At 55.5% G+C, this 114,997-nt stretch carries 106 protein-coding genes, 3 tRNA genes and 1 pseudogene; 46 read left to right on the plus strand and 64 right to left on the minus strand.

Annotated features, from left to right (window positions below; all coding sequences use genetic code 11):
• The first annotated feature begins 294 nt into the window (after positions 1-294).
• Positions 295-1,008 carry a M48 family metallopeptidase gene (locus ACA373_RS19125; RefSeq protein WP_370734971.1) on the plus strand — a complete coding sequence of 238 codons (714 nt, stop codon included), beginning with the start codon at positions 295-297 and terminating at the stop codon, positions 1,006-1,008.
• Positions 1,009-1,069: 61 nt separating this feature from the next.
• Here the strand turns inward: ACA373_RS19125 and ACA373_RS19130 are convergent, their stop codons facing one another.
• The 5 genes and pseudogenes from ACA373_RS19130 to ACA373_RS19150 form a co-directional block, all read right to left on the minus strand.
• Positions 1,070-2,551 carry a type I restriction-modification system subunit M gene (locus ACA373_RS19130; RefSeq protein WP_370734972.1) on the minus strand — a complete coding sequence of 494 codons (1,482 nt, stop codon included), beginning with the start codon at positions 2,549-2,551 and terminating at the stop codon, positions 1,070-1,072.
• Between the two features lie 2 nt (positions 2,552-2,553).
• On the minus strand, positions 2,554-3,144 hold the full coding sequence (locus ACA373_RS19135) for a restriction endonuclease subunit S (protein WP_049855646.1): 591 nt from the start codon (positions 3,142-3,144) through the stop codon (positions 2,554-2,556).
• A gap of 33 nt (positions 3,145-3,177) precedes the next feature.
• Positions 3,178-3,351 carry a hypothetical protein gene (locus ACA373_RS19140; RefSeq protein WP_158698693.1) on the minus strand — a complete coding sequence of 58 codons (174 nt, stop codon included), beginning with the start codon at positions 3,349-3,351 and terminating at the stop codon, positions 3,178-3,180.
• Between the two features lie 205 nt (positions 3,352-3,556).
• Positions 3,557-4,834 (minus strand): annotated as a pseudogene (locus ACA373_RS19145) (tyrosine-type recombinase/integrase).
• A gap of 198 nt (positions 4,835-5,032) precedes the next feature.
• Positions 5,033-5,117, minus strand: a tRNA-Leu gene (locus ACA373_RS19150).
• Between the two features lie 300 nt (positions 5,118-5,417).
• Between ACA373_RS19150 and ACA373_RS19155 the strand changes: the two genes are divergently transcribed.
• Together ACA373_RS19155 and ACA373_RS19160 are read left to right on the plus strand one after the other, a co-directional pair.
• Positions 5,418-5,825, plus strand: a complete 408-nt coding sequence (locus ACA373_RS19155) for a hypothetical protein (RefSeq protein WP_370734973.1) — start codon at positions 5,418-5,420, stop codon at positions 5,823-5,825.
• A 696-nt stretch (positions 5,826-6,521) separates the two neighbouring features.
• Positions 6,522-7,028, plus strand: coding sequence for a DUF2501 domain-containing protein (locus ACA373_RS19160; protein WP_253458044.1), 507 nt, complete (start codon positions 6,522-6,524; stop codon positions 7,026-7,028).
• An 841-nt stretch (positions 7,029-7,869) separates the two neighbouring features.
• Here the strand turns inward: ACA373_RS19160 and ACA373_RS19165 are convergent.
• The gene (locus ACA373_RS19165) at positions 7,870-8,490 is read right to left on the minus strand and encodes a LysE family translocator (protein ID WP_370734974.1); all 621 of its coding nucleotides are present in this window, start codon (positions 8,488-8,490) and stop codon (positions 7,870-7,872) included.
• A gap of 160 nt (positions 8,491-8,650) precedes the next feature.
• On the opposite strand from ACA373_RS19165, the gene ACA373_RS19170 reads away from it, so the two are divergent.
• Both ACA373_RS19170 and ACA373_RS19175 read left to right on the plus strand, forming a co-directional pair.
• Complete coding sequence (locus ACA373_RS19170) at positions 8,651-10,183, plus strand: hypothetical protein (protein WP_370734975.1); 1,533 nt, start codon at positions 8,651-8,653, stop codon at positions 10,181-10,183.
• 62 nt (positions 10,184-10,245) lie between these two features.
• A complete protein-coding gene (locus ACA373_RS19175) occupies positions 10,246-11,523 on the plus strand; it encodes a DUF445 domain-containing protein (RefSeq protein WP_253458035.1) in 1,278 nt (425 codons plus the stop codon).
• Positions 11,524-11,589: 66 nt separating this feature from the next.
• On the opposite strand, the gene ACA373_RS19180 is transcribed toward ACA373_RS19175, so the two are convergent.
• From ACA373_RS19180 to lptF, 4 genes are all read right to left on the minus strand, one after another.
• Positions 11,590-12,630, minus strand: a complete 1,041-nt coding sequence (locus ACA373_RS19180) for a YsnF/AvaK domain-containing protein (RefSeq protein WP_301250696.1) — start codon at positions 12,628-12,630, stop codon at positions 11,590-11,592.
• Positions 12,631-12,652: 22 nt separating this feature from the next.
• A complete protein-coding gene (locus ACA373_RS19185; protein WP_253458017.1) occupies positions 12,653-13,060 on the minus strand; it encodes a YsnF/AvaK domain-containing protein in 408 nt (135 codons plus the stop codon).
• An 850-nt stretch (positions 13,061-13,910) separates the two neighbouring features.
• The gene (lptG, locus tag ACA373_RS19190) at positions 13,911-14,987 is read right to left on the minus strand and encodes an LPS export ABC transporter permease LptG (RefSeq protein ID WP_253458011.1); all 1,077 of its coding nucleotides are present in this window, start codon (positions 14,985-14,987) and stop codon (positions 13,911-13,913) included.
• Positions 14,987-16,087: an LPS export ABC transporter permease LptF gene (gene lptF / locus ACA373_RS19195; RefSeq protein WP_253458008.1), complete on the minus strand. Its 1,101-nt coding sequence runs from the start codon at positions 16,085-16,087 to the stop codon at positions 14,987-14,989. The genes lptG and lptF overlap by 1 nt, the downstream gene beginning before the upstream one ends.
• A 290-nt stretch (positions 16,088-16,377) precedes the next feature.
• Here lptF and pepA point away from each other — a divergent pair, with 290 nt between their 5' ends.
• The 5 genes from pepA to ACA373_RS19220 all read left to right on the plus strand — a co-directional run bounded on the left by pepA (position 16,378) and on the right by ACA373_RS19220 (position 22,567).
• Entirely contained in the window at positions 16,378-17,886 is a 1,509-nt protein-coding gene (gene pepA, locus ACA373_RS19200; RefSeq protein ID WP_253458004.1) for a leucyl aminopeptidase, read from the plus strand.
• A 3-nt stretch (positions 17,887-17,889) separates the two neighbouring features.
• A complete protein-coding gene (locus ACA373_RS19205) occupies positions 17,890-18,348 on the plus strand; it encodes a DNA polymerase III subunit chi (protein WP_253458001.1) in 459 nt (152 codons plus the stop codon).
• A gap of 5 nt (positions 18,349-18,353) precedes the next feature.
• The gene (locus ACA373_RS19210) at positions 18,354-21,209 is read left to right on the plus strand and encodes a valine--tRNA ligase (RefSeq protein ID WP_253457998.1); all 2,856 of its coding nucleotides are present in this window, start codon (positions 18,354-18,356) and stop codon (positions 21,207-21,209) included.
• A gap of 155 nt (positions 21,210-21,364) precedes the next feature.
• Entirely contained in the window at positions 21,365-21,910 is a 546-nt protein-coding gene (cybB, locus tag ACA373_RS19215; RefSeq protein ID WP_253457995.1) for a cytochrome b561, read from the plus strand.
• Between the two features lie 153 nt (positions 21,911-22,063).
• Positions 22,064-22,567 carry a GNAT family N-acetyltransferase gene (locus ACA373_RS19220; RefSeq protein ID WP_369896381.1) on the plus strand — a complete coding sequence of 168 codons (504 nt, stop codon included), beginning with the start codon at positions 22,064-22,066 and terminating at the stop codon, positions 22,565-22,567.
• Positions 22,568-22,695: 128 nt separating this feature from the next.
• Here ACA373_RS19220 and ACA373_RS19225 read toward each other — a convergent pair whose 3' ends face one another.
• The 4 genes from ACA373_RS19225 to rraB form a co-directional block, all read right to left on the minus strand.
• Complete coding sequence (locus tag ACA373_RS19225; RefSeq protein WP_253457989.1) at positions 22,696-23,463, minus strand: histidine phosphatase family protein; 768 nt, start codon at positions 23,461-23,463, stop codon at positions 22,696-22,698.
• A gap of 12 nt (positions 23,464-23,475) precedes the next feature.
• Complete coding sequence (locus ACA373_RS19230) at positions 23,476-24,783, minus strand: hypothetical protein (protein ID WP_301250703.1); 1,308 nt, start codon at positions 24,781-24,783, stop codon at positions 23,476-23,478.
• Between the two features lie 350 nt (positions 24,784-25,133).
• Positions 25,134-25,895 carry a tRNA isopentenyl-2-thiomethyl-A-37 hydroxylase MiaE gene (miaE, locus tag ACA373_RS19235; RefSeq protein WP_253457984.1) on the minus strand — a complete coding sequence of 254 codons (762 nt, stop codon included), beginning with the start codon at positions 25,893-25,895 and terminating at the stop codon, positions 25,134-25,136.
• Between the two features lie 98 nt (positions 25,896-25,993).
• Positions 25,994-26,419: a ribonuclease E inhibitor RraB gene (rraB, locus tag ACA373_RS19240; RefSeq protein WP_253457981.1), complete on the minus strand. Its 426-nt coding sequence runs from the start codon at positions 26,417-26,419 to the stop codon at positions 25,994-25,996.
• Positions 26,420-26,578: 159 nt separating this feature from the next.
• Here rraB and argF point away from each other — a divergent pair, with 159 nt between their 5' ends.
• The 5 genes from argF (at position 26,579) to treC (ending at position 31,574) form a co-directional block, all read left to right on the plus strand.
• Positions 26,579-27,589: an ornithine carbamoyltransferase gene (gene argF, locus ACA373_RS19245; protein ID WP_253457976.1), complete on the plus strand. Its 1,011-nt coding sequence runs from the start codon at positions 26,579-26,581 to the stop codon at positions 27,587-27,589.
• Between the two features lie 239 nt (positions 27,590-27,828).
• On the plus strand, positions 27,829-28,764 hold the full coding sequence (gene pyrB, locus ACA373_RS19250; RefSeq protein ID WP_253457974.1) for an aspartate carbamoyltransferase: 936 nt from the start codon (positions 27,829-27,831) through the stop codon (positions 28,762-28,764).
• Positions 28,765-28,776: 12 nt separating this feature from the next.
• Complete coding sequence (gene pyrI / locus ACA373_RS19255) at positions 28,777-29,241, plus strand: aspartate carbamoyltransferase regulatory subunit (RefSeq protein WP_125287136.1); 465 nt, start codon at positions 28,777-28,779, stop codon at positions 29,239-29,241.
• A 68-nt stretch (positions 29,242-29,309) separates the two neighbouring features.
• Positions 29,310-29,696, plus strand: coding sequence for a 2-iminobutanoate/2-iminopropanoate deaminase (gene ridA / locus ACA373_RS19260; protein ID WP_301729962.1), 387 nt, complete (start codon positions 29,310-29,312; stop codon positions 29,694-29,696).
• Between the two features lie 195 nt (positions 29,697-29,891).
• Complete coding sequence (gene treC / locus ACA373_RS19265; RefSeq protein ID WP_253457968.1) at positions 29,892-31,574, plus strand: alpha,alpha-phosphotrehalase; 1,683 nt, start codon at positions 29,892-29,894, stop codon at positions 31,572-31,574.
• Positions 31,575-31,828: 254 nt separating this feature from the next.
• Here the strand turns inward: treC and ACA373_RS19270 are convergent, their stop codons facing one another.
• Entirely contained in the window at positions 31,829-34,402 is a 2,574-nt protein-coding gene (locus ACA373_RS19270; RefSeq protein ID WP_369896375.1) for a DEAD/DEAH box helicase, read from the minus strand.
• A gap of 320 nt (positions 34,403-34,722) precedes the next feature.
• Between ACA373_RS19270 and nrdD the strand changes: the two genes are divergently transcribed.
• On the plus strand, positions 34,723-36,858 hold the full coding sequence (gene nrdD, locus ACA373_RS19275) for an anaerobic ribonucleoside-triphosphate reductase (protein ID WP_301250709.1): 2,136 nt from the start codon (positions 34,723-34,725) through the stop codon (positions 36,856-36,858).
• Positions 36,855-37,319, plus strand: a complete 465-nt coding sequence (gene nrdG / locus ACA373_RS19280) for an anaerobic ribonucleoside-triphosphate reductase-activating protein (RefSeq protein WP_301250711.1) — start codon at positions 36,855-36,857, stop codon at positions 37,317-37,319. Before nrdD ends, nrdG begins: the two co-directional genes overlap by 4 nt.
• A 173-nt stretch (positions 37,320-37,492) precedes the next feature.
• Here the strand turns inward: nrdG and ACA373_RS19285 are convergent, their stop codons facing one another.
• Positions 37,493-38,122, minus strand: coding sequence for an NAD(P)H-binding protein (locus ACA373_RS19285; protein ID WP_301729959.1), 630 nt, complete (start codon positions 38,120-38,122; stop codon positions 37,493-37,495).
• 166 nt (positions 38,123-38,288) lie between these two features.
• Here ACA373_RS19285 and ACA373_RS19290 point away from each other — a divergent pair, with 166 nt between their 5' ends.
• A complete protein-coding gene (locus ACA373_RS19290) occupies positions 38,289-38,810 on the plus strand; it encodes a type 1 glutamine amidotransferase domain-containing protein (RefSeq protein ID WP_125287129.1) in 522 nt (173 codons plus the stop codon).
• A 31-nt stretch (positions 38,811-38,841) separates the two neighbouring features.
• Here ACA373_RS19290 and ACA373_RS19295 read toward each other — a convergent pair whose 3' ends face one another.
• Entirely contained in the window at positions 38,842-39,270 is a 429-nt protein-coding gene (locus tag ACA373_RS19295; protein ID WP_253457955.1) for a YhbP family protein, read from the minus strand.
• An 89-nt stretch (positions 39,271-39,359) separates the two neighbouring features.
• On the opposite strand from ACA373_RS19295, the gene ACA373_RS19300 reads away from it, so the two are divergent.
• A complete protein-coding gene (locus ACA373_RS19300; RefSeq protein WP_253457952.1) occupies positions 39,360-39,665 on the plus strand; it encodes a GIY-YIG nuclease family protein in 306 nt (101 codons plus the stop codon).
• Here ACA373_RS19300 and ACA373_RS19305 read toward each other — a convergent pair.
• Both ACA373_RS19305 and ACA373_RS19310 read right to left on the minus strand, forming a co-directional pair.
• A complete protein-coding gene (locus ACA373_RS19305; RefSeq protein WP_253457949.1) occupies positions 39,652-40,155 on the minus strand; it encodes a GNAT family N-acetyltransferase in 504 nt (167 codons plus the stop codon). The genes ACA373_RS19300 and ACA373_RS19305 overlap by 14 nt on opposite strands.
• Positions 40,149-40,676, minus strand: a complete 528-nt coding sequence (locus ACA373_RS19310) for an SCP2 domain-containing protein (protein WP_301250714.1) — start codon at positions 40,674-40,676, stop codon at positions 40,149-40,151. The genes ACA373_RS19305 and ACA373_RS19310 overlap by 7 nt, the downstream gene beginning before the upstream one ends.
• A gap of 200 nt (positions 40,677-40,876) precedes the next feature.
• Here ACA373_RS19310 and ACA373_RS19315 point away from each other — a divergent pair, with 200 nt between their 5' ends.
• The 3 genes from ACA373_RS19315 (at position 40,877) to ACA373_RS19325 (ending at position 43,934) form a co-directional block, all read left to right on the plus strand.
• Entirely contained in the window at positions 40,877-41,872 is a 996-nt protein-coding gene (locus tag ACA373_RS19315; RefSeq protein WP_253457943.1) for a peptidase U32 family protein, read from the plus strand.
• An 8-nt stretch (positions 41,873-41,880) separates the two neighbouring features.
• Positions 41,881-42,759: a U32 family peptidase gene (locus ACA373_RS19320; RefSeq protein ID WP_253457941.1), complete on the plus strand. Its 879-nt coding sequence runs from the start codon at positions 41,881-41,883 to the stop codon at positions 42,757-42,759.
• Between the two features lie 167 nt (positions 42,760-42,926).
• Positions 42,927-43,934, plus strand: coding sequence for a luciferase-like monooxygenase (locus ACA373_RS19325; RefSeq protein WP_253457938.1), 1,008 nt, complete (start codon positions 42,927-42,929; stop codon positions 43,932-43,934).
• Between the two features lie 148 nt (positions 43,935-44,082).
• Here ACA373_RS19325 and ACA373_RS19330 read toward each other — a convergent pair whose 3' ends face one another.
• The 17 genes from ACA373_RS19330 to rlmE all read right to left on the minus strand — a co-directional run bounded on the left by ACA373_RS19330 (position 44,083) and on the right by rlmE (position 62,002).
• A complete protein-coding gene (locus tag ACA373_RS19330; RefSeq protein ID WP_253457935.1) occupies positions 44,083-45,987 on the minus strand; it encodes a DEAD/DEAH family ATP-dependent RNA helicase in 1,905 nt (634 codons plus the stop codon).
• A 16-nt stretch (positions 45,988-46,003) separates the two neighbouring features.
• Positions 46,004-46,060, minus strand: coding sequence for a protein YrbN (gene yrbN, locus ACA373_RS19335; RefSeq protein ID WP_106382000.1), 57 nt, complete (start codon positions 46,058-46,060; stop codon positions 46,004-46,006).
• 103 nt (positions 46,061-46,163) lie between these two features.
• Complete coding sequence (nlpI, locus tag ACA373_RS19340; protein ID WP_253457932.1) at positions 46,164-47,048, minus strand: lipoprotein NlpI; 885 nt, start codon at positions 47,046-47,048, stop codon at positions 46,164-46,166.
• Between the two features lie 124 nt (positions 47,049-47,172).
• Complete coding sequence (gene pnp / locus ACA373_RS19345) at positions 47,173-49,299, minus strand: polyribonucleotide nucleotidyltransferase (protein ID WP_253457929.1); 2,127 nt, start codon at positions 49,297-49,299, stop codon at positions 47,173-47,175.
• A gap of 301 nt (positions 49,300-49,600) precedes the next feature.
• A complete protein-coding gene (rpsO, locus tag ACA373_RS19350) occupies positions 49,601-49,870 on the minus strand; it encodes a 30S ribosomal protein S15 (RefSeq protein ID WP_125287118.1) in 270 nt (89 codons plus the stop codon).
• Positions 49,871-49,947: 77 nt separating this feature from the next.
• Positions 49,948-50,922, minus strand: a complete 975-nt coding sequence (gene truB, locus ACA373_RS19355) for a tRNA pseudouridine(55) synthase TruB (RefSeq protein WP_253457926.1) — start codon at positions 50,920-50,922, stop codon at positions 49,948-49,950.
• Entirely contained in the window at positions 50,922-51,323 is a 402-nt protein-coding gene (gene rbfA, locus ACA373_RS19360; RefSeq protein ID WP_125287116.1) for a 30S ribosome-binding factor RbfA, read from the minus strand. The genes truB and rbfA overlap by 1 nt, the downstream gene beginning before the upstream one ends.
• Before the next feature lie 65 nt (positions 51,324-51,388).
• Positions 51,389-54,076: a translation initiation factor IF-2 gene (infB, locus tag ACA373_RS19365; protein ID WP_253457923.1), complete on the minus strand. Its 2,688-nt coding sequence runs from the start codon at positions 54,074-54,076 to the stop codon at positions 51,389-51,391.
• A 24-nt stretch (positions 54,077-54,100) separates the two neighbouring features.
• Positions 54,101-55,606: a transcription termination factor NusA gene (gene nusA, locus ACA373_RS19370; RefSeq protein WP_253457920.1), complete on the minus strand. Its 1,506-nt coding sequence runs from the start codon at positions 55,604-55,606 to the stop codon at positions 54,101-54,103.
• 24 nt (positions 55,607-55,630) lie between these two features.
• Positions 55,631-56,083 (minus strand): ribosome maturation factor RimP, encoded by a 453-nt coding sequence (gene rimP / locus ACA373_RS19375; RefSeq protein WP_148101243.1) that lies wholly within the window; start codon positions 56,081-56,083, stop codon positions 55,631-55,633.
• Positions 56,084-56,291: 208 nt separating this feature from the next.
• Positions 56,292-56,368 (minus strand) — tRNA-Met (locus ACA373_RS19380).
• A gap of 59 nt (positions 56,369-56,427) precedes the next feature.
• Positions 56,428-56,514, minus strand: a tRNA-Leu gene (locus ACA373_RS19385).
• A 48-nt stretch (positions 56,515-56,562) separates the two neighbouring features.
• Positions 56,563-56,892, minus strand: a complete 330-nt coding sequence (gene secG, locus ACA373_RS19390) for a preprotein translocase subunit SecG (protein ID WP_253457917.1) — start codon at positions 56,890-56,892, stop codon at positions 56,563-56,565.
• 260 nt (positions 56,893-57,152) lie between these two features.
• The gene (gene glmM, locus ACA373_RS19395; RefSeq protein ID WP_370734976.1) at positions 57,153-58,487 is read right to left on the minus strand and encodes a phosphoglucosamine mutase; all 1,335 of its coding nucleotides are present in this window, start codon (positions 58,485-58,487) and stop codon (positions 57,153-57,155) included.
• Between the two features lies 1 nt (position 58,488).
• Positions 58,489-59,325: a dihydropteroate synthase gene (gene folP / locus ACA373_RS19400; RefSeq protein ID WP_253457912.1), complete on the minus strand. Its 837-nt coding sequence runs from the start codon at positions 59,323-59,325 to the stop codon at positions 58,489-58,491.
• A gap of 84 nt (positions 59,326-59,409) precedes the next feature.
• On the minus strand, positions 59,410-61,317 hold the full coding sequence (gene ftsH / locus ACA373_RS19405; protein ID WP_253457909.1) for an ATP-dependent zinc metalloprotease FtsH: 1,908 nt from the start codon (positions 61,315-61,317) through the stop codon (positions 59,410-59,412).
• 55 nt (positions 61,318-61,372) lie between these two features.
• On the minus strand, positions 61,373-62,002 hold the full coding sequence (rlmE, locus tag ACA373_RS19410; RefSeq protein WP_125287108.1) for a 23S rRNA (uridine(2552)-2'-O)-methyltransferase RlmE: 630 nt from the start codon (positions 62,000-62,002) through the stop codon (positions 61,373-61,375).
• A gap of 127 nt (positions 62,003-62,129) precedes the next feature.
• On the opposite strand from rlmE, the gene yhbY reads away from it, so the two are divergent.
• Positions 62,130-62,423: a ribosome assembly RNA-binding protein YhbY gene (gene yhbY, locus ACA373_RS19415; RefSeq protein WP_125287107.1), complete on the plus strand. Its 294-nt coding sequence runs from the start codon at positions 62,130-62,132 to the stop codon at positions 62,421-62,423.
• A gap of 106 nt (positions 62,424-62,529) precedes the next feature.
• Here the strand turns inward: yhbY and greA are convergent, their stop codons facing one another.
• Positions 62,530-63,006, minus strand: coding sequence for a transcription elongation factor GreA (gene greA / locus ACA373_RS19420; RefSeq protein ID WP_125287106.1), 477 nt, complete (start codon positions 63,004-63,006; stop codon positions 62,530-62,532).
• 246 nt (positions 63,007-63,252) lie between these two features.
• On the opposite strand from greA, the gene dacB reads away from it, so the two are divergent.
• On the plus strand, positions 63,253-64,686 hold the full coding sequence (gene dacB, locus ACA373_RS19425) for a serine-type D-Ala-D-Ala carboxypeptidase (protein WP_301250762.1): 1,434 nt from the start codon (positions 63,253-63,255) through the stop codon (positions 64,684-64,686).
• 33 nt (positions 64,687-64,719) lie between these two features.
• Here the strand turns inward: dacB and ACA373_RS19430 are convergent, their stop codons facing one another.
• The 5 genes from ACA373_RS19430 to rplU all read right to left on the minus strand — a co-directional run bounded on the left by ACA373_RS19430 (position 64,720) and on the right by rplU (position 70,460).
• Positions 64,720-66,984 (minus strand): TonB-dependent siderophore receptor, encoded by a 2,265-nt coding sequence (locus tag ACA373_RS19430; protein ID WP_370734977.1) that lies wholly within the window; start codon positions 66,982-66,984, stop codon positions 64,720-64,722.
• Positions 66,985-67,240: 256 nt separating this feature from the next.
• Positions 67,241-68,206, minus strand: coding sequence for a Fe2+-enterobactin ABC transporter substrate-binding protein (gene fepB / locus ACA373_RS19435; protein WP_253457903.1), 966 nt, complete (start codon positions 68,204-68,206; stop codon positions 67,241-67,243).
• A 209-nt stretch (positions 68,207-68,415) separates the two neighbouring features.
• Positions 68,416-69,594 (minus strand): Obg family GTPase CgtA, encoded by a 1,179-nt coding sequence (gene cgtA, locus ACA373_RS19440; protein ID WP_301729952.1) that lies wholly within the window; start codon positions 69,592-69,594, stop codon positions 68,416-68,418.
• A gap of 281 nt (positions 69,595-69,875) precedes the next feature.
• Positions 69,876-70,133 (minus strand): 50S ribosomal protein L27, encoded by a 258-nt coding sequence (rpmA, locus tag ACA373_RS19445; RefSeq protein WP_012666719.1) that lies wholly within the window; start codon positions 70,131-70,133, stop codon positions 69,876-69,878.
• A 15-nt stretch (positions 70,134-70,148) separates the two neighbouring features.
• On the minus strand, positions 70,149-70,460 hold the full coding sequence (rplU, locus tag ACA373_RS19450) for a 50S ribosomal protein L21 (RefSeq protein ID WP_125287102.1): 312 nt from the start codon (positions 70,458-70,460) through the stop codon (positions 70,149-70,151).
• A 254-nt stretch (positions 70,461-70,714) separates the two neighbouring features.
• Here rplU and ispB point away from each other — a divergent pair, with 254 nt between their 5' ends.
• Both ispB and ACA373_RS19460 read left to right on the plus strand, forming a co-directional pair.
• Positions 70,715-71,686, plus strand: a complete 972-nt coding sequence (gene ispB, locus ACA373_RS19455; RefSeq protein WP_253457897.1) for an octaprenyl diphosphate synthase — start codon at positions 70,715-70,717, stop codon at positions 71,684-71,686.
• A gap of 295 nt (positions 71,687-71,981) precedes the next feature.
• A complete protein-coding gene (locus ACA373_RS19460) occupies positions 71,982-72,242 on the plus strand; it encodes a helix-turn-helix domain-containing protein (RefSeq protein ID WP_253457894.1) in 261 nt (86 codons plus the stop codon).
• 52 nt (positions 72,243-72,294) lie between these two features.
• On the opposite strand, the gene murA is transcribed toward ACA373_RS19460, so the two are convergent.
• From murA to mlaF, 7 genes are all read right to left on the minus strand, one after another.
• On the minus strand, positions 72,295-73,557 hold the full coding sequence (gene murA / locus ACA373_RS19465) for a UDP-N-acetylglucosamine 1-carboxyvinyltransferase (protein WP_253457891.1): 1,263 nt from the start codon (positions 73,555-73,557) through the stop codon (positions 72,295-72,297).
• 70 nt (positions 73,558-73,627) lie between these two features.
• A complete protein-coding gene (gene ibaG, locus ACA373_RS19470) occupies positions 73,628-73,882 on the minus strand; it encodes a BolA family iron metabolism protein IbaG (RefSeq protein ID WP_125287098.1) in 255 nt (84 codons plus the stop codon).
• A 125-nt stretch (positions 73,883-74,007) separates the two neighbouring features.
• A complete protein-coding gene (gene mlaB, locus ACA373_RS19475) occupies positions 74,008-74,301 on the minus strand; it encodes a lipid asymmetry maintenance protein MlaB (protein WP_253457888.1) in 294 nt (97 codons plus the stop codon).
• Positions 74,301-74,936, minus strand: a complete 636-nt coding sequence (gene mlaC, locus ACA373_RS19480) for a phospholipid-binding protein MlaC (RefSeq protein ID WP_253457885.1) — start codon at positions 74,934-74,936, stop codon at positions 74,301-74,303. The genes mlaB and mlaC overlap by 1 nt, the downstream gene beginning before the upstream one ends.
• Before the next feature lie 11 nt (positions 74,937-74,947).
• Positions 74,948-75,487 carry an outer membrane lipid asymmetry maintenance protein MlaD gene (gene mlaD / locus ACA373_RS19485; RefSeq protein ID WP_301250721.1) on the minus strand — a complete coding sequence of 180 codons (540 nt, stop codon included), beginning with the start codon at positions 75,485-75,487 and terminating at the stop codon, positions 74,948-74,950.
• Between the two features lie 4 nt (positions 75,488-75,491).
• Positions 75,492-76,274 carry a lipid asymmetry maintenance ABC transporter permease subunit MlaE gene (gene mlaE / locus ACA373_RS19490; RefSeq protein WP_253457882.1) on the minus strand — a complete coding sequence of 261 codons (783 nt, stop codon included), beginning with the start codon at positions 76,272-76,274 and terminating at the stop codon, positions 75,492-75,494.
• A gap of 4 nt (positions 76,275-76,278) precedes the next feature.
• Positions 76,279-77,091, minus strand: coding sequence for a phospholipid ABC transporter ATP-binding protein MlaF (gene mlaF, locus ACA373_RS19495; protein WP_125287093.1), 813 nt, complete (start codon positions 77,089-77,091; stop codon positions 76,279-76,281).
• Positions 77,092-77,324: 233 nt separating this feature from the next.
• Here mlaF and ACA373_RS19500 point away from each other — a divergent pair, with 233 nt between their 5' ends.
• The 11 genes from ACA373_RS19500 (at position 77,325) to npr (ending at position 85,376) form a co-directional block, all read left to right on the plus strand.
• On the plus strand, positions 77,325-78,305 hold the full coding sequence (locus ACA373_RS19500) for a calcium/sodium antiporter (protein WP_301250723.1): 981 nt from the start codon (positions 77,325-77,327) through the stop codon (positions 78,303-78,305).
• A 14-nt stretch (positions 78,306-78,319) separates the two neighbouring features.
• A complete protein-coding gene (gene kdsD, locus ACA373_RS19505) occupies positions 78,320-79,306 on the plus strand; it encodes an arabinose-5-phosphate isomerase KdsD (RefSeq protein WP_253457877.1) in 987 nt (328 codons plus the stop codon).
• A gap of 13 nt (positions 79,307-79,319) precedes the next feature.
• A complete protein-coding gene (gene kdsC / locus ACA373_RS19510; protein WP_253457874.1) occupies positions 79,320-79,883 on the plus strand; it encodes a 3-deoxy-manno-octulosonate-8-phosphatase KdsC in 564 nt (187 codons plus the stop codon).
• Complete coding sequence (gene lptC, locus ACA373_RS19515; protein ID WP_253457871.1) at positions 79,880-80,452, plus strand: LPS export ABC transporter periplasmic protein LptC; 573 nt, start codon at positions 79,880-79,882, stop codon at positions 80,450-80,452. Before kdsC ends, lptC begins: the two co-directional genes overlap by 4 nt.
• The gene (gene lptA, locus ACA373_RS19520) at positions 80,424-80,966 is read left to right on the plus strand and encodes a lipopolysaccharide ABC transporter substrate-binding protein LptA (RefSeq protein ID WP_125287088.1); all 543 of its coding nucleotides are present in this window, start codon (positions 80,424-80,426) and stop codon (positions 80,964-80,966) included. Before lptC ends, lptA begins: the two co-directional genes overlap by 29 nt.
• 3 nt (positions 80,967-80,969) lie before the next feature.
• Positions 80,970-81,695: an LPS export ABC transporter ATP-binding protein gene (gene lptB / locus ACA373_RS19525; RefSeq protein ID WP_253457868.1), complete on the plus strand. Its 726-nt coding sequence runs from the start codon at positions 80,970-80,972 to the stop codon at positions 81,693-81,695.
• Positions 81,696-81,743: 48 nt separating this feature from the next.
• A complete protein-coding gene (gene rpoN, locus ACA373_RS19530; protein ID WP_253457865.1) occupies positions 81,744-83,177 on the plus strand; it encodes an RNA polymerase factor sigma-54 in 1,434 nt (477 codons plus the stop codon).
• 22 nt (positions 83,178-83,199) lie between these two features.
• A complete protein-coding gene (gene hpf / locus ACA373_RS19535) occupies positions 83,200-83,487 on the plus strand; it encodes a ribosome hibernation promoting factor (RefSeq protein ID WP_125287085.1) in 288 nt (95 codons plus the stop codon).
• A gap of 193 nt (positions 83,488-83,680) precedes the next feature.
• Positions 83,681-84,163 (plus strand): PTS IIA-like nitrogen regulatory protein PtsN, encoded by a 483-nt coding sequence (gene ptsN, locus ACA373_RS19540; protein ID WP_199746329.1) that lies wholly within the window; start codon positions 83,681-83,683, stop codon positions 84,161-84,163.
• A gap of 89 nt (positions 84,164-84,252) precedes the next feature.
• Complete coding sequence (gene rapZ / locus ACA373_RS19545; protein WP_125287083.1) at positions 84,253-85,107, plus strand: RNase adapter RapZ; 855 nt, start codon at positions 84,253-84,255, stop codon at positions 85,105-85,107.
• Positions 85,104-85,376: a PTS phosphocarrier protein NPr gene (gene npr, locus ACA373_RS19550; RefSeq protein WP_125287082.1), complete on the plus strand. Its 273-nt coding sequence runs from the start codon at positions 85,104-85,106 to the stop codon at positions 85,374-85,376. The genes rapZ and npr overlap by 4 nt, the downstream gene beginning before the upstream one ends.
• A gap of 274 nt (positions 85,377-85,650) precedes the next feature.
• Here npr and mtgA read toward each other — a convergent pair whose 3' ends face one another.
• Positions 85,651-86,370 carry a monofunctional biosynthetic peptidoglycan transglycosylase gene (gene mtgA / locus ACA373_RS19555; protein WP_301729949.1) on the minus strand — a complete coding sequence of 240 codons (720 nt, stop codon included), beginning with the start codon at positions 86,368-86,370 and terminating at the stop codon, positions 85,651-85,653.
• 876 nt (positions 86,371-87,246) lie between these two features.
• Positions 87,247-89,580 (minus strand): aerobic respiration two-component sensor histidine kinase ArcB, encoded by a 2,334-nt coding sequence (gene arcB, locus ACA373_RS19560; protein WP_253457859.1) that lies wholly within the window; start codon positions 89,578-89,580, stop codon positions 87,247-87,249.
• 1,063 nt (positions 89,581-90,643) lie between these two features.
• On the opposite strand from arcB, the gene ACA373_RS19565 reads away from it, so the two are divergent.
• Together ACA373_RS19565 and ACA373_RS19570 are read left to right on the plus strand one after the other, a co-directional pair.
• Entirely contained in the window at positions 90,644-96,169 is a 5,526-nt protein-coding gene (locus ACA373_RS19565) for a glutamate synthase-related protein (protein ID WP_370734978.1), read from the plus strand.
• A gap of 43 nt (positions 96,170-96,212) precedes the next feature.
• Complete coding sequence (locus ACA373_RS19570) at positions 96,213-97,970, plus strand: sulfite reductase subunit alpha (protein WP_253457853.1); 1,758 nt, start codon at positions 96,213-96,215, stop codon at positions 97,968-97,970.
• Between the two features lie 25 nt (positions 97,971-97,995).
• Here ACA373_RS19570 and ACA373_RS19575 read toward each other — a convergent pair whose 3' ends face one another.
• The 7 genes from ACA373_RS19575 to zapE all read right to left on the minus strand — a co-directional run bounded on the left by ACA373_RS19575 (position 97,996) and on the right by zapE (position 103,512).
• On the minus strand, positions 97,996-98,640 hold the full coding sequence (locus ACA373_RS19575; RefSeq protein ID WP_369896362.1) for a DapH/DapD/GlmU-related protein: 645 nt from the start codon (positions 98,638-98,640) through the stop codon (positions 97,996-97,998).
• Complete coding sequence (locus ACA373_RS19580; protein WP_370734979.1) at positions 98,606-99,523, minus strand: glycosyltransferase; 918 nt, start codon at positions 99,521-99,523, stop codon at positions 98,606-98,608. Before ACA373_RS19580 ends, ACA373_RS19575 begins: the two co-directional genes overlap by 35 nt.
• Before the next feature lie 344 nt (positions 99,524-99,867).
• Positions 99,868-100,362, minus strand: coding sequence for a ClpXP protease specificity-enhancing factor (sspB, locus tag ACA373_RS19585; RefSeq protein WP_253457846.1), 495 nt, complete (start codon positions 100,360-100,362; stop codon positions 99,868-99,870).
• 1 nt (position 100,363) lies between these two features.
• Positions 100,364-101,005, minus strand: a complete 642-nt coding sequence (gene sspA / locus ACA373_RS19590; protein WP_125287075.1) for a stringent starvation protein SspA — start codon at positions 101,003-101,005, stop codon at positions 100,364-100,366.
• Positions 101,006-101,302: 297 nt separating this feature from the next.
• Positions 101,303-101,695 carry a 30S ribosomal protein S9 gene (gene rpsI, locus ACA373_RS19595; RefSeq protein ID WP_125287074.1) on the minus strand — a complete coding sequence of 131 codons (393 nt, stop codon included), beginning with the start codon at positions 101,693-101,695 and terminating at the stop codon, positions 101,303-101,305.
• 15 nt (positions 101,696-101,710) lie between these two features.
• Positions 101,711-102,139 (minus strand): 50S ribosomal protein L13, encoded by a 429-nt coding sequence (gene rplM, locus ACA373_RS19600; RefSeq protein WP_125287073.1) that lies wholly within the window; start codon positions 102,137-102,139, stop codon positions 101,711-101,713.
• Positions 102,140-102,384: 245 nt separating this feature from the next.
• Positions 102,385-103,512 carry a cell division protein ZapE gene (gene zapE / locus ACA373_RS19605; protein ID WP_369896361.1) on the minus strand — a complete coding sequence of 376 codons (1,128 nt, stop codon included), beginning with the start codon at positions 103,510-103,512 and terminating at the stop codon, positions 102,385-102,387.
• 185 nt (positions 103,513-103,697) lie between these two features.
• Between zapE and zapG the strand changes: the two genes are divergently transcribed.
• The 3 genes from zapG to degS all read left to right on the plus strand — a co-directional run bounded on the left by zapG (position 103,698) and on the right by degS (position 106,712).
• A complete protein-coding gene (gene zapG / locus ACA373_RS19610; protein WP_125287071.1) occupies positions 103,698-104,102 on the plus strand; it encodes a Z-ring associated protein ZapG in 405 nt (134 codons plus the stop codon).
• A 112-nt stretch (positions 104,103-104,214) separates the two neighbouring features.
• Positions 104,215-105,576: a serine endoprotease DegQ gene (gene degQ / locus ACA373_RS19615; RefSeq protein ID WP_253457839.1), complete on the plus strand. Its 1,362-nt coding sequence runs from the start codon at positions 104,215-104,217 to the stop codon at positions 105,574-105,576.
• Positions 105,577-105,653: 77 nt separating this feature from the next.
• Positions 105,654-106,712, plus strand: a complete 1,059-nt coding sequence (degS, locus tag ACA373_RS19620) for an outer membrane-stress sensor serine endopeptidase DegS (protein ID WP_253457837.1) — start codon at positions 105,654-105,656, stop codon at positions 106,710-106,712.
• Between the two features lie 35 nt (positions 106,713-106,747).
• Here degS and mdh read toward each other — a convergent pair whose 3' ends face one another.
• On the minus strand, positions 106,748-107,683 hold the full coding sequence (gene mdh / locus ACA373_RS19625; RefSeq protein WP_253457834.1) for a malate dehydrogenase: 936 nt from the start codon (positions 107,681-107,683) through the stop codon (positions 106,748-106,750).
• Positions 107,684-108,099: 416 nt separating this feature from the next.
• Here mdh and argR point away from each other — a divergent pair, with 416 nt between their 5' ends.
• The 4 genes from argR to yhcN (ACA373_RS19645) all read left to right on the plus strand — a co-directional run bounded on the left by argR (position 108,100) and on the right by yhcN (ACA373_RS19645) (position 109,948).
• Positions 108,100-108,570: a transcriptional regulator ArgR gene (argR, locus tag ACA373_RS19630; protein WP_125287067.1), complete on the plus strand. Its 471-nt coding sequence runs from the start codon at positions 108,100-108,102 to the stop codon at positions 108,568-108,570.
• 410 nt (positions 108,571-108,980) lie between these two features.
• The gene (yhcN, locus tag ACA373_RS19635; RefSeq protein WP_253457832.1) at positions 108,981-109,244 is read left to right on the plus strand and encodes a peroxide/acid stress response protein YhcN; all 264 of its coding nucleotides are present in this window, start codon (positions 108,981-108,983) and stop codon (positions 109,242-109,244) included.
• An 84-nt stretch (positions 109,245-109,328) separates the two neighbouring features.
• On the plus strand, positions 109,329-109,598 hold the full coding sequence (gene yhcN, locus ACA373_RS19640; RefSeq protein ID WP_253457830.1) for a peroxide/acid stress response protein YhcN: 270 nt from the start codon (positions 109,329-109,331) through the stop codon (positions 109,596-109,598).
• A 92-nt stretch (positions 109,599-109,690) separates the two neighbouring features.
• Entirely contained in the window at positions 109,691-109,948 is a 258-nt protein-coding gene (gene yhcN / locus ACA373_RS19645; protein WP_253457828.1) for a peroxide/acid stress response protein YhcN, read from the plus strand.
• 71 nt (positions 109,949-110,019) lie between these two features.
• Here yhcN (ACA373_RS19645) and ACA373_RS19650 read toward each other — a convergent pair whose 3' ends face one another.
• The 5 genes from ACA373_RS19650 to aaeX form a co-directional block, all read right to left on the minus strand.
• Positions 110,020-110,289: a hypothetical protein gene (locus tag ACA373_RS19650; protein WP_253457826.1), complete on the minus strand. Its 270-nt coding sequence runs from the start codon at positions 110,287-110,289 to the stop codon at positions 110,020-110,022.
• 50 nt (positions 110,290-110,339) lie between these two features.
• Positions 110,340-111,791: an NAD-dependent succinate-semialdehyde dehydrogenase gene (locus tag ACA373_RS19655; protein WP_301250735.1), complete on the minus strand. Its 1,452-nt coding sequence runs from the start codon at positions 111,789-111,791 to the stop codon at positions 110,340-110,342.
• Between the two features lie 91 nt (positions 111,792-111,882).
• Positions 111,883-113,838 (minus strand): p-hydroxybenzoic acid efflux pump subunit AaeB, encoded by a 1,956-nt coding sequence (gene aaeB, locus ACA373_RS19660; RefSeq protein ID WP_253457823.1) that lies wholly within the window; start codon positions 113,836-113,838, stop codon positions 111,883-111,885.
• 5 nt (positions 113,839-113,843) lie between these two features.
• Positions 113,844-114,776, minus strand: a complete 933-nt coding sequence (gene aaeA / locus ACA373_RS19665) for a p-hydroxybenzoic acid efflux pump subunit AaeA (protein WP_253457821.1) — start codon at positions 114,774-114,776, stop codon at positions 113,844-113,846.
• Positions 114,777-114,783: 7 nt separating this feature from the next.
• Positions 114,784-114,987, minus strand: coding sequence for a p-hydroxybenzoic acid efflux pump operon protein AaeX (gene aaeX / locus ACA373_RS19670; RefSeq protein ID WP_034890367.1), 204 nt, complete (start codon positions 114,985-114,987; stop codon positions 114,784-114,786).
• Positions 114,988-114,997 lie beyond the last annotated feature (10 nt).

Consider the following 114,997-nt stretch of genomic DNA (forward strand, 5'->3'; position numbering starts at 1 on the left):
ATTACATCACGGGATATTACAGCCAGCTCAGACCTCATCAATATAACGGGGGTTTGACGCCAAATGAATCAGAGCGATTGTTCTGGAAAAACTCTAAAGCCGTGGCCAGTTTTTGTTGACCACTACAGTTATAAAGATAGATACTGCAGTACGTCACACTAAAAAGGCAGACTGGTACGGAGATCGTTTTAAAGAGCGCGAGATCAGCTTCGCTATCGCGGAAGAAATTAAAGGTTATGCAGTGACGGTCGCGGATGTGATGAAACTGGTGAAGGCGCAGAAGGAGTATCGCTAATGCCTTTGGTTACCATTGGTGAGCTAACTCTGGATTTACAGCGTAAAAAAATTAAAAACCTGCATATCAGCGTACTGCCTCCGGATGGCCGAGTAAGGGTATCGGCCCCAGTCTCACTGTCAGACACAGCTATTAGGATGGCTGTAGTAAGAAGGTTGGTATGGATCCGACAACAGCAAGCACAATTTCAGGCTCAGCCGCGCCAGAGTGAACGAGAAATGTGTAGTGGAGAAACACACTATCTTTGGGGAAGAGGATATCGACTGGATGTAGTTTTAGTGGATAGGCCCGCTGAAGTGAAACTTCAGGGTGGTTGGATACGCATGAAAGTTCCTCCACAGTACGATACGGCCCAGCGGGAAACAGTTCTCAACCAGTGGTATCGTGGTATTTTGAAACAAAGACTGCCTAAGTTAATGGCAAAATGGCAGCCTGAAATGAAGGCTGAAGCCAGTTATGTTGGCATCAAGCGAATGAAGACTAAATGGGGTAGCTGTAATCCTCAGACCGCACGTATCTGGATAAATCTCGAGCTGGTGAAAAAACCTCCTGAATGCCTTGAATTCATTGTGGTCCACGAACTCGTTCATCTTCACGAACGTAAACACAACGAGCGTTTTATCGGCCTGATGAACATGCACCTACCGAACTGGCGCGAACACAGAGCTAAGTTGAATAAAATGCCCTTGGCTTATAATCATTGGTCATATTAAAGCCAATATATTTAATTAATAATATTAAAAAAGCTAGTACCGATAGGTACTAGCCAAACACTTAAAAATGGATATACAATTTCATATTTTTTTCTAAAGAACGAAGTTCTTCTTGTAATTTTTCTTGTTCATAGATTAAAGAGTATAGATCAATATCTTGAGTTTCCTCTTCACGCTTTACATATCTGGTAATATTGAGATTATAGTCATTACCCTTAATTTCACTAAAGCTGACAACGCGTGAAAGATTTTCCACTTCATGTCTTTTATGATAAATATCAGATATTTTTTCAATATTTTCGACGGTTAAATAATTCCGTCCCTTTGATTTTAAGAAAAACATAGTTGAGTCAATAAATAATACATTTGAATCATTTCTATTTTTTTTGAAAATCAAAATCACCGTTGGTATATTAGTTGACAAAAATAAACGTTCAGGAAGACCAATAACAGCATCCAACAGATTCTCTTTAATTAAATTCTCTCTAATCAAAGCTTCACTTGCACCTCGAAATAAAACCCCATGCGGGGCAACAAGTGCCATCCGCCCTGTCTTATCTTTCATAGATGCAATCATATGCAAAATAAATGCATAATCCGCTTTAGATTGTGGCGGAATTCCTAAACCAAACCGACCAAATCTGTCTTTTAATGCCTCTTCATATCCCCAATTGGATACTGAAAATGGTGGGTTTGAAAGTACAACGTCAAACTTTTCTAGTTCGCCTTTAGAGTCATGAAATTTTGGATCCAGCAGGACGTCGCCCCATTTTATGCTACAGGAGTACACACCATGTAAAAACATATTAATACAAGCAACATTCCATGATGACTTCAATATCTCTTGGCCATATAATTTATAATCCTGAAACTGATTACGATATGCTATTTCTTGCATAGCTCTTAATAAAAGTGAGCCAGTGCCGCATGCTGGATCATAAATTGAATCACCTGGAACGGGTGTAACCAACTTAGATAACAATACCGAGACGCCATATGGCGTATAAAAACCACCACCTCTTAGACCTGCATCAGATGCAACTTTCTCAAATAAAAAACCACATATTGCCTTTATTCTATCATGGCCATTATTGTAACTATTAAATTGAAAGACTTTAGAATTGAGGGCATGCATTAACTCACTTAAAAAAGCCTCTCTCTCTTTACGAGGTCCAAGCTTGTCAGATGTAAAGTCTATATCACTAAAGACATCTCTTTCACATTTGTATAATTTCTGAAAAATAGCTTCATCATAATAGCTGAGTGCTGTATTAATCCTTTCACCTATCCCTCTATCATTAACACCTGAATATATATAATTGAAACTCATATCCTCAGGGGTATTAGACAACAGTAACTTTAATTTCAAGTCATCATCAACCACTCTATCTTCATGGATATCACATATTAAATCAGATACATACTTTAGAAATAACAAAGAAAGCATGTAATCAAGAAACTGTATAGAATCCAAACTTCCTCTGTAAACACTGAATATGTCCCAAACGATATTTTTAATTTCTTTATCATCAACTGTTGACATAGTTAATTACCTTCTTTAAGCAGTTTGAAGCAAATATTGAGGTAGAGTAAGTTACCATTATTGATAATCTTCCTATGAATATCCCTTTGCTTTTCCCAGTTATTTTTTATTCTAACAATATTATTTTGAACCTCTATAGGAGGCAATTTAATCTCCATATCAGAAAGGGTTTTCAAGCTAACTTTAGTGATGTTAGTCCCCTCACTCATCCTGTTAAAATAATCCTGACCTAACGGCGAATTAATGTACCATTGTAAATAATCAGGTAAAACATCATTCTCTTTGCATTTAATTATTGCGTTTTGATTACTTGTAACACTAGGTAGTTTTTTTGAACCCGTAAACATTCCAGCTGCAAAAACTGGCCCCCTCAAGCGTAGAAGAATGTCCCCGGCCTGGAGATAGTGTTTTTTAGGGTCAACCGGAGGAGATACTCTGGCAAGTTCATCCATACGCAAAAGCCCTTCTGTATCAATATCTTTTGTCTGTATTAAATAACACTTACCATCATCGCCAAGGTCTTTTATAGCCGTTTTAAACGGCATCCCTAAACGGATGTCTGCAATTTCTTCCAATCTAACGATAACGCTCATAGGCTTTTAGGGGAGAAGCCTCTCCCCTCTCCATTAGTTAGTTTTTAAAGTGATTGATTGCTTGATGTTCGTATCACCCGAGTGAACTTCCAAGTCCATTTGAAATGATAAGGCAGGCACAACGTATAAAAGTATTGCTAAAGGTGCCATACGGAGTCTTTTTGCAGTTGCATTTAACAGAGTAGGCTGGTATTTTTTAGTATTCATATTTTTCATTCCTCTTCGATTAGCGATTTCTATCAGAGTAATGAGAGTGAACTGTAGCCCCACTACATGGACACTCCCCTATCGTCGTAGGTAGCGTACTACCTAGCGATAGGGTAAATATACGTATGTGCACTCAACTTTGCAAGAAGTACATAGCCTACTACGTGAGTAATTGTTCCAGTTACATACCGAAACACAAGTAAAGTCACTGTTTTAATTGAACAATTTTTTTTACTTTTTTTTGAAAATTAAACGGTTCTTCTCTGCTTTCTCGATTGGCATCCAAAAAATCAGCCCACCACTGCAACATCAACCTTCTCTCTCCCAGATGTTCAGCCTTATGGATGTAAGCCGCACGCACAGAGTTACGCTCCTGATGGCTCATCTGCCGCTCCACTGCATCCCTCGACCACAATCCAGATTCAATCAACGAGCTGCATGCCATTGTCCTGAAACCATGTCCACAAACTTCCGTTTTCGTGTCATACCCCATTACGCGTAGCGCCTTGTTCACCGTGTTCTCACTCATAGGCTTACGCGGATCGTGATCGCCCACAAAAATCAGCTCTCGATTCCCACTCATACTTCTGATCTTTTCCAGAATGGCCAGCGCCTGGCGCGACAAGGGAACAAGATGTGGAGTACGCATCTTCGAACCGCGCTGAGAATGCTTGACTCCTTCCAGTGGCTCACGCTCACCGGGGATCGTCCACATGGCCGTTTCAAAATCCACTTCTGACCAGCGGGCAAATCGCAGTTCAATTGAACGGATAAAGACTAACAAGGTAAGTTCGACAGCAAGTCGGGTTAATGGTCTTCCGGAATAGTGATCAATACGGTGAAGCAATTCGGGAATGCGATTAAGTTCCAATGCAGCACGATGCTGTCTTTTCGCCGTAGCAACCGCACCTGCAATTTCTTGCGCGGGGTTATAATCGATTAAGCCGCTCTGAACGGCAAAGCGCATAATTGCGGTAGTACGCTGCTGTAAACGGGCGGCGACTTCGAGTCATCCGGATGATTCCACCGCTTTGATGGGTACAAGCAGATCCCGAGTCTTCAGCTCCGCAATGTTCCGCTTACCGATAGCAGCAAAGAGATTATCTTCAAGGCTTTTCAAAACACGGGCACTGTGCGATGTAGACCACTTCTGATTGCTGGCATGCCAGTCTCTGGCGACCACTTCAAACGTTATTGCCTCTTGCTCCTGCTCTACCTTAACGGCTTTCTTGTTTTCACTTGGATCGACGCCGTTAGCTAACAGCTTACGGGCTTCATCCCGGCGTGTTCGAGCATCCGCCAGCGAGACTTCAGGATATTTCCCCAACGCCAGCATCTTCTCTTTGCCGCCAAAGCGATAACGAAGCCGCCAGTATTTGGAGCCGTTAGGATGAACCAGCAAAACCATGCCTTCACCGTCAGTTAGTTTATAGGCTTTTGCTTCGGGCTTGGCTGTACGAACCTTCACATCACTCAGAGCCATGATGAATATCCTTTCAAGGGTTCTGTGCGGGTACAAACATAATCGAACCGGGATATACCCGCAGTTGTACCCGCATCAGTAAGTTGATGTAGATTGAATCAGGTTGACTTAGGTTGAGTGAAAAAGCGAGGAAAGCCTTGCGGATACTGGATTTCAGGCACAAAAAAAGACGTCCGTTGACGTCTATTGATGTTCCGATGGTGCCGAAGGCCGGAATCGAACCGGCACGCCTTGCGGCGGTTGATTTTGAATCAACTGCGTCTACCGATTTCGCCACTTCGGCACTGAAGGGTATGCGGAAAACGTTGTGGATTATACCTTTACCCCCTGTTTCCGCAACCCCTATCAGCAGGCAAACGCGCAACTGCTTAAAAAAACGTCGCGCTACCCTTTCCTTGCCGTTCAAGCAACGTTCAGGCTATATCACGTATTTTGCCACAACTGCTCATTTACTCACCACGGCACAATAAATACACTCTCCTTATGATTTTAACCGCACGTTCATATAAGGAAACGGGACTACCCGCCCCGCCCTATACGGCGAAGCCCCAGGATCAAACATGGATAAGAGCAGGGATAGACTATGCGAAGCGCACGGGATTTTAAGAAGCGGTATGTTATAGCGGTATTACTACTGGCGATCGTCGCATACGGCATTCTGAAGGTAGAGAATTTTTCGCCTTTCGAAGAGTCGGTTATACAGCGGCAACAGATCAACTCTACTACTACGCTGTACGTAACGGAAGGCAGCGCTGGCGCTACTACAAAAAACGTTTATCAATATTATCTCGTTCCTTCTGAGGTAGCGGAAAGCGATTTCTTAAAACAGGCGGGCGATAAATATAAGTCATTTTTGTCTACCTCTGACGAAAGCGTCAAAATGCAGATAAACAGCAGCGCCATCCATCTCTCTGTTAAGGGAGACGTCTATCATTTCACTAACGCGGCCAGCTACTCGACTACTATTTATCTGACATCCTCACCTTTCTGAAAGCGGCTTGTCGTTCTTAACGTCTACCCTGACCTTTATCATCAGCCACAAAGAAACCTTATGACCGCCACTCCCAAATATTCCAACTTCCCGACTCCTCCTTTCTTAGCCTACTCCACAGCCGTCACCGCCGCAGAAGCCACTCCCGTAACCAGCCCTTCCCTTTATCCGCAGCCTTTTGCGGCACTTGCCGACCAACACATCAAGCATCGCCCTGGCGATTGGCCTTAGCAACTTTGGCGTTAACCTTACGCGCATTTTGCCTGGCGGCTGTCGGCGCTGCGGCATTCGCATACAAAGCAGGATGAGTTTATCTATATCCTTTCCGGGCACCCGCTGGCGAAACGAAACTGGCACCCGGTATGTGTGCTGTTTTAAAGCGAGAACGGGCAATGCTCATCAGATGATGAATCCAGGCAGCGAGGAAGTACATTATCTGGAGGTTCCGCTGGCGACAGCGTCAGCTATCCTGATGACGACCTACAGTTAGTCATGACAGAAGATAGCAAGCCGCAGTTTCAACATAAAGATGAAACGCCTTACTGAATAAGCAGTTCCAGGACTACTCTTAAAGCCGGGTTTGCCGAGCCGGGCTGTCGCCCGATACGGAACTCCAGGCTAATCCCGCAGTCCCACTGTGGAGATCGGCGCGCGCCGGGAACAGGTCGTGCCGGACAATTTAAAGAAGGTATAAAAATGAAAGCAACAACCAAGATAGCGTTGGCATTAACGGTTTCATCTTCCCTGTTCGCTGGCGTGGCTTCGGCCGCAAGCTGGCAGGATCAGCTCAGCAATGCTGCCAACACGCTGAGCCAGAACAATGCTAACTCTGCATCAACTACCACGCAGAATAACGGTATGTCGCTGGGTGCACTGGCCGGCCTGCTGAACGGCGGCAATCAGCAGCTCAGCGCTAACAGCATGACCAATGCCGCAGGCGTGTTGCAGTACTGCGTGCAGAACAACGTGGTAAATAACAATGTGAGTTCCGTAAAGGATCAGCTGCTGAGCAAGCTGGGCCTGACCGACACGGCGAAAGCACAGGAAACCACCGACTATAAACAAGGTCTGATGGGCCTGCTGAATACCGGCAGCGATCAGCAGGTAAACCTGAAAAGCCTGGGCAACACCGAATTGGGCAAGAAGGTGAAAACCAAAGCCTGCGATCTGGTGTTGAAACAAAGCAAGCAGTTTATCTCCTAGGCCATTATCACCAAGTCTCCTGCGCCAAGGACGGCGCAGACGCCTCCACTCTCTGCACAGACAGATCAACCGATTAGCGAAAGCGTCCTGTCGTGCTCAAAGCAGAAGCTGCTCCTTACTTCAGCCCAAAAGCTACAGCGACTCATTCACCACGTCAAAATCACAGCCGCCCCCTGGTTACGCTCATAAACCAGACCGAAGCTACAGCAGAACACTAGCTACCCTTGCAGACAATGCCGAACGTTCCCGCTTGCAGACAATGCCAAAAGCCAAAGCAGCCTCACTTATAAACCACATCAAACCCACAACCGTTCACCAGCCAGACTTGCAGGCCGCGTCAAAGTCACAATAGCCCAAAGACCAGGCTTATAAACCACGCCAAAGCCACAACAGCCCACTGACCAAAATTATAAACCACACCAAAGCCACAGCCGTCCCCGATCGATCCTACAGGCCACGCCAAACCTTGAAGTGGCGGGAACACGAGCGGGTTAGTAAAGCGTCCTGCGCCATGGACGGCGCAGGCCGAGCTGTCAGGGACGACGCTTTTTGCGTCTTTACGATCCGATCGTGTTCCCGGCACATGCCCCGATTTCGCAGAAAACAGGCCCTTTTCTTACAGAGCGCTCCAGGCACCACAGAAAACAGGCCCTTTTCTTACAGAGCACTCCGTGCACCACAGAAATCCGCCCCTTTCCCTGACGCACTCTCCGCGCCACAAAAATTCGCCCTGTCTCCGTTTCTAAACACGCTCCCCACACAAACTCCTCACACAAAAACGCGGCCCACAGCAAACCGCTTCTTCCATACACGCCTCCGGCCTTCGAAGTCCCCGCCTTGCCTATTTCACTATCAGCTTAATGCCCAGCGCGGCCATCACGCTGCCGCCGATACGGTCGAACGTCGCCTTATAGCGCAAATAGGTATTACGCGGCCCGCTGGAGGACAGCGCCCAGGCCACAAAGGCATACCACAGGCCATCCACCAGCATCGACACCACCGGTAGCGCCACGTACATCGCTGGCGTAATATGGCTCGGCAGCAGCGCGGCAAAAATCCCGGCAAATACCACCGCCGTTTTAGGGTTACTGATTTGCGTAATAAAAGCAGTTAAAAAGGCACGGCGAAAGCTTTTCCCCATGTTGCCGCTGTTCTCCATATGCAGCGGCTCACGCGCGTGGCGGAACATCTTGAACGCCATCCACAGTAGATAAAGCCCTCCGCCGGTCTTCAGCACCAGCCACAGCCACGGCACCGCCGCCAGCAGCGTATGCAGGCCCATTAGCGCAATTAATGAAATCACTATCGAGCCGATGCCCATTCCCAGCGCCGCGCCCATGCCTGCACGTCGCGAAGACGCCACCGCCGTACGCGCCACCATAATAAAACTCGGGCCAGGGCTCATGGCACCCAGCGCCAGCGCGCCGCCAATCGTGGCTACTGCAATAATGTTCGCATCCATCTTTTTTCCTCGCCGCAAAAATAAACAAATTACAGAAGTTTGCTGCGGTTGCCACCTTCGCTATGTACTTTTCTCCACAGCGCGACGGTTTGCATCTCCGGGCACCAGCCTGCATTATCGTTAACCGCCAACAGTTAACTTTTTCTGTAGTGAGAAAACGATGCATGATCTAACGAAGCTGCTGATAGAGCGGGATACGCAGCAGCACAAGGCCGAGCTGGAAAAGCTGCGCGAGGAAAACCTTCGCCTGCTGCAACAGGTCAGCGACAAAATTGATAACGCTGAAGCAAAAATCACCGAAAGCGCCATCAACAAAACCCTGTCGGTGCTGGATAACACCCGCAAATGGATTTTGGGCATGTTCGCCGTTTTCGCTACCGTGCTGACGCTGGCGGGCTTTGTCGGTATCTCCGGCGTAAGCAGCAAAATGACGGCTATCGTTACCGATAAGGTGAATGGCTGGCTGCGCTTTGACGATGAAAACAGCGGCGGTTATCGGGTTATGGATGAGCTGCGCACCAGCGCCCTGCTCGACTCGCTGACGCTGCGCTTTGCCAGAGACAACGCCCGTGGCGGCGGCAGCCAGCCCCATCTTAACGCCGCTGAAACACAGCGCCTGATGGCAATCATCCTCAATCCCGCTTCCGACGACTATCAGTTCAGAGACGCGCTGCATCTGATTATCGCCAGCCGGGGCATATTTGGTCGGGTAATGGCGGATGACACGGGCAAAAAGATTGCCGATATCCTCGGTAACAATGCATTCAACAATGATAAAAAAGTGGCCGTGCTGGAGGCGATGAAAGCGGAACGCTCGCTTTATCCGTTGACGCTGCAAATGCTGGACGATCGCAGTGGCCGCTATGACGAAAGTATTCTGACCGATGCTTTCACCAACGTGCGGCAGTTTGACGAGCAACGCGCGCGCCAGTTTGCCGAAGCGAACCTGAACACCTTTAAGTCACCTCGTAACCGTGTTGAGCTGGCCAGCTACCTCATTGATATCGGTGCCGACGGCCCTGAGATCGATAAGCTGATCGCCGAGCTGCGTCGGCAGCAGCAGGCACAGCAGCAGCAGGAAAGCTATGTCTGGTCTGGTTATTATCCTTCGCTGATTTTCGCCCGCATCGAACACGGGCTGAAAGCTGCCGCGCCGGATGTTCCCGCGCTGGCGCGATTTATCTCCACGCAAATGGATAAGGGTTTGCAGCTGGCCCTTTCCGATTTTAGCAACGGCAAACCCTATCTCCACTTCTCTCTGGATAAAACCAGCAGCGCCGTTAAGCAGCCGGAAAGTCTGTTCGGCAACGCTGCGCTGGTGGACGCCATCGTCAAAGCGCAGCCGCTGACCGCGGGCCGCCTGCAAAAAGTCAGTGATTTTTTCCAGACAACCGATCGCGGCCTGTGGGTAACCACGCTGATGATGACGCCAGCGGCCACCACCCAACTGACCCTCGCCGACGGCCGGAAAGCGCAGGGTGATGAGATTCTGGATCGCGTCTGGCTGCGCGTGGAGGAAAAAGCGGGCCAGCCGGCGCTGATTGCCAGCTGGCGGGAGAAAACCGGCAGCGTACACGAAGGCATCGTCACCGATATCGTCAACGGCGAACAGGCGCATTTCCTCGTCGATTTTAACAGCTGGCAGTTAAGCAACTACACCTGGAAAACCGATCCCATTGAAGAGCTATACTGAGGCCCGACCAGAACCGCCTCGTTTAATTTTTGCTAAATCCGCCCGGGAGCACGCAAGCTTTTATGAATAAAGAAACCGAACTGGCGCAAGCCAAACGTCTGCCGCTGCTGCTGTTATGCTTCGCGGCGCTGCTGTTTATCGCCACCGTGCTTTATCCCCTCTGGCGACCGACGAACCTGTGGATCGGCGCTTTAAAAGCCGTGTCGGAAGCGGCGATGGTCGGCGCGCTGGCGGACTGGTTCGCGGTCAGTGCGCTGTTCAGGCGCGTGCCGATCCCGCTGGTTGGCCGCCATACCGCGATTGTGCCGCGCAACAAGGATCGCATTGCCGATAACCTGGCGCTGTTCGTGCAGGATAAGTTCCTGAACACCGATTCGCTGTTGACGTTAATCCGCCGTCACGATCCGGCGCAGATCATCGCCCGCTGGCTGAGCGAACCGGCTAACGCCGCCCGCATCAGCGGCTATTTGCTGAAAGTCGTGCGCGGCTTTCTCGATCTGGCTGACGACTCGCGTATCCAGGCGTTTATGCGGCGCGCTATCCACAAGGCTATTGATAAGGTCGATCTGACGCAGTCGGCGGCGCTGGTGCTGGAGAGCCTGACCAAAAACAATCGTCATCAGGCACTGCTGGACGACGCCATCAGCCAGCTGCTGCATCTGATCAACAAGCCAGGCACGCACGAGTTTATTGCGCAGCAGGTGATGCGCTGGCTGAAGCGCGAGCATCCTATTAAAGAGAAGATGCTGCCGACGGAATGGGTAGGTGAAAAAAGTGCCGAGCTGGCGGCCAACGCGGTGAAATCGATCCTTAACGATATAGAGCAGGACGGCGCGCACGAGCTACGTCAGGGCTTCAATCGTGCGGTACAGCGTCTGATCGAGCGGTTGCGCAGCGATCCGGAGATGCAGCTGAAAGCGGAAGAGATCAAAACTTACCTGAAGCAGGACGAGACGCTGAACAGCTATATCGCGCAGCTGTGGGGCGATTTACGCAGCTGGCTGAAGCAGGATCTGGATAAAGAAGACTCGGTGCTGCACGGCAAAGTCAGCGCTTCCGCACAGTGGCTGGGTGAAACCTTAACCCAGGATGCGCAGCTGCGGGCGTCGCTGAATCAGCATATGGAAGAGGCGGCGATAAGCGTTGCACCAGAGTTCTCGGACTTTTTAAGCCGTCATATCAGCGATACGGTGAAAAGCTGGGATGCGAAGGATATGTCGCACCAGGTGGAGTTAAATATCGGCAAGGATCTGCAGCGCATCCGTATCAACGGCACGGTGGTGGGCGGCGTAATTGGCCTGCTGCTGTGGCTGCTGTCGCAGCTTCCGGCGCTGCTATAACGACAAAGCCCGCGTCTTTCGACGCGGGCTTACATGCCTTTCACTAAAACGTTGTCAGTTTAGCGATTAGTACTTCTTGTCGGCATCGGTCAGTTTATTCGGTGCCAGCTTGTCGTCGGTCAGCTCGTTTTCCCGCAGGTTGGTCTCGGTGCGGGTTACGTCGTTTTTAAGGGCGTTGGTGTTGTGCGTACGATTTTCATTGGTATGCTCAACCTCCACTTCCTGACGACGCACGCTGTCTTTCACGGTTTCGACGCGAGCGGTCTCTTCGCCGCGCAGGCCCACTTCTTCTTTAATACGCGCGGTTTTCGCAACGGTTGGGATCTCATGAGATTCCTCAACTTCGATGGTTTTTTCTGACCAGTCCACGTCGTTCAGATAGGCTGGCTCATCCACCGCGTGACGGAAGACTTCTGCGTGCTGGTCGTACAGCGAAACATCTTCCGAGACTTCATCTTCTACGGTGAAACGACGCAGGCGTACGGAACCATCATTAATCTGGCGTTTGCCGATATCCACCTGCTCTTCCGCCAGCTTCAGCGAATCGCGGTCGGTTTCAGAAACGGCAAGGTCGGTACGGTCACGATTAAGCAGTGAATCCTGTTCGTTACGCAGCGAATCGCGTTCGTTAAGCAGCGTATCGTCTGCCAGCGTGCCGGTGGTGCCGGTATTGGACAGCGGCGCGGTAGTGGTATTCAGCGCACCCGTCTGGTCACCGGTAAGCAGGCCGCGATCGTTGGTTTCACCCGCATAGTTACGGTTAACCGGGTCGCGATCTGTATGGCTCAGTGAAGAGTAGTCGGCGGCAAAGGCGCTCAACTCCTGTTCAATGTGGTCAGCTTCATCTTTCGGAGCGCGAACCGTCAGCAGCACACCGCCTGAACGGATAGCCTTGCTGTATTCGCTTGCGTAATCATCATCAACGTCATCGCCAAACAGGCGCTGCCAGAAGCTTGGATGACGGATTTCTTTATCTTCTACGCGTAATCTTTCCCCGGAGATGATATCGATATTTTTCTCTGCAATACCTTCGACGATCAATTTCTGTTTTGCCGCTTCCGCCTGTGAAACTTCATTAAATGCGGTGACGATTTTTTCATGTGACATAAATAGATCCTCGTTAATAGGTTTAAAGTTTCTGCTTCGTAATTTTTACTTCCTGGTTACGCAGAGTGACTTTCTGCTGAAACTCTTCTTTACTGGTATGCTTATGAATATGAATTTCTTCCTTAAGCACCCGCTTAGTGATTATTTCTACCTGCTCTTCAATCACGGGAATAATAAAAACATCCCCTTCCTGACGGATCTCAGCAGAATAATCATCGGCAACCTGATAATTCATAGGAACGTGCTCGATTTCAACATGCTCATGCGTTAGCTCGGTTTCCAGTAATTTCTCTACCTGTTGCGTAGAGCGCGTCAGACTAATCCGACTGTGAACCTTGCGCTGCTTAGAGATGGTAGCCTGCTCTTCAGCAAGCGGCATCGAGACGGCCTCTTTGACTTTTTCAGTAAGCGGCGCGTTTTTATTTCCCATAAAATTAACTCCTGAGATTTAAAGCCCCACAGACTAAAAAATCTTCTTATCCGGCGCCACGTTTTGTTGCACACGCCATTAATAGTAGTAGACTGTTTCGAGACTGCCTCCCCAATTAAGCGGCAAAATGTAACAGATTTTGTAAGCGATTTAATTATATATACATTAACTATTTTTAAATATTGATTGAACTTTTTCTGCTTTATATTGCCTTGCGCGCACGCTACTTATATAAGTGGCAACCCCTTCTTTCTAACAGCATAAAAATACTGGTAAATAATACGTACGCCTCTCTTTTGCGGTGCCGGTACTGAAGGCTGCTGCACGCCGCTGTCTGGGCAATGCTTATGAACCACGGGCCGCGCAGAGATGACAAAACTGACGAAAGACGCAGCACGCTGCCAGCGGAAAGCGCAAAACGGCAGGCAGAAAGCAGCCGGGAAAGCGTTAAGGTCAGCGAAAGCGAGCAGCGATGGCGCCCGTTGAAAGGAAAAAACAGCCACAAAGCCACAACGGCTGACGCACTGAAAAAGCGGCTGAACAGCCACGACGGCTGGTGTGAAAAAAATCGCCAGGAAAGATGCGACAGCTGACAGAAAGGATAAAGCGGCCGAAGAGCCACGACGGCTGCTGTGAAGAAAAACCGCCAGGAAAGCTACGACGGCTGCCAGAAAGGATAAGGCGGCGGAAGAGCCAGGATATCTGTCGTGCAGATAAAAGAGGCTAAAAGGCTACGACGGCTGGTGCAAAGAAAAGTCCACTGGATAGCTACGACGGCTGGCAGGCAGAAAAGCGGATAAAAAGCGGGGCTGAACCGTGGCCGCAGGCGGAGCACCTGCGGCCGGGAGCGTTAACGGCGCTTCAGCAGCATATAGACGCTGATAGCCATAAAGGCGGCGCTTGGCAGCAGCGCGCCAAGCACTGGCGGAATGTTATATACCAGGCTGAGCGGCCCGAAGATCTGATCCAGCACGTAAAACAGGAAGCCGAAGCTGATGCCCGTGACCACGCGCATCCCCATCGAGACGCTGCGCAGCGGCCCAAAAATAAACGACAGCGCCATCAGCATCATCACCGCCACCGACAGCGGCTGGAAGATCTTGCTCCACATATTCAGCTGATAGCGGCCCGCAACCTGTCCGCTCTGCTTAAGGTATTTGGTGTAGTTATACAGCCCGCTAATCGACAACGCGTCCGGATCCAGCGCCACTACGCCCAGCTTGTCCGGCGTCAGCGAGGTTTTCCATTCGCCGGTCAGCGTCTGGCTGCCCGTAACCTGCTGCGGATTGGTCAGATTAGACTCGTCCACTTCCGACAAATCCCACTGCTTTTTGTCCGTGTTGTATTTGGCAGAAGCCGCATAGCGCACCGTCTGTAAACGGCGCTCCTTGTTAAAGTTGTAGATACTGACGCCGCCCAGCTCGCTGTTGTCCTTCAGGCGTTCGATAAAGATAAAGTTATCGCCATCCTTCGCCCACAGCCCGTTCTGCGTGGAGAGCAGCGAACCGCCCAGCAGCTGCTGCGCACGATAGTTACGCGCCATCTGCTCGCCCTGCGGCGCCACGAACTCGCCGATAGCCATGGTCAGCAGCACCAGCGGGATCGCCGTTTTCATCACCGAAGCGGCAATCTGCATCCGGGTAAAGCCGGAAGCCTGCATCACCACCAGCTCGCTGCGCTGCGCCAGCGCGCCCAGGCCCAGCAGCGCGCCCAGCAGCGCGGCCATAGGGAAGAAGATCTCAATATCTTTTGGCACGCTGAGGATGGTGTAAAGCCCGGCGCCGACCACGGTGTAGTCGCCCTGCCCGGTTTTGCGCAGCTGATCGACAAACTTAATGATGCCGGAGAGCGACACCAGCATAAACAGCGTCGCCATAATGGTGTTGAAAATCGTTTTACCGATATATCTGTCGAGAACGCCAAACATCAGACCGATCCTCCCCGGGTGAAGCGGGCGCGCAGACGGCGCATCGGCACCGTATCCCACAGGTTAAGAAGGATCGCCAGCGCCAGATAGGAGAGGTTCACCACCCACATCCAGATAGCCGGATCGAGACGTCCTTTCGAGCCGCTGGAGCGCAGCGAGCTTTGCAGCAGGAAGAACACCAGATACAGCAGCATCGCGGGGAGCATAGAAAGCACGCGGCCCTGGCGCGGGTTCACCACGCTGAGCGGCACCACCATCAGCGCCATCACCAACACCGAGAACACCAGCGTAAAGCGCCAGTGCAGCTCGCTGCGGAACTCCGGCCTGTCGGAATGGCGCAGCGCGCTGAAGTTCATCTGCTCGGCGTCGTTGGGATCCAGCAGCACTTCCTGATGCCCGACGATGGCCTGATAGTTCTGGAAATCGGTAATGCGGAAATCACGCAGCAGCGCCGTGCCTTCAAAGCGCGTGCCTTTATCCAGCGTCACTATCTGCGAGCCGTCGGCGCGCTGCGTCATATGGCCTTTATCCGCCATCACGACAGAAGGACGCGCGTTGCCTTTAGGCCGCAGCTGCGCCAGGAAGACGTTACCGAAATTGTTGCCCTTCACGTTTTCGATAAACAGCACCGACTGACCGTCGCCCGACTGCTGGAACTGCCCGGCAGCCAGCGCCGCCGCGCCAGGGTTAGCCTTAGCGTTCTTCGTCACCTCATTCTGATAGCGCGCCGACCACGGGCCAAGCCAGGCGACGTTCGCCGCGGCGACCACTGCGGTAAACAGCATCAGCACCATCGCCGCCTTCACCAATACGGCCTTGCTCAGGCCGCAGGCGTGCATCACGGTGATTTCACTCTCGGTGTACAGACGGCCAAGCGTCATCAAAATGGCTAAAAAGAGGCTTAACGGCAAAATGAGCTGCGCCATCTCTGAAACGCCAAGGCCTAACAGTGTCAGAACTAAATTTGTGGGAATTTCGCCATCCGCCGCGGCTCCCAGGATCCTGACTAACTTCTGACAAAAGAAGATCAGTAGCAGAATAAAGAGGATAGCCAGCTGGCTTTTGAGCGTCTCTCTTACCAGATATCTAATGATAATCACGCTGAATACGCCTGTGAAAACTTGTCTTTTTGCAGGAAAATCGATAGTTTCATCGCTTATACGCCATTTTTTCTCATCAATGGCCTCGGTCGTAGCTAAACTAGTATGACAATAATCGCGTTCCGGTGATGCAAAAAAAAACGTTTACCCGATTATTCCTAAGGGGCATCACCCGAACAAAATCTGACGCCCGTAACGCTACACGGCGCGTTGCCCCGGCATTATGCGGTTAACAAGCGCTATATTCTAGCCGCAGCAAGCGCCGTTGTCTTTAAGATTCAGGAGAGTGCATGGAGTTCAGTGTAAAAAGCGGTAGCCCGGAAAAGCAGCGCAGTGCCTGCATTGTGGTAGGCGTGTTTGAGCCGCGCAGGCTGTCACCCATTGCTGAACAGCTGGATAAAATCAGCGACGGCTATATCAGCGCCCTGCTGCGTCGCGGCGAGCTGGAAGGAAAAGTCGGCCAGACGCTGCTGCTGCATCATGTGCCGAATATTCTCTCCGAGCGCATTTTACTGATCGGCTGCGGCAAAGAGCGCGAGCTGGACGAACGTCAGTACAAGCAGGTGATCCAGAAGACAATTAACACCCTGAACGATACCGGCTCGATGGAAGCGGTCTGCTTCCTGACTGAACTGCACGTGAAAGGCCGCAACACTTACTGGAAAGTCCGCCAGGCGGTGGAAACCTCGAAAGAGACGCTTTACAGCTTCGATCAGCTGAAAAGCAACAAAGTCGAACCGCGTCGCCCGCTGCGTAAAATGGTGTTTAATGTGCCGACCCGTCGCGAGCTGACCAGCGGCGAGCGCGCCATCCAGCACGGCCTGGCCGTGGCCGCCGGCGTCAAAGCCGCCAAGGATCTCGGCAATATGCCGCCGAACATCTGCAACGCCGCCTATCTTGCCTCTCAGGCGCGCCAGCTGGCGGACGGCTGGAGCAACGTCACCACGCGCGTGATTGGCGAACAGCAAATGAAAGAGCTGGGCATGAATGCCTATCTCGCCGTCGGCGCCGGTTCGCAGAACGAATCGCTGATGTCGGTGATCGAATACAAAGGTAACCCGGACGCGGACAGCCGCCCTATCGTGCTGGTCGGCAAAGGCGTTACCTTTGACTCCGGCGGTATCTCGATTAAGCCTGGCGAAGCCATGGACGAGATGAAATATGATATGTGCGGCGCGGCCTCCGTTTACGGCGTGATGCGCATGGTGGCCGAGCTGAAACTACCGCTGAACGTGGTTGGCGTGCTGGCGGGCTGTGAAAACATGCCTGGCGGCCGCGCCTATCGTCCCGGCGACGTGCTGACCACTATGTCCGGCCAGACCGTTGAAGTGCTGAATACCGATGCGGAAGGCCGTCTGGTGCTGTGCGACGCGCTGACCTACGTCGAACGTTTCGATCCGGACGTGGTTATCGACGTGGCGACGCTGACCGGCGCCTGCGTGATTGCGCTGGGCCATCACGTCAGCGGCCTGCTGTCGAACCACAACCCGCTGGCGCACGAGCTGATCGGCGCTTCTGAACAGGCGGGCGACCGCGCCTGGCGTCTGCCGATGGCCGACGAATATCAGGAGCAGCTGGATTCTAACTTTGCGGATATGGCGAACATCGGCGGCCGTCCCGGCGGCGCAATCACCGCAGCCTGCTTCCTGGCTCGCTTTACGCGCAAATATAACTGGGCACATCTGGATATCGCCGGTACGGCGTGGCGCTCCGGCAAGGCCAAAGGCGCTACCGGTCGTCCGGTCGCCCTGCTGTCGCAGTTCCTGCTGAACCGCGCCGGTCTGAACGGCGACGACTAAATCATGAAAAACGCCACCTTCTATTTGCTGGAAAGCGACACGCCGGTTGACGGGCTCAGCGCGCTGGAAGCGCTGGTCTGCGAGCTGGCGGAAACGCGCTGGCGCGAGGGAAAGCGCGTGCTGGTCGCCTGCGAAGATGAAGCGCAGGCGATCCGCCTGGATGAAGCGCTGTGGCGCCGTCCGGCCAGCGCCTTTGTGCCGCACAATCTGGCGGGCGAAGGGCCGAAATACGGCGCGCCGGTCGAGCTGGCCTGGCCGCAGCGCCGCGGCAACGCGCCAAGAGATCTGCTGATCAGCCTGCTGCCGCAGTTCGCAGATTTTGCCACCGCTTTCCAGGAAGTGATAGACTTCGTGCCTTACGAAGAAGAATTGAAACAGCTGGCGCGCGATCGCTATAAAGCCTATCGCAGCGTCGGATTCCACTTGAATACGGCCACGCCGCCCGTGCCCCCAACGACATAGCAGAAATGGAAAAGACATATAACCCGCAAGATATCGAACAGCCGCTCTACGAGCACTGGGAACAGCAGGGCTACTTTAAGCCAAACGGCGACACCAGCCAGGAAAGCTTCTGCATCATGATCCCGCCGCCGAACGTCACCGGTAGCTTGCATATGGGTCATGCGTTTCAGCAAACCATCATGGATACCATGATCCGCTACCAGCGTATGCAGGGAAAAAACACCCTGTGGCAGGCGGGCACGGACCACGCGGGCATCGCCACGCAGATGGTAGTGGAGCGCAAAATCGCCGCTGAAGAAGGGAAAACGCGTAAAGACTACGGTCGCGACGCCTTTATCGAAAAAATCTGGCAGTGGAAGGCGGAATCCGGCGGCACCATTACCCGTCAGATGCGCCGTCTGGGCAACTCCGTGGACTGGGAGCGCGAGCGCTTCACCATGGACGACGGCCTTTCCAACGCGGTCAAAGAAGTGTTTGTGCGCCTCTACAAAGAGAACCTGATTTACCGTGGCAAACGCCTGGTGAACTGGGATCCGAAACTGCGCACCGCTATCTCCGATCTGGAAGTGGAAAACCGCGAGTCCAAAGGCTCTATGTGGCATATCCGCTATCCGCTGGCGGACGGCGCGAAAACCGCTGACGGCAAAGATTACCTGGTGGTGGCCACGACCCGTCCTGAAACGGTGCTGGGCGATACCGGCGTAGCCGTTAACCCGGAAGATCCACGCTATAAAGATCTGATTGGTAAATTTGTCGTGCTGCCGCTGGTCAACCGCCGCATTCCGATCGTGGGCGACGAGCACGCCGACATGGAAAAAGGCACCGGCTGCGTGAAAATCACGCCAGCGCACGATTTCAACGACTATGAAGTGGGCCGTCGTCACCAGCTGCCGATGATCAACATCCTGACCTTTGATGGCGACATCCGTGAAGCCGCTCAGGTTTATGACACCAACGGCGAAGAGTCTGACGTTTACAGCAGCGACATTCCGGCAGAGTTCCAGAAGCTGGAGCGTTTTGCCGCGCGTAAAGCCATTGTTGCCGCCGTAGATGCGCTTGGCCTGCTCGAAGAAATCAAACCGCACGACCTGACCGTGCCTTACGGCGATCGCGGCGGCGTGGTGATCGAGCCAATGCTGACCGACCAGTGGTACGTGCGTACCGCGCCGCTGGCAAAAGTCGCGGTGGAAGCCGTTGAGCAGGGCGATATTCAGTTTGTGCCTAAGCAGTACGAGAACATGTACTTCTCCTGGATGCGTGATATTCAGGACTGGTGTATTTCCCGTCAGCTGTGGTGGGGACACCGTATTCCGGCCTGGTACGATGCCGAAGGCAACGTCTACGTCGGCCGCACCGAAGAAGAAGTGCGCGCGGAAAACAACCTGGGCGCGGATGTAGCGCTGAACCAGGACGAAGACGTGCTGGATACCTGGTTCTCATCCGGGCTGTGGACGTTCTCCACGCTGGGCTGGCCGGAAAAAACGCCGGATCTGAGCACCTTCCATCCGACCAGCGTGCTGGTCAGCGGCTTCGACATCATCTTCTTCTGGATTGCCCGCATGATCATGCTGACCATGCACTTTATCAAAGATGAAGACGGCAAGCCGCAGGTGCCGTTCAAGACCGTTTATATGACGGGTCTGATCCGCGACGAAGAAGGCCAGAAGATGTCCAAGTCGAAAGGCAACGTCATCGATCCGCTGGATATGGTTGACGGCATTTCGCTGGAAGATCTGCTGGAGAAACGCACCGGCAATATGATGCAGCCGCAGCTGGCGGAGAAAATCCGCAAGCGCACCGAGAAGCAGTTCCCGAACGGTATCGAACCGCACGGCACCGACGCGTTGCGCTTTACGCTGGCGGCGCTGGCCTCTACCGGTCGTGATATCAACTGGGATATGAAGCGCCTGGAAGGCTACCGCAACTTCTGTAACAAGCTGTGGAACGCCAGCCGTTTTGTGCTGATGAACACTCAGGAGCAGGACTGCGGCTTTAACGGCGGCGAGCTGGAGCTGTCGCTGGCGGATCGCTGGATCCTTGCCGAATTCAACCAGACGGTGAAGGCTTACCGTGGCGCGCTGGACAGCTACCGCTTCGATATCGCCGCCAACATCCTGTATGAGTTCACCTGGAACCAGTTCTGCGACTGGTATCTGGAGCTGACCAAGCCGGTGATGAACGGCGGTTCTGAAGCCCAGCTGCGCGGCACCCGCAATACGCTGGTGGTGGTTCTGGAAGCGCTGCTGCGCCTGGCGCACCCGATTATTCCGTTTATTACCGAAACCATCTGGCAGCAGGTGAAAGTGCTGAAGAACATCAGCGACGACACCATCATGCTGCAACCGATGCCGGAATTTGAAGAGGCGAAGGTGGATGAGGCGGCGCTGAGCGATACCGAATGGCTGAAGCAGGCGATTGTCGCGGTGCGTAATATTCGCGCCGAGATGAACCTGTCGCCGTCCAAACCGCTGGATGTGCTGCTGCGCGGCGCAAGCGCTGACGTGGTACGTCGCGTGACCGACAACCATAACTTCCTGAAATCGCTGGCGCGTCTGGACAGCCTGACCTGCCTGGCCGCCGGCGAGAAAGGCCCGGTATCGGTCACCAAGATCATCGACGGCGCGGAGCTGCTGATCCCAATGGCTGGCCTGGTGGATAAAACCGCCGAGCTGGAGCGTCTGGCGAAAGAAGTCAGCAAGCTGGAAGTGGAAATCGGCAAGATCGAAGGCAAGCTTTCCAACGAAGGCTTTGTCTCGCGCGCGCCGGAAGCTGTGGTGGCGAAAGAGCGTGAGCGCATGGCCGAGTTCGAGCAGGCTAAGCTCAAGCTGATCGAGCAGCAGGCCGTTATCGCCGCGCTGTAACCATGCCAGCCGGACGGCGTTAACCGCGCCGTTAATACTGAACGCTCCGTAGCCTGTTTACGGAGCGTTTTTTTATGCGTTAAAAAACGCAGCCAAACAAATCTTTAAGAAAGCGGTGATACATTAACGGTCTGTTATTTTTTACGGATAAAACCATGTCTGACAACTACGCCAGGCCGCAGATCGCGCTCCACTGGCTGACCGTGCTCCTGCTCACCGTTGCCTACGCCACCATTGAACTGCGGGGCTTTGCCCAGCGCGGTTCCTGGCAAGGGTTCGCCATGATTATTACGCACTTCAGCGCAGGGTTTGGCGTACTGCTGGTGATGCTGGCACGTATCTTTCTGCGCTTTCGCCATCGCAGCCCGGCTATTGCGCCGCCGATAGCGAGCTGGCAAAAAGGGCTTTCACACCTGGTGCACGCCACGCTGTACGCCTTGTTTATCGTGCTGCCGCTGCTGGGCCTCTCTTCGCGCTATCTCTCCGGACGGCAGTGGTGGCTGTTTGGCGCGACTATGCCGGTATCTGCAAATCCCGATCCGGCGCTGGCGCGAACGCTTATCCACTGGCACGAGACGCTGGCGCCGCTTGGCTACTGGCTGATTGGCCTGCACGCGCTGGCCGCCCTCTTCCATCACTATTTTCTGAAAGATGATACGCTGGCGCGCATGATGCCCGCGCGGCGCGCCACAAAGCCGTAAAGGCGGCTTTGGCCTGCGCTGCCGCCATCACCGCCTGCTTTCCCACTCTTATTTTCCCGGCCAGGTTTCCCTTTTGCATGGAAGCGGAAGATTGCATCCTCGGCCAACGGATGGTATTACACTGCCAAACTATCTAAAAAACGGCCCCAGGTTATGACCAGCACCTCTTCAGCCGATATCCGGGTTCGGCTTATTCAACCCGCTGATAATCCGCATATCGCTCACGTTATCCGTCAGGTTTCGGCGGAATTTGGCCTGACCGCCGACAAAGGCTTTACGGTCGCCGATCCCAATCTTGACCAGCTTTGCGAACTCTATCGCCAGCCCAACAGCGCCTACTGGGTGATTGAGCTGGACGGAAAAATTATGGGCGGCGGCGGCGTGGCTCCCCTCCAGGGTAGCGAAGCGGACGTTTGCGAGCTGCAAAAAATGTATTTTATGCCCGAGCTGCGCGGTCTGGGCGTGGCGAAAGCGTTGGCGCTGCGGGCCATGGAACATGCGCGTGATCTGGGCTTTAAGCGCTGCTACCTGGAGACTACCGCGTCGCTGACCCGCGCCGTGCGCCTTTATGAGTACCTGGGCTTTCAGCATATTGACGGGCCGATGGGCAACACCGGCCACGTGGACTGCGAAGTTACTATGCTGCGTTCGCTGTAGCATAGTGGATCCAGGCTACTGCGTTCGCTGTATCGCTGTATCACAGCGGACGCAGGCTATTCGTTCGCGGCATCGCTGTATCACACCAGATGTAGGCTATTCGTTCGCTGTAGCACAGCGGACGCAGACTACTGCGTCACGGCCAGCTGCGAGCCTTTTTTCACGTAGCTTAGGTCGTCGATCGCTTCAATAATAAACTTCCCGGCATCGGTATAGCGGATACGGGTGACGCTGGCATTGCTGAGCGAGTGCGTCTTCGCTTTATCGCCCAGCTCGTGCAGCAGCGTCATGATGGTCATACCGTGCGTGACGATCAGCACGTTGCCGCCGCCCTGCTGCTGCGCCTGTCGGGCAATTTCCTTAATTACCTTGTTAACCCGCTGCGCCACCTGCTGATAGCTTTCTGCCTGACCGGAAGGATCGGCCGCATGGATCATCTGCACGATCTCCACAATGTCGACTTTCTTGCTGTTGAAAGCCGCCATCAGCTGGGCTGACGAGGCGTAACCGCTCTTTTTCCCCGCCACCGTCAGCATATTTTCATTGGTGTCGCCTTCAAAAGAGCCAAAAAAGACTTCTCTTAACGCCTCACGCTCCTGAAGAGGTAACGACTTATCACGCTCTGCCAGAATCAGCTTTGCGGTTTCCCTGGCCCGGCCCGAATCGCTGCTCCATGCGGCAATAAAGTCTACCGGCTTCAGCCCGCGCCCCGCTTTTTTGGCTACCTCCACGCCTTCCGCCGTTAAGGGCGTATCGCTCCAGCCCTGCGCGCGATGCACGGTGTTAAACAAGGTTTTGCCGTGGCGCACCACATAGAGCTCAACGTCAGCAGCAAAGCTGGCCCAGCTGCTTAACAGTAAAAAAGCAAAGAGCATCGCCTGTGTTATTCCTTTCATATTTCCCCCTGATTATAAAAGACCGAACTTCCAGGTCACACCGACTTCAGCAGAAAGGCTCGGCGAGCGCTGATACTCGCCCGCAGAATTAAGGATCGGCGTGGCGTTAATATTTTTATATGACCAGCCATAGCCTAACTGTGCGGCCAGCGTTAAATCTTTTAGCTGACCCTCACGTGGCTGCCAGCGGTTCAGCCAGGTAATTTCCCCGGTGCGGATTTTATTATTTTTATAAGAAAACTGGCCGTAGTTAACCTGAATACCGCTGGCTAAACTTTCAGTAAACTGATATTCGGTAAAAGAGGTCAGCGCCAGTTCGCCGTCGCGCAGATAATCTTTTCCGGCGGAGGTTAAGGCATTAAACCGGCCACGGGTATTTTTCCCTATATAGCGATCGTAATAGCCCACCCCGTTGCGCTTTTCTGCCCGTGTCCAGGCAACACCGACTTTCTGTATCCAGCTGTCATCCTGCCAGCGTACTTCTCCGGCATAGTGCCAGGCGCTGTCGTTAAACTGTTTTTTACTTTGCGGCATCGCTTTATATTTTTCCAACGCCTGGCTGCCGTAAATCTGTGACGCCAGCGCCCATTTCGGCGTCAGCGGATACGTAATTTCCACCAGGTGACGGCGCAGATAATCCTTCGACTCGCCCCATGCCCAGGAGAACACAGCATTTTGTTTTTCCCAGCTCAGGCCGCCGGTCAGGATACTGTCGATCTCTTTGCCATCAAGGGTAAGAAAATGCACGCTATCGGGTGAATCATACATGATGGAGCGCGTTACCCAGGCCATATCCAACTGCAGGTTCTGCCAGCGCAGCGAGCCGCTGTAGCCCTGATAGCTGTTGCGCGACAGGCGGTAAGTGTTGGTCAGCACGCCCACGTTTTTCAACTGGTGCCAGCCGCCTTTTGCTTTCAGCCCGAACGCGTCGTCACCCAGCTTTAGCTTAAGGTAGCGCTGCCCGAAGCGGCTGAAGCCGCCGGCGTTGCTTTTATCGAAGCCTGCGCCGTGATTGTAAAGGATGCCGCGCGTGGCGAAGTAGTCGCTGGCCGCCAGCTTAGCGGCTCTGGTGTAGCTGGCGTCGAAGCCCAGGGTATCACCCAGCCAGCCGGAGCGGAAATCCAGCGTGGTTGCGGCCCCCCAGGCGTTGTGCACCGCTTTGGGCTGCGCCTCATTCTCTTTCAGGTATTTCCAGTGGCTGCGCAACGTAAGATCGAGCTGCGTCTCCTTTAAAAATCGCTGGAAATCGCCGCCGCTTTCTTCAGCATGGGCGGCCACGGCGGCGAGCAGCGCCAGTAAAAAAACGTTCCTGTTTTTCATTATAGCCTTCCTTGTCAGCCGTTAAATAAATGACTCCATCTAAAAGAAACAAAAAAACCCGATCCCGTTGCGGTAATAATATCGCAAGTGGGATCAGGTTTTGCCGGTTGGTAACAATCCTGATAATGGCAGGAATATACGCCTGAAAATCTTTTCAGCCATAATAAAAATCAGGTTATGTGAAGCGCTCCGCAAAATAAAAAAGAGGGGAGATTGCGAAAAAACAGGTTACTCGTAGGCGTTATTATTCCCTTTAAACCATTAGCGCCATTAATATTATTTATTAAAGGTGGCAACGCTAATAAACGGCTTCCTGAAATAATAACGCCAGAATAAAGCTGTCAATATTATCACCAGGCAGGCAGCCCGCTGTGAAAACGCAGCTCGCTATCCGGTTCGCTAATTAGCTTTGCTTCCGTTTCGCCTATTTTACGCACGCGGGAAGTAATATCCGTGGCTGATATCTCGGCGGCCAGCGCCAGATAGTCCTGATAATGGCGCGCTTCCGAACGCAGCAGCGAAAGATAGAACGCGGCCAGCTCCTTATCCAGATAAGGCGCCAGGCTGGCAAAGCGTTCGCAGGAGCGCGCTTCGATATAGGCGCCGCAAATCAGCTTGTCCACCAGCGTCTGCGGCTCGTGCGTGGTCACCTCTCGCAGTAACCCTTTGGCATAGCGGCTGGCGGTAATTTTGACGTAGGGAATGGCGCGCGCCTGCATAATTTCCAGTACCTGATAAAAATGATGCAGCTCTTCTTTAATCAGCAGCACCATTTTGTCTACCAGCGTATCACCGTAGGGCACATCCGTACGGCTGATAATCGTTTTCGACAGCCCTTTATGCTGTTCCAGAAAGGCTAAATCCGCGTTTTCGCTGTGCACAAACTGCTCCCACGGTTTCAGCCAGGCCAGCAGCGCGTCGCCGCTCTCTTTATCCGCCACGTATTTGCGGATCAGCCACATGGCGGTCTGGGCGGCCTTCAGCTCGCAAACAAGATGGTCGGTGAGCAGCAGCGGCAGGTTTTCCGGCTTGCGGGCTTCGTCGATCCACTTTTGCGGCGTGCGGCAGTGCAGAAAAGCGTGAACGGGAGCAAGGAGGTCTTCGGTGATCATGCGGGCAAACAATCCGTAAAAATCAGGTTAAAAACATTGCGCCGCTCTGCGGGGAGCAGACCGGCGCAAACGGGCGGAACGGCGTCCGCCCACGGGCATCAGTGACGCGTGCCGTTGTCTTCTTCGTCGATAAGGTCGTCGTCGTCGCCTTCGTCTTCGTCCTCGGCGTCCGGATCCTCAAAGTAGGTGCCCCAGCCGTCGTAGTCCACGTTGTACTTCGCGGCCAGATCGATCAGCTGTTCGACCTGGGCGTCGATCAGTTCGGCATTTAACGCGCCTTCGCTCAGAATATCGCAGCACATCACTTTCGTGCCGTCCTCCAGCTCCAGTTCTTCCGGCTCGGTAACTTCGTAGCCCAGCTTAAACGCATCAACCGCCGCCTTTTCCAGCGCGTCGAAGCTGTCGCAGGAGAGGTGGTGTTCGATGGTGTAGAGCGCATCCGGGTCGCTGCCATCATCCAACAGCTCTTCAATAATCAGCCGCGTCTCTTCACGCTGCTCTTCCAGCAATGCTTCATTTGCCATGATCCGTTCCTCTGTGTGTGGCATATCTGTTAAGTATTTTCCCACACTGTCCTCTGCGCCACTACCTTTATACAAAAGTTTCTGCACGCCAGGGTTGAAAATGCATATTAATACAGTTAAGTTGAATTTAAATTCATTAAATATCCTCTGGAGCGCTTTATGAGTCAGTTATATCAACGCCACTTTCTCAGGCTGCTTGATTTTACGCAGGCTGAAATTACCGCTTTACTCGCGCTGGCCGCACGGCTTAAAACCGATAAGAAAAATGGCGAGGAAGTGCAGCACCTGAAAGGCAAAAACATCGCGCTCATCTTCGAAAAAGACTCGACCCGTACCCGATGCTCTTTCGAAGTTGCCGCTTACGATCAGGGCGCCAACGTCACTTATCTTGGCCCAAGCGGCAGCCAGATCGGCCATAAAGAATCAATGAAGGATACCGCGCGCGTGCTGGGACGCATGTATGACGGCATTCAGTATCGCGGTCACGGGCAGTCGCTGGTGGAATCGCTGGCGGAACATGCGGGCGTGCCGGTGTGGAACGGCCTGACCGACGAGTTCCACCCGACGCAGCTGCTGGCGGATTTGCTGACTATGGAAGAGCATCTGCCGGAAAAACCCTTCAGCGAGATGGTTTTCGCCTACGTGGGCGACGCGCGTAATAATATGGGTAATAGCATGATGGAGGCCGCCGCGCTGACGGGCCTGGATCTGCGCCTGGTCGCGCCGAAAGGCTGCTGGCCGGACGAGGCGCTGGTAAGCGAGTGCCGCCAGGTGGCGCAGGCAAGCGGCGGAAAAATCACGCTGACGGAAGATATTGCCGAAGGCGTGAACGGTGCGGATTTTATCTATACTGACGTCTGGGTGTCGATGGGCGAACCAAAAGCGGTGTGGGAAGAGCGTATCGCCCTGCTGCGGGATTACCAGGTCAACAGCGCGATGCTGGCGCTTACCGGCAATCCTGAGGTGAAATTCCTGCATTGCCTGCCCGCTTTTCACGACGATCAAACCACGCTGGGCCGGCAGATGGCTGAGCAATACGATCTGCACGGCGGCATGGAAGTCACCAATGAGGTGTTTGAATCCAGGCACAGCGTGGTGTTCGACCAGGCGGAAAACCGGCTGCATACCATCAAGGCGGTGATGGTGGCCACGCTGGCCCGGTTACCCTGAATCAGCGCCAGGCAATCGATTACTTTTGCTTGCCGCCGCTGACCGAATGCGTATAATGCCCCCCGTTTGTCTGGAGGATGCATGAAACTGACCACTGCTGACAGAGTAAAAATGACGCGCCTGAATGCAGGCCGGCAGTGCCGTTTTTCCTCCTTCCCGATCTGTAGAAAAAGCCCCTCATTGAGGGGCTTTTTTTTGCCCGTTTTTCCGCTTATCGGCACGCGTAGAGGAGAATGAACATGGCTAACCCGCTGTATCATAAACATATCATTTCAATTAACGATCTCAGTCGTGAAGAGCTGGAGCTGGTGCTGCGTACCGCCGCCAGCCTGAAGGCGAAGCCGCAGCCGGAGCTGCTGAAGCATAAGGTTATCGCCAGCTGCTTTTTCGAGGCCTCTACCCGCACGCGCCTGTCGTTTGAAAGCGCCATGCATCGTCTGGGCGCGTCCGTGGTGGGGTTTGCCGACGGCAGCAATACCTCGCTGGGTAAAAAAGGCGAAACGCTGGCGGATACGCTTTCCGTTATCAGCACCTACGTGGATGCCATTGTCATGCGGCATCCGCAGGAAGGCGCGGCGCGTCTGGGCACGGAGTTTTCCGGCGGCGTACCGATCCTCAACGCGGGCGACGGCGCTAACCAGCATCCAACGCAAACGCTGCTGGATCTCTTTACTATTCAGGAAACTCAGGGCCGCCTGAGCAATCTGAATGTCGCCATGGTCGGCGACCTGAAATATGGCCGCACCGTGCATTCACTGACGCAGGCGCTGGCGAAGTTCGAAGGCAATCGCTTTTTGTTTATCGCACCTGACGCGCTGGCGATGCCCGCCTATATCACCGATATGCTGGATGAGAAAGGCATTGCGTGGAGCCGCCACGACAGCATTGAGGAAGTGGTGCCGCAGGTGGATATTCTGTATATGACGCGCGTGCAGAAAGAGCGTCTGGATCCGTCAGAGTACGCCAACGTCAAAGCGCAGTTCGTGCTGCGGGCTTCCGACCTGGTCGGCGCGCGCGAAACCATGAAGGTGCTGCACCCGCTGCCGCGTATTGATGAGATTACGACGGATGTCGATGCCACGCCGCACGCCTGGTATTTCCAACAGGCGGGCAACGGTATTTTTGCCCGCCAGGCGCTGCTGGCGCTGGTGTTGAACAGCGAACTGGCTCTGTAAGAGGAACTGACGATGACACAAGATAATAAATTACAGGTTGAAGCAATTAAGCGCGGCACGGTAATCGATCATATCCCGGCGCAGATTGGTTTTAAGCTGCTGTCGCTGTTTCGCCTGACGGAAACCGATCAGCGCATCACCATCGGCCTGAACCTGCCCTCCGGCGAGATGGGCCGCAAAGATCTGATCAAAATTGAAAACACGTTTCTGACGGATGATCAAATCAACCAGCTGGCGGTTTACGCGCCGCATGCCACGGTGAACCGCATCGATAACTACGACGTGGTCGGCAAAATTTCGCCGACGCTGCCGGACACCATCGAACGCGTGCTGATCTGCCCCAACAGCAACTGCATCAGCCGCAGCGAGCCGGTCAACTCCAGCTTTGCGGTGAAAAAACGTAACGATAACGTGCAGTTAAAGTGCAAATACTGCGAGAAAGAGTTCGCGCGTCACGTGGTCATGGCGAACTGGTAATCAGCTTCGGGCGGCTTATAATGGGGCGGATCCGGGCTTTTACCGGCCTCATTTAATATGGAGAAATTATGTCTCGCGAAATCAGCACCGAAAACGCACCGGCGGCTATCGGCCCCTACGTGCAGGGCGTCGATCTGGGCAGCATGATCATCACTTCTGGCCAGATCCCGGTCGATCCTAAAACCGGCAGCGTGGCAGAAGACGTTACCGCGCAGGCTCGTCAGTCGTTGGAAAACGTCAAGGCCATCGTGGAAGCGGCAGGCCTCAAGGTAGGCGACATCGTTAAAACCACGGTATTTGTGAAGGATCTTAACGATTTTGCTACCGTGAACGCGGCCTATGAAGCTTTCTTTACCGAGCACCAGGCCAGCTTCCCGGCACGCTCCTGCGTAGAAGTGGCCCGCCTGCCAAAAGATGTCAAAATCGAGATCGAAGCGATCGCCGTACGTCGCTAAAGCCTTCTCCTCTCCCGTCGGGAGAGGAAAGTTTTCCCCGGCCGTCAGTTTTTATTCTCTCTTTGTGCGCCTTTCGGCCTCGCCTAAAAAATTTTCACTGCGCCCGTATCTCCACTTGCCAGTTAATAGCTAACCTTAGGAAAGAACAAAAAGGCGATAACAGCGCAAACGGACCTTTTATATCGGGATTGAGCAATGACTAAAAATCCACCGTGGTGGCAGAACGGCGTTATCTATCAAATTTATCCCAAGAGTTTCCAGGACACTACCGGCAGCGGAACGGGCGATCTGGCCGGCGTGATCCAACATCTGGACTACCTGAAAAAGCTGGGCGTGGACGCCATCTGGCTGACGCCGTTTTATATCTCGCCGCAGGTAGACAACGGCTACGACGTGGCGAACTACACCGCCATCGATCCGTTATTTGGCACGCTTAACGACTTTGATAACCTGGTGGAAGAAACCCACCGGCGCGGGATGCGGCTGATCCTGGATATGGTGTTTAACCACAGCTCCACCCAGCACCACTGGTTTCACGAGGCGCTGGATCCCGAAAGCCCCTATCGCTCTTACTATATCTGGCGCGACGGCACGCCGGCCGAGCCGCCAAACAACTGGCAGTCGAAGTTTGGCGGCCATGCCTGGCGCTGGCACCCGGAGAGCAACCAGTACTATATGCACCTGTGGGCGCCGGAACAGGCCGATCTCAACTGGGAAAACGATAATCTGCGCGCCGAGCTGAAGCAGATCGTTAATTTCTGGGCCGATCGCGGCATCGACGGGCTGCGGCTGGACGTGGTGAACCTGGTTTCCAAGGACCAGGATTTTCCCAACGATCCCAACGGCGACGGGCTGCGGTTCTATACCGACGGGCCGCGCATCCACGAATATATGCGCGAAATGAGCCGCGACGTGTTCCGTCCGCGTGAATTGATGACGGTAGGCGAAATGTCTTCCGCCACGCTGGAGCACTGCCAGCAGTACGGTTCGCTGGAGGGCGAAGAGCTGTCGATGGTGTTCAGCTTCGATCACGTCGAGGTCGATTTCTTTAACGGCCAGAAATGGACGCTGACGCCGCTGGATCTGGTGGCGCAGAAGGCTATCTTCACCCACTGGCAGCATGGCATGCATAACAAGGCCTGGAACGCGCTGTTCTGGTGTAATCATGACCAGCCGCGCGTGGTTTCGCGCTGGGGCGACGAGGGGCAATATCGCGTGCAGTCGGCGAAGATGCTGGCGCTGGTGCTGCACGGGATGCAGGGCACGCCTTATATTTTCCAGGGCGAAGAGCTGGGTATGACCAACCCGCATTTCACCCGCATCCTGGACTATCGCGATATCGAAAGCCACAACATGTACGCCGAACTGCGCTCGCAGGGACGCGACAGCGATAACCTGCTGGAGATCCTCGCCAGCAAATCGCGCGACAACGGCAGAACGCCGATCCCGTGGCACGCGGGAGAAAACGGCGGCTTCACCAGCGGCACGCCGTGGATCGGCATGTGTGACAATATGGAAACGATAAACGCAGAAGCGGCGCTGGCTGATGAAAACTCGGTGTTTTACGCCTATCAGAAGCTGATCCAACTCAGGAAAGCCTATCCGATCCTGACCTGGGGCGATTACCTCGATCTGCTGCCGGATCACGCTTATCTGTGGTGCTACTGCCGCCGCTTCGAGAAAGAGGTGCTGGTGGTGGCTGCTAACTTCAGCGGCGAAACGCAGGTCTGGCACCCGCCGGCCTACAGCGGTCACTGGGATGTGCTGATCAGTAACTATCCTGATACGCACGTTACCCCTGGCGAGGTGATGCTGCGTCCGTGGGAAGCGGTGTGGTGGTATCAGAAGCGCTGGGACGGCGGCGCCAACAAGGCGTAAACCGCTTCGGTAGCAAGCAGGCTGCGGCGACTACATACGTAGCGCCGCGTTCGGCACAGTCATGACTGACGTTATCGGACATGGCATCTACAAACGTAACGCCACGTTCAGATCAGGCACGGCTGACGTTATCAGGCGCGGCGACCACAACCGTAACGCCACGTTCAGGTGTCACGGCTGATGTTATCAGGCGCGGCGACCACAGCCGTAACGCCACGTTCAGGTGTCACGGCTGACGTTAGCAGATGCCGCATTTACAGCGGCGCAAACAGCGCGGTCAGGTCTTCGCTGGTAAAACTTGTTGTTTCGCTCAGGTCGTTTTCCAAAATCCCTTCGGCCAGCTCCGCTTTACGCTGCTGTAGCGCAACGATCTTTTCTTCAATACTGCCTGCGGCGATCAGCTTATAGACAAATACCGGCTTGTCCTGGCCCAGACGATAGGCGCGATCCGTAGCCTGATTCTCCGCCGCCGGATTCCACCAGGGATCGTAATGGATCACCGTATCGGCCGCCGTCAGGTTCAGGCCCACGCCGCCCGCCTTCAGGCTGATTAAAAACACCGGGACTTCGCCGTTCTGGAAGCGGCGTACCGGCTCGCTGCGATCGCGCGTGCTGCCGGTCAGGATCACGTAGGGAATACGCGCCTTCTGTAACTCTTCCGCAATCAGCGACAGCATGGTGGTGAACTGAGAGAAGATCAGGATACGGCGATCTTCCGCCAGCAGATCGCTGAGCATCTCCCGCAGCAGCGCCAGCTTGGCCGACTGTTTAACTCTGGTCGTTTTGTCGCTGTCGATCAGCCGTGGATCGCAGCAGATCTGCCGTAGCTTCAGCAGCGCATCCAGCACCAGCAGATGGCTGCGTCCCGCGCCCTGCTGCTCTACCGCCAGCTTTACGCGATCCTGCATTGCGCCGCGTACTTTTTCGTAAAGCTCGCGCTGCGCGCCTTCCAGCTCTACCGAACGCACAATGGTGTTCTTCGGCGGCAGCTCTTTCGCCACTTCCTGCTTGCGACGACGCAGCATAAAAGGCCGCACGCGCTTAGCCAGCAGCTCGCGCCTGACCCGATCGCCGTCGCGCTCAATGGGAATACGCCACTCCTGGGTAAAAGCTTTTTCGCTGCCCAGAAAACCGGGCAGCAGGAAATCAAACTGCGACCAAAGTTCACCCAGGTGGTTTTCCAGCGGCGTGCCGGTCAGGCAAAGCCGGTAGCGCGACTTTAACGTGCGGATCACCGAGGCGGCCCGCGACGCGCTGTTTTTCACGTACTGCGCCTCGTCCAGGATCAGCAGATGATAGCTGTGGCCCAGCAGCTGCGGCTGATCGCGCCACAGCAGCGAATAGGTGGTCAGCACCACGTCATAGTGCTCAATGCGATCGTAAAAGGATTTTCGCTGCGGCCCGGTCAGCGCCAGCATTTTTAACGTCGGCGCAAAGCGGCTGGCTTCCTGCATCCAGTTATACACCAGCGTGGTCGGCACCACGATCAGCGCCGGACGATCCAGCCTGCCCGCTTCTTTCTCCAGCAGCAGGTGCGCCAGCGTCTGAATGGTTTTTCCCAGCCCCATATCGTCGGCCAGCACGCCGGACAGATTATTGGCGCGCAGGAACTGCATCCAGCTGATGCCCTGGAGCTGATAGTCGCGCAGCCGGGCCTCAAGACCGGCAGGCGGCGCAACGGGCTGGATCCCTTTCCCCGCCCTCAGGCTCTCCGCCAGCTGCAGGACGCCGTTGTCGCCGTTAAACTGCCAGCGGCCCGTTTCGCTTAGCGCCGTCAGCCTGCCGGCCTCGTAAGGCGCGATACGCAGCGGTGCGGCTTCATCCTGCGCCAGCAGATCGGCCAGGCTGCCCACCAGCGTTTTCAGGCGACCGGCGCCAATATGCAGTCGTTCGTTACGCTCGCTGCGCAGCTCTACCGTCTCGTCATCGGCTATCACCGAGAGGTCGCTCGACAGCCAGCGGCGATCCTGACGGAACAGCCCCGCCAGCAGCGGCCGCATATTCACCTTATACGCACCGGTGTTGGCCTCTATCTCCAGCGCATACCAGCCATCCTGCTGCTGCACGGCGCGGCCATCGATGGCCGCAATTTCCGTAATGTTCCAGGTAAAATCATCGTCCACGCTGGTTTGCCAGCCGCGCTTGCGCAGGTCGGGAAGCACATGATGGATAACATCGCGCCACTGTTCGGGCATGTCCGGGGCGAAAATAGCAGGCGGCAGCGGCGCTGAATGCGGCGTATAGATATGGCCAGAAGGAATGGTCTGCAGCCCGGCAGCGTTAAGCTCGCTTAGCCAGCGCTGCTCCTGCTCCATCCGGCGGCTGACGCGGAAAAGCCTGCCGTGACGATCGGGAAAGTCTTCGCCGCTGCTGCCAGCTGGCACAAGAATGCCGGCGTAGTCAAAATGCACCGCGGCAAAATCGAGCCGTTTCTGTCGATGTCCGTAACGGCCAAAACCGCTAATAAATTTCGCGCGCGATTCCAGCCGTAGCATGGGCTGCGGCTCGGCAGTCACCAGCGCGGGCGCGGAAGCGGCCTTGTTGACGGGCTGACGTTGCAGCCAGGCCAGCATGACCGCAGCGGCATGACGACAGTTGTTTTTAACCGGACAGGTGCATTCGCCGCTGGCGTGCAGTTTGCCCTGTGGCCGGCTGAAATGCACCATAACCTGAAAAGGTTCGATTTTTCTGCCGGGCACCTCGCCGGTCAACAGATTGTTCTGCCATTGCAGGTGCTGCGCTTTATCCACCAGCTCTTTTGCTCTGGCCACGGTGCGCGCGCCCAGCCAGCGGCTCACCTGTTTTTCGTTGTACGTTACAGAAGACATCAGTCTGTATCCCGGAATGGCCTGAGCAGATAACCGCTTTGCGTAACAGGCAATAATATGAAGTCCGGGCGGGTGATTGCAACTCCGGAAAGGCGCTGAACGTGCGAAAATCGATTAATCACGCTGCCTTCATCCTGCACAGAACGATTTTTGCGCGTTCGGAAAAATGGCCAGCGGCTTAAGTGTCTGACATTGCGTCACCCTTTTGCGATCTTTGTTCCAAATCAAAAACCAGGCGGTTAAATCGCAGGAAAGCACAACATATAGATACTATCATGCCACGCTATACCTATATGTAGATATTGAAACAGGGATACGCTATGGCTTCATTAGTGATTAAACGGGACGGCTGCCGCGCGCCTTTTGAGCAAGCACGCATTCTGGAGGCGATAAAAGGCGCGGCCAGCGCGGCGGCTATTCATGATGATGATTACTGCGCGCAGGTGACCGAACACATCTGTCGGCAGCTGACGCAGGAAGAAGTGGATATCCATGTTATTCAGAACACCGTCGAAAACGCGCTGATGGCCGGCCCCTATCCCGCGCTGGCCCGAACCTATATAGAATATCGTCACGACCGCGATATTGCCCGCGAGCTGCGCGGCAAGCTGAATAAGGCGATCCGTGGGCTGGTCGAGCAAAGCAACCCGGCGCTGCTGAACGAAAACGCCAATAAAGACAGTAAGGTGATCCCCACGCAGCGCGATCTGCTGGCCGGTATCGTAGCCAAACACTATGCCACCCAGCATATCCTGCCGCGCGACGTGGTGCTGGCTCACGAGCGCGGCGAAATTCACTATCACGACCTGGACTACTCGCCCTTCTTCCCGATGTTCAACTGCATGCTGATCGATCTTAAAGGCATGCTGACCCAGGGCTTTAAGATGGGCAACGCCGAGATAGAGCCGCCTAAATCGATCTCGACCGCTACCGCCGTGACCGCGCAGATTATCGCTCAGGTTGCCAGCCATATTTATGGCGGCACCACTATTAACCGGATTGACGAGGTGCTGGCGCCTTTTGTCGAGGCAAGCCGGGAAAAACATCGGCAGGCGGCGCGTAAATGGCAAATTGCCGATGTGGAAGCCTACGCGCAGAGCTGCACGGAGAAGGAGTGCTTCGACGCCTTCCAGTCGCTGGAGTATGAGGTGAATACGCTGCATACCGCCAACGGCCAGACGCCTTTTGTGACCTTTGGCTTCGGCCTTGGCACCAGCTGGGCGGCGCGGCTGGTGCAGCAGTCCATTCTGCGCAACCGCATTGCCGGACTGGGGAAAAACCATAAAACGGCGGTGTTCCCCAAGCTGGTCTTCGCCATCAAAGAGGGGCTGAACCGCTCGCCGGGCGACGCCAATTACGATATCAAACAGCTGGCGCTGGAGTGCGCCAGCAAGCGCATGTATCCCGATATCCTTAATTATGAGCAGGTGGTGAAAGTGACCGGCTCGTTTAAAACGCCGATGGGCTGCCGCAGCTTTCTGGGCGTGTGGGAAGAGAACGGCGAACAGGTGCATGAAGGGCGTAATAATATCGGCGTGATTAGCCTGAATCTGCCGCGCATCGCGCTGGAGGCGGCAGGTGATGAAGCTCGCTTTTGGGATCTGCTGGACAGCCGTCTGCGGCTGGCGAAAAAAGCGCTGATGACCCGTATCGCCAGGCTGGAAAACGTCAAAGCGCGCGTGGCACCGATCCTCTATATGGAAGGCGCCTGCGGCGTGCGGCTGAAGGCAGACGATAACGTGGCGGAAATTTTCAGACACGGACGCGCTTCGATCTCGCTGGGCTATATCGGCATTCATGAAACCATTAACGCCCTGAGCGGCGGCAAAACCCATCTTTACGATGATGCGGAGCTGCGGCGCAAGGCGCTGGCTATCGTCAGCCGCCTGCGCGAAACGGTCGAGGCCTGGAAAGAAGAAACCGGCTACGGCTTCAGCCTGTACAGTACGCCAAGCGAGAACCTGTGCGACCGTTTCTGCCGTCTGGATCGCGCCCAGTTCGGCATCGTCAAAGGCGTGACCGACAAAGGCTACTATACCAACAGTTTTCATCTCGACGTCGAGAAGAAGGTGAACCCTTACGACAAAATCGATTTCGAAGCGGCCTATCCGCCGCTCGCCAACGGCGGTTTTATCTGTTACGGCGAATATCCCAATATCCAGCATAACCTGAAGGCGCTGGAGGATGTCTGGGACTACAGCTACAGCCGTGTGCCCTATTACGGCACCAATACCCCGATCGACGAATGCTACGAGTGCGGCTTTACCGGCGAGTTTGACTGCACCAGCAAGGGCTTTACCTGCCCCAAATGCGGCAACCACGATCCTGAACGCGTTTCCGTCACCCGGCGCGTCTGCGGCTATCTGGGCAGCCCGGACGCGCGGCCGTTTAACGCCGGCAAGCAGGAGGAAGTGAAGCGCCGCGTTAAGCATCTGGCCGCAGGCCAGCTGGGGTGAATATTCATCAATATTACCCGGTCGATATCGTTAACGGGCCGGGTACGCGCTGCACGCTGTTCGTGGCCGGCTGCGAGCATCAGTGCGTCGGCTGCTATAACAAAAGCACCTGGCGGCTCAATTCCGGCTATCCCTTTACCGTACAAATGGAAGAGCAGCTGATTGCCGATCTGAACGATACGCGCATCCCGCGCCAGGGTCTGTCGCTGTCGGGCGGCGATCCGCTGCATCCGGCTAACGTGGCCGATATTTACCGGCTGGTACAACGGGTGCGTCGCGACTGTGCGGGAAAAGATATCTGGCTGTGGACGGGCTACTGTCTGGCGGAACTGAGCGCAGAACAGCGCCGTGTGGTAGAGCTGCTTGACGTGCTGGTGGACGGTAAATTTATTGAGGCGCTGCGCGATCCGGCGCTGCGCTGGCGAGGCAGCAGCAATCAGGTTATCCACTATCTGCGCTAAGGACGGCGCGGCTTGCTTATCCCGTTCGCCTTTCCCGGCACGGCTAAATCTTATTTACCGACGCGGACGGGACGCTGTAAATATCGAACTGGCCGCTCCATGCGGAGCAGCTACTTACAGTGTTTGCAGATCGCTGACGCAGCGGTCACATTATTATGCCGTTTCGGTCGCACTTACCGCGCGTGCGGGATCGCTGACGACTCGATGACGGTGACCTCCTGCCGTGCTGGCGCAAAAGCTTCGCGCAGCATCACGGCGGCGACGTCTCTGGCGGCAACGGCGCGCCAGTTGCCCGGCAGCAGACGAAACAGCGGCGCCATCAGCGACTCGCCCGCGCGGCTGTTTTCTCTTTCGCCCAGCAGCAGCGACGGCCGGATTAAGGTCAGGCGCGGCCAGCCCTGCTTTTGCAGCGCGTTCTCCATCTCGCCCTTCACCCGATTGTAGAAGAAAGGCGAATGCATATTTGCGCCATGCGCGCTGACCACCAGCAGATGTTTGGCGCCGAGCCGCTGACCGGCAATGGCCGTATCCACCACCAGCGCATAGTCGACGTGGATAAAGGCCGCCTTGCTGCCCGCCTCGCGCCGCGTGGTGCCCAGACAGCAAAAGACAATATCCAGCGGCGTTTGCAGCGGGCCCAGCACGTCGGTGAGATCGGCCTCCACCAGGTTAGTTACCTTGTTCATCTCCGGCAGCTTACGTCTTGTTGGCGCCACGATCTCGCTGACGCGCGGATCGTCAATCAGCAGGCGCAGAAGATGTTGTCCCACCAGGCCGGTCGCACCGGTAATCAGTACTCTCATCCGTTTCTCCTTTTTACTGAGTGTAGCCTTCGCCTCCCAAAGCGGTTAGCGGCAGCTAACTCCCCCCTGTAATCAGTAACATGCAGCGCATTACTTCGACGCGGCTTGATTTTTCAGTGTTTTCAACCAGGCTTAACTGACTTCACAATAATAACCGGAGGAAAAGATGAGCAAGAAGATTGCTGTCCTGATCACTGATGAATTCGAAGACTCCGAATTTACTTCGCCAGCCGAAGCCTATACCAAAGCTGGCCACCAGGTTGTGACTATTGATAAAAAAGCGGGCGTCACCGTCACCGGCAAGCAGGGTAAAGCCCAGGTGAAGATCGATAAAGATATCGACCATGTAAACGTGGACGACTTCGACGCGCTGCTGCTGCCGGGCGGTCATTCGCCGGATAGCCTGCGCGGCGACGATCGCTTTGTAAACTTCACCAAAGCCTTTGTGGATGCCGGTAAGCCGATCTTCGCTATCTGCCACGGCCCACAGCTGCTGATTAGCGCCAACGCCACGCGAGGCCGCAAAATGACCTCGGTGAAGGCTATCGCTATCGATCTGAAAAATGCCGGTGCCGACTTCTACGACAAAGAAGTGGTGGTGGACAACGACAAGCTGGTCACCAGCCGTACGCCGGACGACCTGCCTGCGTTCAACCGTGAATCGCTGCGCATTCTCGAAACCGTTTGAGAGTAGCGGCCAGGTTCGCCTGGCCGTTCTTTTATTCCCGCCGCCAGCTCAGCTTTTTGCCAAATCCCAACGCGTTATCCACCATTTTCAGCTCGCTGACGGCAATTTCCCAAAGGGGCGCTGAAGCTGCCGCCGCGACCGGAAATCGTTTGATATAGGCCCTACGTGCTTTCTCTTCTGCCGCCCCCGTCAACAGGCTGACCTGCCCCGTATACTGCACGCCTTTGATTAACATCACCGACTTCGGCTGGCCGTTAATCGTGCCTGCAACCTGTGGATCGCGGACAAACTGGCTGCCGTGACGCGTTTTCTCCTCCGTCATCAGCCAGAACGCAACGTTCTCTGCATCAAAGACATAAAAACAGTTGGCGCACCAGACGGGGCTACCGCCGCACACCGACAGCACATGCTGCTTTTGTAAATAGCGGGTGATGGCCTGTAACGGCTCTGGTTCGGACATGATGACTCCCTGAAAACTACGCAAAAAACCTTTCGCGCCGTGCGCGAGCTGATAAACTTTCGGCCACGACTGGCGACGGGCAATAACGGATGGCAACACAGGCAACAGCGCCATGGCACCTTTATATCGTGCAGACAGCAGGCGGCGCGCTCTATACCGGCATTACTAATGATGTGCCGCGACGCTTTAAGCAGCATCAGGCGGGCACGGGCGCGAAGGCGCTGCGCGGCAAAGGGCCGCTGACGCTGCTGTTTCACTGCGAAGCGGGCGACCGCGCCAGCGCCTCCAGGCTGGAATACCGGATAAAGCAGCTGAAACGGCAGGAAAAAATCAGGCTGGTGACGCACCAGCCTGTTTCACTTGAAGCCTGGCTGACCGATCTTACTGGCGGTTAAACGGCGCCGCGAAATCGATCTGGCCTTCCACGCCGCTAAAAGCATCATCCGCCAGCTTGTAGACCTGGAAAGCGGCTTCACCGCCCTGCCAGCGGCAGCGTAGCTGATGGCGGGCGGCCGGTTCAAAACCGTAGCGCCCGTAATAGTCGGGATCGCCCACCACCACTACGGCGGCGTAGCCGAACTCGTTAAGCGTATCCAGCCCCTCGTAAATCAGCTGCTTGTCTAACGGCTGGTCGCGTACGCTTTCATCCACCACCAGCGGCGCCAGGCCTACCCACTGCTTGTCTTCGCCATTCAGGGTGACCGGGCTGAAGGCTGCATAGCCCAGCACCTGTCCTTCATCATCGGTCGCCACAATGCCCAGCGTCAGTAAGCCATCTTCACGCAGCTGCTGTACCAGCTCCGCCTCTGCGGAGGTGGGAAAGCTGCGGCGCAACAAACTGTCTATGCTGGCCGCATCGACGCCGATTTCCGTACGAATTAACATGTTACACCTGCGCGATCTGCTGTCGCAGCCGCGTCCTCAGTCAGTCCTGCCTCAATAAAATCAGCCAGCTGCATCAATCCGATTCGCAGCGGCTTCGGCATAGTCTCAAGCTCGATAGCATCCATCAGATTTTTGACTTCCAGCCCCAGCTCGGTATCGCCTTCAATCACCAGCCGACGCTGAAAAAATAGCGTATCCGGATCGCGCCGACGCGCCGCCACCAGCAGCAGGTCGTTGACGTCGCCGCGAAACCACACATCCGCCTCGGCCCGATCGGCCACCCGTAACGCGCCCTGCTCAACGGTGGTTGCCCAACTCAGCCCCAGATCGCGGATTTCAACACCTAACCAGTGCCCCTGCAAAAAGTTTAACTCACCTTCCGCCAGTGCATAGTGAAATTGCCAGCTCAGCAGCTGCTGCAAAAAATGTTTTTTAGCGGCAAAGGGGGCAAATTGTAGCGGCAGACGCAGCCACTGCGGGCCTTTGCGAACCAGCTGCGCGCGTAACGGGTTAAGCACCATTATCACTCCTTCAGATAAAATTTCAGCTATTTTGCCATATTGCAGGATCCTGTAAGGCAGATGGATCAACAAAGTGCGCAAACCTTGCCGGCTTCGTCATAAAAATTATGGCGATCGTTACGCTTTTCACTGCCCTGCATCAAAAAATGGCACGGTGGAGAAGCGTAAACTTCTTTGTTCTCTTGCTTACGGGATCTTATATGGAACTGCTTTGTCCTGCCGGCAATCTACCGGCCCTGAAGGCGGCCATCGCCAGCGGCGCAGATGCTGTCTACGTTGGGCTGAAAGATGATACCAACGCCCGTCATTTCGCCGGCCTTAACTTCACGGCAAAACGGCTGGAAGAGGCCGCTCGCTACGTTCATCAGCATAGACGCAAACTGCATGTTGCGATTAATACTTTCGCCCATCCATCCGGCTATGCCCGCTGGGAAAATGCCATAGACAGCGCGGCCGACGCGGGCGTGGACGCACTGATCCTGGCCGATATCGCCATGCTGGAATACGCAGCAAGCCGCTATCCTCACATCGAGCGACACGTTTCCGTGCAGGCTTCGGCCACCAACAGCGAAGCGATAAAATTCTATCAGCGCCATTTTGACGTTGCGCGCGTAGTGCTGCCGCGCGTGCTTTCCGTGCATCAGGTTCGCCAGCTTGCCCGCACGTCGCCCGTGCCGCTGGAAGTGTTCGCTTTCGGCAGCCTGTGCATTATGGCCGAAGGTCGCTGCTACCTCTCTTCCTGGCTGACCGGCGAGTCGCCTAATACCGTAGGCGCCTGCTCGCCCGCCCGTTTTGTTCGCTGGCAGCAAACGCCAGACGGGCTGGAATCCCGCCTGAATAACGTGCTGATTGACCGCTACGGCGCTCAGGAAAACGCCGGCTACCCTACGCTGTGCAAAGGCCGTTATAAGGTGGAGCAGACGGCTTACCACACGCTGGAGGAGCCGACCAGCCTGAACACGCTTGAGCTGCTTCCCACGCTGCTGGGCATGAATATCGCCTCGGTGAAAATCGAAGGCCGTCAGCGCAGCCCGGCCTATGTGCAGCAGGTGACGCAAATCTGGCGACAGGCTATCGATCGCTGCAAGGCCGATCCGCAGAATTTTGCCGTGCAGCAGCACTGGATGGCCGCGCTCAGCGCCCTGAGCGAAGGGACGCAAACCACGCTGGGTGCTTATCATCGTCAATGGCAGTAGGAAAAATCATGAAGTATGCGTTAGGGCCGGTGCTTTGGTACTGGCCGAAAGAAGATCTGTACGCTTTCTACCAGGCCGCCGCCGCCAGCCAGGCGGACATTATCTATCTGGGCGAGGCGGTGTGCAGCAAACGCCGCGCCGTTAAATTTGCCGACTGGATGGCGCTGGCGAAAGAACTGGTCGGCGCGGGCAAGCAGGTTGCGCTAAGCACTCTGGCGCTGGTTGAGTCGCCTTCCGAGCTGACCGAGCTGAAGCGCTATGTCGATAACGGCGAATTTCTGATTGAAGCCAACGATATGGGCACGGTGCATATGGCCGCGGAAGCGGGCCTGCCTTTTGTCGCCGGTCATGCGCTGAACTGTTATAACGCCATGACGCTGCGCCTGCTGCATAAGCTGGGTATGGTGCGCTGGTGTATGCCGGTCGAGCTTTCGCGCGACTGGCTCTGCGCGCTGTTAGCCCAGTGCGAAGAGCTGGGGATCCGCGGCCGGTTCGACGTAGAGGTGCTGGGGTACGGCTATCTGCCGCTGGCGCTCTCCGCCCGCTGCTTTACCGCCCGCGCAGAAGATCGCAGCAAAGATGATTGCCAGACCTGTTGTATTAACTACCCTCACGGCAGAGCGGTGCGCTCTCAGGAAGATCAGCAGGTGTTTGTGCTGAACGGTATCCAGACCATGAGCGGCTACTGCTATAATTTGGGGAACGATCTGGTTTCCATGCAGGGATTGGTGGACATTGTCCGTTTCTCACCGCAGGGAACCGACACGCTGGAAGTGATAAATGCCTTTCACGCTAATGAAACGGGCCATGCGCCGTTAACGCTGATTGACCAGCAGCACTGCAACGGCTACTGGCGGCAAATGGCCGGTCTGACGCTGGTGGAGTAACGCGCCGTCGGCCAGCCGCCATTTCGTTTAGCGCGGTAGAGGCACACTTATCTTTCTTCACGTCCCGGGCTCGCGTAAAGTGCTGCAAATTGCCAATCCGCTTCCCTGAAGATCGCTTAGGCTGTGTATTTGCGCAGGCGCGTAGCCTGGAAATAAAGTGAGCGATTATGTCTGATAAAAAAACTGCCTCTCTGTCCGTGCTCGATCTGGCCCCGATCCCTCAGGGCGCGACCGCGCGTGACGCTTTTCATACCTCGCTGGCGATGGCGCAGCAGGCGGAACAACTGGGTTTCAACCGCTACTGGCTGGCTGAACACCACAATATGACCGGCATCGCCAGCGCGGCGACGTCGGTGCTGATCGGCTATCTTGCCGCTAATACCAGCACGCTACGGCTCGGCTCTGGCGGCGTGATGCTGCCAAACCACGCACCGCTGGTGATTGCCGAGCAGTTCGGTACGCTGGAATCTCTCTATCCGGGACGCATTGATTTAGGCCTGGGACGCGCGCCCGGCTCCGATCAGCGCACCATGATGGCGCTGCGTCGGCATATGGGCGGTCACGTGGATAACTTCCCGGCCGACGTGGCGGAGATAGTCGGCTGGTTCGACGCTGAACAGGGCGAGGCGCCTGCCGTTCAGCCGGTGCCGGGCCTGGGCCTGAAAATCCCCGTCTGGCTGCTTGGCTCCAGCCTTTACAGCGCCCAACTCGCGGCGAAGCTGGGCCTGCCGTTCGCTTTCGCCTCGCATTTTGCGCCCGAGATGCTGTTCCAGGCGCTTCACCTTTATCGCGAAAACTTTAAGCCTTCGGCTCGCCTGGCGCAGCCGCACGCGATGGTTTGCGTTAACGTGGTCGCCGCCGACAGCGAGCGCGATGCCCGTTTCCTGTTTACCTCCATGCAGCAGCAGTTCGTCAATCTGCGTCGCGGTCAGCCGGGCCCGCTGCCTGCGCCGGTGGAAAATATGGATAACCTGTGGTCGCCTTCCGAGCAGTATGGCGTGCAGCAGGCGTTAAGCATGTCGATTGTCGGCGATCTGGATAAAGTGCGTCACGGCCTGTCTGCACTGATGCGGGAAACCCAGGCGGATGAAATCATGGTAAACGGCCAGATTTTTGATAAAGAGGCGCGGCTGCGCTCGTTTGCGCTGGCCATGGAAGCCTACCGCTCGCTGTAACAAAAATGGCGGGGGAAGCCATTCCCTCGCCCGCTGTTAAAACGATTCCCGCCTGACGTACTCGCCCCGCTGCAACTATTCGCTTTCTTAAAGGCAAAAAAAATGCCGGTCACTTTTCAGTGACCGGCATCAGACTGGCTAGCAGTGATTAGGCATCACGACGACGAGTCGGCGCTGCGCCGTCTTCACGACGTGGCGCACGACCGTCACGGCTGAAGCCGCCCGGACGACGCTCGCCGCTACCGCTGCGCTCGTTGCTGAAACGACGACCGCCTTCGCTACGTCCGCCTTCGCTACGCGCGCCGCCGAAACCGCCGCGACCTGGCGCACCGCTACCGCGACGCTCACCGCCACGATCGTTGCTGCGAGGCTGCGCATCACCAATCAGCTGCATATTCATCGGCTTGTTCAGAATACGCGTGCGGGTGAAATGAGACAGAATGTCGCCCGGCATGCCTTTTGGCAGTTCGATAGTTGAGTGCGTACCAAACAGCTTGATGTTGCCGATGTAGCGGCTGCTGATATCGCCTTCGTTAGCGATAGCGCCAACGATATGACGAACTTCAACGCCGTCATCACGACCCACTTCGATACGGTAAACTTCCATATCGCCAACGTCACGACGCTCACGACGTGGACGATCGCCATCACGGGCTTCGCGAGGACCACGGTCCGGACGGTCGCCGCGACGATCGTCACGCTCTTTGAACTCACGACGCGGACGTGGAGCCGGATCTGCCGGTACGATCAGCGGACGTTCGCCCTGCGCCATTTTCAGCAGCGCGGCAGCCAGCGTTTCGATATCCAGCTCTTCTTCCGCAGGCTGCATTTTGCTCAGCAGCGCACGGTACTGTTCCAGATCGCTGCTTTCCAGCTGCTGCTGAACTTTAGCGGCAAACTTGGCCAGACGACGCTGACCCAGCAGCTCTGCGTTTGGCAGCTCTACTTCAGGAATAGTCAGCTTCATGGTGCGTTCGATGTTACGCAGCAGACGACGCTCACGGTTCTCAACGAACAGCAGCGCACGGCCGGCACGACCTGCACGACCGGTACGGCCGATACGGTGAACGTAAGATTCGGCATCCATTGGGATGTCGTAGTTCACAACCAGGCTGATACGCTCAACGTCCAGACCACGTGCCGCTACGTCGGTAGCGATCAGAATATCCAGACGGCCGTCTTTCAGACGCTCCAGGGTCTGCTCACGCAGCGCCTGATTCATATCGCCGTTCAGGGCCGCACTGTTATAACCGCTGCGCTCCAGCGCTTCGGCCACTTCCAGCGTGGCGTTTTTGGTGCGCACGAAGATAATCGCCGCATCAAAATCTTCCGACTCCAGGAAGCGTACCAGCGCATCAGTCTTACGACCGTAAGCGGTCCAGTAGCTCTGGCTGATATCAGGACGCGTGGTCAGGCTTGACTGAATACGCACTTCCTGTGGATCTTTCATGAAGCGTTTGGTGATACGACGAATCGCTTCTGGCATGGTGGCAGAGAACAGCGCGGTCTGATGATCGGCCGGGATCTGCGCCATAATCGTTTCAACGTCTTCGATGAAGCCCATACGCAGCATTTCATCGGCTTCGTCCAGCACCAGGCCGCGCAGGTTAGAAAGGTCTAACGTGCCGCGTTTCAGGTGGTCCAGCAGACGACCAGGCGTACCCACAACAACCTGTGGACCCTGGCGCAGCGCACGCAGCTGTACGTCGTAACGCTGGCCGCCGTAAAGGGCCACTACGTTAAGACCGCGCATGTGTTTAGAGAATTCAGTTACGGCTTCCGCAACCTGAACCGCCAACTCACGAGTTGGTGCCAGCACCAGGATTTGTGGCGCTTTCAGGTTGCTGTCAATGTTGTGTAGCAGTGGCAGCGAGAACGCTGCGGTTTTGCCGCTACCGGTCTGTGCCATACCCAATACGTCACGGCCCGCCAGCAGATGTGGGATACACTCTGCCTGGATCGGAGATGGCTTAACATAGCCCATGCCGTTAAGTGATTCGAGGATGGATTCGTTCAGACCCAGGTCAGCAAAAGTGGTTTCAATTTCAGTCATGTAGTACACGTGCCTCTTAGATTGCGGCGGCCAGTCTACATAACTCGTCGTGAAAACATTCAGTCATTTTCATCAAAAAGTGTGAACCGGCTCAAATTAGTGGTTTCGACGAACAAGAAAGCCCTCACCCGTGAAGATGATGACATTTCAAAAATCAGGCAAAAAAAGTTCGTCAGCTATTGCTGGTCAGATTCTGATAAATCGTCTTGTGTCTGGCCGAGTAGCGCCAGCTCCAACAATGCATATCGGTGCTCAACAAAGTTATGGACGTTGTTGGCAACCGTCAGCTTGAACAACGCTTCTGCGTTGTCCTTCTCCCCCAGACTTAGGTAGTGCTTACCTAAATAGAAGTTGGTTTCACTGAGATGTTCAGCGAGCGAGGTGTTATCCGTTGCGTCCGCCTTGAGCCTCTCCATCAGCGTTTTTTCGCTGATACGGCCCAGGTAGAACTCGACAATATTCCATCCCCATTGGTCTCTGTCCGCCTTATCGTAACGCTGCTTCAGCGCCACTTCTGCCTTGTCGGCGCTCATCTCACGTTCATCGAGATAGAGCCACAGGCTGCGGAAAGGATCGTTAGGATCGTCTTGATAAAACGCCAGCAGATCATCTTGCGCTAGTTTAAATCTTCCACCGTAGTAGAGTGCGATTCCGCGATTTAAACGCGCGTAATTGTAAGTTGGATCAAGCTCAAGTACAGAATCAAACGCTTCGTAGGCAGCATCAAAATTGCCTGCCTGCGTCAGATATATGCCTAAGTAATTGAATACTTCCGGCATATCCGGCCTGACAGACAGCGCTTGTGAAAAATCATTTCGCGCCAGTGCTCTCAAACCTAAACTATCATACAACACTCCGCGCTCATATAACAGCTGTGCGCGTTCATCATCGGTTAATGCCCGACTGGCAAGTATTTGTTCCATGCGCGCCAGGATCACTTCCTGCTGCAACGTAGGCTGTAGCGGAACAGCCAAAACCTCGTTGTTACGCCAATCCGGGTTGCTGCATCCTGCCAGCGTTAAAGCTGTCGCAACGAAACACCAGCGCAAAAAAGGCTTCATTCACCACTCCCAAATACAAACAATGGGATGATCATCCTTTCATCCGCCTGCCGTGCACAAGGTGTCGTCCTGTCCTCGCGATGGAACAGCTCTTCGCGTCGCCGCGAAGAGCTTAGTGTGCTGCTTATTCTGCTGAAGCTTCTGGCGCAGGCGCCGCAGCCGCTTCCGGCTCGGCCGCTTCCTTGATGCTCAGGCGCACGCGGCCCTGACGATCAACTTCCAGAACTTTCACCGGGACTTCCTGACCCATCTGCAGATAGTCAGTGACTTTCTCAACGCGCTTGTCGGCGATTTGAGAAATGTGCACCAGACCCTCTTTACCGCCGCCGATAGCGACGAAGGCGCCGAAGTCGACGATGCGGGTCACTTTACCGTTGTAAATGCGGCCCACTTCGATTTCTGCCGTGATCTCTTCGATACGGCGGATAGCGAACTTCGCTTTGTCACCGTCGGTCGCAGCGATTTTCACGGTACCGTCATCTTCGATTTCGATGGTGGTGCCGGTCTCTTCGGTCAGCGCACGAATAACAGAACCGCCTTTACCGATCACGTCTTTGATCTTGTCCGGGCTGATCTTGATGGTATGGATGCGCGGAGCAAACTGCGAGATATCGCCGCGTGGCGTGCTGATAGCCTGTTCCATTACGCCCAGGATATGCAGACGCGCGCCTTTAGCCTGGTTCAGCGCCACCTGCATGATTTCGCGGGTGATGCCTTCGATTTTGATGTCCATCTGCAGCGCGGTAATGCCTTCACGGCTACCGGCTACTTTGAAGTCCATGTCGCCCAGGTGATCTTCATCGCCCAGGATATCTGACAGCACGACAAAGTTATCGTTGTCTTTAACCAGACCCATCGCGATACCGGCTACGGCCGCTTTGATCGGCACGCCCGCGTCCATCAGCGCCAGTGAAGCGCCGCATACGGAAGCCATAGACGATGAACCGTTGGATTCGGTGATTTCTGACACTACACGTACGGTGTACGGGAACGCGTCGCCTTTCGGCATTACGGCCAGCACGCCGCGCTTCGCCAGACGACCGTGACCAATTTCACGACGCTTAGGCGAGCCAACCATACCGGTTTCACCCACGGAGTACGGAGGGAAGTTGTAGTGGAACAGGAAGTTGTCGGTGCGTTCACCCATCAACTCGTCCAGGTTCTGTGCGTCACGCGCGGTGCCCAGCGTCGCCGTTACCAGCGCCTGAGTTTCGCCACGGGTAAACAGCGCGGAGCCGTGAGTACGCGGCAGCACGCCGGTGCGCACGTCCAGACCACGGATCATATCTTTTTCACGACCGTCGATACGCGGCTCACCACGCAGAATGCGGCTACGCACCACGTTCTTTTCCAGACCGTGCAGGATATCGCTGATTTCGCCTTCGTCCAGGCTTGCGTCTTCCGCCAGCAGCGCCGCTGTGGTTTCAGATTTGATCACGTCAACCTGAGCGTAACGCTCCTGTTTTTCGGTGATGCGGTAAGCGTCGCTCAGACGGGATTCGGCCAGCGCGGCGATGCGGCTGTTCAGCGCTTCGTTAACCGCTTCCGGCTGCCATTCCCAGCGAGGTTTGCCCGCTTCGGCAACCAGTGCCTTAATGTTTTCGATAACAACCTGCTGCTGCTCGTGGCCAAATACCACGGCGCCCAGCATCTGATCTTCGCTCAGCAGTTCCGCTTCGGATTCCACCATCAGCACGGCACCTTCGGTACCGGCAACAACCAGATCCAGCTTGCTTTCTTTCAGCTCGTCGGTGGTTGGGTTCAGCACGTACTGGTCGTTGATGTAACCCACGCGGGCAGAGCCGATTGGGCCGTTGAAAGGAATACCGGACAGGCTCAGCGCGGCAGAAGCGCCGATCATCGCTACGATATCAGGGTTAACCTGTGGGTTAACGGAAACCACGGTGGCAATCACCTGGACTTCGTTAACAAAACCTTCCGGGAACAGCGGGCGAAGCGGGCGGTCAATCAGACGCGCAATCAGCGTTTCGCCTTCGCTTGGACGGCCTTCACGACGGAAGAAGCTGCCCGGGATACGACCAGCAGCGTAGGTACGCTCCTGATAGTTGATGGTCAGAGGGAAAAAGTCCTGACCCGGCTTGGCTTTTTTCTGGCCAACTACGGTTACAAATACAGCGGTGTCGTCCATGCTGACCATAACGGCAGCGGTGGCCTGACGAGCCATCATACCGGTTTCAAGCGTGACGGTATGCTGACCATACTGGAATTTTTTTACGATCGGATTCAGCAAAATAATGTCCTTAACGTTCCTGGCAAGAGCTTTCTCCTGCCGTGACTCTTAAATCTTCATTGCATCCTCGCGACTAATGACAACCCTAATCCCTTATGGGACAAAGCCTCTCATTAGCCGCGCGAATCTCTGCAACTGAAGATCACACTCAGCAACAATACAATAGTTTGGCCTGGATTGCTGCCGCCCGACTGAAAAAAGGGGCCATAAAGGCCCCTTTTTAGCGAAACTCGCACAAATCTGCCTTTTTCCCCCTTTTCCTTCGTCGGACGACGAAAGCGAGGAGAGCAGACTGTAAGACTTAGCGACGCAGACCCAGACGCTCGATCAGGCTGGTGTAACGTGCAACGTCTTTACGCTTCAGGTAATCCAGCAGCTTACGACGCTGTGAAACCATGCGCAGCAGACCGCGACGGCTGTGGTGGTCTTTTTTGTGCTCAGAGAAGTGACCCTGCAGATGGTTAATCTGAGCGGTCAGCAGAGCAACCTGAACTTCGGTAGAACCACTGTCGTTAGCATCACGGCCGTAATCAGCAACGATCTGCGCTTTGTTTTCTGCACTTAGAGACATTTTACTACTCCAAATTTTAAGATAAATGTACAGGCGCCGATCTCTAATTCAGCCACCCAATGTAAAGCCGCGCCATTCTACTCTGAGCCTGAGGCTTTCGCAAATGATGCATCGGAATATTCTACAACCAGCCGACGCGGCGCAACGCGGCCATCTTCCGCCACTTCCGCCATGCCGATAAACTGACGCGCCTCGCCTTCCGTGACGCGCACCAGCCCCGAGTCCGGCACGTTCGCCGCCTGCACCGGCATGCCCTGTTTGAAGTAAGCCGCCGCGCTGACAGGCAGGTTCACCTCAGGATAAGCCGCCGCCGGGCTGTCCATCGGCATCAGCAACGGGTCGAGCAGCTCTGCCGCCGGACGCTCGTTACGCGCGGCCTCTTCGCTAAGTGCCTGCAGCTGCTCCAGCGTGACCATTGCGTCGATCGGATAGGTCGCGACCTGCAAACGACGCAGGAAAATCACGTGCGCACCGCAGCCCAGCATTTCGCCTAAATCGTCCGTAATGGTGCGGATGTAAGTGCCTTTTGAGCAGTGAATTTCCAGCTCCAGCTCGTCGCCTTCAAGGCGAATAAATTTTAGTTCGTAAACGGTAATGCTGCGTGCTTCACGCGGGACTTCAATGCCTTCACGCGCATATTCATAGAGCTTGCGCCCCTGATACTTGAGCGCCGAATACATTGACGGCACCTGCTGCGTTTCGCCACGAAAGCTATCCAGCGCGGCGTCAAGCTGCGCCTGCGTGAAGTTCACCGGTCGTTCGCTGATGATCTGACCGTCCGCATCCGAAGTATCGGTACGCTGGCCTAACCGCGCGATCACGCGATAGCGCTTGTCGGAATCGAGCAGATAGCGGGAAAACTTCGTCGCTTCGCCCAGGCATATTGGCAGCATACCGGTCGCCAGCGGATCGAGCGCGCCCGTATGGCCCGCGCGGTTGGCGTTAAACAGCCGCTTAACTTTTTGCAGCGCGTCGTTAGACGACAGGCCGCCGGGCTTGTCCAGCAGCAGGACACCGTGAATATCGCGTCCGCGACGACGAGGACGACTCATTACTCCTCCTTGTCGTCTTCCGCAGGGCCACGGCGCTCGGCGTCGTTGCGAACCACGTTAGTGACAAGGTTAGACATGCGCATCCCTTCAACCAGCGAGTTGTCGTAGAAGAAGGTCAGTTCAGGCACGATACGCAGGCGCATCGCTTTGCCCAGCAGGGAGCGGATATAGCCGGAAGCGTCGCCCAGCGCGCGCAGGCCGCCTTTGATGGCGTCTTCGTCTTTATCGTTTAAAAAGGTAACGAACACTTTTGCATAGGCCAGGTCGCGGGAGACTTCCACGCCGGAAACCGTGACCATCATGCCCAGACGCGGATCTTTGATCTCACGCTGTAAAATAATCGCGATCTCTTTCTGCAGTTCCTGGGAGACGCGCTGCGGGCGACCGAATTCTTTCGCCATAATTATTCTCTCCAAATAAATACGGGAGGCGCAAAGGCCTCCCGAACAGGTTGGTCAGGCAACCATTAAGCGATGGTACGCTGGATTTCGATGATCTCGAAGACTTCGATCATATCGCCAACACGCACATCGTTGTAGTTCTTCACGCCGATACCACATTCCATGCCGTTACGGACTTCGTTAACGTCATCCTTGAAGCGGCGCAGGGATTCCAGCTCGCCTTCATAGATAACCACGTTGTCGCGCAGCACGCGGATTGGGTTGTGACGCTTGATGTTGCCTTCCGTCACCATACAGCCGGCAACCGCGCCAAACTTAGGTGATTTGAACACGTCACGCACTTCGGCCAGGCCGGTGATCTGGTGCTTGTATTCCGGCGCCAGCATACCGCTCATCGCCTGCTTCACTTCGTCAATCAGGTTATAGATGACGGAGTAGTAACGCAGATCCAGGCTTTCTGAATCGATCACGCGGCGCGCGGACGCGTCGGCACGAACGTTAAAGCCTACCAGGATGGCGTTGGAAGCCGCAGCCAGCGTGGCGTCGGTCTCAGTGATACCACCTACGCCGGAGCCAACGATTTTCACTTTCACTTCGTCAGTGGAAAGCTTCATCAGCGAGTCGGCGATAGCTTCGACAGAACCCTGTACGTCCGCTTTCAGCACGATGTTCAGCTCGGAAACTTCGCCTTCGGTCATGTTAGCAAACATGTTCTCCAGCTTGGATTTCTGCTGACGCGCCAGCTTAACTTCACGGAATTTGCCCTGACGATAGAGCGCCACTTCACGCGCTTTCTTCTCGTCACGCACCACGGTCGCTTCATCACCGGCAGCAGGCACGCCTGACAGGCCCAGGATTTCGACCGGGATCGAAGGACCCGCAGTCAGCACTTCGCGGCCCAGCTCGTCACGCATCGCACGCACACGGCCATACTCGAAGCCGCACAGCACGATATCGCCTTTGTTCAGCGTACCTTCACGTACCAGCACGGTAGCAACAGGGCCGCGACCTTTATCCAGGAAGGATTCGATCACGACGCCGCTGGCCATACCCTGACGAACAGCGGTCAGCTCCAGGACTTCAGCCTGCAGCAGGATAGCGTTCAGCAGGTCGTCGATACCGGTTCCGGCTTTCGCGGAAACGTTAACGAACATGTTCTCGCCGCCCCACTCTTCCGGAATGATACCGTACTGAGTCAGTTCGTTTTTAACGCGATCCGGATCGGCTTCTGGCTTATCGCACTTGTTCACCGCAACCACAACCGGCACTTTCGCCGCTTTGGCGTGCTGGATAGCTTCGATGGTCTGTGGCATCACGCCGTCATCGGCGGCGACAACCAGGATAACGATATCCGTTGCCTGAGCACCACGAGCACGCATTGCGGTAAACGCGGCGTGGCCAGGGGTATCCAGGAAGGTCACCATACCGTTGTCGGTTTCGACGTGGTAAGCACCGATGTGCTGGGTAATGCCGCCCGCTTCGCCAGAGGCGACTTTAGTGGAGCGAATGTAGTCCAGCAGTGAGGTTTTACCGTGGTCAACGTGGCCCATGATGGTCACGACCGGCGCACGGGATTCCATGGCCGCATCGGTATCACGATCGCTCATTACCGCTTCTTCCAGCTCGTTCTCGCGGCGCAGCGTCACTTTGTGACCCATCTCTTCCGCGACCATCTGGGCAGTTTCCTGATCGATAACCTGGTTGATGGTGGCCATAGCGCCCATTTTCATCATCGCTTTGATGACCTGGGAGCCTTTCACCGCCATCTTGTTAGCCAGTTCCGCTACGGTGATGGTTTCACCGATAACCACGTCACGGTTAACAGCCTGAGCCGGCTTGTTGAAGCCCTGCTGCAGCGTACTCTTACGCTTGCCGCCTTTACCGCCACGGAATTGCGCACGCGCTTCTTCACGGTCGGTTTTCGCTTCGGAATGCTTGTTGCCTTTCTTACGCTGTGGGGCTTTAGCCGGACGAGCAGCGCGAGTGCGGCGATCGCCTTCAACCTGCGCATCGTTCTCGTCTTCTGCCGCACGGGCGTGGGTAGAGGTGGTCACGTGATAGTCAGAAGTGTCTTCCACTTCTTTCTCCGCTTCCGCCCATTCTGAACCTTTTTCTTCCGCCATTTTACGGGCCTCTTCCGCTACGCGCTTCGCTTCTTCTTCGATCTTGCGACGCGCTTCTTCTTCAGCTTTACGCTTCAGTTCAGCGGCTTCCGCTTCACGACGGGCTTTATCAGACTGTTGATTGCGGGTCATATCGTCGGTTTGTTGGTTGCTCACTTTGTCTTTTTCCGCTGCTTCACGCCTGGCTTTCTCTGCCGCCTCACGTTTAGCCTGCTCCTCGGCTTCACGCTGCGCTTTTTCTTGAGCTTCGCGCTGGGCTTTTTCTTCAGCCTCGCGACGAGCCATTTCTTCCGCTTCGCGCTGTGCCTGCTCTTCTGCTTCTGCCTGAGCGGCTTCTGCAGGATCGCCTTTTACATAGGTGCGTTTTTTGCGGACTTCGATTTGCACCGATTTACTTTTACCGCCGGTGCCCGGAATATTCAAGGTGCTGCGCGTTTTGCGCTGTAAGGTCAGTTTACCAGAACCGCCATTGTTGTCGCGATTCAGGTGCGTCAGGAGCGTCTCTTTTTCCTGCTGGGTCACAGAGTCGGTTTCAGACTTGCGGATCCCTGCATCAGCAAATTGCTGTACCAGGCGTTCTACCGGTGTCTGAATCTCTGCCGCCAGCGATTTTACAGTTACATCTGTCATGCTGTTCCTTCCTGCTACAGTTTATTACGCGTCGTCGCCGAACCAGCAGATATTTCGTGCAGCCATAATCAGCTCGCCGGCCCTTTCGTCGTTCAGGCCTTCAATATCTGTCAGATCGTCAACACCCTGCTCGGCAAGATCTTCCAGCGTGCAAACGCCAATCGCTGCCAGCTTAAATGCCAGCTCACGGTCAAGACCTTCCAGGTTCAGCAGATCTTCTGCCGGCTGTTTGTCGCCCAGACTCTCGGCTTTTTCCAGAGCAAGGGTGGTTAACGCATTTTTCGCACGATCGCGCAGCGCTTCTACTGTCTCTTCATCCAGACCGTCGATTTCCAACAGCTCGTTGATAGGCACGTATGCCAGCTCTTCCAGAGAAGAGAAGCCTTCTTCAACCAGCACGGTTGCGAAATCTTCATCAATATCGAGATGTTTGGTAAAGACGTCGATGGCAGCGTGGGCTTCAGCCTGGTGCTTGGCCTGCAGATCGTCGACCGTCATCACGTTCAGCTCCCAGCCACTCAGCTGCGAAGCCAGACGCACGTTTTGGCCGTTACGGCCAATCGCCTGAGCCAGATTTCCGGCTTCTACGGCGATATCCATGGTGTGATTATCTTCATCCACCACGATAGAGGCGACGTCCGCCGGGGCCATCGCATTGATCACGAACTGCGCAGGATTGTCATCCCACAGCACGATATCAATACGTTCGCCACCCAGCTCGCTGGACACCGCCTGAACTCGCGCACCGCGCATACCCACGCAGGCGCCGACCGGGTCGATACGCTTGTCGTTGGTTTTTACGGCGATCTTGGCACGGGAGCCTGGATCGCGCGCGGCAGCTTTAATCTCAATCACTTCTTCAGCAATTTCCGGCACTTCAATGCGGAACAGTTCGATTAGCATCTCCGGTTTGGAGCGCGTAACGAACAGCTGTGCACCACGCGCTTCCGGCCGTACTGCATAGAGTACGCCGCGGATGCGGTCGCCCGGACGGAAGTTTTCACGCGGCAGCATATCTTCACGAATGATTACCGCTTCCGCATTGGTATTAGAACCATCGGTTGGGCGCACTTCGAGAGAGATGTTGTCGCGGTTCACTTTCTTCACGACGCCGGTGATGATCTCACCTTCCTGCTCGCGGAACTGGTCAACGACCATCGCGCGTTCTGCCTCGCGCACTTTCTGCACGATAACCTGTTTTGCCGTCTGCGTGGTGATACGGTCAAAGGTGACAGATTCGATCTGATCTTCAACATAATCGCCCAGATTCAGCGATTCGTCTTCGAATCGCGCGGCATCCAGGGTGATTTCACGCGTTGGCATGGTGACTTCGTCAACAATGACCCAGCGGCGAAACGTGTCAAAATCGCCGCTTTTGCGATCGATGCTGACGCGGACGTCGATTTCCTGCTCGTACTTTTTCTTGGTAGCCGTGGACAGCGCGCTCTCCAGCGCTTCGAAAATCTTCTCGCGCGGGAGGGATTTCTCGTTCGATACTGCCTCGACTACAGCTAAGATTTCTTTGTTCATCCTGGTATGCCTCAATCCGGACTTTTAAAAGTGGGGAACCAGGTTCGCCTTCTGGATGTTACTCAGCGCGAACACTTCGTCGTTACCCTCAACGGCAACGGTTACCATTTCACCATCTACGGATTTAATGATTCCCTGCCACTTGCGGCGGTTCTGTACGGCCATACGCAGCACCAGGCTTACTTCCTCGCCGGTGAATCGCGCGTAGTGCTCTGCGGTAAAGAGTGGGCGCTCAAGGCCTGGCGAGGAGACTTCAAGGTTATAAGCCACGGTGATGGGATCTTCAACATCAAACACCGCGCTGACCTGGTGGCTGACATCAGCACAATCATCAACATTGATGCCATCTTCACTATCAATATAGATGCGCAGCGTAGATGTGCGACCGCGAACGAACTCAATGCCAACCAGCTCGTAGCCCAGCGCTTCTACCGGTGCCGTAATCAGCTCTGTTAATTTTTGCTCTAATGTGGACAATCCCACCCCCAAGACATAAAAAAAGGGCTTAATAGCCCAGTATGCTGTTTCCTGATAACAAAAAACCCCGATAAATCGGGGCTTTATGCGACTGGACCCTGTACGCCATAAATGGCGGTTCGGCACAATCCATAGAATTTTTTTCAAAATTCGCTGTTAGCGCCGTGCAATGCATACAGTATATTTGAAAAAGAACTCTAAGGGAAAGTGGTTGCGGGGGCCGGATTTGAACCGACGACCTTCGGGTTATGAGCCCGACGAGCTACCAGGCTGCTCCACCCCGCGTCCGAAAACGTGGCAAATACTACGCCGATCTTGCATAAAATGCAAGCAAAACTGAGATTTGGTACCGAGGACGGGACTTGAACCCGTAAGCCCATGCGGGCACTACCACCTCAAGGTAGCGTGTCTACCAATTCCACCACCACGGCACTAAAAGGTTGCGACTTTTTCTTTTCTGTCGCGTCGAAATTTACAGCTTACTGTGGGATATCGCTACCCGGCGCGGCCGGTTTCGCTGGCTGACTCTGCTGCTGTGCAGGCTGAGACAGATTTTCCCACTCGCTTCCTTTCTGCGTTTTGTTGCTGTTCAGGTTGCCCAGGATCAGACTGATTACAAAGAACAGCGTCGCCAGCACTGCGGTCATACGGGTCATAAAGTTGCCAGAACCGTTAGAGCCGAACAGCGTTGCTGAAGAACCTGCACCGAACGATGCGCCCATATCAGCGCCTTTACCTTGCTGCAGCATGATCAGACCTACAAGGCCGATTGCCACAATAAGGAAAACTACCAAAAGAGCTTCGTACATAATCAACCTGTTTCCTTGCGCGTTATCGCGCATTTAAGCTTCAAAACCAGTGAGCAGATAGCGTTGTCGCTACCCATCAGAAGCGGGTGTGAATACTAACCAAAGCGGCCTGATTGCGCAAGGGCAATTTAGCACGGCCACGTCAATTGCAGAAAAAAGCGGCAAAAGCGACGACAAAGCTGAAAAAAGCGCCAACTATCACACGGCTACGACGCTTTCAGCCGGGCACCCTGTCGTGCCCGGCCCGGTTATTATTTGCCTCAGACAGCCTTGACCGCATCGGCAATGCGGTGTGCCAGCGACGTGACCTGCGCTTCGTCTTCGCCTTCCACCATCACGCGGATCAGCGGCTCGGTGCCCGATTTACGCAGCAGGACGCGACCACGCCCTTTCAGTTCTTTTTCCGCTTCGGCCGTCACCGCTTTCACCTGCGCATCTTCCAGCGGATCGGTTGCGCCGCTAAAGCGCACGTTCACCAGGATCTGCGGCAGCAGCTTCATGCCGCTGCACAGGTCGTGCAGGCTCATATGGTTGCGTACCATGGCAGTGAGTACCTGCAAACCTGCCACAATGCCGTCGCCGGTAGTGGTCTTGTCCAGCAGGATAACGTGACCGGAGTTTTCCGCGCCCAGCCGCCAGCCTTTCTCCTGCAGCTTCTCCAGCACGTAGCGGTCGCCCACTTTCGCCCTGGCGAAAGGAATGCCCAGCTGTTTCAGCGCCAGCTCAAGCCCCATATTGCTCATCAGCGTGCCTACCACGCCGCCGCGCAGCTGGCCCTGGCGCAAGCCTTCGCGAGCCACGATATAGAGGATCTGATCGCCGTCGACCTTTTCACCCAGGTGATCGACCATCATGATACGGTCGCCGTCGCCGTCATAGGCCAGCCCGATATCGGCTTTTTTGGCCAGTACGCGAGCCTGCAGCTGGCGAAGATCGGTTGCGCCGCATTCCTTGTTGATGTTCATTCCGTCCGGATTGACGCCAAGGGTAATCACTTCCGCCCCCAGCTCGCGCAGCACGTTTGGCGCAATGTGATAGGTGGCGCCGTTGGCGCAGTCCACCACGATTTTCAGGCCGTTCAGGCTCAGCTCGCTGGGGAAGGTGCCTTTACAGAATTCGATATAGCGGCCTGCGGCATCCACAATACGGCTGGCGCGTCCCAGCTCGGCAGAGTCAACGCAGGTAATGGGCTTTTCCATTTCCGCTTCAATCGCTTCTTCGACCTCATCCGGCAGCTTGGTGCCGTCGATCGAAAAGAATTTGATGCCGTTGTCGTCGAAAGGGTTATGCGACGCGGAAATCACAATACCCGCTTCCGCGCGGAAAGTGCGGGTCAAATAGGCGATAGCGGGCGTCGGCATTGGGCCGGTAAAAGCGGCTGACAAACCTGCCGCCGCCAGGCCTGCTTCCAGCGCGGATTCCAGCATGTAGCCGGAAATACGCGTGTCCTTACCAATAATAATTTTTTTTGAGCCGTTGCGCGCCAGCACTTTGCCTGCCGCCCAGCCCAGCTTCAGAACGAAGTCTGGGGTAATCGGCGTTTCGCCGACCTTGCCACGAATGCCATCTGTACCAAAATATTTACGGTTGCTCATGCTACTTTTCCTTCGCTGACAGTGTCGCCTCGACGACGCGCATCGCCTCAACGGTTTCTTTAACATCGTGAACGCGCAAAATATGCGCGCCCTGCATAGCGGCAATAACCGCGCAGGCCAGGCTGCCCGTCAGCCGCTGCGTCGGCCCGACGTTCAACAGCTGCCCAATCATACTTTTGCGTGACATGCCGACCAGCAGCGGCAGCCCAAAGCGGTGAAAATCGGCCAGGTGCGCTAACAGTTGGTAATTGTGGGAGAGATTCTTACCGAAACCGAATCCCGGGTCGAGCAGCAGCTGCGTTTTTTTGATCCCCGCCGCCTCGCAGCGAGCGATCTGCTCCACGAAAAAGGCGTCCACTTCCTGCAACAAATGACGATACTGAGGGGACTGCTGCATCGTTTTAGGATCGCCCTGCATATGCATCAGGCAGACCGGCAGCCCCGTCTCTGCCGCCGCTTCCAGCGCGCCGGGTTTCTGCAGGGAGCGGATATCGTTAATGATATGCGCGCCAGCCTTTGCGGCTTCCCGGATAACCTCCGGGCTGGAGGTATCCACAGAGATCCATACCTCAAAGCGCTGCGAGATAGCTTCCACAACGGGGATAACGCGCGCCAGCTCCTGTTCAACGCTGACCTCATCCGCTCCCGGGCGCGTAGATTCGCCGCCGATATCAATGATGGTCGCGCCAGCGTTAATCATGCCGTTAGCGTGCGTCAGGGCCTGCACTAAATCGTTATGCTTGCCGCCGTCCGAAAAAGAGTCCGGCGTCACGTTCAGAATACCCATAACGTGAGGATGAGTCATATCGAGCACGGAATCTCGGGCGTGAAGCTTCATGGCGGCGGTTCTCCTTCAGTGTGGTGAGATAATCATAAAAAAAAACCCCGGTCATCGCCGGGGTTTGTTGTTGCTCGGTCACGCTTACATGGTGTTACCAGGGTTTGGCGTACGCGGTTCGTCGACCGGACGCGGCGCCTTAGGCGTACCGTTGTCAGAGCTGCTGCTGCCCGGATCTTCCCAACCGGCTGGCGGACGCACTTCGCGGCGAGCCATCAGGTCGTCGATCTGAGGCGCATCAATGGTTTCATACTTCATCAGCGCGTCTTTCATCGCGTGAAGGATGTCCATATTCTCGTTCAGGATACGGCGGGCACGCTGATAGTTGCCTTCGATCAGCGCTTTCACTTCCTGATCGATAATGCGTGCCGTTTCATCAGACATATGCTTCGCTTTCGCGACGGAACGTCCCAGGAACACTTCGCCCTCTTCTTCCGCATAAAGCAGCGGACCCAGCTTCTCGGAGAAGCCCCATTGCGTAACCATGTTACGTGCAATGGAGGTCGCTACTTTGATGTCGTTAGACGCGCCGGTAGACACATGCTCTACGCCATAGATGATCTCTTCCGCCAGGCGGCCGCCGTAAAGCGTGGAGATCTGGCTTTCCAGCTTCTGACGGCTGGCGCTGATAGCATCGCCTTCCGGCAGGAAGAAGGTCACGCCCAGCGCACGGCCACGTGGAATAATCGTGACTTTGTGTACCGGATCGTGTTCTGGCACCAGACGGCCGATAATGGCATGGCCCGCTTCGTGATAAGCGGTAGATTCTTTCTGCGCTTCCGTCATCACCATGGAGCGACGTTCCGCACCCATCATGATTTTGTCTTTCGCTTTCTCGAACTCAACCATTGAAACCACGCGCTTGTTGCCGCGGGCGGCAAACAGAGCGGCTTCGTTCACCAGGTTCGCCAGATCGGCACCGGAGAAGCCCGGCGTACCGCGTGCGATAACCAGCGCATCAATGTCGGTAGCCAGCGGCACGCGACGCATATGCACTTTCAGGATCTGCTCACGGCCACGCACGTCTGGCAGACCGACCACAACCTGACGGTCGAAACGGCCCGGACGCAGCAGCGCGGGGTCAAGCACGTCAGGACGGTTAGTTGCCGCGATGACGATAATGCCTTCGTTGCCTTCAAAGCCGTCCATCTCAACCAGCATCTGGTTCAGCGTTTGCTCACGTTCATCGTGACCACCGCCCAGACCCGCGCCGCGCTGACGACCTACCGCATCGATCTCATCGATAAAGATGATGCACGGCGCCGCCTTCTTGGCTTGTTCAAACATATCGCGTACGCGGGATGCGCCCACGCCGACAAACATTTCAACGAAGTCAGAACCGGAGATAGTAAAGAAAGGCACTTTCGCTTCACCCGCGATGGCTTTCGCCAGCAGGGTTTTACCGGTACCCGGAGGACCGACCATCAGCACGCCTTTTGGAATTTTACCGCCCAGCTTCTGGAAACGGCTCGGCTCGCGCAGGTATTCCACCAGCTCGGCGACTTCCTCTTTCGCTTCGTCACAGCCTGCAACGTCCGAAAACGTCGTCTTGATCTGATCTTCCGTCAGCATACGGGCTTTGCTTTTGCCGAAGGACATCGCGCCCTTGCCGCCGCCGCCCTGCATCTGACGCATAAAGAAAATCCACACGCCGATCAATAGCAGCATCGGGAACCATGAAATGAAGATGGAAGCCAGCAGGCTTGGCTCTTCAGGCGGTTCGCCTACCACTTTGACATTTTTGGTCAACAGGTTATCGAGCAACTTAGGATCGTTGACGGGGATGTAGGTGGTGTATTTGTTGCTGTCTTTTTTGACAACGTTGATTTCACGCCCGTTAATACGTGCCTCGCGGACCTGATCCTGGTTCACTTCCGACAGGAAGGTTGAGTAATCAACCCTACGGCCATTTGACTCGCTGGGCCCAAAGCTCTGGAAGACCGACATCAGCACGACTGCGATGACTAGCCAGAGAATCAGGTTTTTCGCCATGTCACTCAAGGGATTAACCTCTTATTACAACTGTGTTAACAGACAGCGTAGGGTACTATAGTTTGCGCCCTGTCGCTACAATGTACACTTCACGTGAACGAGAACGTGAAGCGTCCGGCTTACGAATTTTCACTTTCGTAAACAGGGAGCGAATTTCCCGGAGGTAATCTTCAAAGCCATCTCCCTGAAACACCTTCACTAAAAAACTGCCGCCGGGTGCCAGAACGTCCCGGCACATCTCCAGCGCAAGCTCAACCAGATACATTGACCTTGGAATATCTACCGCCGGCGTTCCCGTCATGTTGGGCGCCATATCGGACATTACTACCTGCACTTTGGTATCGCCAACGCGATCCATAAGCGCTTTCAGCACCAGTTCATCACGAAAATCGCCCTGAAGGAAATCGACGCCGACGATAGGATCCATCGGCAGGATATCACAGGCAATCACGCGACCTTTTGATCCAATTTGCGTCACCACATACTGAGACCATCCGCCTGGCGCCGCACCGAGATCGACAACCGTCATCCCCGGCTTAAACAGCTTGTCACCCTGCTGTATTTCATCAAGTTTAAACCAGGCGCGCGAACGCAGCCCTTTTTTCTGCGCCTGCAGCACATATTTATCGCTAAAGTGTTCCTGTAGCCAGCGGCTGGAACTGGCCGAACGCTTTTTACCAGTCATACAATTTCCAACTATGATTCAACGTATGCGATAAATAAACCGCACAAATCAGCATGCCGATTTGGTGATATACCCGAGATGGCGGTAGAATGACCCGTTTTCAATCCCAATGTAAGTAAAAAATACGATGAATCTGAGTACCAAACAAAAACAGCACCTGAAAGGACTGGCCCATCCGCTGAAGCCTGTCGTGATGTTAGGCAACAACGGTCTGACCGAAGGGGTGCTGGCCGAAATCGAACAGGCACTGGAGCACCATGAGCTCATCAAGGTAAAAATCGCGACGGAAGACCGTGAGACAAAAACCCTGGTGGTAGAGGCTATCGTGCGCGAAACCAAAGCCGCAAACGTGCAGGTTATCGGCAAGACGCTGGTGCTGTACCGTCCGACGAAGGAACGTAAAATCGCTCTTCCTCGCTAAAAGCTAGCCGCAGAAGAAAGTGACACGCTCGTGATGTCAGGAAAAGGCCGCAAAGCGGCCTTTTTCTTTTCTTTACACTATGTCTGAAAAATAGCTTAAGAGTAAATCAGATATACTCTATTTTCAGAATTTCATACTCAACGTCGCCGCCCGGCGTTTTGATGATGGCCACATCATCCACTTCTTTGCCGATCAAACCGCGCGCCATCGGCGAGTTAACAGAAATCAGATTTTGTTTAAAGTCCGCTTCGTCATCGCCCACGATACGGTAGGTCGACTCCTCATCCGTGTCCACGTTCAATACGGTAACGGTAGCACCAAAGATCACGCGACCATTCGCATTCATTTTAGTGACGTCAATCACCTGAGCGTTGGACAGCTTGGCTTCGATTTCCTGAATACGACCTTCACAGAAGCCCTGCTCTTCGCGTGCGGCGTGGTACTCTGCATTTTCTTTCAGGTCGCCATGCTCGCGTGCTTCCGCGATAGAGGCAATAATTCTGGGGCGTTTAACGGTTTTCAGCTCTTCAAGCTCTTCGCGCAGTCTCTCGGCGCCCCTTAGCGTCATCGGAATCTGATTCATCTCAATACCTCGTCAACTGATCCTGTGCAAAATTTTGTCATCCTGACAGGTAAGTGCAGAAAAAGCGTTCTGCGGCGCTTGCCACTGATTTACAAACGAAAGAAACCTGGCCCGGAGGAAACCCAGGGCCTGGTGGTTTTGCATTTTGATACGTATTTTACCCCAGAGTTCCCTATGGGTCATCGTTTACTTTCCACCATGATGCACCGTAGTATGGCAACATCACCTGCCAGTAAACGCGAGATTATGCGATTTTCACGAATTGTTACCGGCTTAGCTTGCGCATTTATGCTGAATGCCAACGCGGCCACGGTCGAAGACTATATGCAGTATCTGCCCGATGGCGCGAATCTGGCGCTGATTGTGCAAAAAGTCGGCGCGGATACGCCTTCTATTGATTATCACAGCAAGCAGATGGCGCTGCCCGCCAGTACGATGAAAGTCATTACCGCGCTGGCCGCCCTGCTCCAGCTTGGGCCGGAATACCGTTTTCATACGCAGCTGGAAAGTAAAGGCTCCATCAGCAACGGGACGCTAAAAGGCGACCTTGTGGCGCGATTCGGCGGCGATCCGACGTTAACGCGTCAGGATCTGCGCAATATGGTTGCCGTCTTAAAAAAGCAGGGCGTCGACCATATTCAGGGTAACCTGGTGATCGACACCTCGGTGTTCGCCAGCCATGATAAAGCGCCGGGCTGGCCGTGGAACGATATGACGCAGTGCTTCAGCGCGCCGCCCGCGGCCGCTATCGTGGATCGTAACTGTTTCTCCGTTTCGCTCTACAGCGCGCAGACGCCGGGCGAAAAAGCCTTTATTCGCGTGGCTTCGTTCTATCCGGTCAATATGTTCAGCCAGGTACGCACGCTGGCGCGCGGTTCGTCGGAAGCGCAATATTGTGAGCTGGACGTGGTGCCTGGCGAGCTGAACCGCTTTACGCTGACCGGCTGCATGAGCCAGCGCGCTGAACCTCTGCCGCTGGCCTTTGCTATTCAGGATGGTGCCAGCTACGCCGGTGCGATCCTGAAAGGAGAACTGCAACAGGCCGGTATCGACTATTCCGGGCATCTGGTGCGGCAGACGCTGGCGACGCCGCCGGCCACCGTACTGGCTGAGACGCAGTCCGCGCCGCTGCACGATCTGCTGAAGATTATGCTGAAGAAGTCGGACAACATGATTGCCGATACGGTGTTCCGCACCATTGGTCATGAGCGTTTTGGCGTTCCCGGCACGTGGCGAGCCGGTTCTGATGCTATCCGTCAGATCCTGCGGCAAAAAGCCAATATCGATATGGGCAACAGCATTCAGGTGGATGGTTCCGGCCTGTCGCGTCACGACCTGATTTCGCCCGATACCATGATGCAGGTGCTGCAATACATTGCGCAAAACGATCAGCAGCTGAACTATATTTCCATGCTGCCGCTGGCAGGCTACGACGGTACGCTGCGCTATCGCGGTGGCCTGCATGAAGCCGGCGTAGATGGTAAAGTTTCGGCGAAAACGGGATCGTTACAGGGCGTGTATAACCTGGCGGGCTTTATTACCACCGCCAGCGGCAAGCGGGTCGCCTTTGTGCAATATCTTTCGGGCTATGCGGTGCCGCCGCAGAATTTCAAGCAGCGTCGCATTCCGCTGGTTCGCTTTGAAAGCCGCCTTTATAAAGATATTTATCAGAATTATTAAGATTAAGGGCGGGATTATCTCCCGCCCTTTTTATCAAAAATGCGTATTCAGACTCATATAATAAGTCCTGCCTGACTCGTTAAAGGTATTGGCGCCTGCGCCATACATATAGGCGCCGGTCGTCGAATTACCCGTGGTTTGCGCATTGCCCTCGCGGAAATGACGCTTATCGAACAGGTTATCGATACCGACGGTCACGCTGGCGTACTTATTCACATCATAGGTGCCGCTAAGTCCCAAAATGGAATACGGGCTGACCGTGGATTTTTCTGTTCCGCTTACCGCTTCTCCCTTGTAGTTATACTTCTTCGGCGTCTGCCGACCGTACCAGGTAAAGGTGGTTTGCAGCGACAGATCCTGCGTCGCCTGCCAGGAGAGCGTCGAATTCAGCGTATATTCCGGGATAACAGACAGGCGATCGCCCGTGGTTTTGTTTTTGCTTTGCAGCATATAGGTCAGGTTATTGTTCCAGCTGATGGCTTCCGTCACCGGCAGGTTCACCGTTCCTTCCAGCCCTTCCACCACGGCTTTTGGCACGTTTTCCCATTTGTAAATGTCGGTGCTGCCGGTAGAGCCTGTCGGCACGTAACCCGATTCGATCTTGTCGCGGTAGTCGTTGCGGAACCAGGTCAAACCGGCCTGATAGCCCTCATGCTTATACTCCACGCCCACTTCTTTATTGATGCTGGTTTCGGCTTTAAGGTCGTCGTTACCCATCAGGTAGCAGGCGCCGGCGCTGTCGGCACAGCCCTGACCACGGCTGTAAAGCACGTAGTTCGGGTTGGTTTGGTAGAGGCTCGGCGCTTTATAGGCTCTGGCGATCCCCAGCTTCAGCGTAAAGTCGTCCGCCAGGATCTGCGAAAGATTCAGCGACGGGCTCCAGTTATTGCCGACGATGCTGTGATGATCGAAGCGCAGCCCCGGCACCAGCGTGGTGCTGTCGGTCAGTTCCATATTGTCTTCCGCAAACAGCGAGAAGATTTCTGCCGAGGAGTAAGGGCTGCGGTTGCTGCTGCTGATGCCGTCGATAGCGCCGCCAGAGAGCGCCTGAGTATTAGAGGCGCCATCCTTCATATGCTGCTGGTTCCATTCGGCGCCAAACGTCGCGGTCTGGTTAACCAGAAACTCAAAGGGCACGCTGACTTCGCTGTGCAGCAGCACGTCGTTGAGCTCGATAGTGGAGAACCCGCTGTCTGAGAAGATCCCTTCCGTACCGCCTGCCAGTCCTTCGTTCATCCGCGAGTTGCGCGTATTCTCATACTGAGCATAGCTGCGCGTGCTGACGCCATTATCCCAGACGCCGGTCCAGGTGACCGCATAGTCCTGACGATAAAGGCGGTTGGTTTCGTCGCCGTATTTGCTCTGCACCAGCGCGCTGGTATTGGTGTTTTGGGTATCGCCTGCATAGAGATTACCCTGACGGCTGTAGCCCGCGCTAAACTCCAGGTTCTGATTGGTCGCAAACTCCCAGCGCAGCTTGCCGTGTATATCTTTATTCACCACGCCTTCGCGTCCCGCCGGAACGGTATCGGCATAGGTGCCGGTGCGCAGCGACTGATGACCTTCGTTAATAAACTGCGCGTCCGCCTGCGTCTTGCTCAGGTTGCCCCACAGCGAGAAGCTGACATCATCGCCCATCGGGCCGCTCAAAGAGAAGTTAGAGCGTTTGGTGGAGCCTTCGGATTTATGCTCCGGCATATTCAGGTAGGTGTTCCAGCTGCCGTGCCACTCGTTGCCGGTCTGTTTGGTGATGATATTCACCACGCCGCCCGCCGCGCCGTTGCCATAGCGTGCCGCCGCCGGGCCGCGGATCACTTCGATATGGTCAACCATTTCCGGCGGCACCCAGTTGGTATCGCCACGCGTGTCGCGTTCGCCGCGCCAGCCCAGACGTACCGAGTTGCGGCTGGCGACCGGCATTCCGTCGATCAGGATCAGCGTATTTTCTGGCCCCATACCGCGAATGTCGATCTGACGATTATTGCCGCGCTGGCCGCTGGTGGAGTTGCCGGTAAGGTTAACGCCCGGCATGGTACGGATGATTTCAGAAAGATCGCGTGAAGGCGGACGTTTTTTGATTTCGTCGGCGGTGATGGTGGATACGCCCGGCGCCTGCAAGTTCTGCTGCTCCGCCGTGACCATCAGGGTGCCGCCTTCCGCATCGACATGTTCGCCGGAGGCCGCCGCCGCGGGCGCCCCTGCTTCAGCGTTAGTTTGTGTGCTATCGTCCGCCGTTGCGCCTGCCATTGCGCCCAGGCCAAGCAAAATTGCCAGTGAGAGTCTTGATAATGTGTTCAACGTTCTCATTCCCTGTAGATCCGCCTCCGCCAGTCTCTACAGAGGCAAGTAGATAAATAAACAGGCGTTGCTGTCCGCCCACGCCTGGTTTGCGGTACGCACGGGCGTCTCTGACCAGGCGGCCATACATTATTTCAAATGCAAACAATTATCAATTCGATTGTTTGTCGTATTCTTATTAGCGTGATGATTTTGTGAGCAGGCAGGAAAACGCAGCGGAGAGCGGATGCCTTCGCGGACGCGAAGGCATGAAAAACTATTTGCCGGAAAACAGCTGTTCCAGGCGGGTCAGGACATTGTTGGCGCTGTAGTAGTCCAGCCGGAAGCTGTCTTCGCCCAGCGCATAAACCTGCTTGTTTTTTACCGCCGGGGAGTTGGCGACCAGCGGCTCGGCCAGCAGCGCCGCCTGCTCTTTATCACCTGCGGCAAACATCAGCACGGACCGCCCCGTCAGGCCGGTGACCAGATTTTCTCCGCTTATGGGAATAATATCCCGACGCTTAAGGCGCTGGCTGGCCTGACGTACCACGGCCGTCGGCTCAGCCAGGGTAAAGCCCAGCGATCCCAGTAGTTTTCCCTGGGCAGATTCCGGCGTCCAGAGATTGACCAGATGGATATGAGGATTATAAACCAGCGCGGAAACGGGCTGCGGCGGCAGTTGCAGCTTCGCTTTGACCTCTTTCTCCCGCTGCGCGTAGCGTTGAATCGATGCCTCCGCCTCGGTTTCTTTACCTGTGGCCTGCGCCAGCACGCGCTCTACTTCCTGCCAGCTTTTATCGTCGTAGTTAACGACCAGCGTCGGCGCCAGCGCGGCCAGACGATCGTAAAACGGCAGCGCGGAGTCGTTTCCCGTCGCGCTGACGATAATCAGATCCGGATTTTCTGCGGCAATCGCTTCAAGGTTAGGTTCGCCGCTGTAAAGGCGCTTAACGCCCTTCGCCGCCGCCACGTTCCCCCACTGACGGAAAAATCCCTGGCCGTCGGCGATACGATGGCCTGGCATGGTGGCACCGCTGGCGATAACCGGCGCGTCTATCGCCAGCAGCGAGCCGGTCAGCGTCACGCTGGTAGAGACAATCCGTTCAGGCTGCTTCTTTAGCACCATTTCGCCCTTAACGCTGGTGATATGCCGTGGCCAGCCTTCTTCGGCACGCGCTGCACCGCTCGACAGCAGCGAGAGAGCAAAAATTATCAGGGGAAACATTTGGATGGGAGTGCGCATGGATCAACTCATTCAGACGGGGCAAAGCGCGGGGCTTCGCGAAGGATCGGATAGAGCAGATGATAATGATTATCTTTATTAGCGGGAAGAAATAATTACTGCTGCGAAGGTCAACGCTCATGAAGCTGGGTTCCTGCTCAGTGAGGCTGCCATCGGTACTCCGTGCGGTTCCCATAACAGAAAGGGCGCCGATTGGCGCCCTTCAGGGATTAACGCTGGTAGATGATTTCGACGCCTTCGTCGTCTTCGTCATCCCAGTCGTCATCCCAGTCATCGTCTTCTTCCACCGCCGTTTCAGCTTCTTCCAGCTGCTGGCGATGATAGTCGTCCCACATGAACTCCACTTTTTCCGGCTGCTTCTCTTCCACTTCCGCCTCTTTTGGATTGGCGTTCAGGAAGGACATCACGTCCCAGCAAAGCGGCGTTACGCCAACGCGGTTGGCGGCAGAAATCAGATAGTATTTATCCGTCCAGCCCAGCGCATCGGCAATGGATTTCGCACGGGATTCCGCTTCTTCCTGATCCAGCAGGTCGACCTTGTTGAAAACCAGCCAGCGAGGCTTATTAAAAAGCTTCTCGCTGTATTTTTCCAGCTCGCCCAGAATGATGCGGGCGTTTTCTACCGGATCGGTTTCATCAATTGGCGCCAGGTCGATGGTGTGCAGCAGCACGCGGCAGCGCTCAAGGTGCTTAAGGAAACGAATACCCAGACCTGCGCCGTCAGAAGCGCCTTCAATCAGGCCCGGAATGTCGGCGATCACAAAGCTTTGCTCGCTGTCCATACGCACCACGCCCAGGCTAGGTACCAGGGTGGTAAACGGATAGTCGGCTACTTTAGGCTTCGCGGCGGAAACGGCGCGGATAAAGGTGGATTTACCCGCGTTCGGCAGGCCCAGCATTCCGACGTCGGCCAGCAGCATCAGCTCCAGCTGCAGATCGCGCTTCTCGCCCGGCGTTCCCATCGTTTTCTGACGAGGCGTACGGTTAACGGAAGATTTAAAGCGGGTGTTGCCCAGGCCGTGCCAGCCGCCTTTTGCGACCATTTGCAGCTGACCGTGCTTCATCATATCGCCCAGCGTTTCGCCAGTGCCCTGATCGATGATACGGGTGCCGACCGGCACTTTAATAATAATGTCTTTACCGCGTTTACCGGTGCAGTCACGGCTCTGGCCGTTCTGCCCGCGCTCGGCACGGAAAGATTTTTCAAAGCGATAATCGATAAGGGTGTTCAGGTTCTCGTCGGCCTGCATATAGACGTCGCCGCCATCACCACCATCGCCGCCGTCCGGGCCGCCTCTGGGAATATATTTCTCACGACGGAAACTGACGCAGCCATTGCCGCCATCACCCGCAGCAACGAGGATCGTCGCTTCATCAACAAACTTCATGTTACTTCTCCGTAAATCATTTGCCCGCTGCTGGCAGGATGATCCGTCGTGGCTCGCAGGCCTTATGACGGCTGTCCGGGGGCGCAGCCCTCGCGTCATTTCCAGACAGGGGATCCGCCTTAAGACATCATGCAGCTGAATACAAAGTGTACAGCAAAGGGTTTTACTGGCAACCTGATTGGCGCGCCAGATGCAGAATGTAAAAAGCCCCGCAATCATAGCGGGGCTTTTTGATTCGCTGCTGAAAGCGGTATCAGGTACCGCCTTCAGGCACGAAAACCTTACTCAGCAACGATGCTGATGTATTTACGGTTGTTCGGGCCTTTCACTTCAAACAGGACCTTGCCGTTTGCCGTAGCAAACAGGGTGTGGTCACGGCCGCAGCCTACGTTGGTGCCCGCGTGGAATTTGGTGCCACGCTGACGAACGATGATGCTACCTGCCAGAACGCTTTCGCCACCGAAACGCTTAACGCCCAGGCGTTTTGCGTTGGAATCGCGGCCATTTCGAGTGGAACCGCCAGCCTTTTTATGTGCCATTTGTCAGATCTCCTCTTAGGCGCTGATGCCAGTGATCTTCACATCAGTGAACCACTGACGGTGACCCTGCTGCTTACGGTAGTGTTTACGACGACGAAACTTAACAATCTTAATTTTGTCGCCACGACCGTGAGCAATAATTTCTGCTTTGATCACGCCGCCTGAAACTAAAGGTGCGCCGATCGTTACTTCTTCGCCGTTGGCAATCATCAGAACCTGGTCGAATTCAATCGTTTCGCCGGTTGCGATGTCCAGCTTTTCCAGGCGAACGGTCTGACCTTCGCTCACTCGGTGTTGTTTACCACCACTTTGGAAAACCGCGTACATATAAACTCCGCTCTCGCGCTTGCCGTCTTGAGTTCAGGCTGCGCTATAAATATTCACAATAGGGCGCGAATTCTACGCAACTTCGCACGCGATGACAAGTGCCAGGTAGCGGGTATTGCAGAAAAAAAACGCAAAGCACAGCCAAATGTTTCACAGTCGCCATTTTCAAGTACAATCTGTTATACATTACATGCCGCAGGCACGGGTAAAGACGCTTATCATAGCCGCAAAGTGGGCAATAGCTGAAAAGACTGATGAACTTAGAACAGATAAACGAACTCACCGCGCAGGACATGGCGGACGTCAATGCAACCATACTCGAGCAGTTGAATTCTGAGGTTTCCCTCATCAATCAGCTGGGTTACTACATCATCAGCGGTGGAGGCAAACGCATCCGCCCAACGATCGCCGTTTTGGCCGCGCGCGCGCTGAATTACTCCGGTAAACAACATGTTACCGTAGCAGCCCTGATAGAATTCATTCACACTGCCACCCTTCTGCACGATGACGTGGTGGACGAATCGGATATGCGCCGCGGCAAAGCCACCGCCAACGCTGCTTTCGGCAATGCGGCCAGCGTGCTGGTCGGCGATTTTATCTACACGCGTGCTTTTCAGATGATGACCAGCATTGGTTCGCTGCGCGTGCTGGAGCTGATGTCGGAAGCGGTTAACGTGATAGCGGAAGGCGAAGTGCTGCAGCTGATGAACTGTAACGATCCCGATATTACCGAAGAGAGCTATATGCGGGTGATCTACAGTAAAACTGCTCGCCTGTTTGAAGCCGCCGCCCAATCTTCCGCTATCCTGGCCGAGGCCACGCCGGAGCAGGAAAAGGCGTTGCAGGATTATGGCCGCTATATCGGCACCGCTTTCCAGCTTATCGACGATCTTCTTGATTACAGCGCCGACGGTAAAACGCTGGGTAAAAACGTTGGTGACGACCTTAGCGAAGGCAAACCAACCTTACCGCTGCTGCACGCCATGCGTAACGGCACGCCGGAGCAGGCAGCGATGATCCGCAGCGCGATTGAGCAAGGTAACGGTCGCCATCTGCTGGAACCCGTACTGGAAACCATGCAACAGTGCGGCTCGCTGGCCTGGACACGGGAATCGGCAGAACGCGAAGCAGACAAGGCCATCGCCTGTCTGAATGCCCTACCGGAATCGCCGTGGCGCAGCGCGCTGGAAGCGCTGGCGCATATGTCGGTGCAGCGCGAATTTTAATCCCTGAGCGCGGTCAGCCGCGCTTTTTCCCTTCTGTACAACGCCTCCTGGATCCCTTTTTGTAATGTAATGCATCACGCTGTTACGTAACTTTTGCGCATTACGCCTCAAAAACAAAACGCTGCTTAAATTTTATTGGAAATATCTTAGCGATTATTGTTATAAATCTGACTGCGATATTTAAAGGCTAACGCCTTAAATATTCACATCATGTTCGCAATCCCTGCCGTAGAGACGGCAATGTTGCGTCCTGATGTTTCCAGAAATAGCGATGCGTCCATGGAGGAAAAAGCAGATGCTAGAGAAGAAAGCGGACTGGCATAACGCGGATATTATTGCAGGTCTGAAAAAGAAAGGCACCACGCTGGCCGAGGTATCACGAGAGGCCGGATTAAGCTCGTCCACGCTTGCTAACGCGCTATTCAGGCCGTGGCCTAAAGGCGAATGGATTATCGCCAATGCCCTGAACATCCATCCGGCCGAGATCTGGCCCAGCCGCTATTACGATCCTGTCACCCATGCCCTGCTCGACCGTAAAAAGCTTATTCGCTCATAAAGAAAAGGCGGTAGATTTCTACCGCCCCGTTGCCAGTCAGCTTCAAACGGCGTTATTCGTCGCCGCTTACGCGCTCGATATTAGCGCCTAACGCTTTCAGCTTGTCTTCGATATGCTCATAACCGCGATCGATATGGTAAATACGATCCACAATCGTGGTGCCTTCCGCGATGCAGCCAGCCAGCACCAGGCTTGCGGAAGCGCGCAGATCGGTGGCCATGACCTGAGCGCCGGACAGTTTCTCCACGCCGTGGCAGATCGCCGTATTGCTTTCAATTTCCGCATGCGCGCCCATACGGATCAGCTCCGGTATGTGCATAAAGCGGTTTTCGAAGATGGTTTCGGTGATCACGCCCGTGCCTTCCGCCACCAGATTCAGCAGGCTGAACTGCGCCTGCATATCGGTTGGGAAGCCAGGATGCGGCGCGGTGCGGAAGTTGACCGCTTTTGGCCGCTTGCCGTGCATATCCAGACTGATCCAGTCCTCGCCGGTTTCGATATCTGCTCCCGCTTCACGCAGCTTGGCCAGCACCGCGTCCAGCGTAGCCGGCTGCGTGTCGCGGCAGACAACTTTACCGCCGGAAATCGCGGCGGCGATCAGGAAGGTGCCGGTTTCAATACGATCCGGCAATACGCGATAAACGCCGCCGCCCAGGCGCTCAACGCCTTCGATAGTAATGCGATCGCTGCCGGCACCGGTGATTTTCGCACCCAGCGTATTCAGGAAGTTCGCCGTATCGACGATTTCCGGCTCGCGGGCGGCGTTTTCAATCACGGTGGTGCCGGTAGCCAGCGTGGCGGCGCTCATGATGGTGACGGTTGCGCCTACGCTGACCTTATCCATCACGATGTGCGCGCCTTTCAGGCGGCCGTCGACGGACGCTTTAACATAGCCTTCTTCCAGCTTGATCTCGGCACCCAGCTGCTCAAGGCCGGTAATGTGCAGATCGACAGGACGCGCGCCGATAGCGCAGCCGCCAGGCAGAGAAACCTGCCCCTGACCGAAACGCGCCACCAGCGGGCCAAGCGCCCAAATCGAAGCGCGCATGGTCTTTACCAAATCGTAAGGCGCGCAAAAAATATTGACGTTGCTGGCATCCAGGTGCACCGAGCCGTTACGCTCCGCTTTTACGCCCAGCTGGCTCAACAGCTTCATGGTAGTATCGATGTCCTTAAGCTTCGGGACATTCTGAATTTCTACGGGATCGGACGCCAGCAGAGCAGCGAAAAGAATCGGCAGCGCAGCGTTTTTAGCACCGGAAATGGTCACTTCCCCGCTTAAACGGGTCGGGCCCTGCACACGAAATTTATCCATTAAACCTGCTCTCAATTAATCAGCAATAGAGTACGGCCGCTTCACCGCCCGAAGCGATGAAAACGGCGACTTAAAAACCGTTCAGCTTACGGTCACGTGCCCATTCTTCCGGCGTATAGGTTTTGATGGACAGCGCGTGAATACGGTTGTCGGCAAGATAGGCCGCCAGCGGCGCGTAAATCGCCTGCTGCTTTTTCACGCGGCTCAGTTCACCAAACATCTCGCCTACGGCGATCACCTGAAAGTGGCTGCCGTCGCCGGTTACAATGGCTTCCTGCAGCGGCAGCGCGGCCATCAGCACGGATTGGATTTCACTAGTTTCCATGGGATTTTCTAAATTCGGTTGAGGATAAACAGGCCTACATAGTAGTGGAAAGCGGAGCTATCTTAAACAGGCAAAAAAGCCTCCGCGTGTGCAGAGGCTTTTTCATCAGGAACGGGCGCGGGCCGTCAGCGTTCGGCGGTAATAAACTGCTGCAGATTATACAGCGCGATCAGCGAACGCAGTTTGTCGGTAATACCGGTAAATCCCGGCGCTTTCCCCTGCCCCAGCGCGATCTGACGCAGGTGCACCAGCAGCGCCAGCCCGGCTGAATCGACTCTGTCCAGCGCGGAGACATCAATGGTATCAATCTGTTTCATGACCGTTTCGCGCTGCTGCCACAGTGCGGCCAGCGTTTCCCGCTCCAGCTCGCCCGCCAGATGCAGGCGGTTGCCCTCGATGCGCCAGTTAAGCTGATCCATTACTGCTGCTTGTCCAGCGTAATCGGCTGGCTGGCCGCGTTTTTCAGTACGTCAGTCAGGCCGTCGACGCCTTTCTGACGCAGAATGCCCGCCCACTCGTTTTGCTTGGTGGAGATCATGCTGACGCCTTCCGCGATCATATCGTAGGCCTGCCAGTCGCCGGTGCGGCTGTTCTTACGCCACTGGAAGTCCAGGCGAACCGGCGGGCGGCCGTTAGGATCGATGATGGAGACGCGGATGGCAATAATATTGGCATCGCCATAGGGCTGCTCAGGTGCGATCTGGTAAGTCTGACCGTGGTAGAGCGCCAGCGCCTGGCCGTAAGCCTGCGCCAGGTAGTCGCTAAAGGCTTTGAAATAGGCTTCGCGCTGGGCAGGCGTCGCTTCTTTGTAGTAACGTCCCAGCACTAACGCGCCGGCATATTTAATCTGCACATAGGGCAGCAGCTCTTCACGCACGATTTGGCGCAGGTAGTTGGGATCCTGCTTGATTTTAGGCTGCTCGTTTTTAAGACGGGTAAAGGTTTTCTCCGCCGCCTCGTTCATCAGCTTGTAAGGGTTGGTCTGGTCGGCGGCAGCGTTAGCCGCGACCGGGGCGATGATTAACATGGCCACCATCAGGAAACGTTTAAACATTACTGCTCCTCTTAAGGGTTAGTCGCTGCGGCCGGGGCAGGCTCGCCGCCGTTCTCCGGCGCCGCGTTTTTACTCTCGTTACCGTTGCCGCTCTTATACAGGAACTGGCCTATCAGATCTTCCAGCACCATTGCCGACTTGGTGTCCTGAATGGTGCTGCCATCCTTAAGCATAGCCGTTCCCATCTCCGGATCGTCAAAACCGACGTTGAGCGCCAGATACTGTTCGCCCAGCAGGCCAGAGGTTCTGACCGCCAGCGAGCTGGTATCCGGCAGCTGATTATATTTGTCTTCGATATCCATCGAGACGCGCGGCAGATAGGTTTTCTCATCCAGGCCGATATCCGTCACGCGGCCAACTACCACGCCGCCAATTTTCACCGGCGAACCGCTTTTCAGCCCGCCGATATTGTCAAAGGTAGCGTACAGCCGCCAGGTGGGTTCGCTGCCCAGGGATTTCAGATCCGCCACGCGCAGGCAGAGAAACAGCGCCGCGCAAAGCGCCAGCAGTAAAAAGACCCCTACCCAAATTTCGCTTTTTTTCGTTTGCATCGAATCAGTTCCCAAACATCAGTGCTGTCAGCACAAAATCCAAACCGAGCACAGCCAGAGAAGCATGTACTACAGTACGCGTCGTCGCCCGGCTAATGCCTTCAGAAGTCGGCACGGCATCGTAGCCGTTAAACAGGGCAATCCAGGTGACGGTAAAGGCGAAAACGGCGCTTTTGATCACGCAGTTGACGATATCGGTACGGATATCCACGGCGTTTTGCATCGCCGACCAGAAAAAGCCGCCGTCGATGCCTTTCCAGCTGACGCCCACGATAGCGCCGCCCAGAATACCTACCGCGACGAAAATCAGCGTCAGCAGCGGCATACTGATAAAACCGGCCCAGAAGCGAGGAGAGATAATCCTGCGCAGCGGATCGACCGCCATCATCTCCATGCTGGAGAGCTGCTCGGTCGCCTTCATCAGACCGATTTCCGCCGTAAGCGCCGAGCCTGCCCTGCCGGCAAACAGCAGCGCCGTGACGACCGGCCCCAGTTCGCGCAGCAGCGACAGCGCCACCAGCATCCCCAGGCTGCTGTCGGCCCCGTAGGTATTCAGCACCAGGTAGCCCTGCAAACCCAGCACCATGCCGATAAACAGGCCGGAAACCACGATAATCAGCAGCGACAGCACGCCAATGCTGTACAGCTGCTTGATCACCAGCGGCGCATGTTTGCGGAAGCGGGGAATGCCTATCAGCGCGTGAAAAAGCATCAGCCCGGCGCGGCCAAACGAGGCGCAAATATTGATCCCCTGACGTCCGACGGACGCCAGTGCACGTAGTAACATCAGATTAACTCCCTGAGCCGGTTAGATCCTGCAGATAGTCGCCTGCGGGAAAACGAAAAGGAACCGGGCCGTCGGCGATGCCGTCGATAAACTGGCGAACCCGGGCATCTTCATTTTCATGCAGCGCGCTGGCCGTTCCCTGAGCGATAACTTTCTGTCCGGCGATAATGTAGGCGTAGTCGGCAATGCTCAGCACTTCCGGCACGTCGTGTGAAACCACAATGCAGGTCATGCCCAGCGAGTGGTTCAGCTCGTCAATCAGCTTGACCAGCACGCCCATGGTGATCGGGTCCTGCCCGACGAAAGGTTCGTCGAACATAATCAGATCCGGCTCCAGCGCGATAGCTCTGGCCAGCGCCGCGCGCCGCGCCATGCCGCCGGACAGCTCGGAAGGCTTTAGCTGAGCCGCGCCGCGCAGGCCGACGGCTTCCAGCTTCATCATCACCGTGCTGTGCAGCAGCGCGGGCGGCAGCTGCGTATGTTCGCGCAGCGGCCAGGCGACGTTGTCAAACACCGTCAGATCGGTAAACAACGCGCCGGACTGAAATAACATGCTCATTTTTTTACGCGCTTCGTAGAGACGCGAGCGCGAAAGCGCGGGGATATTTTCCCCGTTAAACCAGATTTCGCCGGCATCGGGACGCAGCTGACCGCCGATCAGACGCAGCAGCGTGGTTTTACCAATGCCTGAAGGGCCCATAATGGCTGTGACTTTCCCTTTCGGCACCGTAAGCGAGATGTTATCGAAAACCGGGCGATCGCCGCGAGCGAAGCTGACGCCCCGAACGTCCACCAAATTCGTCTCCGTCTGGCTCATTGTGACCTCTTATCCTCTTTTCCAGGCATTTCATCCTCTACCGATGGTAACGTATAACCAGCGGAACTGGACACTTTTACAGAAACTTATCCGTCTGACGTAGCGAAAGTTGGCATAAGTTTTACTTTTTGCTTTCAGACCGTCAAAATCAGCGCGTTCGCGGCCATTTTACCGGCCCGTTTTGCTCGTCGTGCAAGGCAAGCCGACGATTATACCCGATCAAAGGACATTTCATGCTTGTAGCTACCGCACTATTGATTATCGGCCTGGTCCTGCTGGTATATGGTGCAGATCGTCTGGTGTTCAGCGCGGCTATCCTGTGCCGCGCAATTGGCGTTCCTCCGCTGATTATCGGCATGACCGTGGTCAGCATAGGCACCTCGCTGCCTGAACTGATCGTCTCTTTCTCCGCTTCCCTGCACGGCCAGATGGATTTAGCGGTTGGCACGGCGGTCGGCTCCAATATCACCAATATTCTGCTGATCCTCGGCGGCGCGGCGCTGCTGCATCCCTTAAGGCTGTATTCCAGGCTGCTGGCGCGCGAGCTGCCGTTGATGCTGCTGATTACATTAATCAGCGGCCTGCTGCTGTTTGATAATATGCTAAGCCGCAATGACGGCCTGATCCTGATTGCCTTTGCGGCAGGCTACCTGTTGTTTATTATCAACATTGCCCGCAAAGCGGAGCGTGGCGATACGGATTCGCTGACGCGCGAACAGCTTGCCGAACTGCCGCGTGACGATACAGGCAACACGGTGGCGTTTCTCTGGCTGGGCGTGGCGCTGATTATTTTACCGATGTCGACCCGTATGGTTATCGACAACGCAACGGTTATCGCCAATTTTTTTGGCGTCAGCCAACTGGTGATCGGCCTGACGGTGATCGCTGTCGGCACCAGCCTGCCGGAGCTGGCTACGGTGATTGCCGGCGCGCTGAAAGGCGAAGATGATATCGCCATCGGCAATCTGATCGGCTCTAACATCTACAATATTGCCATTGTACTTGGCATTCCGGCGCTGCTGCATCCGGGCGCGGTGGATATGCATGCTTTTGCCCGCGACTACTGGATCATGCTGGGCGTCAGCGCGCTGTTTACGCTTATCTGCCTGCGCCGTAGCCGCTGTATCGGCAGAGTGGCGGGCGCGCTGCTGCTGACAGGCTTTGTTGCCTGGGTCGCGTTACTCTACTGGCTTCCTTCGGCCACCTTTTGGTAAAAGGATTAGAACCTATGTCACCTGTTACTCTACGGCCCGACTTTGATTTTCAGCAGGCGGGGAAAGATGTTCTGACGATTGAACGTCAGGGACTGGAACAGCTCGATCGGTACATTAACGAAGACTTTACCGAAGCCTGTAAGCAAATTTACAACTGCCACGGCAAAGTGGTGGTGATGGGCATGGGGAAATCGGGCCACATCGGCAAAAAGATGGCGGCCACCTTCGCCAGCACCGGCACCCCGGCGTTTTTCGTGCATCCGGCAGAGGCCAGCCACGGCGATCTTGGCATGGTCAGCTCGGGCGATATTGTTATCGCCATTTCCAACTCCGGCGAATCCTCCGAGATCCTGGCGCTGATCCCGGTGCTGAAGCGGCTGCGCGTCTCGCTTATCTGTATGACCGGCCGTCCCGACAGCGCGATGGGCCGCGCGGCAGATATCCATCTCTGTGTTAAAGTACCGCAGGAAGCCTGTCCGCTGGGGCTGGCGCCGACCACCAGCACCACGGCAACGCTGGTGATGGGCGACGCGCTGGCGGTAGCGCTGCTGAAGGCGCGCGGCTTTACGGCTGAGGATTTCGCCCTCTCCCATCCGGGTGGCGCACTGGGCCGCAAGCTGCTGCTGACCGTTGACGATATTATGCATAGCGGCGATGAAATTCCTCGCGTCGGCCGTGACGCCTCGCTGCGTGACGCCCTGCTGGAAATCACCCGTAAGAATTTAGGTATGACGGTAATCTGTGACGATTTGATGAAGATCGAAGGGATTTTCACCGATGGCGATCTGCGACGCGTCTTTGATATGGGCATTGATATTCAACATGCCAGTATCGCCAGCGTTATGACCTCGGGCGGCGTACGGGTGCGGCCCCATACGCTGGCGGTCGATGCCCTGAATCTGATGCAGAGCCGTAATATTACCGTTTTAATGGTAGCCGACGGCGATCGGCTGCTTGGCGTAGTGCATATGCACGACATGCTGCGTGCCGGCGTGGTTTAACAAGGAATAAAAAATGGCTGGCGCAAGCTGGATAAGTACCTGTTATGGCGACGTGAGCGAGACCGTGATGGCGCGCGCGCGTGAAATTAAGCTGTTGATTTGTGACGTAGATGGCGTGATGTCCGACGGTGTGATTTACCAGGGCAATAACGGCGAGGAGCTAAAAGCCTTCAACGTGCGGGACGGCTACGGCATTCGCTGCCTGCTGACCTCGGACGTGGAAGTCGCTATTATCACCGGTCGCAAGGCAAAGCTGCTGGAAGATCGCTGCGCCACGCTGGGCATTACGCATCTTTACCAGGGCCAGTCGGATAAGCTTTTGGCCTTCCGCGAACTTCTGGATAAACTGTCGCTGATGCCGGAGCAGGTCGCCTACATTGGCGATGACCTGATTGACTGGCCGGTAATGGCGGAAGTCGGCCTGAGCGTGACCGTAGCCGATGCGCATCCCGTGCTGCTTCCTCGTGCCGACTACGTTACCCGCCTCGCGGGCGGACGCGGCGCCGTACGTGAAATTTGCGATCTGATCCTAATCGCGCAGGATAAGTTTGATAAGGCCAAAGGGCAGTCTGTATGAGTAAAACAAGGCGTTGGATTACGCTCCTGCTGGCGCTGGTAGCGATCGTGCTGATTGGCTGGAACCTGGCCGATACGGATAAGCCTGCGCCCGCGGCCAGCAACGCGCTGGAGCCGACCTATACGAGCCAGTCGTCCAATACGGTGGTGTATAACCCGGAAGGTGGACTGAGCTACAAGCTGGTGTCCGAGAAAGTAACCTACTTTTCCGCCGACGCGGTAAGCTGGTTCGATAATCCGGTCATGACCACCTATGACGAAAACAAAGTGCCCACCTGGTCGGTACGGGCAGACAAGGCCAAACTAACCAATGACCGTATGCTCTATCTTTACGGCCACGTCGAGGTCAACAGTCTGGCCCAGGACGCCCAGCTACAACGAATTAAAACCGATAACGCCGTAGTGAACCTTGTCACGCAGGACGTTACCTCAGAAGATCGGGTAACCTTATACGGCAACAGCTTCAGCTCTAGCGGCATGAAGATGCGTGGCAATTTACGGAAGAAAACCGCCGAGTTGATTGAAAAGGTCAAAACCTCCTATGAAATTCAGAATGCGAACCAACCTTAAGTTTTTGACGCTCGGCCTGCTGCTGACTGCCAGCCTGCCCGCTCTTGCCCTGACGGGCGATTCGGATAAGCCGGTCAACGTGGACTCCGAAAATCAGGCGCTGGATATGCAGGGCAACGTGGCGACCTTTACCGGCAACGTCATCGTGACCCAGGGCTCGATCAAAATCACCGCGGATAAGGTTGTGGTCACGCGTCCGAACGGCGACAGCAACAAAACCATCGTGGATGCCTGGGGCAATCCGGCAACGTTTTATCAGATGCAGGACAACGGCAAGCCCGTTAAAGGCCATGCGCAGAAAATGCACTACGAGCTGGCGAAGGATTTCGTCGAGCTGACGGGCAGCGCTTATCTGGAGCAGCTGGACAGCAACGTCAAAGGCGATCGCATCACCTATCTGGTGAAAGAGCAGAAAATGCAGGCCTACGGCAATACCGGCAAGCGCGTCACTACCGTGCTGGTGCCTTCGCAGCTGCAGGATAAAAACGCCTCCTCCCCCAAGAAGAGTAACTAAGCCATGGCGACTTTAATTGCGCAAAATTTGGCGAAGGCCTACAAAGGCCGACGCGTGGTGGAAGATGTCAGCTTGGAGGTAAAATCCGGTGAGATCGTCGGCCTGCTGGGCCCGAACGGCGCCGGTAAGACCACCACGTTTTATATGGTGGTGGGCATTGTGCCGCGCGACGCGGGCCGCATCGTTATCGACGATGAAGATATCAGTATTCTGCCGCTGCACGCGCGCGCGCGTCGGGGCATCGGCTATCTGCCGCAGGAAGCCTCTATTTTCCGCCGCCTGAGCGTGTACGACAACCTGATGGCGGTGCTGCAAATCCGTGAAGATTTAACGGCGGAACAGCGAACCGATCGCGCCAACGAGCTGATGGAAGAGTTCCATATCGCGCACCTGCGCGACAGCATGGGTCAGGCGCTTTCCGGCGGTGAACGCCGTCGCGTAGAGATCGCCCGCGCGCTGGCGGCGAACCCTAAATTCATCCTGCTGGATGAGCCTTTCGCAGGCGTCGATCCGATTTCGGTTATCGATATCAAAAAGATTATCGAACACCTGCGCGACAGCGGCCTGGGTGTGCTGATCACCGATCACAACGTCCGTGAAACGCTGGCCGTCTGCGAACGAGCCTATATCGTCAGTCAGGGACACCTGATCGCTCACGGCTCGCCTGAGCAAATCCTCCAGGATGAACAAGTTAAGCGCGTCTATTTGGGCGAAGAGTTCAGACTCTGATAAGGTGTTCAGACCGGTCAAGATTTTTAAGGAATAAGTATCCTGAATATGAAGCAAGGTTTGCAGCTCAGGCTTAGCCAACAGCTTGCCATGACGCCACAACTGCAGCAGGCGATACGTCTGCTGCAACTCTCTACGCTTGAACTCCAGCAGGAAATTCAGCTGGCGCTGGAAAGCAACCCGCTGCTTGAACAAACCGATCTTCACGAAGAAGTCGACAGCCGCGAATATCAGGAAAAAGAGGCGCTGGATACCCGCGAGGCGCTGGAACAAAAAGATATGCCGGAAGAGCTGCCGCTCGACGCCACCTGGGACGAAATCTACACCGCCGGCACGCCCTCGGGCACCGGCACCGACTATCACGACGACGAGCTGCCCGTTTATCAGGGCGAAACCACCCAGTCGTTGCAGGACTACCTGATGTGGCAGGTAGAGCTGACGCCTTTTACCGATACCGATCGCGCCATCGCCACCGCCATTGTCGACGCCGTGGATCCAACCGGCTATCTGACCGTTTCTCTTCAGGAGATCCAGGAGAGTATCGGCAACGAAGAGCTTTCTGCGGAAGAAGTCGAAGCGGTACTGAAGCGCGTTCAGCGGTTCGATCCGATCGGCGTCTGCGCACGCGATCTGCGCGACTGCCTGCTGGTGCAGCTGTCGCAGTTCGTGGATGACACGCCCTGGCTGAAAGAGGCCAGGCTTATTGTCAGCGACCATCTGGATCTGCTGGCTAACCACGACTTCCGCAGCCTGATGCGCGTCACGCGGCTGAAAGAGGACGTGCTGAAAAACGCCATGCAGCTGATCCAGTCGCTTGACCCGCGTCCCGGCCAGTCGATTAATACCAGCGAACCGGAATATGTCATCCCGGACGTGCTGGTGCGTAAAATCGGCGCCCGCTGGGTGGTGGAACTGAATGCCGACAGCGTGCCGCGCCTGAAGATTAACCAGCACTATGCTTCGCTGGGCGGTAGCTCTCGCAGCGACAGCGACAGCCAGTTTATTCGCAGCAATTTGCAGGAAGCCCGCTGGCTGATAAAAAGTCTGGAGAGCCGCAACGATACGCTGCTGAAGGTCACGCGCTGCATCGTCGACCAGCAGCAGGCTTTCTTCGAGCAGGGTGAAGAATTTATGCGTCCTATGGTGCTGGCGGATATCGCCTCCGCCGTAGAGATGCACGAATCGACGATTTCACGCGTTACTACGCAAAAATACCTGCACAGCCCACGCGGTATTTTTGAACTGAAATATTTCTTCTCCAGTCACGTGAACACCGAAAGCGGCGGCGAAGCCTCTTCCACGGCCATTCGCGCGCTGGTGAAGAAATTGATCTCGGCGGAGAATCCCGCCAAGCCTCTTAGCGATAGCAAGCTGACCACCCTGCTCTCCGACCAGGGGATCATCGTGGCCCGCCGCACCGTCGCGAAGTACCGAGAGTCTTTATCCATCCCGCCCTCAAATCAGCGCAAGCAGCTGGTCTGAACGAACAGATAAGGAAGAGCTTATGCAACTCAATATTACCGGGCAGAATGTTGAAATTACCGAGCCTTTACGTGAATTCGTGGTGGCTAAATTCGCCAAGCTGGAGCAATACACTGACCGTATCGGGCAGGTTTATATTGTGTTGAAGGTGGAAAAGGTGACGCAGGTCGCCGATGCGACGCTGCACGTCAGCGGTGGTGAGTTGCACGCCACCTCGGAAGAAAAAGATATGTATGCGGCGATTGACGGCCTGATTGACAAGCTGACACGCCAGCTGAATAAACATAAAGACAAGCTGAAGCAGCATTAATTACCCTTGCAGCATTGATTATTTTTTCGCCACCCTTATCTGATAAGAATGTGGTGTAAACTAACCGGCTCGTCTTCTGATTGCAGAAGGCGGGCCGTTAATCAACGGGCATAATGCATTCGACTGATGGCCTGCCGAACGATCGGGCAGCGCCGTTTTGCCAGGCGGAAGTGAATACCTAAGTGAACCTATGATGAACAATGACCTGACACTGGAACTGAGCTCGGTCCTGAGCCTTTCCTGTACCCGCAACGGCGTGCACTGCCAGAGCAAAAAGCGGGCGCTGGAAATTATCAGCGAGCTGGCGGCCAAACAGCTTAATCTGCCGCATCAGACGATCTTTGAAGCGATCCTGACGCGTGAACGTATGGGCAGTACCGGTATAGGTAACGGCATCGCGATCCCACACGGCAAGCTGGTGGAAGATACGCTGCGCGCGGTAGGCGTGTTTATCCGTCTCGATCAGCCGGTAGCCTTCGACGCTATCGATAATCAACCGGTCGATCTGCTTTTCGCCCTGCTGGTGCCTGCCGATCAGTGTAAAACGCATCTGCACACGCTCTCGCTGGTCGCAAAACGTCTGGCCGATAAAACGGTCTGCCGCCGACTGCGCGCTGCGCAAAGCGATGAAGAGCTGTTTGCTATCATGGCAGAGGAACCACAAGCCGCCTCTTAAGCCTTTAGTGGGCCGGTCTGTCGGCCCGAGCGTATGCACAGGGAAGTTCCCCGTCCCTTTGGAAAGGCTTCAAATCAGGAGAATAAGTCATGGTGCTGATGATCGTCAGCGGGCGTTCTGGTTCCGGTAAGTCCGTCGCGTTGAGGGCGCTGGAGGATATGGGCTTCTACTGCGTGGATAATCTGCCCGTGGTGCTGCTGCCGGAGCTGGCCAGGTCACTGGCGGATCGTAACATCTCGGCGGCCGTCAGTATTGACGTGCGCAATATGCCAGAGTCGCCGGAAATCTTTGAGAAAGCGCTGACCGGCCTGCCCGACAGCTTTTCGCCGCAGCTGCTGTTCCTGGATGCCGATCGCAATACGCTGATCCGGCGCTACAGCGATACCCGACGCCTGCATCCGCTTTCCAGTAAAAATCTTTCGCTGGAAAGCGCCATCGATGAAGAGAGCGATCTGCTGGAGCCGCTGCGCTCGCGTGCGGATCTGATCGTCGATACCTCCGAGATGTCGGTGCACGAGCTGGCCGAAATGCTGCGCACGCGCCTGTTAGGCAAGCGGGAACGTGAACTGACGATGGTGTTTGAATCCTTCGGCTTCAAGCACGGTATTCCGATCGATGCCGATTACGTGTTCGACGTCCGCTTTCTGCCGAACCCGCACTGGGATCCGAAATTGCGGCCGATGACGGGGCTGGATCGTCCGGTGGCCGCTTTCCTGGATCGTCATACCGAAGTGCACAATTTTATCTATCAGACGCGCAGCTATCTTGAACTCTGGCTACCGATGCTGGAAACCAACAACCGCAGCTATCTTACCGTGGCGATTGGCTGTACCGGCGGCAAGCATCGCTCGGTTTATATTGCCGAACAACTCGCTGACTATTTCCGCTCGCGCGGCAAGAACGTGCAGTCCCGTCATCGTACTCTGGAAAAGCGCAAATCATGACCGTCAAACAAGTGGTTGAGATCAAAAACAAGCTGGGTATGCACGCCAGACCGGCGATGAAGCTGTTTGAACTGGTGCAAAGCTTTGATGCCGAGGTGCTGCTGCGCAACGAGAGCGGCACGGAAGCGGAAGCCAGCAGCGTTATTGCACTGCTGATGCTGGATTCGGCGAAAGGCGGACAGATTGAGATTGAAGCCAGCGGGCCGGAAGAAGAAAAAGCGCTGGCGGCGGTGATCGAACTCTTTAACGCTGGCTTCGACGAGGATTAATCAGCCGCTCAGACGCGCTCAGCGCCCCTGAGCGCGGTTCTTGACCCTCAAGCGTACCGTTCCTCTCGGCGGCGCTTATTACGCCCCTGAGCGCTGTCCTTGCTCGTGATGCTCTGCACACACTTATGCACCTCTAAGCACGGTGCTTTCTCCACAGCGTACCTTTTCCTCTTGGCATGGCTTATTACTCCCCTGAGCGCTGTCCTTGCTCGTGATGCTCTGCACACACTTATGCGCCCCTGAGCATGGTTATTTCTTTCAGGCTACCTTTCTGTCAGCGTAGCTTATGCGCGTTCAGAAAACCTTCTCCGCCCAGCTGGCGCATCTGGCGTAAGATCCACTGCTGCCGCTGGCGCACATAGGCCGACGGCGCGTCGGCGCGAAAACGGATCGGGTTCGGCAACACGGCCGCCAGCAATGCCGCTTCCGCCATTGTCAGGCGACTGGCGGGCTTATGAAAATAGCGTTGCGATGCCGCTTCCACGCCAAATACGCCCTCGCCGAACTCCGCTACGTTCAGATAGACCGTCAAAATGCGCCGTTTTGTCCACACGGTTTCGATCGCAACCGTCAGGCCCGCTTCCAGTCCCTTACGTATCCAGCTGCGCCCGTCCCATAAAAAAACGTTCTTTGCGGTCTGCTGCGATAGCGTAGAAGCGCCGCGCATGCGGGTCTCTTCACCATCCAGCACCGACTGGATCGCCTGTACGTCAAATCCCCAGTGGTCGGGAAATTTTTGATCCTCTGAGGCGATAACCGCCAGCGGCATCCAGGGAGAGATATTTTTCATCTCTACCCAGTCTGAATGCGCGACATAACGGAAATCGCCGCTCAGCCAGGCGCCAATCTGCCTTTCTGCCATCACGGCAGAGAAAGGGACGGGCAAAAAAGAAAAAAGTAGGATCCCGGCGATCGCGATCCCGGCCAGGCCGATCGTCACTCGTAACGCCCAGGTTTTTAGCCGCTGTCCGCTGGTTTTTTTGCGCTGCTTCATTAACATTTATCCATAATGATCTTATGAATTCCTGTAACAGGAACCCGTTCGTACAATGTAAAAAAGCGATGCGGGGCGCAACGCATTTGACTTAATGTAAACGTTTGCATGCGCTTACAACTTGAAGCACTTTGTAAATGTATTAAGTGCTTCAATCACTTCCGCGCATTCGGAATCGGTTCCATGCCGTAAACGAACCTGTAGCGATGAAGAAACAATCAACGCGGTCCGTCCGCGCAATGCCAGCCAATTCATTCATGAACCTTATAAATTGCGTGAGTTAGCTTTTGCTAATTTTATCTTAAAGGCCCCTCAGAATGGCTGTGGGCCCAGGTTATGCTTTTGGGGTTGGTGAGCGAAAATTGCGCCTTAAGTTAAAAGGATTACGATAAAAACATGTTTATTAATCGTTAATTCCTTCCAATATCACTTTCCATTTTGTTGTACCGTGCGGTTTCACAAGAGAGACACCAATCTCACAAAAAGAACATGTTTTACATGGAGTTAAATATTTGCCAGGCGAGGTGAAATTCTTTTAGCATCACTGCTAGCGATCAATGGAACCGGTTACCTGAATACGTCAATCAAAACCGGACAAAAACTGGCACAATTGTACAATTTTTGCGCAAGATCGCGAATAAATTCATTCCGTGCTTGACTGTATCATCAAATTAATGTTTTCTGTCTGGAAACGCTGCTCCACATCACACATTTTAATGAATCTTGTAACATGTGATGGGAGTTTTGCTAAGGTAGTTCCTGAGCGTTTTACCCAATACCGCGCCTGCGCTTCGATACTCTTACTTTAAGAACAGCGTAGGCCTCAAGTTTCCCTGGTGTTGGCGCAGTATTCGCGCACCCCGGCCTCGGTCGGGGTCATTTTTTTTGGGCCTTTGATACCCATTCCCGCAGTACCGCAACGTCGTTACGCCACTCGTGTTTCAGCTCGTCAATCCACTCCTGCACATTGTCCCACCACGCCGGTAGCTCAGGGCTTTGGATCTGTTTCGCCAGCTGCTGTAAATGGACCAGACCAACCGATCCCGCCGCGCCCTTGATCTTGTGCCCTTCTTCCGCAATGCCTTTTTGATCGCGCGCGGTCATGTTCAAATCCAATACTTCCAGATAACCTGGCATCATCTTTTCAAACATTTCCAGACTCTGCACAATCAGCTGCGGCCCAACCAGCTCGATATACTGCTCCAGCATGGTGATATCCAGCAGCACGGGCGCGTCAGAGTGAGAAGCTTCCGCCGGCTCGTCCTCCTGCTCCTGGTAGTCCCAGTACTTCTGGATAATGGCGGTCAGCGCCGGTACCGCCAGCGGTTTACTCAGCACGTCGTCCATGCCCGCGTCCAGATACTCTTTTTTATCTTTAAGCACGTTAGCGGTGAGCGCCACCAGCGGCGGCAGCTGTTGATGGCCGTAGCGCCGATGGATTTCCCTCGCCACGTCAAGGCCGGTCATATCCGGCAGCTGAATATCCAGCAGCACCAGGTCAAACTCTTCGGGATCGAACATCGTCAGCGCTTCTGCGCCCGTCATGGCCACTTCAACGCTGTTGCCCAGCTTCTCCAGTACCGAACGCGCTACGACCACGTTCAGCTCGATATCCTCAACCAGCAGGACGTGCAGCGCCGGTAGCGGCATATCGTCCGCAGGCTGCTCGGCCTCATGCTGCGTCACGACGCGCGGCGCATTAACCGTCAGCGTAAAGCAGGAGCCCTTACCGGGCGCGCTGCGCACGCTGATATCTCCGCCCATGCTCTGCGCCAGACGACGCGAAACCGCCAGCCCAATGCCGGTGCCGGTCGCCGGTTTGCCGCCATGCTGATCTTTCACCTGATAATACATGGCGAAGATTTTGTCCTGCTCATCCTGCGGGATCCCCATGCCGGAATCTTCCACCTCAAAGCGCAGACAATCCTCGCCCTGATAGGCCACCCGCACGATAATGCTGCCCTGCTGGGTAAATTTCACTGCGTTACCGATCAGGTTCCACAGGATCTGACGCAGCCGCGTGCCGTCGGTGATAATTTTATGCGGCAGCGGCGGATGGGCGTCGAGCACGAACTTCAGTCCTTTCGGCTGGGCCAGCAGGCCGGAGAGATTCTCCAGATCCGCCAGGAAGCCGGTAAAATCAACCGGCTGGTTATCCAGCTGCACCTTGCGGCGCTCGATCTTATCCATTTCGATAACGTCATTGAAAATATTGCCCAGCGTGATGGCCGAGACGTGGATGGTTTTTAGGTATTTCAACTGCTCCGGATTCAGCTCGGTATCCAGCAGGATACGGCTCAGACCGACGATGCCGTTAAGCGGCGTACGAAGCTCGTGGCTGATCGTAGAGATAAAGGTGGTCTTTTCCCTGCTCGCGTTCTCTAAAGCGTCCTGATAGCGTTTACGCTCGGTTATATCGCGTCCAAAGCCCATCAGCCCGCTGCGTTTACCTACGCGGTCGTAATAAGGCACTTTACGGATCTCAAAGCAGGCCTTGCGGCCATCGGGATACTGCAGCCACTGCTCGTAGGTCAGCGAAACGTTGTGGCGAAAGACCTTCTCGTCCGTTTCCAGCACTTTGGTGGCGGCATCACGATCGTAGACATCGTGCGGCGTCAGGCCGATAAGCTGCTTCTCGCTTTTGCCCGTCAGCAGCTCCATGGCCCGGTTGCAGCCGGAAAACTGCTGATCGATATTGCGGTAGAACACCAGATCGGGCGAGGCGTCCAGAAACGAACGCAGGAAAGAAGACTGCTGCTCCAGCTCAATCTGCGCCTGCTCGCGCCTGGTCATCTCTTCCGTCAGTTTGTCCATCACCTGCAGGCGCGCTTTTTCCGCCTTGATACGATCGGCGATCTCCTGATTGAGCTGGGTAATGTTCTCCTTCATCTGCTGGTTTAGCTCCAGATCGCGATGGCGCATCTCTTCAAGCTTATCCACCAGGCGCGCCAGGCGCTGCCGCGACTCCTCCAGCTGCTCAACCACCACCGACAGGAAATAGACGGCCCATGGCGTTATCAACAACCCGAAAAAGACCGAGCGAACCATATCGATGCTTTCTACATGTCCGCGCAGCACCATCGTGACCGCCATCTGCACGATCATTGCCAGCACCACCAGCGCAGAAGCCAGCAGCAAAGAAAAGCGCACCAGCCCCAGCTTCACCATTAAATCGACGTAGTACTGGGCTAACAGACGAATTTGTTTCATAAAAGGTCCCTTCGAGAGCAATACCGTCAATCATACCGCAAAAGCTTAAAAGACAAAGGTCACGGCCCCCTGCGCAGGCTGCACCACTGCGGTGCAGCCTGAAAGCAATGCCACGATTGACGTTCCGCGCGCCTGTCAAAAGACAGGTCAGTATCGTCTCCGGCCATCCGCTAAGCCTGCCGCCATTTAGCGCTGGGAAAGCATGACCGTCTGGCGAACACCGCCGCTGTTTTGCGCTATTAAGCGTGACCGCGACCCGCGCGGTCGTTGACTTTGGTTACCAACAGACTTTGTAACAGCGGTACAGGGTATACGCGGTTGAGCGCCATCGGTACGCGAAAAGTGATGTTTAACCTGTGCATAGCCCGTTTTGCCTTAAGTGCATTATCCGTTTTTGCAATTCATAGCGATAAGCGCCTGCCGCCGCGCTTTCGCCTGAAACGCAATGAATAAAAATTCACATTAAACGTGGATGCAATCAAAACCAGCCTGATTAATTTTACTAATGATGCACGGGGGTTTAATTCAAATAAGCCTCCCCGTTAAAAACAGCCGCTTTCAATGATTAAGGCTACTTTATTAGCATTTTCTGCTGGCAATACCCCCAGCACCAGCATGGTGCAGAGATTTGCGCCCTGCACTACAGTGAGACAGTTCACACTTCCCGGGGGATAAATGACGAAACTATACACAGAAAAAATCGTTATAAAATATTTAAAAACAATAACTTACTTAAAAGACACCTCTACAAAGCCCCTCTAAGCACGCTATTTGACCTGAGTACGCTTTCCCGATAAGTTGGAATTTCGCTGGAAGCGTTCCTGACGGGCCAGTGTCTCGGCATATCTATGCAGCAAGAAGACTCCCCAGGCTTTCTCCTCTCAGAGACCCGGAAAATAACGAGCAGCTCCCTTCAGCATGGCCTGAAGAGAACATGCCCGGCGCACAGTCGCCCACTTAAAAGCAGTCAGGAAAAAAACGATACAGAGCCAGGGGAGTCTTCTCCATTGCATTCTGTGCCTGAAATAACGTAGGTAATGTCAAAGAAGTCAGGAGGTCTGCCATGTCCAATCCAAAAGCGTTTCCCTATGGTCTGTATGACCCATCGAAAGAAAACGACAGCTGCGGCGTCGGTTTCATTACCCGTAAGGACGGCGAGCAGACCCATGAAATTCTTCAGATGGCGCACAGCGCGCTCTGCACCGTGCCGCATCGCGGCGGCATGTCTGCCGAGGGCGTAGGCGACGGCGCAGGTGTTAACGTTGATATTTCACTGCACTTTTTCCGCAAAATTACCGGCATGCCGCTCAATTCCGGTCGCTTTGGCGTCGGTAACTTTTTCGTGCCGAAAGACGATGCGCTGCGCGCCAACGCCGAAGGGCTGGTAGAAGAGACGCTGGCCGCACACGGGCTGGAGGTGATCCTTAAGCGCGAGCTGCCGCTGGATACCAGCGTATTGCGTCCGGCCGCCCTTCAGTTCCAGCTGCCTATCGTTCAGTGGATTTTTAACGCGCCTGCCGATGTGGCAGACCAGACCGCCTTTGAAAAACGTATTTATCGCGCCCTGCTGGCTATCGAAGCGCGCGCCTTTACCGAAAGCGAATTCGGCGGGCTTTACCCGCTTTCTCTTTCGTCACGTACCCAGGTGTTCAAAGCGCGCCTGAACTCCAATGAAGTGATCCCCTATTTCAAAGATCTGACCGATCCGGATCACCAGGTGCGCGGCCTGTTTTTCCATACCCGTTTCTCGACCAATACCGATCCGCATACCACAATGGCTCAGCCGTTCCGCCTGATGGCGCACAACGGCGAGCTGAACACAGATCGTAAAAACCGCATCGCCGAAGCCGCGCTGGCGCTGGCTCGCGGCAAGAAGATCGTCCGGCCGAAGGGGCAGTCCGACAGCTCGCGTCTGGATCAAAGCATCCACAGCCGTCTGATGGAAGATAACCTCGATTTAATCAACGCCGTGGTTTCAATGATGCCGCCCGCGTGGGAAAACGACGATACGCTGTCGCCGGAAGTGCGCGCTATGCTGGAGTATTTCTCGCTGTACGAAGAGAAAAACGATGGCCCGGCCGCGCTGATTTTCGGCAACGGCGACGTCATCGGCGCGCGTCTGGATCGTCTTGGCCTGCGACCGCTGCGCTCGGTGGAAACCGCCGAGTATATCGGCGCGATGTCCGAAGCCGGCCAGATCGCCTTCCCGCCGGAGAGCGTGCTGCGTCGCGGCCGTATCGAAGCGGGCGGGATGCTCTATTACGATCACAGCGAAAAGCGCAGCTACACCACCCTGGAGGCGCTGGAAAAACTGGCGGCGGAAAAAGATTATCCGACGCTGCTGGCGCAGGCGCGCGTAACGCTGAGCGATCTGCCTGTGGTGCCGGCGGAAATTCAGGGTTCGCCTTTGCGCTACAGCGGCAACCTGAAAACCTATCAGCGCTTTGTGGCCTATTACTACAACCAGGAAAGCTTCAAGTTCATGATGGATCCGATGCTGGCGACCGGCGCGGAGAAAATTTCCGCCATGGGCTACGGCAACGCCATCAACGGGCTTTCCGATCATGAAGGCGGCATGGCGCACTACTTCTCGCAGCGTTTTGCGCAGGTAACCAACCCGCCGCTGGACTCCATCCGCGAAGTGGACGGCATGACGCTGCGCGTCGCGCTGGGCGCCAAGCCGCATCTGGGCCGCAGCAAAGGCCGGCAGATTATCGTGCCGACGCCGATCCTGACGCATCTGGATATGTTGCAGCTGCGCGAGCAGGACGTGGCGCCATACGCCCGTTTCGATATGCTTTATCGTCCGGTCGTGGGCAGCGATGCGCAAAGCCGTGCCGATAACGCCGCCGCGCTGGAGCAGGCCATTGACGATCTGGCGCAGCAGGTGGTGGATTTTGCCCGCGAACAGGGCGGGATCGCGGTGCTGACCGACCGTCATATCTCGAGCGAGCGCGCCGCCATACCGATGCTGCTGGTGGTTTCCGCCATTAACCAGCGTCTGGTGCAGGAAGGCCTGCGTCTGGACGTGTCGCTGGTGGTCGAGAGCGGACAGAGCATCTCTTCGCACCATATCGCCGCCGCGCTGGGCTTTGGCGCGTCCGCTATCTATCCACTTGGCGTGCAAATGCGCGCCGAGGAGAAATATGGCGAAGGCGAAGAAGGCAACAAAGCCTTTAAGCGCTATGCCAAAGCGGCTGAAAAAGCGCTGATGAAAACCATGGGCAAGGTTGGCCTCTGTACGGTTGAAAGCTACAGCTGCGGCGAATTCTTCGAGCCTAACTTCCTGGATACGGAAGATCGGGTGCTGAAGAAATATTTCCCGAATATCAAAACGCCGGTCGGCGGCGCGGGCTTCGCCACTATCGCGCAAATGGCCGTGGACTGGCACCAGAGCGCGCTGAGAATTCAGGGCGAATCAGAGGTGCCGCTGCTGGGCCTGTTTAAAGAGCGTGCCGAAGGCGCGGGTCACTCTTACGGCACTATCGCGGTGCGGACGTTTATCGATATGACGGAGCAGCCGCTGCGCTTTGTCGACAAGCCGCGTGAAGAAGATGAGTTTATTCGTCTGCTGACGCTGGCCCGTCTGGATAACGCTTTTAATATCAAGCCGGACTCCTTCGCCGACAGCAGCTTTAAGCGTATCCCGAATGCGACCATCGACAGCTTTACCATCACGCAGGACTACCGTGAGTTCTCCAGCCAGATGCAGGAAGAGCGTAAACGTCGTCCGGCGGCGCTGCGCGATATCCTGACCTTCCCGGCGGATCTGACCCACGTGGACAGCGAAGCGGAGTTTTCGCGCAAGCTGGGCCGTTACTCGCTGATCAACAACGGGTTTGCCGTGCGCGGCCTGCTGTGCGAAGCCACTGACGGCAGCGAAGGCCGCTTTACGCTGCGGCTTTCCGACACCATCAAGGGGCTGAAAACCGAGGTGGAACGTCTTTCCGCCCTGCTGGGCGCGCTGAAAGGCCGTTTCGCCGACGAGATCGCCAGCGGTGAAGTCACGGCGAACGGTCTGCATATTATTGCCAGCGGCAAAGCGGCGGACTATCTGTCGCGTATGTTTACCACGTCGCCTTCGCTGCCGTTAAGCGAAGTGCAGCCGGCCAGCGAAATCACCCGCACCTTTGCTTCCGGCGCAATGAGCCACGGCGCGCTGGTGGCCCCGGCCCATGAGGCGGTGGCGCACGGCACCAATATGGTCGGCGGCATGAGCAACTGCGGCGAAGGCGGCGAGCACTATTCGCGTCACGGCACTATCCGCGCTTCGCGCATCAAGCAGCTGGCCTCCGGTCGTTTCGGCGTTTGGGCAGCCTACCTGGCGGATCCGATGCTGGAAGAGCTGGAAATCAAAATCGGCCAGGGCGCCAAGCCCGGCGAAGGCGGTCAGCTGCCTGCGGCCAAAGTCACCGTGGAGATCGCGGCAGCGCGCGGCGGTACGCCTGGCGTGGAGCTGGTTTCGCCGCCGCCACACCATGACACCTATTCCATCGAGGATTTGGCGCAGCTGATCCACGACTGTAAAGCGGCGCGCGTGCGCGTTATCGTCAAGCTGGTGTCGTCTGAAGGCATCGGCACCATCGCCGTCGGCGTGGCGAAAGCGGGCGCGGACGTGATTAACGTGGCGGGCAACACCGGCGGCACCGGCGCGGCTTCGGTCACCAGCCTGAAATATACCGGCCGCGTGGCGGAAATCGGCATCGCGGAAGTGCATCAGGCGCTGTGCGCCAACGGCCTGCGTGACAAAGTGCTGCTCCGCAGCTCCGGCGCGCAGCAAACCGGCAGCGACGTGGTGAAATCCGCGCTGTTGGGCAGCGACAGCTTCGAATTCGGCACCACGGCGCTGATGATGCTGAAGTGCGTAATGGCGAAAAACTGCAACGTGAAATGCCCGGCCGGTCTGACCACCAACGCCGAAGCCTTTGACGGCGATCCTCGCCAGCTGGCGCAGTATTTTATGAACGTGGCGCATGAAGTGCGTGAGATCCTGGCGCGTCTTGGCCTGCGTTCGCTGCGCGAAGCGCGCGGCCGTTCCGATCTGCTGCACCTGATGGATCACCCGCTTGAAGTCGGCAAGCTGGATCTGCGCGCCATGCTTACCGTGGTGCCGGAAATCAAAATCATGCAGCCGGTCTATCTGGAAAAAGATTACGAGCTGGACGATGGCTGGATCGCACAGGTAGAGCGCGAGCTGGCAACGGCAAGCGTTATCGAACTGGGCAACGGCATCACGCTGAACAACCGCAACAAAAGCGTCGGCGGCCAGCTGGCTATCGATATCGAACGCCTGCTGAACCATAAGCTGAGCAAAGCGGAACTGGCGGCGATGCCTGCCGCGCTGGCCGACGATCGGGGCCGCCACTATCTGGCGCCGGAAACGGTGAAGATCGCCACGTCCGGCTCGGCCGGGCAGTCCTACGGCGTCTTCTGCAACGACGGCATGCAGCTGCGCCATCGCGGCACCTGTAACGACGGCGTGGGCAAAGGCCAGTGCGGCGGCGAAATCGTGGTGATGTCGCCAGGCGGCGGCTCGCAGGATGCGGAAGGCAACGTATTAATCGGTAACTTCGCGCTGTTCGGCGCCACCGGCGGCCGACTGTTCGTTCAGGGACAGGCGGGCGACCGCTTCGCCGTGCGTAACTCCGGCGCCACGGCGGTAGTCGAAGGCGTGGGCGATTTCTGCTGCGAATATATGACCAACGGCGCGGTGCTGAACCTGGGCACCTTCGGCACCGGCTTCGGCAACGGCATGAGCGGCGGCTTCGCTTATCAGTACGACCCGTACCGCAAGCTGGCGAGCCATGCGGCAGGCGACTCCGTGCTGTTCGGCTCCATCACGGATAACGACGAGATGGCCAGAACCCACAAAGATGCGGTGCTGACCATGCTGCGCTGGCATCTTGCGGCGACCGGTTCGCCGCGTGCGGCCTGGCTGCTGACGCACTGGGAAACCGAGTGCCAGCACTTTGTCTACGTGATGCCGCGTTCGCTGCTGCTTTATCAGGACAGCAAGGAAATCCTCAAGGCGAAAGCGCGTAAGGATCTGCTGGAAGAGCTGTCTACCGCGATGGCCGCCCACCAGGTGGCGAAGTTTAAAGCCGCCTGGCGGAACAAATCCGCTATCGCCAACGGCGCGGTGCCCGCTTACGGCGCGACCGATACGCCGGAGATGTTTGTCCTGCTGAACAACTACACCGTGCTCAGCTTTGCGCAACAGCTCGCGCTTTCACGCCTGCCGAAAGGCACCTCGGTGAATAACGTCGCCGTGGAAAAAGCGGTACGCAACCTGCTGATGACGGAAGATTTCGCGCTGGTCAGCAAGCTACAGCGTCATGCGCGCTCGGCAATTGAAAACTACAGCGATGACGAGCTGGCCTGTCTGATTGCCGCCAAACGCATGGCGGATTACAAAGCGGCGCTGACGCAGCGCAATATCCGCTCGATGGATAGCCTGGCGACCTATGGCTGGATTATCTATCAGGATGCGCGCAACCGCGAAGTGTTGGGAGGACTGCCGGACTTTGAGGAGCTGTTCGCCCGCGCCGCGCTGCCGGAGATTGCTGCTGCCGTCGGGAAACTCTCCTGACGACCGGCTCCTGTTTATATGACGGATCGAGTAAAGAAAACAGATGAAAATTCCTTACATTCCTGAAGACGCGCCGTTTAACGGCGAGCAGAAATACTGGCTGGCGGGTTTCCTTGCCGGATTACATTCACGTCTGCTGGTGCTGGAAGAGCGCCCGCAGGCCGACAGCGGCACCGGCGCGGCGGCCACCACGCAGCTGCATATTCTGTTCGGCTCGCAAACCGGCAATGCGGAAGCGCTGGCGCAGAGCGCGGCGAAAGCCGCCCGCGACAGCGGGCTGGTGCCGGTGGTACAGGCGCTGGGCGAAGTGGACATTGAGATTTTCGCCTCGATGCGGCACGTGCTGGTGATCACCTCAACCTATGGCGAAGGCGAAATGCCGGATAACGCCCAGCTGTTCTGGCAGGCTATCTCCGCCAGCACCGCGCCGCGTCTTGAGCAGATGAACTTCGCCGTGCTGGCTATTGGCGATACCGGTTATGACGGCTTCTGCCAGGCGGGTAAATTTATCGATATGCGCCTGGAGCAGCTGGGCGCGAAGCGTCTTTACGATCGCATTGACTGCGATATTGACTATGAAGAGCCTTCGCACCAGTGGCTGACCGCCTCTATGCCGCAGTTTGCCGCCAGCGCGGGCAGCAGCGGCAAAGCGCTGGAAAACCGTCCCGAAGCGCCGGTTATTCCGGGCAGCAACAAGCAGAATCCTTATGCGGCCGCGCTGGTTACCAACCGACGTCTGTCAGGGCCAGATTCTGATAAAGATATCCGCCACTATGAGTTCGATCTCACCGATAGCGGCCTGAAATATGAAGCGGGCGATGCGCTGGGCGTTATCCCGGTTAACGACCCGACGCTGGTTAGCCTGCTGCTGGCACAGCTGAAGGCAGACTACGATACGCCGGTATCCGGCTATGACCGCAGCCTGGGCGATCTGCTGACCTATCAGTTTGAAATTTCCGAACCTTCACGCAAGCTGATTGAGTGGGTAGGCCAGAACACCACCAACCAGGAGCTGCGTCACGTGCTGCAGCATGACGATAAAGATGCCATGGGCGTCTGGCTGTGGGGCAAAGATTCGCTGGATCTGCTGCAGCTGGAGCTGGCGCGTTCTATCGGCATTCCTGAGTTTGTGGCGCTGCTGCGTCCGTTGCAGCATCGCGCCTATTCCATCTCGTCCAGCTCGAAGGCGCATCCAAACCAGGTGCATCTCACTATCGCTTCGGTGCGCTATCACAGCGCGGGTCGCGCGCGCAGCGGCGTCTGTTCCACCTATCTGGCGGAACGCGTGGGTCGGGGCGAAAAACCGTCGATCTTTATTTCGCCTAACAAAGCTTTTCGCGTTCCCGCAGACGGCAATACGCCGCTGATTATGGTTGGCCCCGGCACCGGCATCGCGCCCTTCCGCGCCTTTTTGCAGGAGCGTGAGGCAACCGGCGCTAAAGGTAAAAACTGGCTGTTCTTTGGCGACCAGCGCCTTGAGCATGACTTTATCTATCGCGACGAGCTGCTGAACTGGCAGGAAAAAGGCGTGTTGAACCGTCTGGATCTGGCCTTCTCGCGCGATCAGGCGAAAAAAATCTACGTGCAGAACCGTATGATGGAACAGGGCGCGGAGCTGTATGCGTGGCTACAGGAAGGCGCCTGTTTTTACGTCTGCGGCGATGCGTCACGAATGGCCAAAGATGTGGATAAAGCGCTGTACGAGGTTATTGCCCAGTTCGGCGGCCTGTCGGCAGAGCGCGCGGCGGACTATATCGATCAGCTGAAGAAAGAGAAACGCTACCTGCGCGACGTCTATTGATCCCCACGGCTGGCTGGGCAGCCGCTCAGCCAGCCGTTTCTCTCTGCTCTTCCGTAAGATATCTCACCACGACAGCGGGATTACCTGCTGCAACCGCGTAGTCCGGGACGCTGGTTCTTACCACGCTGCCCGCGCCAATCACCGCATGTCGCCCCACCGTGACGCCAGGCAGAATAATGGCATTCATGCCGATCCAGCTGTGTTCCTTGATCAGTACCGGCCTGACGGGCGTTCTCGCGGCCTCGTCGTCCGTCCCGCGAGCAAGCAGCGGATGACCGCTGCTGTCCATCAGCGTGACGCCTGGCCCAAAGGTTACATGATCCTCAACCGTCACGTTCTGCCAGGCGATAATGGCGGTTCCCTGCAGCACGCAGCCGGCACCGATAATAATTTTCCCCGCCTCAAAGCCGTTACGCTTCACCAGCGTCAGCTTAACCCGCCCGCAGTGAAAGGCTACCCGGTCCAGCGACTCCAGATAAGCGCCCTCGCCCAGCGAAATGCAGCGGGAAAAATCCGCCAGATCGATATAGTCTTTGTGGTACGTTTTATCTTTTACCCAGGTGAGCGTAATATCAGGCTCGCCAGAGAAACTCACCCCTTTAGCTACCGAAGAACAGTGTTTAAAAGCGGTCGATTCAGGCGTGATAGAGATATTTTCGTATAAAGGCATCGTTTTCTTCCCGGTTTTGATCGGCATAGTGGCGGATAACTTTATTTAGCGAAAACTTGCTTTCGCCCAGATCGCAGCCATAAAAAGCGGTCTGCCAGAGCTGATATTTCTGATGAATTTTCTTGCCGGCAATTTCCGATTCGTTTTTATGGTCCGCAATCTGTTTTTGATGCGGGCAGTGTACCGAACATATTTCCCGGTCAACGATAAATCGGTTATTTTGTAAAAACAGCCGCACGCCTAAATCCACATCTTCACCGCCCCAACCGTTAAAATCCTCATCAAACAGCCCGGCTTTTATCAGCGCCTGGCGCTCCGCCGAGACGTGGCACGTCCAGAAAATATCAAAGGGCGCGGGCCAGGAAGAAATATTATAGCCCAGCTCGTTATACTGCTGTTGTCGAATATCTTCTGCCTTCATCTCTTTAAAAAAGTTTACGGAAGCGCCGACATCCTCTGCACGAATAAAAGCATCCAGATCGGCCAGCATGGCGTCCGGCATTTCAAAACCGTAGACGTAGCCGATGCAGACGCCCGGCGTGCGGCTTTTCCGATGAATGCCGAGGTGCTTTTCCAGCGCGTCCTGCCGCAGCAGCACGCCGGAATCAATCAGCACGATATAGTCGCCTTCCGCCGCCGTAATACCGATGTTCCGCGCCTTTCCCGCGCGAAAACCGTTGTCGTACTGCCAGTAATAGCGAATATTCAGGCAGTCCTGATAGTCCTGACAAAGCTGACCGGTATTATCGCTACCGCCGTCATCCACGACGATAACTTCAAAAAAACGTTTATCCAGCGTTTGCCGCATCAGCGCCTGTAGCGTTTTATTCAGCAATGCTTCTCGGTTATAGGTGGGTATAACTACGCTTACGGCTATTTCCATTCGCTGTATTCCTTAGCGCGCCACAAATCACCTGACAGTGAGTCAGTCAGAAAACATAAACAATAATTAACCTTTCCGTCTATTTCAATAATGTTAATTAAAGGAAATAATATTTATTGCTGTTTTTTGATAATGATCAATTGAATAATAAAAGTAATAACGCATAAGGAACACAGAAAAGAGTAATTAAGGAAACTACTGTAATTTATTTTCTGAATAATCGTTTCTCAACAAGATAAAAAAAGCGAATATTTTCAGAAAATTCTGGAGCGAAATTTAATTTATTGTTGATTACCAGACATAAAAAAACCGGCCCTGTTCGGGGGCCGGTTTCGCTGTTACGTCTACTTCACCACGCGCAGCGCCGGGCGTCCGCCACGCGGCGGCGGCTCGTCATTGCCGTCATCATCCTGACCACTGTCGTCAGGGCGATCGCCGTCAATAACCGACATCACCGTTTCCGGTGACTCATCCTGCGCCGTAGCCGGGTTATATTCGCCCGCCTCTTCGTAGGCCGGTTCAGGCTCGAACATCGTGCCCGCGCCGTTTTCACGCGCGTAGATAGCCATTACGGCCGCCAGCGGCACCGAAACCTGACGCGGGACGCCGCCAAAGCGCGCGTTAAACGTCACCTCGTCGTTACCCAGCTCCAGATTGCCTACGGCACGAGGCGCAATATTCAGCACGATTTGACCGTCGCGTGCATACTCCAGCGGCACCAGCACGCCGGGGAGGTTGATATCCACCACCAGATGAGGCGTCAGCTGGTTGTCCAGCAGCCACTCGTAAAAGGCTCGCAGCAGATAGGGACGACGTGCGGTAAGTTGCGACATTTCCATATCAGCCCCGCGTATGCAGGCGCATTTCCCGTTCTGCTTCCGTCAGAGAAGCCAGGAAGGAATCACGTTCGAACACGCGCGTCATATAGCCCTTCAGCTCTTTCGAGCCGGCGCCGATCAGCTCGATGCCCATCTGCGGCAGACGCCACAGCAGCGGCGCCAGGTAGCAGTCTACCAGGCTGAATTCTTCGCTCATAAAGAAAGGCGTACGAGAGAACAGCGGCGCAATCGCCAGCAGCTCTTCGCGCAGCTGTTTGCGCGCGGCTTCCGCTTCCTGCGCCGTGCCGTTTTCCACTTTACGCATCAGGCTGTACCAGTCCTGCTCGACGCGATGCATCATCAGGCGGCTTTCGCCACGTGCGACCGGGTAGACAGGCATCAGCGGCGGATGCGGGAAACGCTCATCAAGGTATTCCATGATGATGCGGGATTCATACAGCGTCAGTTCACGATCGACTAACGTAGGAACGGTACGGTACGGATTGAGGTCAATCAGATCCTGGGGCAGGCTATCCATTTCTACCTGCTCGATCTCTACGCTGACACCCTTCTCCGCCAGCACAATACGCACCTGATGGCTAAAAATGTCAGTCGGACCAGAAAACAGCGTCATTACCGAACGTTTGTTGGCAGCGACAGCCATGTAAACCTCCAAGTTTATCCAGAAAATTACTGCGCAAGCCCGCCACACGGCGACCAGACGGCTAAATTGCCCCGGCTAACCCGGACGACGCTTCGTCTGTGCAGCCGCCCGGCTAATAGGCACAAAGTGTCACTCAGTTTACCAGATTTTAGCCAGCTTGTGGGGCAGGAATACGGATTTGACGGGAAAATGACAGAGCCCGTCGCGTTTTTACGAGCCAGGCCGAAAATCAGGCAAGAAAAAACCCGGTGCAGGCACCGGGTTTTTCGATAATCGATTCTGCAAGCGCAGAATAAATTAACGCTTGGAGAACTGTGGACGACGACGTGCTTTACGCAGACCGACTTTCTTACGTTCAACCTGACGGGCATCACGGGTAACGAAGCCTGCTTTACGCAGTTCGCCACGCAGTGACTCGTCATATTCCATCAGCGCGCGGGTGATACCGTGACGGATCGCACCAGCCTGACCAGAAATACCACCACCTTTAACGGTGACGTACAGATCGAATTTACCGACCAGGTCCAGCAGTTCCAGCGGCTGGCGAACTACCATGCGGGCAGTTTCGCGACCGAAGTACTGTTCCAGAGAACGCTGGTTGATAACGATGTTACCACTGCCCGGCTTGATAAATACGCGAGCGGTAGAGCTTTTGCGGCGACCAGTGCCGTAGTTTTGATTCTCAGCCATTGCCTGTAATCCCGATTAAATGTCAAGAACTTGCGGTTGCTGTGCCGCATGGTTGTGCTCGTTGCCCGCGTAAACTTTCAGTTTACGGTACATAGCACGACCCAGCGGGCCCTTTGGCAGCATGCCTTTAACCGCGATTTCAATCACACGCTCAGGACGGCGAGCAATCATCTCTTCGAAGGTCGCTTGCTTGATACCACCGATGTGGCCAGTGTGATGATAGTAAATCTTATCGGTACGCTTGTTGCCGGTTACAGCAACTTTGTCAGCGTTCAGAACGATAATGTAATCACCGGTATCTACGTGCGGAGTATATTCCGCTTTATGCTTACCGCGCAGACGACGAGCCAGCTCAGTCGCTAAACGACCTAAAGTTTTGCCCGTTGCGTCAACAACATACCAGTCACGTTGGACGGATTCTGGTTTAGCTGTAAAAGTTTTCATCTAAAAGCTTACCCAAATTAAGTTACACGTTGGTGAAATCCCAAACGCTTGAATAAACGGTTGAGGCTCACACGACCATCTCGACCAGCAAGCCCACCCCTTCGGATAGAGTTACTGGAACACAAAGAGTTTTGGGAAAAAAACCTTTGCTGTAACGTGGGGTCGCAAGATTATAGAGAAGTCGCCCGCAAAGCGCGACCCCTTTTTACAATTAAATGCGTCCCGACGCCGGGAAATTTAACGACTCATGGCAGGTGCGGCAGTCGGAGATACTCTTCGCTTTGCATCTCCTGCAGCCGTGAAACGCAGCGCTGATATTCAAACTTCAGCCGCGCGCCCTGATAGATTTCGTACAGCGTAGCCTCCGCCGAGACGACCAGCTTAACATGCCGTTCGTAAAACTCATCCACCAACGCTAAAAAACGTCGCGCCTGGTCTTCGGTTTTGTAGATCATCACCGGCACGTTAAACAGCAGCACGCTGTGAAAACGGCGCGACAGCTCAATATAGTCGTGCTGGCTGCGCCCTTCGCCGCACAGCGTCAGGAAATCCATCGCCACCACGCCTTCTGCCACGCCCAGCGTCGGCATCTTACGATGGTTGATCTCCAGCACGGGCTTATCGCTGCGATCGCTGCCGGCCAGCGCAACAAACATGCGGTCCATCTCTTTCGTGGTCGCCTCATTCAGCGGCATCATCCACAGATGGGCAGACGTCAGCGTGCGCAGGCGATAGTCGATGCCCGCATCCACATTCATCACGTCACAGTGTTGCTTTATCATCTCTATGGCTGGCAGAAAGCGTGCCCGCTGCAGGCCGTTGCGATACAGATCGTCCGGCGGAATGTTAGAGGTGGCGACCAGCGTGATCCCTCTGGCGAACAGCGCCTCCATCAGCGTGCCCAGCAGCATGGCATCAGTGATATCGGAAACGAAGAACTCATCGAAACAGAGCAGATCCGTTTCGCTTTTAAAGCGGTCAGCCACGATCTGTAAAGGATCGCTGTGGCCCTGAAGGCCCGTCAGCTCTTCATGCACGCGCAACATAAAACGATGGAAGTGCAGCCGCTGCTTGCGCTCGCCAGGAATTGCCTGAAAAAACATGTCCATCAGCCAGGTTTTGCCCCGGCCGACGCCGCCCCACATATAGAGGCCGCGAACAGGCGTCTGCGGCTCGTTTTTGCCTTTTCCCATGAGCTTATTCAGCCGGCCAAACAGCCCTTTGGTTGGGGCGGCGGCGGCGGGTTCGCGCCGGCTCAGCGCCTGATAAATCCCATCCAGGCGGGTAACGGCTTCACGTTGAATATCATCAGGTTGATACTCGCCGTTTTCAAGCGCCCGTTGATAAAGCGCAAGAGGAGACTTCGTTTGCATAGATTCCCATTCCCTGAATTATTCGGTGCGTCAGGTGATTGATTGTCGAAAAAAAGGCCGTTCTACACTAAGCGATGCAGCCGCAGGATTCCACTTCCATGAGATTAGCGGTTATAGTGGCTGTTAACGGACTGGCATAAGGCCAGAGGTTTTTACGGAACGATGAAGACAACACGGGAGTTATTATGACCTGGGAATACGCGCTTATTGGCCTGGTAGCGGGAGTAATTATCGGTGCGCTGGCGATGCGTTTTGGTAACAAGAAACTGCGCGAGCAGCGCAGCCAGCAGTACGAACTGGAAAAAACCAAAGCCGAACTGGCTGATTATCGCGAAGAGCTGACCAGCCACTTCGCGCAGAGCGCTGAGCTGCTGGATAATATGGCGCGCGACTACCGCCAGCTTTATCAGCATATGGCGAAAGGTTCCAACGACCTGCTGCCGAACCTGCCGGGCGAAAAAAATCCGTTTGCTTATCAGCTGACCGAATCGGAAGCGGATAACGATCAGGTGCCGGTGCAGATGCCGCGTGATTACCCTGACAGCGCTACCGGCCTGCTGCGCGGCGAGCGTACGGCGCACGAGAAATAGAACGGACGCGTCCTGTGGTAAAGGGGGCGTTAATCGCCCCTTTTTACTCTTCTGACCCTTGTGTCCTGGCTTCGTCCCGGATGCTCTCCCCCACTTTTTGCGAGTCTTAGCGATGAAGAAATCATTACTGTTGAGCGCATTAGCCCTGAGTATCAGCATGGGTTCAGCTCCGGCGGCGCAGGCCACGCTACCGGCACAAATTCAGGGGCAGCCGCTGCCCAGCCTGGCGCCGATGCTGGAAAAAGTGCTGCCTGCGGTGGTCAGCGTCCACGTGGCGGGCACGCAGCCGACGCAAACGCAGGAAATTCCCGAGCAGCTGAAACGCTTTTTCGGGCAGGAAGGTCAGGACGGCGGCGACAGCAGCCAGCCTTTTGAAGGCCTGGCGTCCGGCGTGGTCATTAACGCCGAAAAGGGCTATATCCTTACCAATAATCATGTGGTTAACGGCGCGGATAAAATCAGCGTCCAGCTGAGCGACGGCCGGGAATTTGACGCTAAGCTTATTGGCCACGACGAACAGACCGATATCGCGCTGATCCAGGTCAGCGGCGCCAAAGGCCTGACGCAGGTGAAAGTGGCCGATTCCGACCAGCTGAAGGTCGGCGACTTCGCGGTGGCGATCGGCAATCCGTTCGGCCTTGGCCAGACGGCCACATCCGGCATCGTGTCGGCGCTGGGACGCAGCGGGCTGAATCTGGAAGGGCTGGAAAACTTTATTCAGACCGATGCGGCGATCAATCGCGGCAACTCCGGCGGCGCGCTGGTTAATCTTAACGGCGAACTGATCGGCATTAACACCGCTATTCTCTCTTCTGCCGGCGGCAATATCGGTATCGGCTTCGCTATTCCGGGCAATATGGCGATGAATCTGGCGCAGCAGCTGATCGAGTTTGGCGAGGTGAAACGCGGCCAGCTGGGTATTAAAGGCACGGAGATGACGGCGGAGATGGCGAAAGCCTTTAACGTTGACGCCCAGCGCGGCGCTTTCGTCAATGAAGTGCTGCCAGGCTCGGCGGCGGCTAAAGCCGGCATCAAAGCGGGCGATATTATTACCTCGCTGGATGACAAGCCGGTGGAAAGCTTTGCCGCGCTGCGGGTGAAAATTGGCACCACCGCGCCGGGCAAAGAGGTGAAGGTAGGCCTGCTGCGCGACGGCAAGCCGCAGACGCTGACCGTGAAGCTGGATAACAGCACCCAAACCGCCAGCACAGAGCTGCTGAACCCTGCGCTACAGGGCGCGACCTTGAGCGACGGCGCGGCGAAAGACGGCACCAAAGGCGTCAGCGTGGACAGCGTCGATAAAGGCACGCCGGCCGCGCAGTTCGGCCTGCAAAAAGACGATATTATCGTCGGACTTAACCGCACCCGCGTTGAAAATCTTGCCGACCTGCGCAAGCAGCTGGCGGCAAAACCTTCGCTGCTGGCGCTGAATGTTATCCGCAACGGCGAAAGCCTCTACCTGCTTTTACGCTAAAACTTCGGGCGGACACCTGCGCGTCCGCCCGACTCATGTTATCCTGCCCATCGTCTATTCATTCATCAGTTAAAGCCATGTTTCCTAAACTTATGCGTTCAGTGCTTCTTGGCCTGGTGGTAGCGGGCCTGCTGCTGGTCGCGCTGCCCGCGCTGCGCATCGGCAATAATTTTTTTACGCTAAAAGATGACAGCGCCAGCCAGAAGCCCGTCAGCTATAACGACGCCGTGCGCCGCGCCGCGCCTGCGGTGGTGAACGTCTATAATCGCAGCGCCAACGCGTCGGCCCATAACCTGGAAATCCGCACGCTGGGCTCGGGCGTGATTATGGACGGGCGGGGCTATATCCTGACCAACAAGCATGTGATTAACGATGCCGATCAGATTATCGTCGCGCTGCAGGATGGCCGAATTTTTGAAGCCATGCTGGTAGGCTCGGACAGCCTGACCGATCTGGCCGTGCTGAAGATCACCGCTTCCGGCCTGCCGGTTATTCCTGTTAATCCTAAGCGAGTGGCGCATATCGGCGATCTGGTGATGGCGATAGGCAACCCTTACAACATTGGCCAGACGGTTACGCAGGGCATCATCAGCGCGACCGGCCGCGTAGGCCTCAGCCCTTCCCGTTATCAGAACTTCCTGCAAACCGATGCCTCTATTAATAAAGGCAACTCCGGCGGCGCGCTGATTAACTCACTGGGCGAACTGATGGGCATTAACACGCTGTCGTTCGATAAAAGCAACGATGGCGAAACGCCGGAAGGCATCGGTTTTGCCATCCCTACCGCGCTGGCGGCGAAAATCATGGACAAGCTTATCCGCGACGGCCGCGTTATCCGTGGGTTTATCGGCATCAGCGGACGTGAAATTCCGCAAATGCATGGCCAGAACGGCAGCATCGATCACGTTCAGGGCATTGTGGTGACCAACGTGGCGCAGGGCGGGCCGGCGGCGAAAGCAGGCCTGCAGGTGAACGACGTCATCGTCAGCGTGAACCATAAGCCTGCGGTTTCCGCGCTGGAAACCATGGACCAGGTGGCGGAAATCCGTCCGGGAACGGCGATTGACGTGGATATTTTGCGTAACGATCGCAAGATGACGCTGCAAATTACCGTACTGGAATATCCGGGCAGCTAAACGGCAAGGGCCAGCGAAAGCTGGCCCTGAGTGGCTTACTTCACGAACTCTTCGCCCTGAGCGATATCTTTCTTCAGCGTCTCCAGCATGTTCTGTAGCGCCTGCTCTTCAAACGTACTCAAAGCGCCGATGGGCTTACGCTCCGCAACGCCGTTTTTCCCCAGCAGCAGCGGCTGAGCGAAAAAGCGAGCATGCGCGCCGTCGCCTTCAACGTAGGCGCACTCCACCACGTTGCTTTCACCCTGTAGGGCACGCACCAGCGACAGACCAAATTTCGCTGCCGCCTGGCCCATTGACAGCGTGGCAGACCCGCCGCCGGCTTTTGCCTCGACCACTTCTGTACCCGCGTTCTGGATACGTTTAGTCAGATCGGCCACTTCCTGATCCGTAAAGCTTACGCCCGGCACCTGCGACAGCAGCGGCAGGATAGTGACGCCGGAATGGCCGCCAATCACCGGCACGTTCAGCGCCGCCGGATCTTTGCCCTTCAGCTCGGCGACAAAGGTATTGGAGCGGATAATATCCAGCGTGGTCACGCCGAACAGTTTGTTCTTGTCATAGACGCCGGCTTTTTTCAGCACCTCAGCAGCAATAGCCACGGTGGTATTAACAGGGTTAGTAATGATGCCGATCAGCGCTTTTGGACAGGTAGCAGCGACCTGCTCAATCAGATTGCGCACGATACCGGCGTTAACATTAAACAGGTCTGCGCGGTCCATACCAGGCTTACGCGCTACGCCTGCGGAGATCAGGACTACGTCAGCGCCCTGCAAGGCTGGCGTCGCGTCTTCACCGCTAAAGCCTTTGATTTTCACCGCAGTAGGGATGTGGCTCAGATCGACAGCCACGCCGGGCGTCACGGGAGCGATATCGTACAGTGAGAGATCTGAACCTGCCGGAAGCTGGGTTTTAAGCAGAAGAGCAAGGGCCTGGCCAATGCCGCCAGCCGCGCCGAGAACTGCAACTTTCATCCTAAACTCCTTATTATTTTGAGGGGGAAGTGCCGTGGAATCATTTGCTTATGAGCATATCTGACCTGCGAGGCCTGAGCGACAGCATTTACCCTCATGCACGACGGCGCATCATACAGGATAAAGCGACAGAGACTGACCGCAATATGCCCGGTAAGGCCATTCGAGGCTGCAGGCAACGCGGTCAACGTTACACTACACCGTTAATACTTAGCCAAACAACATCAATTTTATAACAATCTGTTCACTTATTGTGCGCGACGTCGCGGAATAAGGCGAATTTTTCACGGCCGCGATCTGGCAACGAACGTTAACAGGGTGTAAAAAAGAGGCTTAATTTGCATAAAAATGCAAAAAAGTGCATAATAAGAAGTTATCCCAGCCGGGAATTCTCTTGCGACCTTTAGCGAAAAACTATGCGTAATCCAGCAAAACAAGAAGATCTGATTAAGGCGTTTAAGGCCTTATTAAAAGAAGAAAAATTTAGCTCGCAGGGCGAGATCGTCACTGCGCTCCAGGAACAGGGCTTTGATAATATCAACCAGTCCAAGGTTTCGCGGATGCTGACCCGCTTTGGCGCCGTGCGCACGCGCAACGCCAAAATGGAAATGGTTTACTGTCTGCCTGCCGAGCTGGGCGTGCCGACCACCAGCAGCCCGCTCAAGAATCTGGTGCTTGATATCGATTATAATGACGCGCTGATTGTGATCCATACCAGCCCTGGCGCGGCGCAGCTGATTGCCCGCATGCTGGACTCGCTGGGCAAGCCCGAAGGCATCCTCGGCACCATCGCCGGTGACGACACGATTTTCATTACCCCAGCCCGCCACGTTACCATCAGACACCTGCGTGATTCCGTCCTGAAATTATTCGATCAGGAACTATAAGCCGCCGGTTTTTATGCAGTTCTTTATCGTTTTCCCCGCGCGCCGGCGACCGTTGGCGCGTTGTCTTTTCTCTCTCCACTCCGTTAAAAACAGCATAATACACTGGCTTATTGCGCTGACATCGCCGTTAACCTTTATGGACTCCCGTCTCGCAGTGTGATCTGCCACAAAGAAGCGCACAAATAGTTAAATTGATCTATCTCAATGTTTTTACGCATATTTAACGCAGCCAGAGCAACTTATAAGCGTTTTTTATAACTGAACGTTATTAAAAAGTGGTTAACGGCTTAAATATCGCAACAAAACATTATTAGCCTGCTATTAATATTTTACGTTATCAGATCTATAATCCTTTTCGTGATGTGAATCACACTAACAACACGATAAAAATAATGACGAGGAAAATTTTCATGAACGTAAAAACTACCGTGGCTGCCGCCAGCCTGCTCTCTCTGCTCTCTTTTGGTGCTTTTGCAGCTGAATCTGTTAACGCGGATCAGGCGCAAAACATGCAATCGATCGGCACCGTTAGCGTGAGCGGCGTCAGCGCATCCCCTATGGATATCAATGCCCAGCTGAGCCAGAAAGCCGACGCTCAGGGCGCTAAAGCCTACCGTGTGGTCGAGGCCTATTTAAACGGCAACTATCACGCTACGGCTGAGCTGTACAAATAATCAACCTAACTCTGACGATAACCCCAAGAATAATAAAAGTTTTTTAGCCCTTTCGGTTATCGCCCTACTTCTGGAGCATCTGTTATGAACACGAAATTTACTATCGCCGCACTAAGCCTGGCTTCCGTTCTCTCTTTCGGCGCCAGCGCTGCCAACCTGGTAACCGATCAGCAGGTTGCCAACGAAAATCTGCAGTCTATGGGTACCATCAGCGTTAGCGGCATCGACGGCGCGCCAACCACCATCCGTCAGCAGCTTTCACAGAAAGCCGACGAACAGGGCGCGAAATCGTATCGGGTGATTGAGGCCTACAACAACGGCAACTATCACGCGACCGCAGAACTTTATAAATAAGATGGGCGACGGGCAGGCGTAAAGCCTGCCGCTATATCGACGACCTGACAGGTTTCAGACGCGGGTTGTTGAGGACAATGAGGAAGAAAATCATGAAAACAACTTTAGCCGTATTAAGCCTGCTCTCCGTACTTTCCTTCGGCGCTTCAGCTGCACAGCTGGTTAACGCAGAGCAATCGCAGCATCTACAATCCGCCGGCACCATTTCATTAGGCGGCGTGGCGGGCGCACCGATGGATATTCGTCAGCAGCTGTCGCAGAAAGCGGATGAACAAGGCGCCAGCGCCTATCGCGTTATCGAAGCGCGCAACGACAACACCTGGCACGTCACCGCCGAGCTGTATAAGTAATTCCTCGTCACCGTTACCCTGACGGTTATATGACGAACCTTTTGGCCCGTTCGCCGGGGCCTTTTTTCGTTTCAGCGCACGTTAAATCGTAGCTGCCCTTCCAGCTCTTCCTCCGCTTCGTCAAACAGCAGGATCAACGCGCCGTAGCGCCGTCTCTGGCCTGTGCCAAGATGCACAAATTCGATCTCCAGCGGTAACGGCAGCGATCTGTCGCTCACCACTTCCCACAGGCTGTCCAAATCGGTAATAAGCCGATCGCCCAGTGAAAAACGATCGCTGAACTGTCGGAAGAAATGCGCCTGATCCACGATTTCATTAAAATCAAAAATTTCTGTTCTCATACTGCCGCTCCACAGGAAAACGGTCGGGCGACGCGTGGCCGCCCGGTGAGTTACAGTCCCCCGATATGCAGGGCTTTGACCTCTAAAAACTCTTCCAGTCCCAGCACCGATCCTTCCCGTCCCAGCCCGGACTCTTTCACGCCGCCAAAAGGCGCCAGCTCGGTGGATACCGCGCACTCATTGATGCCGATCATGCCGCTTTCCAGCGCCGCCGCTACGCGGAAGATGCGCTGGACATCACGGGTATAGAAATAGGCTGCCAGACCAAATTCGGTATCGTTGGCGCGGCGGATTACCTCTTCTTCGCTGTCAAAGCGGAAACAGGCGGCGACCGGGCCAAACGTTTCCTCTTTGGCCAGCTTCATGTTTTCATTGGCTTCGGCAATCACCGTCGGCTGCCAGAAATTGCCGCCGAGCGCGTGCCGGTCGCCGCCGACGACTATCTTGCCGCCTTTCGCTTTGGCGTCTTTAACATGCTCTTCCACCTTATCTACGGCAGAAGCCTCAATCAGCGGCCCGACAATCACCCCTTCTTCCATGCCGTTACCCACCTTCAGCTTGCCTACCTCTTCCGCCAGCTGGCTGACAAAACGGTCGTAAACGCTGTTGTGAATAAAGAAGCGGTTAACGCTGACGCAAACCTGGCCCGCGTTGCGGAACTTGTTGGCGATGGCACCTTTAACGGCGGCGTCGATATCCGCATCCTCAAAGACGATATAGGGCGCGTTGCCGCCCAGCTCCATCGACACTTTTTTCATCGTCTCAGCGGCGTTACGCATCAGCAGCTTGCCGACTTCCGTTGAACCGGTGAAAGAGATTTTCCTGACCGTCGAACTGGCCATAATGGCTTCGCTGATGGCTTTGGTATCGCCCGCCACCGCGTTCAGCACGCCGTCCGGCACGCCCGCTTTTTTCGCCAGCGCCACCAGAGCAAAAGCCGACAGCGGCGTGTTATTAGCGGGTTTGATAATGCCGGTGCAGCCTGCGGCCAGCGCGGGGCCAAGCTTGCGCGTCAGCATTGCCATCGGGAAATTCCAGGGCGTAATAGCAGCGACCACGCCGATGGGTTCGCGCGTCGCCAGAATGCGCGATCCCGCTTTGGCCGGCGGAATGATTTCACCGTTAGCGCGCTTTGCCTGCTCGGCAAACCACTGAATAAAGCTGGCGGCGTACTCGACTTCACCCTCGGCTTCTTTCACGGGCTTGCCCTGCTCCGCCGTCATCAGTTTGCCCAGCCAGGCTTTGTTGTCGATAATCAGCTGATACCAGCGGTAAAGGATTTCGCTACGCTCTTTAGCGGTTTTCGCCCGCCAGGCGGGAAAGGCTTTGGCGGCGGCGGCAATCGCCCGTTCGGTTTCGTCTTTTCCGGCGCGCGCGACCTGAGTAATGACTTCACCGGTGGCCGGGTTCAGTACGTCAAAGGTTGCGCCGCCCTGCTGCCATTGACCGTCGATAAAAAAGCCGGTCTGAAATAAGTCGTTGTCCTGAAGCGAGTTGCTCATACTGTTCTCCCATTGGATTACCGTTGGGATAAGTATAGATGGCGGCCTGCATGACAGGCCGCAAGAAGGGCAAGAAGCGGAGATCTCTTAATCAGATTTGCAGCAGCGTGGTCTGATATTTTTTCAACATGCTCGCCAGGCGCTGCACGGGCTCGGTGACGCTTAGCGGCGCCTCGTAATGCACCAGCTTTTCCTGATAGATAGCCAGTTCCGCCAGCAGCCGCTCGAAGTAGTGGCGTCGTTTGGCGTCGCTGCCTGCCGAAATAACCCGATCCGCCGTATGCCGCAGCTGCTTGTGGAAAGCAGAAAGATCGCTGTTAACCGGGATATCGGCATCGCGCAGGCGCTGGTGTCCGATAATCAACGTCAGCGCGATACGAAACTTGTTGATATCGCCCGGAAAAAGATTCAGCAACATAAACAGCTGCTGGTACAGCGCCGGCAGATGGTTCTCGCGACGGCGGGCCTGATTGGTGGTCATGGCCGCCACGGCGGAATACATAAAGCGGTTCAGCAGCGTGCGTCCGGTCCGCGCTTTTGAGGTGTCGCGAATAAGCAAAATGACCAGCAGCGCCAGGAAACAGCCGATCGCCTGACCGAGCGCGTTATCCAGAAAGGCGCTGACGTTAAAGGTCATGGGATTGTCCAGCGTCAGGATATTGATGGTGCCGACCAGCGCGCCCAGCGTGCCGATCTGACGGCGCTGAATAAGGATGCCGCCGATAAAGGCCATCACGCCCAGGCAGAGGCAGAGCAGCAGCATACTTTGCTGCGTGGCGGGCATCAGCACCATGTAATAGAGCGCCCCTAAGGGGATCGCCACCATCATGCCGTACAGAAAATCCTTCGCCATCATCAGCGGGTTCGGCATCCTCATCGCCAGCGCGGTGATCACCGCGAGCATCACCATTGCGCCGCTGCCCGATGTCCAGCCGCTCCACAGCCAGAACAGCGAACCGACCGCCGTGGCGACAAAAGTGCGCACGCCGTTGATCAGCGCGTGGCGCGTTTCCGCCGAGCGCATTTTTACCACCGGCTCGCCATCCAGCACTTCTTCTTCCATGCCGCTGATGCTGCTGTTGGTTTTTATGCCTTTCAGCAGCAGCAAATAGCGTGAAGCCGCGCCGACCCAGTTGCTGACGGTGACCGGCGTGTTTTTGCTGCCGCTGGCGGTGATCACGCGGCGCATAATTTTCATGCGCTTATGGATATCGGCGACGTTCTCAACCGGCTTTTCAAAGAAAAGGTGAAACTGCGGCGGCACATATTCCTGACGAGTATTCTGGATCAGAAAAGTTTCGCAGGCCTGGGTAATCAAGGTCAGCGACAGCGTATTTAACGCGCGCAGTCGCCTGTCCGCTCGCTGCCAGTGGCCTGACTCCATCATCAGATGGGTACGCATTCCGTTCAGCGCGGTGGTGCGACGCACCAGATCGGTCCAGGCTTTGTCGACCTCTTCTTTGTCGCCGTGCGCCACGCAAAGCTGCATCAGCTTGTACTGATCCACCAGCAGCCCGTCGATAGCGCGATCGATATCCTGTTTGATGGAGCGCGGCGAAAACAGCATGTCGGCCAGAATGGCGCAGACGATGCCGATAATGATTTCGCTACAGCGCTCGACGGCAAACTGCGGCGCCAGCAGCACCGAGCCGTTAGCGTCCAGGCTGACCACGATAATCAGCGCCGTATAGCCCGCCAGGCCCAGCGCATAGGAGTTTTCAACTTTGATTAAGGAGGAAAGCCAGACGCAGAAACCGGCCCACAGACAGCACAGCAGCAGCATCACCACCGGCGCGCGGATGGTGGCGATCATAATCGTCAGCGCGGCCAGGCAGCCGATAAAGGTGCCGATAATACGCAGCATCCCGCGATGGCGCAGCGCGCCGGAGAAAGGATCGCCGCCCGCGGCAAAGGCCGTGCCGCCTGCGACGATACAGGCGGTCATTACCGCCCAGCGCGGCGTTTCCAGATTAAAGTGAAAGCCGATCAGCAACGCCAGCAGAATGGCGAAGGTCAGCTTGATCGGAAACCGCAGTTGATACCACATGGCGCTTAGCCGAACTCACGCAGGCGGTGCATCAGCTTCATCGCCGGCGACATCTCCTGCGGCTGACGATCCTGAGCGCCCGTCACAATCACGGTTGCCGTCGTGCCGGCAGGATAAAGATTGCCCTGCTGCTGGTCGAGATGAATACGTACCGGCACGCGCTGCGCCAGACGCACCCACTCCAGGTTGGAATCGATGGTCGCCATGCCTTTGCTGTCGACGGTGCTGCTGCTGTTGGTCACGCCAGCGGCCACGCTGTCAACGGTGCCCTGCAGCACGCGGTTGCTGCCCAGCGGCGTGATCTCCACGCGATAGCCGGGACGCACGCCTTCCAGCTTGGTTTCTTCCATATAGGCCAGCACGTAGAAGGTGTGCTGCTGCACCAGCGCCACGGCGGTAGAGCCGCGCGTGATAAATTCGCCGCGATAGACGTTCAGGTTAGTGATCCAGCCGTCCGCCGGGGCTTTGACCACGGTACGCTCCAGATCCAGCTTCGCGGTATCGCGCGTGGCGACGGCTTTCGCCAGCTGGTGTTCCGTAGTCTGGTAATCGCTGTTGGCCTGCTCGATAGCCTCACGCGACATAGCAGAGACGCCGAGCTGATTGCGGCGGCCTGCCTCACGGCGTTTTTCACTGACCAATGCCTGGTAATAGGCCACGTCCGCTTCCGCCTGGTTCAGCGCCTGCTGATAGCGCGGCTGATCGACCACGAACAGCACCTGGTCCTTTTTCACCAGCTGGTTATCCCGCACGCGCACGTCGGTGATCAGGCCGCTGACGTCTGGCGCGATAGCGACCACGTCCGCCGTGAATTTTGCGTCGCGCGTCCACGGCGATTCTGTGTAGTAAACCCAGACGTGGAAAATACCAACAACGGCAATGACCACCAGGATAAGGGTGATGGCAAACCGGGAAATTTTTCTTGTTAACGCTTTCACTGTGACCTCAGACAAACAATCGGGAAACCAGGTAGAACAGGCAGCAGTAGAGTGCTGTATTAAATAACGCAGGATGCCAGACCAGGTCATAGATCCCGGTGGGCGTAAGCAAACGACGCACCAGCCAGAACAGCATCAATGACACGATAATCTCAAAAAATATGGGCGGGAAGGAGAGCCCAAATATCACAATAACCGGAAGCACGCTCATCTCTTATCCT

The organism is Erwinia sp. STN24 (assembly GCF_041320675.1).
GTDB lineage: Bacteria > Pseudomonadota > Gammaproteobacteria > Enterobacterales > Enterobacteriaceae > Erwinia > Erwinia aeris.

Excerpts from the sequence above, each read along its gene's own strand:
- rpsO (WP_125287118.1), bottom strand. The coding sequence starts at position 49,870 with ATGTCTCTAAGTGCAGAAAACAAAGCGCAGATCGTTGCTGATTACGGC.
- kdsC (WP_253457874.1), top strand. The coding sequence starts at position 79,320 with ATGGCTGGCGCAAGCTGGATAAGTACCTGTTATGGCGACGTGAGCGAG.
- ACA373_RS19270 (WP_369896375.1), bottom strand. The coding sequence starts at position 34,402 with ATGTCTTCTGTAACGTACAACGAAAAACAGGTGAGCCGCTGGCTGGGC.
- sspA (WP_125287075.1), bottom strand. The coding sequence starts at position 101,005 with ATGGCTGTCGCTGCCAACAAACGTTCGGTAATGACGCTGTTTTCTGGT.
- ispB (WP_253457897.1), top strand. The coding sequence starts at position 70,715 with ATGAACTTAGAACAGATAAACGAACTCACCGCGCAGGACATGGCGGAC.
- nlpI (WP_253457932.1), bottom strand. The coding sequence starts at position 47,048 with ATGAAGCCTTTTTTGCGCTGGTGTTTCGTTGCGACAGCTTTAACGCTG.
- npr (WP_125287082.1), top strand. The coding sequence starts at position 85,104 with ATGACCGTCAAACAAGTGGTTGAGATCAAAAACAAGCTGGGTATGCAC.
- ACA373_RS19165 (WP_370734974.1), bottom strand. The coding sequence starts at position 8,490 with ATGGATGCGAACATTATTGCAGTAGCCACGATTGGCGGCGCGCTGGCG.
- fepB (WP_253457903.1), bottom strand. The coding sequence starts at position 68,206 with ATGCGCACTCCCATCCAAATGTTTCCCCTGATAATTTTTGCTCTCTCG.
- ACA373_RS19310 (WP_301250714.1), bottom strand. The coding sequence starts at position 40,676 with ATGGTGCTTAACCCGTTACGCGCGCAGCTGGTTCGCAAAGGCCCGCAG.
- lptB (WP_253457868.1), top strand. The coding sequence starts at position 80,970 with ATGGCGACTTTAATTGCGCAAAATTTGGCGAAGGCCTACAAAGGCCGA.
- ACA373_RS19170 (WP_370734975.1), top strand. The coding sequence starts at position 8,651 with ATGCATGATCTAACGAAGCTGCTGATAGAGCGGGATACGCAGCAGCAC.
- ACA373_RS19205 (WP_253458001.1), top strand. The coding sequence starts at position 17,890 with ATGAAAAACGCCACCTTCTATTTGCTGGAAAGCGACACGCCGGTTGAC.
- ACA373_RS19225 (WP_253457989.1), bottom strand. The coding sequence starts at position 23,463 with ATGAAAGGAATAACACAGGCGATGCTCTTTGCTTTTTTACTGTTAAGC.
- murA (WP_253457891.1), bottom strand. The coding sequence starts at position 73,557 with ATGGATAAATTTCGTGTGCAGGGCCCGACCCGTTTAAGCGGGGAAGTG.
- greA (WP_125287106.1), bottom strand. The coding sequence starts at position 63,006 with ATGAATCAGATTCCGATGACGCTAAGGGGCGCCGAGAGACTGCGCGAA.
- yhbY (WP_125287107.1), top strand. The coding sequence starts at position 62,130 with ATGAATCTGAGTACCAAACAAAAACAGCACCTGAAAGGACTGGCCCAT.
- ACA373_RS19220 (WP_369896381.1), top strand. The coding sequence starts at position 22,064 with ATGACCAGCACCTCTTCAGCCGATATCCGGGTTCGGCTTATTCAACCC.
- ACA373_RS19185 (WP_253458017.1), bottom strand. The coding sequence starts at position 13,060 with ATGGGAAATAAAAACGCGCCGCTTACTGAAAAAGTCAAAGAGGCCGTC.
- ACA373_RS19320 (WP_253457941.1), top strand. The coding sequence starts at position 41,881 with ATGAAGTATGCGTTAGGGCCGGTGCTTTGGTACTGGCCGAAAGAAGAT.
- mtgA (WP_301729949.1), bottom strand. The coding sequence starts at position 86,370 with ATGAAGCAGCGCAAAAAAACCAGCGGACAGCGGCTAAAAACCTGGGCG.
- miaE (WP_253457984.1), bottom strand. The coding sequence starts at position 25,895 with ATGATCACCGAAGACCTCCTTGCTCCCGTTCACGCTTTTCTGCACTGC.
- ACA373_RS19305 (WP_253457949.1), bottom strand. The coding sequence starts at position 40,155 with ATGTTAATTCGTACGGAAATCGGCGTCGATGCGGCCAGCATAGACAGT.
- rplU (WP_125287102.1), bottom strand. The coding sequence starts at position 70,460 with ATGTACGCGGTTTTCCAAAGTGGTGGTAAACAACACCGAGTGAGCGAA.
- ACA373_RS19570 (WP_253457853.1), top strand. The coding sequence starts at position 96,213 with ATGAAAATTCCTTACATTCCTGAAGACGCGCCGTTTAACGGCGAGCAG.
- argR (WP_125287067.1), top strand. The coding sequence starts at position 108,100 with ATGCGTAATCCAGCAAAACAAGAAGATCTGATTAAGGCGTTTAAGGCC.
- ACA373_RS19135 (WP_049855646.1), bottom strand. The coding sequence starts at position 3,144 with ATGAGCGTTATCGTTAGATTGGAAGAAATTGCAGACATCCGTTTAGGG.
- infB (WP_253457923.1), bottom strand. The coding sequence starts at position 54,076 with ATGACAGATGTAACTGTAAAATCGCTGGCGGCAGAGATTCAGACACCG.
- ACA373_RS19155 (WP_370734973.1), top strand. The coding sequence starts at position 5,418 with ATGCGAAGCGCACGGGATTTTAAGAAGCGGTATGTTATAGCGGTATTA.
- kdsD (WP_253457877.1), top strand. The coding sequence starts at position 78,320 with ATGTCACCTGTTACTCTACGGCCCGACTTTGATTTTCAGCAGGCGGGG.
- pepA (WP_253458004.1), top strand. The coding sequence starts at position 16,378 with ATGGAGTTCAGTGTAAAAAGCGGTAGCCCGGAAAAGCAGCGCAGTGCC.
- ACA373_RS19175 (WP_253458035.1), top strand. The coding sequence starts at position 10,246 with ATGAATAAAGAAACCGAACTGGCGCAAGCCAAACGTCTGCCGCTGCTG.
- ACA373_RS19125 (WP_370734971.1), top strand. The coding sequence starts at position 295 with ATGCCTTTGGTTACCATTGGTGAGCTAACTCTGGATTTACAGCGTAAA.
- lptG (WP_253458011.1), bottom strand. The coding sequence starts at position 14,987 with ATGTTTGGCGTTCTCGACAGATATATCGGTAAAACGATTTTCAACACC.
- ACA373_RS19575 (WP_369896362.1), bottom strand. The coding sequence starts at position 98,640 with ATGCCTTTATACGAAAATATCTCTATCACGCCTGAATCGACCGCTTTT.
- zapE (WP_369896361.1), bottom strand. The coding sequence starts at position 103,512 with ATGCAAACGAAGTCTCCTCTTGCGCTTTATCAACGGGCGCTTGAAAAC.
- yhcN (WP_253457832.1), top strand. The coding sequence starts at position 108,981 with ATGAACGTAAAAACTACCGTGGCTGCCGCCAGCCTGCTCTCTCTGCTC.
- degQ (WP_253457839.1), top strand. The coding sequence starts at position 104,215 with ATGAAGAAATCATTACTGTTGAGCGCATTAGCCCTGAGTATCAGCATG.
- rlmE (WP_125287108.1), bottom strand. The coding sequence starts at position 62,002 with ATGACTGGTAAAAAGCGTTCGGCCAGTTCCAGCCGCTGGCTACAGGAA.
- yhcN (WP_253457828.1), top strand. The coding sequence starts at position 109,691 with ATGAAAACAACTTTAGCCGTATTAAGCCTGCTCTCCGTACTTTCCTTC.
- glmM (WP_370734976.1), bottom strand. The coding sequence starts at position 58,487 with ATGAGCAACCGTAAATATTTTGGTACAGATGGCATTCGTGGCAAGGTC.
- ACA373_RS19580 (WP_370734979.1), bottom strand. The coding sequence starts at position 99,523 with ATGGAAATAGCCGTAAGCGTAGTTATACCCACCTATAACCGAGAAGCA.
- rraB (WP_253457981.1), bottom strand. The coding sequence starts at position 26,419 with ATGGCAAATGAAGCATTGCTGGAAGAGCAGCGTGAAGAGACGCGGCTG.
- mlaE (WP_253457882.1), bottom strand. The coding sequence starts at position 76,274 with ATGTTACTACGTGCACTGGCGTCCGTCGGACGTCAGGGGATCAATATT.
- ptsN (WP_199746329.1), top strand. The coding sequence starts at position 83,681 with ATGAACAATGACCTGACACTGGAACTGAGCTCGGTCCTGAGCCTTTCC.
- sspB (WP_253457846.1), bottom strand. The coding sequence starts at position 100,362 with ATGGAAATGTCGCAACTTACCGCACGTCGTCCCTATCTGCTGCGAGCC.
- cgtA (WP_301729952.1), bottom strand. The coding sequence starts at position 69,594 with ATGAAGTTTGTTGATGAAGCGACGATCCTCGTTGCTGCGGGTGATGGC.
- ACA373_RS19325 (WP_253457938.1), top strand. The coding sequence starts at position 42,927 with ATGTCTGATAAAAAAACTGCCTCTCTGTCCGTGCTCGATCTGGCCCCG.
- argF (WP_253457976.1), top strand. The coding sequence starts at position 26,579 with ATGAGTCAGTTATATCAACGCCACTTTCTCAGGCTGCTTGATTTTACG.
- ACA373_RS19180 (WP_301250696.1), bottom strand. The coding sequence starts at position 12,630 with ATGTCACATGAAAAAATCGTCACCGCATTTAATGAAGTTTCACAGGCG.
- rapZ (WP_125287083.1), top strand. The coding sequence starts at position 84,253 with ATGGTGCTGATGATCGTCAGCGGGCGTTCTGGTTCCGGTAAGTCCGTC.
- ACA373_RS19160 (WP_253458044.1), top strand. The coding sequence starts at position 6,522 with ATGAAAGCAACAACCAAGATAGCGTTGGCATTAACGGTTTCATCTTCC.
- ACA373_RS19210 (WP_253457998.1), top strand. The coding sequence starts at position 18,354 with ATGGAAAAGACATATAACCCGCAAGATATCGAACAGCCGCTCTACGAG.
- ACA373_RS19565 (WP_370734978.1), top strand. The coding sequence starts at position 90,644 with ATGTCCAATCCAAAAGCGTTTCCCTATGGTCTGTATGACCCATCGAAA.
- ACA373_RS19330 (WP_253457935.1), bottom strand. The coding sequence starts at position 45,987 with ATGACTGAAATTGAAACCACTTTTGCTGACCTGGGTCTGAACGAATCC.
- folP (WP_253457912.1), bottom strand. The coding sequence starts at position 59,325 with ATGAAGCTTCACGCCCGAGATTCCGTGCTCGATATGACTCATCCTCAC.
- ftsH (WP_253457909.1), bottom strand. The coding sequence starts at position 61,317 with ATGGCGAAAAACCTGATTCTCTGGCTAGTCATCGCAGTCGTGCTGATG.
- aaeB (WP_253457823.1), bottom strand. The coding sequence starts at position 113,838 with ATGTGGTATCAACTGCGGTTTCCGATCAAGCTGACCTTCGCCATTCTG.
- mlaB (WP_253457888.1), bottom strand. The coding sequence starts at position 74,301 with ATGGATCAGCTTAACTGGCGCATCGAGGGCAACCGCCTGCATCTGGCG.
- nusA (WP_253457920.1), bottom strand. The coding sequence starts at position 55,606 with ATGAACAAAGAAATCTTAGCTGTAGTCGAGGCAGTATCGAACGAGAAA.
- mlaC (WP_253457885.1), bottom strand. The coding sequence starts at position 74,936 with ATGTTTAAACGTTTCCTGATGGTGGCCATGTTAATCATCGCCCCGGTC.
- ridA (WP_301729962.1), top strand. The coding sequence starts at position 29,310 with ATGTCTCGCGAAATCAGCACCGAAAACGCACCGGCGGCTATCGGCCCC.
- mdh (WP_253457834.1), bottom strand. The coding sequence starts at position 107,683 with ATGAAAGTTGCAGTTCTCGGCGCGGCTGGCGGCATTGGCCAGGCCCTT.
- dacB (WP_301250762.1), top strand. The coding sequence starts at position 63,253 with ATGCGATTTTCACGAATTGTTACCGGCTTAGCTTGCGCATTTATGCTG.
- hpf (WP_125287085.1), top strand. The coding sequence starts at position 83,200 with ATGCAACTCAATATTACCGGGCAGAATGTTGAAATTACCGAGCCTTTA.
- pyrI (WP_125287136.1), top strand. The coding sequence starts at position 28,777 with ATGACACAAGATAATAAATTACAGGTTGAAGCAATTAAGCGCGGCACG.
- ACA373_RS19140 (WP_158698693.1), bottom strand. The coding sequence starts at position 3,351 with ATGAATACTAAAAAATACCAGCCTACTCTGTTAAATGCAACTGCAAAA.
- ACA373_RS19285 (WP_301729959.1), bottom strand. The coding sequence starts at position 38,122 with ATGAGAGTACTGATTACCGGTGCGACCGGCCTGGTGGGACAACATCTT.
- lptC (WP_253457871.1), top strand. The coding sequence starts at position 79,880 with ATGAGTAAAACAAGGCGTTGGATTACGCTCCTGCTGGCGCTGGTAGCG.
- mlaD (WP_301250721.1), bottom strand. The coding sequence starts at position 75,487 with ATGCAAACGAAAAAAAGCGAAATTTGGGTAGGGGTCTTTTTACTGCTG.
- treC (WP_253457968.1), top strand. The coding sequence starts at position 29,892 with ATGACTAAAAATCCACCGTGGTGGCAGAACGGCGTTATCTATCAAATT.
- zapG (WP_125287071.1), top strand. The coding sequence starts at position 103,698 with ATGACCTGGGAATACGCGCTTATTGGCCTGGTAGCGGGAGTAATTATC.
- ACA373_RS19300 (WP_253457952.1), top strand. The coding sequence starts at position 39,360 with ATGGCAACACAGGCAACAGCGCCATGGCACCTTTATATCGTGCAGACA.
- ACA373_RS19295 (WP_253457955.1), bottom strand. The coding sequence starts at position 39,270 with ATGTCCGAACCAGAGCCGTTACAGGCCATCACCCGCTATTTACAAAAG.
- ACA373_RS19315 (WP_253457943.1), top strand. The coding sequence starts at position 40,877 with ATGGAACTGCTTTGTCCTGCCGGCAATCTACCGGCCCTGAAGGCGGCC.
- rbfA (WP_125287116.1), bottom strand. The coding sequence starts at position 51,323 with ATGGCGAAAGAATTCGGTCGCCCGCAGCGCGTCTCCCAGGAACTGCAG.
- ACA373_RS19130 (WP_370734972.1), bottom strand. The coding sequence starts at position 2,551 with ATGTCAACAGTTGATGATAAAGAAATTAAAAATATCGTTTGGGACATA.
- ACA373_RS19500 (WP_301250723.1), top strand. The coding sequence starts at position 77,325 with ATGCTTGTAGCTACCGCACTATTGATTATCGGCCTGGTCCTGCTGGTA.
- ACA373_RS19655 (WP_301250735.1), bottom strand. The coding sequence starts at position 111,791 with ATGAGCAACTCGCTTCAGGACAACGACTTATTTCAGACCGGCTTTTTT.
- ACA373_RS19230 (WP_301250703.1), bottom strand. The coding sequence starts at position 24,783 with ATGAAAAACAGGAACGTTTTTTTACTGGCGCTGCTCGCCGCCGTGGCC.
- rplM (WP_125287073.1), bottom strand. The coding sequence starts at position 102,139 with ATGAAAACTTTTACAGCTAAACCAGAATCCGTCCAACGTGACTGGTAT.
- degS (WP_253457837.1), top strand. The coding sequence starts at position 105,654 with ATGTTTCCTAAACTTATGCGTTCAGTGCTTCTTGGCCTGGTGGTAGCG.
- rpoN (WP_253457865.1), top strand. The coding sequence starts at position 81,744 with ATGAAGCAAGGTTTGCAGCTCAGGCTTAGCCAACAGCTTGCCATGACG.
- aaeX (WP_034890367.1), bottom strand. The coding sequence starts at position 114,987 with ATGAGCGTGCTTCCGGTTATTGTGATATTTGGGCTCTCCTTCCCGCCC.
- cybB (WP_253457995.1), top strand. The coding sequence starts at position 21,365 with ATGTCTGACAACTACGCCAGGCCGCAGATCGCGCTCCACTGGCTGACC.
- lptA (WP_125287088.1), top strand. The coding sequence starts at position 80,424 with ATGAAATTCAGAATGCGAACCAACCTTAAGTTTTTGACGCTCGGCCTG.
- rpmA (WP_012666719.1), bottom strand. The coding sequence starts at position 70,133 with ATGGCACATAAAAAGGCTGGCGGTTCCACTCGAAATGGCCGCGATTCC.
- ACA373_RS19290 (WP_125287129.1), top strand. The coding sequence starts at position 38,289 with ATGAGCAAGAAGATTGCTGTCCTGATCACTGATGAATTCGAAGACTCC.
- mlaF (WP_125287093.1), bottom strand. The coding sequence starts at position 77,091 with ATGAGCCAGACGGAGACGAATTTGGTGGACGTTCGGGGCGTCAGCTTC.
- ACA373_RS19650 (WP_253457826.1), bottom strand. The coding sequence starts at position 110,289 with ATGAGAACAGAAATTTTTGATTTTAATGAAATCGTGGATCAGGCGCAT.
- secG (WP_253457917.1), bottom strand. The coding sequence starts at position 56,892 with ATGTACGAAGCTCTTTTGGTAGTTTTCCTTATTGTGGCAATCGGCCTT.
- rpsI (WP_125287074.1), bottom strand. The coding sequence starts at position 101,695 with ATGGCTGAGAATCAAAACTACGGCACTGGTCGCCGCAAAAGCTCTACC.
- arcB (WP_253457859.1), bottom strand. The coding sequence starts at position 89,580 with ATGAAACAAATTCGTCTGTTAGCCCAGTACTACGTCGATTTAATGGTG.
- pyrB (WP_253457974.1), top strand. The coding sequence starts at position 27,829 with ATGGCTAACCCGCTGTATCATAAACATATCATTTCAATTAACGATCTC.
- yhcN (WP_253457830.1), top strand. The coding sequence starts at position 109,329 with ATGAACACGAAATTTACTATCGCCGCACTAAGCCTGGCTTCCGTTCTC.
- nrdD (WP_301250709.1), top strand. The coding sequence starts at position 34,723 with ATGGCTTCATTAGTGATTAAACGGGACGGCTGCCGCGCGCCTTTTGAG.
- ibaG (WP_125287098.1), bottom strand. The coding sequence starts at position 73,882 with ATGGAAACTAGTGAAATCCAATCCGTGCTGATGGCCGCGCTGCCGCTG.
- ACA373_RS19460 (WP_253457894.1), top strand. The coding sequence starts at position 71,982 with ATGCTAGAGAAGAAAGCGGACTGGCATAACGCGGATATTATTGCAGGT.
- truB (WP_253457926.1), bottom strand. The coding sequence starts at position 50,922 with ATGAGTCGTCCTCGTCGTCGCGGACGCGATATTCACGGTGTCCTGCTG.